At 54.0% G+C, this 115,343-nt stretch carries 104 protein-coding genes, 3 tRNA genes, 2 pseudogenes and 1 riboswitch (2 of these 110 cut by a window edge); of the genes and pseudogenes, 52 read left to right on the forward strand and 57 right to left on the reverse strand.

Annotated features, from left to right (window positions below; genetic code table 11):
- The 7 genes in view from pilM to ACZ52Z_RS14050 are tightly spaced (at most 47 nt apart) and all read left to right on the forward strand, a layout consistent with a single transcriptional unit that may run on beyond the window.
- Positions 1-778: the 3' portion of a type IV pilus biogenesis protein PilM gene (gene pilM / locus ACZ52Z_RS14020; protein ID WP_464267398.1), read on the forward strand. 269 nt of this gene lie to the left of the window's left edge; only the last 778 of its 1,047 coding nucleotides appear in the window; the start codon falls outside the window, past its left edge; it ends in the stop codon at positions 776-778.
- Positions 779-784: 6 nt separating this feature from the next.
- Complete coding sequence (locus tag ACZ52Z_RS14025; RefSeq protein WP_464267399.1) at positions 785-1,357, forward strand: PilN domain-containing protein; 573 nt, start codon at positions 785-787, stop codon at positions 1,355-1,357.
- Between the two features lie 15 nt (positions 1,358-1,372).
- The gene (locus ACZ52Z_RS14030) at positions 1,373-2,014 is read left to right on the forward strand and encodes a type IV pilus inner membrane component PilO (RefSeq protein WP_464267400.1); all 642 of its coding nucleotides are present in this window, start codon (positions 1,373-1,375) and stop codon (positions 2,012-2,014) included.
- Positions 2,015-2,040: 26 nt separating this feature from the next.
- Positions 2,041-2,565, forward strand: a complete 525-nt coding sequence (locus ACZ52Z_RS14035; protein ID WP_464267401.1) for a hypothetical protein — start codon at positions 2,041-2,043, stop codon at positions 2,563-2,565.
- Between the two features lie 2 nt (positions 2,566-2,567).
- Complete coding sequence (locus ACZ52Z_RS14040; RefSeq protein ID WP_464267402.1) at positions 2,568-4,430, forward strand: secretin and TonB N-terminal domain-containing protein; 1,863 nt, start codon at positions 2,568-2,570, stop codon at positions 4,428-4,430.
- Between the two features lie 32 nt (positions 4,431-4,462).
- The gene (gene mshL, locus ACZ52Z_RS14045) at positions 4,463-6,145 is read left to right on the forward strand and encodes a pilus (MSHA type) biogenesis protein MshL (RefSeq protein WP_464267403.1); all 1,683 of its coding nucleotides are present in this window, start codon (positions 4,463-4,465) and stop codon (positions 6,143-6,145) included.
- Positions 6,146-6,192: 47 nt separating this feature from the next.
- Positions 6,193-7,212, forward strand: coding sequence for a hypothetical protein (locus tag ACZ52Z_RS14050; RefSeq protein WP_464267404.1), 1,020 nt, complete (start codon positions 6,193-6,195; stop codon positions 7,210-7,212).
- Positions 7,213-7,312: 100 nt separating this feature from the next.
- On the opposite strand, the gene secB is transcribed toward ACZ52Z_RS14050, so the two are convergent.
- The gene (secB, locus tag ACZ52Z_RS14055; protein ID WP_464267405.1) at positions 7,313-7,777 is read right to left on the reverse strand and encodes a protein-export chaperone SecB; all 465 of its coding nucleotides are present in this window, start codon (positions 7,775-7,777) and stop codon (positions 7,313-7,315) included.
- A gap of 167 nt (positions 7,778-7,944) precedes the next feature.
- Complete coding sequence (gene uvrA, locus ACZ52Z_RS14060) at positions 7,945-10,782, reverse strand: excinuclease ABC subunit UvrA (protein ID WP_464267406.1); 2,838 nt, start codon at positions 10,780-10,782, stop codon at positions 7,945-7,947.
- Positions 10,783-11,088: 306 nt separating this feature from the next.
- On the opposite strand from uvrA, the gene glyQ reads away from it, so the two are divergent.
- Complete coding sequence (glyQ, locus tag ACZ52Z_RS14065) at positions 11,089-11,955, forward strand: glycine--tRNA ligase subunit alpha (RefSeq protein ID WP_464267407.1); 867 nt, start codon at positions 11,089-11,091, stop codon at positions 11,953-11,955.
- Positions 11,956-12,048: 93 nt separating this feature from the next.
- Here glyQ and ACZ52Z_RS14070 read toward each other — a convergent pair whose 3' ends face one another.
- Positions 12,049-12,768 (reverse strand): metal-dependent hydrolase, encoded by a 720-nt coding sequence (locus ACZ52Z_RS14070; RefSeq protein ID WP_464267408.1) that lies wholly within the window; start codon positions 12,766-12,768, stop codon positions 12,049-12,051.
- Positions 12,769-13,022: 254 nt separating this feature from the next.
- Between ACZ52Z_RS14070 and ACZ52Z_RS14075 the strand changes: the two genes are divergently transcribed.
- From ACZ52Z_RS14075 to ACZ52Z_RS14090, 4 genes and pseudogenes are all read left to right on the forward strand, one after another.
- Entirely contained in the window at positions 13,023-13,541 is a 519-nt protein-coding gene (locus ACZ52Z_RS14075) for a MarR family winged helix-turn-helix transcriptional regulator (RefSeq protein ID WP_464267409.1), read from the forward strand.
- A 135-nt stretch (positions 13,542-13,676) separates the two neighbouring features.
- A pseudogene (locus ACZ52Z_RS14080) lies at positions 13,677-13,853 on the forward strand (pirin family protein); the annotation flags it as partial.
- Positions 13,854-13,893: 40 nt separating this feature from the next.
- The gene (locus ACZ52Z_RS14085; RefSeq protein WP_464267410.1) at positions 13,894-14,457 is read left to right on the forward strand and encodes an NAD(P)H-dependent oxidoreductase; all 564 of its coding nucleotides are present in this window, start codon (positions 13,894-13,896) and stop codon (positions 14,455-14,457) included.
- Between the two features lie 190 nt (positions 14,458-14,647).
- Entirely contained in the window at positions 14,648-17,815 is a 3,168-nt protein-coding gene (locus tag ACZ52Z_RS14090) for an NAD-glutamate dehydrogenase domain-containing protein (RefSeq protein WP_464267411.1), read from the forward strand.
- Positions 17,816-18,007: 192 nt separating this feature from the next.
- Here ACZ52Z_RS14090 and ACZ52Z_RS14095 read toward each other — a convergent pair whose 3' ends face one another.
- The 4 genes from ACZ52Z_RS14095 to ACZ52Z_RS14110 form a co-directional block, all read right to left on the reverse strand.
- Positions 18,008-18,904 (reverse strand): hypothetical protein, encoded by an 897-nt coding sequence (locus ACZ52Z_RS14095; protein ID WP_464267412.1) that lies wholly within the window; start codon positions 18,902-18,904, stop codon positions 18,008-18,010.
- A 375-nt stretch (positions 18,905-19,279) separates the two neighbouring features.
- Complete coding sequence (locus ACZ52Z_RS14100) at positions 19,280-19,804, reverse strand: DUF2721 domain-containing protein (protein WP_464267413.1); 525 nt, start codon at positions 19,802-19,804, stop codon at positions 19,280-19,282.
- Between the two features lie 54 nt (positions 19,805-19,858).
- Positions 19,859-20,350, reverse strand: a complete 492-nt coding sequence (locus ACZ52Z_RS14105; RefSeq protein WP_464267414.1) for a rhodanese-like domain-containing protein — start codon at positions 20,348-20,350, stop codon at positions 19,859-19,861.
- A gap of 160 nt (positions 20,351-20,510) precedes the next feature.
- The gene (locus ACZ52Z_RS14110; protein ID WP_464267415.1) at positions 20,511-22,232 is read right to left on the reverse strand and encodes a methyl-accepting chemotaxis protein; all 1,722 of its coding nucleotides are present in this window, start codon (positions 22,230-22,232) and stop codon (positions 20,511-20,513) included.
- A 434-nt stretch (positions 22,233-22,666) separates the two neighbouring features.
- On the opposite strand from ACZ52Z_RS14110, the gene ACZ52Z_RS14115 reads away from it, so the two are divergent.
- The 3 genes from ACZ52Z_RS14115 (at position 22,667) to ACZ52Z_RS14125 (ending at position 26,532) form a co-directional block, all read left to right on the forward strand.
- On the forward strand, positions 22,667-22,912 hold the full coding sequence (locus ACZ52Z_RS14115) for a hypothetical protein (RefSeq protein WP_464267416.1): 246 nt from the start codon (positions 22,667-22,669) through the stop codon (positions 22,910-22,912).
- A gap of 173 nt (positions 22,913-23,085) precedes the next feature.
- A complete protein-coding gene (locus ACZ52Z_RS14120; protein WP_464267417.1) occupies positions 23,086-25,485 on the forward strand; it encodes a hybrid sensor histidine kinase/response regulator in 2,400 nt (799 codons plus the stop codon).
- Between the two features lie 72 nt (positions 25,486-25,557).
- Positions 25,558-26,532 carry a hypothetical protein gene (locus tag ACZ52Z_RS14125; RefSeq protein ID WP_464267418.1) on the forward strand — a complete coding sequence of 325 codons (975 nt, stop codon included), beginning with the start codon at positions 25,558-25,560 and terminating at the stop codon, positions 26,530-26,532.
- 91 nt (positions 26,533-26,623) lie between these two features.
- Here the strand turns inward: ACZ52Z_RS14125 and ACZ52Z_RS14130 are convergent, their stop codons facing one another.
- The 3 genes from ACZ52Z_RS14130 to ACZ52Z_RS14140 form a co-directional block, all read right to left on the reverse strand.
- Complete coding sequence (locus ACZ52Z_RS14130) at positions 26,624-26,917, reverse strand: antibiotic biosynthesis monooxygenase family protein (protein ID WP_464267419.1); 294 nt, start codon at positions 26,915-26,917, stop codon at positions 26,624-26,626.
- A 908-nt stretch (positions 26,918-27,825) separates the two neighbouring features.
- Complete coding sequence (locus ACZ52Z_RS14135) at positions 27,826-28,704, reverse strand: sirohydrochlorin cobaltochelatase (protein WP_464267420.1); 879 nt, start codon at positions 28,702-28,704, stop codon at positions 27,826-27,828.
- A gap of 109 nt (positions 28,705-28,813) precedes the next feature.
- Positions 28,814-29,021, reverse strand: a riboswitch (cobalamin riboswitch).
- 304 nt (positions 29,022-29,325) lie between these two features.
- Positions 29,326-29,423, reverse strand: a tRNA-Sec gene (locus ACZ52Z_RS14140).
- Between the two features lie 131 nt (positions 29,424-29,554).
- Here ACZ52Z_RS14140 and ACZ52Z_RS14145 point away from each other — a divergent pair.
- Positions 29,555-29,908, forward strand: a complete 354-nt coding sequence (locus ACZ52Z_RS14145) for a hypothetical protein (protein WP_464267421.1) — start codon at positions 29,555-29,557, stop codon at positions 29,906-29,908.
- Between the two features lie 118 nt (positions 29,909-30,026).
- Here the strand turns inward: ACZ52Z_RS14145 and ACZ52Z_RS14150 are convergent, their stop codons facing one another.
- From ACZ52Z_RS14150 to hgcA, 7 genes are all read right to left on the reverse strand, one after another.
- Positions 30,027-31,139, reverse strand: coding sequence for an ABC transporter permease (locus tag ACZ52Z_RS14150; protein WP_464267422.1), 1,113 nt, complete (start codon positions 31,137-31,139; stop codon positions 30,027-30,029).
- 1 nt (position 31,140) lies between these two features.
- Positions 31,141-32,067 carry an ABC transporter ATP-binding protein gene (locus tag ACZ52Z_RS14155; RefSeq protein ID WP_464267423.1) on the reverse strand — a complete coding sequence of 309 codons (927 nt, stop codon included), beginning with the start codon at positions 32,065-32,067 and terminating at the stop codon, positions 31,141-31,143.
- Positions 32,064-33,044, reverse strand: a complete 981-nt coding sequence (locus ACZ52Z_RS14160) for an HlyD family secretion protein (protein ID WP_464267424.1) — start codon at positions 33,042-33,044, stop codon at positions 32,064-32,066. Before ACZ52Z_RS14160 ends, ACZ52Z_RS14155 begins: the two co-directional genes overlap by 4 nt.
- A gap of 23 nt (positions 33,045-33,067) precedes the next feature.
- Positions 33,068-33,706, reverse strand: a complete 639-nt coding sequence (gene leuD, locus ACZ52Z_RS14165; RefSeq protein ID WP_464267425.1) for a 3-isopropylmalate dehydratase small subunit — start codon at positions 33,704-33,706, stop codon at positions 33,068-33,070.
- Positions 33,706-35,136, reverse strand: coding sequence for a 3-isopropylmalate dehydratase large subunit (leuC, locus tag ACZ52Z_RS14170; RefSeq protein ID WP_464267426.1), 1,431 nt, complete (start codon positions 35,134-35,136; stop codon positions 33,706-33,708). The genes leuD and leuC overlap by 1 nt, the downstream gene beginning before the upstream one ends.
- Before the next feature lie 69 nt (positions 35,137-35,205).
- Positions 35,206-35,493: a mercury methylation ferredoxin HgcB gene (hgcB, locus tag ACZ52Z_RS14175; protein ID WP_464267427.1), complete on the reverse strand. Its 288-nt coding sequence runs from the start codon at positions 35,491-35,493 to the stop codon at positions 35,206-35,208.
- Between the two features lie 14 nt (positions 35,494-35,507).
- Entirely contained in the window at positions 35,508-36,680 is a 1,173-nt protein-coding gene (hgcA, locus tag ACZ52Z_RS14180; protein WP_464267428.1) for a mercury methylation corrinoid protein HgcA, read from the reverse strand.
- Positions 36,681-36,975: 295 nt separating this feature from the next.
- Here hgcA and ACZ52Z_RS14185 point away from each other — a divergent pair, with 295 nt between their 5' ends.
- The 6 genes from ACZ52Z_RS14185 (at position 36,976) to ACZ52Z_RS14210 (ending at position 43,893) form a co-directional block, all read left to right on the forward strand.
- Complete coding sequence (locus tag ACZ52Z_RS14185) at positions 36,976-37,926, forward strand: radical SAM protein (protein ID WP_464267429.1); 951 nt, start codon at positions 36,976-36,978, stop codon at positions 37,924-37,926.
- Positions 37,927-38,265: 339 nt separating this feature from the next.
- Positions 38,266-39,501, forward strand: a complete 1,236-nt coding sequence (locus tag ACZ52Z_RS14190; protein WP_464267430.1) for an aminotransferase class I/II-fold pyridoxal phosphate-dependent enzyme — start codon at positions 38,266-38,268, stop codon at positions 39,499-39,501.
- A 103-nt stretch (positions 39,502-39,604) separates the two neighbouring features.
- Positions 39,605-41,365, forward strand: coding sequence for a chorismate-binding protein (locus ACZ52Z_RS14195; protein ID WP_464267431.1), 1,761 nt, complete (start codon positions 39,605-39,607; stop codon positions 41,363-41,365).
- Positions 41,366-41,447: 82 nt separating this feature from the next.
- Positions 41,448-42,392, forward strand: a complete 945-nt coding sequence (locus tag ACZ52Z_RS14200) for a 2-hydroxyacid dehydrogenase (RefSeq protein WP_464267432.1) — start codon at positions 41,448-41,450, stop codon at positions 42,390-42,392.
- A 28-nt stretch (positions 42,393-42,420) separates the two neighbouring features.
- Positions 42,421-42,783 carry a nucleotide pyrophosphohydrolase gene (locus ACZ52Z_RS14205; protein ID WP_464267433.1) on the forward strand — a complete coding sequence of 121 codons (363 nt, stop codon included), beginning with the start codon at positions 42,421-42,423 and terminating at the stop codon, positions 42,781-42,783.
- Between the two features lie 15 nt (positions 42,784-42,798).
- Positions 42,799-43,893, forward strand: coding sequence for a phosphotransferase enzyme family protein (locus ACZ52Z_RS14210; protein ID WP_464267434.1), 1,095 nt, complete (start codon positions 42,799-42,801; stop codon positions 43,891-43,893).
- Between the two features lie 81 nt (positions 43,894-43,974).
- Here the strand turns inward: ACZ52Z_RS14210 and ACZ52Z_RS14215 are convergent, their stop codons facing one another.
- Positions 43,975-44,169 carry a hypothetical protein gene (locus ACZ52Z_RS14215; RefSeq protein ID WP_464267435.1) on the reverse strand — a complete coding sequence of 65 codons (195 nt, stop codon included), beginning with the start codon at positions 44,167-44,169 and terminating at the stop codon, positions 43,975-43,977.
- Between the two features lie 420 nt (positions 44,170-44,589).
- Complete coding sequence (locus tag ACZ52Z_RS14220; RefSeq protein ID WP_464267436.1) at positions 44,590-45,522, reverse strand: amidohydrolase family protein; 933 nt, start codon at positions 45,520-45,522, stop codon at positions 44,590-44,592.
- Between the two features lie 471 nt (positions 45,523-45,993).
- On the opposite strand from ACZ52Z_RS14220, the gene ACZ52Z_RS14225 reads away from it, so the two are divergent.
- The 6 genes from ACZ52Z_RS14225 (at position 45,994) to ACZ52Z_RS14250 (ending at position 50,273) form a co-directional block, all read left to right on the forward strand.
- On the forward strand, positions 45,994-46,428 hold the full coding sequence (locus ACZ52Z_RS14225) for an FKBP-type peptidyl-prolyl cis-trans isomerase (protein ID WP_464267437.1): 435 nt from the start codon (positions 45,994-45,996) through the stop codon (positions 46,426-46,428).
- Between the two features lie 230 nt (positions 46,429-46,658).
- The gene (locus ACZ52Z_RS14230; RefSeq protein ID WP_464267438.1) at positions 46,659-46,856 is read left to right on the forward strand and encodes a hypothetical protein; all 198 of its coding nucleotides are present in this window, start codon (positions 46,659-46,661) and stop codon (positions 46,854-46,856) included.
- Positions 46,857-46,889: 33 nt separating this feature from the next.
- Positions 46,890-47,720: an amino acid kinase family protein gene (locus ACZ52Z_RS14235; protein ID WP_464267439.1), complete on the forward strand. Its 831-nt coding sequence runs from the start codon at positions 46,890-46,892 to the stop codon at positions 47,718-47,720.
- A 154-nt stretch (positions 47,721-47,874) separates the two neighbouring features.
- Complete coding sequence (gene tgt, locus ACZ52Z_RS14240) at positions 47,875-48,999, forward strand: tRNA guanosine(34) transglycosylase Tgt (RefSeq protein WP_464267440.1); 1,125 nt, start codon at positions 47,875-47,877, stop codon at positions 48,997-48,999.
- A gap of 30 nt (positions 49,000-49,029) precedes the next feature.
- Entirely contained in the window at positions 49,030-49,374 is a 345-nt protein-coding gene (gene yajC / locus ACZ52Z_RS14245) for a preprotein translocase subunit YajC (protein WP_464267441.1), read from the forward strand.
- Positions 49,375-49,478: 104 nt separating this feature from the next.
- A complete protein-coding gene (locus tag ACZ52Z_RS14250; RefSeq protein ID WP_464267442.1) occupies positions 49,479-50,273 on the forward strand; it encodes a spermine/spermidine synthase domain-containing protein in 795 nt (264 codons plus the stop codon).
- Here ACZ52Z_RS14250 and mnmL read toward each other — a convergent pair.
- The 5 genes from mnmL to ACZ52Z_RS14275 form a co-directional block, all read right to left on the reverse strand.
- Positions 50,256-51,194 (reverse strand): tRNA modification radical SAM protein MnmL/YtqA, encoded by a 939-nt coding sequence (mnmL, locus tag ACZ52Z_RS14255; protein ID WP_464267443.1) that lies wholly within the window; start codon positions 51,192-51,194, stop codon positions 50,256-50,258. The two genes, ACZ52Z_RS14250 and mnmL, sit on opposite strands and share 18 nt — an antisense overlap.
- Positions 51,195-51,210: 16 nt before the next feature.
- Positions 51,211-51,576: a cupin domain-containing protein gene (locus ACZ52Z_RS14260; RefSeq protein ID WP_464267444.1), complete on the reverse strand. Its 366-nt coding sequence runs from the start codon at positions 51,574-51,576 to the stop codon at positions 51,211-51,213.
- Positions 51,566-52,174 carry an FmdE family protein gene (locus ACZ52Z_RS14265; protein ID WP_464267445.1) on the reverse strand — a complete coding sequence of 203 codons (609 nt, stop codon included), beginning with the start codon at positions 52,172-52,174 and terminating at the stop codon, positions 51,566-51,568. Before ACZ52Z_RS14265 ends, ACZ52Z_RS14260 begins: the two co-directional genes overlap by 11 nt.
- Before the next feature lie 89 nt (positions 52,175-52,263).
- Positions 52,264-53,337 (reverse strand): hypothetical protein, encoded by a 1,074-nt coding sequence (locus ACZ52Z_RS14270; protein WP_464267446.1) that lies wholly within the window; start codon positions 53,335-53,337, stop codon positions 52,264-52,266.
- Positions 53,334-54,599: a peptidase U32 family protein gene (locus tag ACZ52Z_RS14275; protein ID WP_464267447.1), complete on the reverse strand. Its 1,266-nt coding sequence runs from the start codon at positions 54,597-54,599 to the stop codon at positions 53,334-53,336. The genes ACZ52Z_RS14270 and ACZ52Z_RS14275 overlap by 4 nt, the downstream gene beginning before the upstream one ends.
- A 294-nt stretch (positions 54,600-54,893) precedes the next feature.
- On the opposite strand from ACZ52Z_RS14275, the gene ACZ52Z_RS14280 reads away from it, so the two are divergent.
- Positions 54,894-55,190: an isoamylase early set domain-containing protein gene (locus ACZ52Z_RS14280; protein ID WP_464267448.1), complete on the forward strand. Its 297-nt coding sequence runs from the start codon at positions 54,894-54,896 to the stop codon at positions 55,188-55,190.
- A 123-nt stretch (positions 55,191-55,313) separates the two neighbouring features.
- Here ACZ52Z_RS14280 and ACZ52Z_RS14285 read toward each other — a convergent pair whose 3' ends face one another.
- From ACZ52Z_RS14285 to ACZ52Z_RS14315, 7 genes are all read right to left on the reverse strand, one after another.
- Entirely contained in the window at positions 55,314-55,868 is a 555-nt protein-coding gene (locus ACZ52Z_RS14285) for a gamma carbonic anhydrase family protein (protein WP_464267449.1), read from the reverse strand.
- A 35-nt stretch (positions 55,869-55,903) separates the two neighbouring features.
- A complete protein-coding gene (locus ACZ52Z_RS14290; protein WP_464267450.1) occupies positions 55,904-57,403 on the reverse strand; it encodes an ABC transporter ATP-binding protein in 1,500 nt (499 codons plus the stop codon).
- A 5-nt stretch (positions 57,404-57,408) separates the two neighbouring features.
- The gene (gene gpt / locus ACZ52Z_RS14295) at positions 57,409-57,897 is read right to left on the reverse strand and encodes a xanthine phosphoribosyltransferase (RefSeq protein WP_464267451.1); all 489 of its coding nucleotides are present in this window, start codon (positions 57,895-57,897) and stop codon (positions 57,409-57,411) included.
- Positions 57,898-57,946: 49 nt separating this feature from the next.
- A complete protein-coding gene (locus tag ACZ52Z_RS14300; RefSeq protein WP_464267452.1) occupies positions 57,947-58,867 on the reverse strand; it encodes an ABC transporter permease in 921 nt (306 codons plus the stop codon).
- Positions 58,864-59,928, reverse strand: coding sequence for an ABC transporter permease (locus ACZ52Z_RS14305; protein WP_464267453.1), 1,065 nt, complete (start codon positions 59,926-59,928; stop codon positions 58,864-58,866). The genes ACZ52Z_RS14300 and ACZ52Z_RS14305 overlap by 4 nt, the downstream gene beginning before the upstream one ends.
- Before the next feature lie 41 nt (positions 59,929-59,969).
- Positions 59,970-61,028, reverse strand: a complete 1,059-nt coding sequence (locus tag ACZ52Z_RS14310) for a BMP family ABC transporter substrate-binding protein (protein WP_464267454.1) — start codon at positions 61,026-61,028, stop codon at positions 59,970-59,972.
- A gap of 199 nt (positions 61,029-61,227) precedes the next feature.
- Positions 61,228-61,941, reverse strand: a complete 714-nt coding sequence (locus ACZ52Z_RS14315) for an SDR family oxidoreductase (protein ID WP_464267455.1) — start codon at positions 61,939-61,941, stop codon at positions 61,228-61,230.
- Between the two features lie 238 nt (positions 61,942-62,179).
- Between ACZ52Z_RS14315 and ACZ52Z_RS14320 the strand changes: the two genes are divergently transcribed.
- The 9 genes from ACZ52Z_RS14320 (at position 62,180) to ACZ52Z_RS14360 (ending at position 77,320) form a co-directional block, all read left to right on the forward strand.
- A complete protein-coding gene (locus ACZ52Z_RS14320; protein WP_464267456.1) occupies positions 62,180-62,902 on the forward strand; it encodes a (Fe-S)-binding protein in 723 nt (240 codons plus the stop codon).
- 38 nt (positions 62,903-62,940) lie between these two features.
- A complete protein-coding gene (locus tag ACZ52Z_RS14325; RefSeq protein ID WP_464267457.1) occupies positions 62,941-64,338 on the forward strand; it encodes a LutB/LldF family L-lactate oxidation iron-sulfur protein in 1,398 nt (465 codons plus the stop codon).
- A 2-nt stretch (positions 64,339-64,340) separates the two neighbouring features.
- Positions 64,341-65,027: a LutC/YkgG family protein gene (locus ACZ52Z_RS14330; RefSeq protein ID WP_464267458.1), complete on the forward strand. Its 687-nt coding sequence runs from the start codon at positions 64,341-64,343 to the stop codon at positions 65,025-65,027.
- Positions 65,028-65,211: 184 nt separating this feature from the next.
- Positions 65,212-66,327 (forward strand): efflux RND transporter periplasmic adaptor subunit, encoded by a 1,116-nt coding sequence (locus ACZ52Z_RS14335; RefSeq protein ID WP_464267459.1) that lies wholly within the window; start codon positions 65,212-65,214, stop codon positions 66,325-66,327.
- Positions 66,328-66,330: 3 nt separating this feature from the next.
- Positions 66,331-69,492, forward strand: coding sequence for an efflux RND transporter permease subunit (locus ACZ52Z_RS14340; RefSeq protein ID WP_464267460.1), 3,162 nt, complete (start codon positions 66,331-66,333; stop codon positions 69,490-69,492).
- Between the two features lie 12 nt (positions 69,493-69,504).
- On the forward strand, positions 69,505-71,901 hold the full coding sequence (locus ACZ52Z_RS14345) for a TolC family protein (protein ID WP_464267461.1): 2,397 nt from the start codon (positions 69,505-69,507) through the stop codon (positions 71,899-71,901).
- A 421-nt stretch (positions 71,902-72,322) separates the two neighbouring features.
- A complete protein-coding gene (locus ACZ52Z_RS14350) occupies positions 72,323-73,852 on the forward strand; it encodes a DEAD/DEAH box helicase (RefSeq protein ID WP_464267462.1) in 1,530 nt (509 codons plus the stop codon).
- Between the two features lie 219 nt (positions 73,853-74,071).
- A complete protein-coding gene (locus ACZ52Z_RS14355; RefSeq protein WP_464267463.1) occupies positions 74,072-74,809 on the forward strand; it encodes a PilZ domain-containing protein in 738 nt (245 codons plus the stop codon).
- Between the two features lie 132 nt (positions 74,810-74,941).
- Entirely contained in the window at positions 74,942-77,320 is a 2,379-nt protein-coding gene (locus ACZ52Z_RS14360; protein WP_464267464.1) for a cytochrome C, read from the forward strand.
- A 118-nt stretch (positions 77,321-77,438) separates the two neighbouring features.
- Here the strand turns inward: ACZ52Z_RS14360 and ACZ52Z_RS14365 are convergent, their stop codons facing one another.
- The 3 genes from ACZ52Z_RS14365 to ACZ52Z_RS14375 form a co-directional block, all read right to left on the reverse strand.
- The gene (locus tag ACZ52Z_RS14365) at positions 77,439-78,056 is read right to left on the reverse strand and encodes a nitrite reductase (protein WP_464267465.1); all 618 of its coding nucleotides are present in this window, start codon (positions 78,054-78,056) and stop codon (positions 77,439-77,441) included.
- A gap of 243 nt (positions 78,057-78,299) precedes the next feature.
- Positions 78,300-78,959: a PAS domain-containing protein gene (locus ACZ52Z_RS14370; protein ID WP_464267466.1), complete on the reverse strand. Its 660-nt coding sequence runs from the start codon at positions 78,957-78,959 to the stop codon at positions 78,300-78,302.
- Between the two features lie 14 nt (positions 78,960-78,973).
- Entirely contained in the window at positions 78,974-79,162 is a 189-nt protein-coding gene (locus tag ACZ52Z_RS14375) for a hypothetical protein (protein WP_464267467.1), read from the reverse strand.
- Positions 79,163-79,315: 153 nt separating this feature from the next.
- Between ACZ52Z_RS14375 and ACZ52Z_RS14380 the strand changes: the two genes are divergently transcribed.
- Both ACZ52Z_RS14380 and ACZ52Z_RS14385 read left to right on the forward strand, forming a co-directional pair.
- Positions 79,316-79,801 carry a YchJ family protein gene (locus ACZ52Z_RS14380; RefSeq protein WP_464267468.1) on the forward strand — a complete coding sequence of 162 codons (486 nt, stop codon included), beginning with the start codon at positions 79,316-79,318 and terminating at the stop codon, positions 79,799-79,801.
- A gap of 6 nt (positions 79,802-79,807) precedes the next feature.
- Positions 79,808-80,710: a DMT family transporter gene (locus tag ACZ52Z_RS14385; RefSeq protein ID WP_464267469.1), complete on the forward strand. Its 903-nt coding sequence runs from the start codon at positions 79,808-79,810 to the stop codon at positions 80,708-80,710.
- Between the two features lie 193 nt (positions 80,711-80,903).
- Here ACZ52Z_RS14385 and ACZ52Z_RS14390 read toward each other — a convergent pair whose 3' ends face one another.
- Positions 80,904-81,923, reverse strand: coding sequence for an alpha-hydroxy-acid oxidizing protein (locus ACZ52Z_RS14390; protein ID WP_464267470.1), 1,020 nt, complete (start codon positions 81,921-81,923; stop codon positions 80,904-80,906).
- Between the two features lie 391 nt (positions 81,924-82,314).
- On the opposite strand from ACZ52Z_RS14390, the gene ACZ52Z_RS14395 reads away from it, so the two are divergent.
- Positions 82,315-84,702 (forward strand): sucrose synthase, encoded by a 2,388-nt coding sequence (locus tag ACZ52Z_RS14395; protein WP_464267471.1) that lies wholly within the window; start codon positions 82,315-82,317, stop codon positions 84,700-84,702.
- Here ACZ52Z_RS14395 and ACZ52Z_RS14400 read toward each other — a convergent pair.
- A complete protein-coding gene (locus ACZ52Z_RS14400) occupies positions 84,699-86,882 on the reverse strand; it encodes an HAD-IIB family hydrolase (protein ID WP_464267472.1) in 2,184 nt (727 codons plus the stop codon). The genes ACZ52Z_RS14395 and ACZ52Z_RS14400 overlap by 4 nt on opposite strands.
- A gap of 340 nt (positions 86,883-87,222) precedes the next feature.
- On the opposite strand from ACZ52Z_RS14400, the gene ACZ52Z_RS14405 reads away from it, so the two are divergent.
- Positions 87,223-88,116 carry a PfkB family carbohydrate kinase gene (locus tag ACZ52Z_RS14405; RefSeq protein ID WP_464267473.1) on the forward strand — a complete coding sequence of 298 codons (894 nt, stop codon included), beginning with the start codon at positions 87,223-87,225 and terminating at the stop codon, positions 88,114-88,116.
- A 23-nt stretch (positions 88,117-88,139) separates the two neighbouring features.
- Here ACZ52Z_RS14405 and ACZ52Z_RS14410 read toward each other — a convergent pair whose 3' ends face one another.
- Positions 88,140-89,537, reverse strand: a complete 1,398-nt coding sequence (locus ACZ52Z_RS14410; RefSeq protein WP_464267474.1) for an ATP-binding cassette domain-containing protein — start codon at positions 89,535-89,537, stop codon at positions 88,140-88,142.
- Between the two features lie 8 nt (positions 89,538-89,545).
- Between ACZ52Z_RS14410 and lepB the strand changes: the two genes are divergently transcribed.
- Together lepB and ACZ52Z_RS14420 are read left to right on the forward strand one after the other, a co-directional pair.
- Positions 89,546-90,127, forward strand: coding sequence for a signal peptidase I (gene lepB, locus ACZ52Z_RS14415; RefSeq protein ID WP_464267475.1), 582 nt, complete (start codon positions 89,546-89,548; stop codon positions 90,125-90,127).
- Positions 90,124-90,615, forward strand: a complete 492-nt coding sequence (locus tag ACZ52Z_RS14420) for a hypothetical protein (RefSeq protein ID WP_464267476.1) — start codon at positions 90,124-90,126, stop codon at positions 90,613-90,615. The genes lepB and ACZ52Z_RS14420 overlap by 4 nt, the downstream gene beginning before the upstream one ends.
- Positions 90,616-90,644: 29 nt before the next feature.
- Here ACZ52Z_RS14420 and ACZ52Z_RS14425 read toward each other — a convergent pair whose 3' ends face one another.
- The 7 genes from ACZ52Z_RS14425 to ACZ52Z_RS14455 all read right to left on the reverse strand — a co-directional run bounded on the left by ACZ52Z_RS14425 (position 90,645) and on the right by ACZ52Z_RS14455 (position 96,391).
- Entirely contained in the window at positions 90,645-91,508 is an 864-nt protein-coding gene (locus tag ACZ52Z_RS14425) for an EFR1 family ferrodoxin (RefSeq protein WP_464267477.1), read from the reverse strand.
- Positions 91,509-91,672: 164 nt separating this feature from the next.
- Positions 91,673-92,404 carry a DUF3047 domain-containing protein gene (locus ACZ52Z_RS14430; protein ID WP_464267478.1) on the reverse strand — a complete coding sequence of 244 codons (732 nt, stop codon included), beginning with the start codon at positions 92,402-92,404 and terminating at the stop codon, positions 91,673-91,675.
- Positions 92,401-93,393 (reverse strand): hypothetical protein, encoded by a 993-nt coding sequence (locus tag ACZ52Z_RS14435; RefSeq protein ID WP_464267479.1) that lies wholly within the window; start codon positions 93,391-93,393, stop codon positions 92,401-92,403. The genes ACZ52Z_RS14430 and ACZ52Z_RS14435 overlap by 4 nt, the downstream gene beginning before the upstream one ends.
- Before the next feature lie 17 nt (positions 93,394-93,410).
- On the reverse strand, positions 93,411-94,205 hold the full coding sequence (locus tag ACZ52Z_RS14440) for an ABC transporter ATP-binding protein (protein WP_464267480.1): 795 nt from the start codon (positions 94,203-94,205) through the stop codon (positions 93,411-93,413).
- Positions 94,202-95,089 carry an ABC transporter permease gene (locus ACZ52Z_RS14445; protein WP_464267481.1) on the reverse strand — a complete coding sequence of 296 codons (888 nt, stop codon included), beginning with the start codon at positions 95,087-95,089 and terminating at the stop codon, positions 94,202-94,204. The genes ACZ52Z_RS14440 and ACZ52Z_RS14445 overlap by 4 nt, the downstream gene beginning before the upstream one ends.
- Before the next feature lie 11 nt (positions 95,090-95,100).
- A complete protein-coding gene (locus ACZ52Z_RS14450; RefSeq protein ID WP_464267482.1) occupies positions 95,101-96,063 on the reverse strand; it encodes an ABC transporter substrate-binding protein in 963 nt (320 codons plus the stop codon).
- Between the two features lie 94 nt (positions 96,064-96,157).
- Positions 96,158-96,391 (reverse strand): hypothetical protein, encoded by a 234-nt coding sequence (locus tag ACZ52Z_RS14455; protein ID WP_464267483.1) that lies wholly within the window; start codon positions 96,389-96,391, stop codon positions 96,158-96,160.
- Here ACZ52Z_RS14455 and ACZ52Z_RS14460 point away from each other — a divergent pair.
- Entirely contained in the window at positions 96,390-97,139 is a 750-nt protein-coding gene (locus tag ACZ52Z_RS14460) for a hypothetical protein (RefSeq protein WP_464267484.1), read from the forward strand. The two genes, ACZ52Z_RS14455 and ACZ52Z_RS14460, sit on opposite strands and share 2 nt — an antisense overlap.
- A gap of 103 nt (positions 97,140-97,242) precedes the next feature.
- Here the strand turns inward: ACZ52Z_RS14460 and ACZ52Z_RS14465 are convergent, their stop codons facing one another.
- On the reverse strand, positions 97,243-97,422 hold the full coding sequence (locus tag ACZ52Z_RS14465; RefSeq protein WP_464267485.1) for a hypothetical protein: 180 nt from the start codon (positions 97,420-97,422) through the stop codon (positions 97,243-97,245).
- A gap of 186 nt (positions 97,423-97,608) precedes the next feature.
- Here ACZ52Z_RS14465 and fumC point away from each other — a divergent pair, with 186 nt between their 5' ends.
- The 4 genes and pseudogenes from fumC (at position 97,609) to ACZ52Z_RS14485 (ending at position 101,326) form a co-directional block, all read left to right on the forward strand.
- Positions 97,609-98,997, forward strand: a complete 1,389-nt coding sequence (gene fumC / locus ACZ52Z_RS14470; RefSeq protein ID WP_464267486.1) for a class II fumarate hydratase — start codon at positions 97,609-97,611, stop codon at positions 98,995-98,997.
- A 189-nt stretch (positions 98,998-99,186) separates the two neighbouring features.
- Positions 99,187-99,474 (forward strand): annotated as a pseudogene (locus tag ACZ52Z_RS14475) (ArsC family (seleno)protein); the annotation flags it as partial.
- A gap of 3 nt (positions 99,475-99,477) precedes the next feature.
- The gene (locus ACZ52Z_RS14480; RefSeq protein WP_464267487.1) at positions 99,478-100,668 is read left to right on the forward strand and encodes an aminotransferase class I/II-fold pyridoxal phosphate-dependent enzyme; all 1,191 of its coding nucleotides are present in this window, start codon (positions 99,478-99,480) and stop codon (positions 100,666-100,668) included.
- Between the two features lies 1 nt (position 100,669).
- Positions 100,670-101,326 carry a pimeloyl-ACP methyl esterase BioG family protein gene (locus tag ACZ52Z_RS14485; protein WP_464267488.1) on the forward strand — a complete coding sequence of 219 codons (657 nt, stop codon included), beginning with the start codon at positions 100,670-100,672 and terminating at the stop codon, positions 101,324-101,326.
- A gap of 181 nt (positions 101,327-101,507) precedes the next feature.
- Here ACZ52Z_RS14485 and ACZ52Z_RS14490 read toward each other — a convergent pair.
- Positions 101,508-101,600: transfer RNA gene (locus ACZ52Z_RS14490), tRNA-Ser, on the reverse strand.
- Between the two features lie 20 nt (positions 101,601-101,620).
- Positions 101,621-101,706 (reverse strand) — tRNA-Ser (locus ACZ52Z_RS14495).
- Between the two features lie 63 nt (positions 101,707-101,769).
- On the opposite strand from ACZ52Z_RS14495, the gene ACZ52Z_RS14500 reads away from it, so the two are divergent.
- The 3 genes from ACZ52Z_RS14500 to ACZ52Z_RS14510 all read left to right on the forward strand — a co-directional run bounded on the left by ACZ52Z_RS14500 (position 101,770) and on the right by ACZ52Z_RS14510 (position 104,669).
- Positions 101,770-103,341: a sigma-54-dependent Fis family transcriptional regulator gene (locus ACZ52Z_RS14500; RefSeq protein ID WP_464267489.1), complete on the forward strand. Its 1,572-nt coding sequence runs from the start codon at positions 101,770-101,772 to the stop codon at positions 103,339-103,341.
- Positions 103,341-103,922, forward strand: a complete 582-nt coding sequence (locus tag ACZ52Z_RS14505; RefSeq protein WP_464267490.1) for an epoxyqueuosine reductase QueH — start codon at positions 103,341-103,343, stop codon at positions 103,920-103,922. The genes ACZ52Z_RS14500 and ACZ52Z_RS14505 overlap by 1 nt, the downstream gene beginning before the upstream one ends.
- A 63-nt stretch (positions 103,923-103,985) precedes the next feature.
- Positions 103,986-104,669 (forward strand): XTP/dITP diphosphatase, encoded by a 684-nt coding sequence (locus ACZ52Z_RS14510; protein ID WP_464267491.1) that lies wholly within the window; start codon positions 103,986-103,988, stop codon positions 104,667-104,669.
- Positions 104,670-104,732: 63 nt separating this feature from the next.
- Here ACZ52Z_RS14510 and glpK read toward each other — a convergent pair whose 3' ends face one another.
- The 10 genes from glpK to ACZ52Z_RS14560 form a co-directional block, all read right to left on the reverse strand.
- Complete coding sequence (glpK, locus tag ACZ52Z_RS14515) at positions 104,733-106,220, reverse strand: glycerol kinase GlpK (RefSeq protein WP_464267492.1); 1,488 nt, start codon at positions 106,218-106,220, stop codon at positions 104,733-104,735.
- 138 nt (positions 106,221-106,358) lie between these two features.
- Positions 106,359-108,041 carry an ABC transporter substrate-binding protein gene (locus ACZ52Z_RS14520; protein WP_464270799.1) on the reverse strand — a complete coding sequence of 561 codons (1,683 nt, stop codon included), beginning with the start codon at positions 108,039-108,041 and terminating at the stop codon, positions 106,359-106,361.
- 113 nt (positions 108,042-108,154) lie between these two features.
- Positions 108,155-108,436, reverse strand: coding sequence for a DUF2160 domain-containing protein (locus ACZ52Z_RS14525; protein ID WP_464267493.1), 282 nt, complete (start codon positions 108,434-108,436; stop codon positions 108,155-108,157).
- A gap of 13 nt (positions 108,437-108,449) precedes the next feature.
- On the reverse strand, positions 108,450-109,247 hold the full coding sequence (locus tag ACZ52Z_RS14530) for a carbohydrate ABC transporter permease (protein ID WP_464267494.1): 798 nt from the start codon (positions 109,245-109,247) through the stop codon (positions 108,450-108,452).
- Positions 109,248-109,249: 2 nt separating this feature from the next.
- The gene (locus ACZ52Z_RS14535) at positions 109,250-110,128 is read right to left on the reverse strand and encodes a carbohydrate ABC transporter permease (protein ID WP_464270800.1); all 879 of its coding nucleotides are present in this window, start codon (positions 110,126-110,128) and stop codon (positions 109,250-109,252) included.
- Complete coding sequence (locus ACZ52Z_RS14540) at positions 110,128-111,216, reverse strand: ABC transporter ATP-binding protein (RefSeq protein WP_464267495.1); 1,089 nt, start codon at positions 111,214-111,216, stop codon at positions 110,128-110,130. Before ACZ52Z_RS14540 ends, ACZ52Z_RS14535 begins: the two co-directional genes overlap by 1 nt.
- A gap of 16 nt (positions 111,217-111,232) precedes the next feature.
- Positions 111,233-112,318, reverse strand: a complete 1,086-nt coding sequence (locus ACZ52Z_RS14545; RefSeq protein ID WP_464267496.1) for an ABC transporter ATP-binding protein — start codon at positions 112,316-112,318, stop codon at positions 111,233-111,235.
- Between the two features lie 56 nt (positions 112,319-112,374).
- Positions 112,375-113,952 (reverse strand): glycerol-3-phosphate dehydrogenase, encoded by a 1,578-nt coding sequence (gene glpD, locus ACZ52Z_RS14550; RefSeq protein ID WP_464267497.1) that lies wholly within the window; start codon positions 113,950-113,952, stop codon positions 112,375-112,377.
- Between the two features lie 123 nt (positions 113,953-114,075).
- Positions 114,076-114,831 carry a DeoR/GlpR family DNA-binding transcription regulator gene (locus tag ACZ52Z_RS14555; RefSeq protein ID WP_464267498.1) on the reverse strand — a complete coding sequence of 252 codons (756 nt, stop codon included), beginning with the start codon at positions 114,829-114,831 and terminating at the stop codon, positions 114,076-114,078.
- Between the two features lie 30 nt (positions 114,832-114,861).
- A protein-coding gene (locus ACZ52Z_RS14560) for an META domain-containing protein (protein WP_464267499.1) crosses the window boundary here: on the reverse strand, positions 114,862-115,343 show its final stretch. Its footprint extends 601 nt past the window's final position; 482 of the gene's 1,083 nt are visible here — the last part of the coding sequence; its start codon lies off the right edge, out of view; its stop codon occupies positions 114,862-114,864.

Below are 115,343 nucleotides of genomic sequence, written 5' to 3' on the forward strand. Positions count from 1 at the left end.
CGAATACATGACCGATGAGGAACTGAGCGAGTATATCACCGCTGAGGCGGAACAGTATATTCCATTTGATATCAGTGACGTATACCTTGACTTCCAAAAACTCAGCACAAGCAGTCAAGAAAATGACAGAAGTGACATCATGCTGGTCGCTGCCAAAAAAGACGTTATCGACGATTACCTGCTCATGCTCAGGGAGCAGAAGCTCAAACCGGTCCTGGTAGATGTTGACGGATTCGCGCTGGAAAACATCTGGGAAAAAATGTCCGGAGACACAAAGAACATCGCCCTGGTCGATATTGGCGCTTCCAAGATGAATATCAACGTTATCGCCGACGGAGTGAGCGTCCTCGCCCGCGATGTGGTGGTGGGCAGTGACCAGCTTACCGATCAATTGGCCAACGCACTGGACATCGAAAGCGAAGAGGCAGAAAAAATAAAACTCGGTATAATTCCTGCAGGAGAGCATCGGGACACTGTAGAAGAGATCTTTACCCAGACCTGTACCCAGTGGATACTGGAAATCAAAAAAGCCATTGACCTCTATATGGCAAATAATCCGGACAATCCGCTGAAACTGCTTGTGCTCAGCGGCGGCGGGGCGAAAGTAAAAGGATTACAGGACTATATTCAACAGGAAACCGGATTGGATGTGATTCTGTTCAACCCGTTTCAGAAAATGATCATTGATGAGAAAAAAATTGATCGTCAATATCTTGACTCAATCGCCCCGGAAATGGCTATTGCCGCAGGCCTGGCTATTCGGGAGGCAGCCTTTTAAGCAGCTATGATCTATATAAATCTCTTACCTGTTCGAGAAATCAGGCGCAGAAACAAGGCGAAAAACCAAATCTTTGCGCTGGTCGGGGCTTTTGCCGTGCTGCTCGCTCTGCTTGGCATATATGCCCTTCTGCAGGCAAATACCATCACCGCGAGAAATGCAACCCTGCAGGACTTGAAGAAAGAAAAACAGCGATATACCAAAATCATCAACCAGATAAAACAGCTGGAAAAAGACAAGCAGGTTCTGGAAAACCGTATTGCTGTTATCAATAAACTCAAGGCCTCCTCGTCACTGACGGTTCATGCCCTTGATGAAGTCGCCAAAATCACTCCGAGCAAACGGATATGGCTGACAACACTGAACCAGAGCGGTGGAACCCTGAAAATCTCCGGCATGGCTCTGGATAATCGAACCATTGCCAAATACATGGATGACTTGAAAACGTCCCAGTATATCAAGGACGTGCGCCTTGCGAGCTCCTCGCTCAAAGGGTATGCGGGAAGGAACCTGAAGGCATTCTCCCTCACCTGTGCTATTGCCGTTCCGGAAGCTGAACAACCACCAAAAAAGAATTGATCACAGGCACTGAATATGGCTGCTGGCGACATTACCAACAAGTTTGATACCTTTGTTGACGACAAGTATATTCCTCTCGACTTCAAGGCAAAAATTGCCATTGCGGTGGTGGTCCTGCTGCTGCCCGCCGCAGCATGTTATTTCTTTCTTTTCCAGCCCAATAGCGAGCAGATTGCAGGGCTTGATAAGCGGATAGTCGCAGCACAGAAAGACCTGAAAAAAGCACGAAAGGCCGCACGCGATCTGCCGAAGTATCAACAAGAGCTTGAGGAAACGCAGAAGCGCTTTGAAGAAACCGCTGTCATTCTCCCGAAAACCCAGGAAATTCCTGACCTGCTCCGCAGCATCTCCGACCGCGGGAAAAATGCAGGGCTTGATTTTCTCTCCTTCAAGCCGGGAGCTGAGACACCGCGGGATTTTTATGCGGAGATTCCCATCAATATCTCGACAAAAGGTCCCTACCACAACATGGGATTTTTTCTTGATCAGGTCAGCAAGCTGGAACGACTGGTTACCGTCAACAATATCAAGATGGGCTCGCCGAAAAAAGAAGGGACGGAAATGCTCTTGAATTCGACCTGCAAACTCATCACCTACCGTTTTACCAACACCAAGCTTCCTTCGCAGGAGAAGGGAAAGAAAAAGAAGAAACGATAACATAAGGCCCTATCAGGACTTATACTATGCCGCATAAAAAACACCCTACCGCAACACTGGCTACGGCTGCTCTCAGCCTTCTTCTCTGTGGTACTCCCTGCGTTGCCGCCACTGACGTGGTCCAGCCCGCAGTACCGCTCGGGATAGAAGAATCAGCGCCCAACACCACCGAGTATGCTTATGAGTTGGAAGGCCGATCGGACCCTTTCATTCCATTTATTACGCCAAGGGCTGCTACGGCTCCGACCACATCCCTTGATCCGGACGAGATCATCGATGAAGACAAGATGCTCTCCGGTATGCAACTGTTTGAACCGGGACAGCTCACCCTGGTAGCAGTTCTCAATGCCGAAAGCGGACCAATGGCCATGGTAGAAGATGTGACCGGAAAAGGTTACATCCTCCGCAAAGGTATACTCATTGGACGTCGCGGCGTGGTCAGCGATATATTGCCTTCAGTGGTTCGAATAACGGAAACCGCCAAAACCAGGGCGGGTAAAGAGATTAAAAGTACGGTTACGATGAAACTAAAAAAAGAGGGAGACAATTAGACATGTTTCACTTTTCTTCCCCACCCAAGTGCCTGATCGCGCGAACACACGCTGGCGCGAAGCTGGCCCTCCTCTGCATTGCTAGTGTTTGTCTGCTTGGCATGGGGGCTGCCTTTGCTGCGGACAACGAAGAAAATGCCAACACCATTGATGCATTGACAGCGGTTGATACTGGTACGGCCATCGAGATCAGGATTAGCAGTTCAGCGTCTCCCACCTATACGGTCTATGAACTCTTCAATCCTGCGAGAATCGTTCTGGACATGGCCGAAGCAAAGCCGAGCGAAGGATTTACCCCACAACTGGCTGCTGCCGCTGGAATAGAGCTTACCACTACCGAGCTCGCTGAAATGACTCCTCAGCTGTATCGCTTTGCCTTCACCCTGCCTCAATCCATGCCGTTTGAAACGGTCCAGGAAGGAAACGACGTGGTCCTGACCATTGTCAAAGGTGAGGCCGGAACGGCGATAACCCAGGGACTTGAGATTACGGACATTAAGGTCAGCACGACCCCGAACCAAACCAAGGTGCAACTCCTGGCCAACGCACAAATCAAAGAATATGCCTACGATGTGCTGGACGGAGAGGGAACCACACCGCCCCGCCTGTACATAGACATCAACAATGTCCAGGGCAGCACACTCCTCCAGGAACAGAATGTCGGTACCACCCTTTCCAGAATCCGGGTCGCCAACCGAGGCTCAGGGCTGCGGTTTGTTTTTGATGCCGCTGAACAGGAGCTTTTCCCCTTTACGGTGCAATCAATAGACAACGGACTGGTTGTAACCATCGATGAACCTCAGGAAGCCGACCAGATCACAGCACTGATCCAGGAAAAAACAACCATAGAAAGCCAGCTCCCTGAGGTTGACCCCCTTGAGGCCAGACTCTCCCCTCAGGCAACGGAAAAGCAGATCCAGGATGCCTTTAATTTCTCCGGCTACAACAAGGAACGTATCACGGTTGACTTTTACAAAATCGACCTGCACAACGTTTTCCGTCTGTTCAGGGAAGTCAGCGGAATCAACATCGTGGTGGACGAGGGTGTTTCCGGTTCACTGACCCTGGCTCTGGACAATGTGCCGTGGGACTTTGCCTTGGATATTATTCTCAACCTCAAAGGACTGACCAAGGAAGAACGGTTCAACACCCTGGTTATTCTGCCCAAAGCTAAGTCCTTTAACTGGGCCAAGCAGGCGGAAAACAACATCTCTTTTGAAGCAGATGTGGAAGTTGCAGAACAGGAAGCACTCATTATCAAGCAGCAGCAAAGCGTGCCCAGGGAAGTTATTGAAGCCAAGCAGCTTATCAGCAAGGCGAGGGAGGCGGAAAAACGAGAAAATCATGAACTGGCCATCAGCCTGTATGAGCAAGCCTTTGTGAAATGGCCAGAAAACGACAAGCTGGCCAACCGTATAGCCTCTGTCTATCTTGTCCATCTGCGCCAGAATGCCAAAACGGTTTTCTACGCGAAGAAGTCATTGGCCGTTAATCCGGAGAATGCATCAGCCGCACTGAATGCCGCCATTGCCCTGGCCAACATGCAGGAACCCGGGCAGGCACTCGAGTTTTTTGACCAGAGCATCAGCGCGGACAAGCCGAGTGCGGAGGCGTTGCTCAGCTACGCGGTGTTTAGCGAAGGACAGGAGGAATATGCCGGAGCACTGAAACTGCTCGACAGACATGATGCGCTCTATGGCCACAACCTCAATTCCATGGTCGCGGTCGCTCGTATTAATGACAAGATGGGCAACCATGCGACAGCAACGGAAAAATATCAGGCCATCCTCTATGCCGGATTTCGCATCCCGCCTGATCTTGCAAAGTATATCAAGGGCCGTGTAGCCCTCAAACAGACAATGTAATTGCGCTCCATACAGAATCTGAGGAAAACCATATGAAGTTAAAACACTGTTCATTGCCACTGGCTCTTTCGCTACTGCTCCTCACCCTGTCAGCCTGTGCCAACAAGGACAACACAGCTCAGGCGCCCGTAGAAGAGGTGCTTCCCACCGCAGTGGAAACGGCCGCTCCTACATCAGCTCCGCCGGAACAACTGCCGGTGAGATTTCAGACTCCAGGGTATGTAACGACCGAGCAACAGGCTGATGACGATCTTGATGATCAGGCTGGTGAATACCAGCTGAAAGTGGGCGCAACCATACGCTCCACCGCCGGCCCGCAACCCCTGTGGGATATTCTTAATCGGCTTGCTGCGCTCAAGGGCATGAGTGTCAGCTGGGCAAGTGATGTCGACCAGGCCGTCAAGGTAGACGTGAACATTGCCGCAGATGACGACTATTTTACCGCAATTGACAACCTGCTTCGTCAGGTTGATTACTTTCAGGAAGTGGAAGGCAATACCATTGTCGTCAAATATCGGGAAACCAAAAAATTCTTTATCGCCATCCCGAGCATGAAAGGTAATTACACCACGACCACCGGCGGGAACTACCTCACCGATCGGGAGGCCGCCACGGGTACGGAAGGAACCATTAAAATCACCAGTGATGAAAACGCCTTTGATGTCTGGTCCAATATTCGATCCAATCTCGACCTGATCATGCAGCAGTGGACCACGGTCACCATGGAAGCAGACGAGCCGGAAACAGAGAATGAGGAAGGCGCTGGTCCTGCCCCAGCCGAAAGCCAGCAGGCCACCCGTCGTATGGCCACCGGCGGCTCCTACTACACCATTGACCAGTCTGTGGGCCTGATTACCGTGACCGCTCCAAGGCCGTTGCTGGACAAGGTTGAGCTCTACCTGACCACCTTGAGGGAAGAGGTGTATCGTCAGGTGGTCATCGAAGCGAAAATTATTGAAGTCTATCTCCAGGACAATTCCAAAATCGGTCTCGACTGGAGCCTGGTGCTAAAGGATTTCGACATCACCGGCACCACCTTCTTCGGTACAGCCGGCACAGGTGGAGACGGGCAGGTGTACCCGTGGATCCCTGCTGAGGGCGATGCGGACTCCATTACCACCTTTGTCAGCAAAATCACCCTCAACCCGGCTAACTTCTCCGTCATGCTCAATGCACTCAATGAGCAGGGCGATGCCAATGTACTTTCCAACCCGAAGCTCACCGTGCTCAACGGTCAACCGGCATTGATCAGTGTCGGGCAGGATATCGCCTATATCAAAACCGTCTCCAGAAACGTAGACTCCGGAAGCGGCAGTACCCTGACGACGGTTACCTACACCGCCGAAGTTGACAACGTTGTCGAAGGTGTGGCGCTCGGCGTTGTAGCCTCCATTGTCAATGACGACAGGGTCGTACTTCATCTTACCCCGGTCACCACCAACCTGGTTGATGATCCCATCGAATACCGGACCTTTGGTGACGGCCTGGAAGTGGGCCTTCCGCGGGTAGGAGTGCGGCAAATGTCAACCATGGTGGAAGTGGATAACGGAGAAATGCTCGTTATTGGAGGACTCATCGACGAAATTGAATCCACTGAGGGCAAATTCGCCCCGGTGGTCGGTGAAATTCCATTGGTAAAGTACCTTTTCGGTGCTGAAGAAAAAATTCGTGAAAAGCGGGAGTTGGTCATTCTGCTGACCCCCAGAATCATATGAACCAGGACGCCATGGATAACCATAGACAGAAAAACAGGAGAAATGGAATGAAGTACAGTCGCTATCTGCTGATTGGTTTACTTGCGCTGCTTCTCGGAGGCTGCGGAACAACCGTCAAAGAATCGTTAAAGGTGCAGCCGGCTGCCAAAAGTGATAAAGGCGCCGATAAAACCGTCGTTATCCTTCCATTTGCGGATTATTCTTACGCCGATAATCTGGACTCCGCATACCAACGCAACCTGTATGTCACCGAAAACCTGACCGACAGGCTGGTGAGCAACAGTTTCCATCTTCCGGTGCAGGAAGACGTCTTTCTTTACCTGGTCGACCACAATATCATCAATGTGGTTGCCTATGAGCAAAAGAAAACCGGCATGCTGGAAGAGGAAATGCAGGATGAATGGTCAGCGGAGATGAAAAACCATCTCCAACGCTACATTGACCTGACCAAAACTCGGAGCAACAATCAGCCTGTTCTAGAGAGCCCTGGCACCCACGGGTTAACCGCTCAGGAAGTGGTCAAGATAGGACGTCATTTCTCCGCAGACTATATCGTTCGCGGCCGGATCATCCAGTACAAGGATCGTCAGGACCCCTCTTGGGCGCCATGGAAAAAAGGCGTGATCGGTTTTGTTACCGGGGTGACCAACAAGATCGCCTTTGGACAGGCAGAGTCGGATAAATATGATAACTGGGGCAATATGGCAGCCGGCGCGAGCTATGGTGCATTGATCGGCGACAAAGTGCATTGGCCGTATACAGGCGATGCTGATCAGACCATTTTCGGCGTATCCGGCAGTCAGATGGGTAACACCATCTTCTGGGGAGCTATCGGTGCAGGGCTGGGCCACATGTCCCATAAGACCGGTAAGATCCCTCAGGCTGTTGTCCAACTCCGTATCTGGGTTCAAGATGCCTATAACGGCGATGTAGTGTGGACCAACAGGGTAGACGTCAAGGTTTCTCCGGAATCTGTCCTGGCCGATTACCAGTACGACGATCTATTTGAAGGGGCGACAGAAAAGGCCGTCACCACCCTTATTGACGATTTTACGGCAACACTCTAGCCAGTCTTCCTGCCACTCTACTTCTTTCCATCAGCAAAAAGGGCTGTCCGTATCAACGGACAGCCCTTTTTCTTTTGCTGTGGTTGTATTGGCTCCCGGATCAGGCATCCTGCTTTTGCTTCTGAGCATTGTCATAGAGAGCCACAAAGTTAATCGGTTCCATTAAAAATGGCATAAAACCGCCATCCACAGAGACCTGGCTGACAATCTGGCGGGTAAAGGGAAACAGCATCAGCGGGCAGTCGACCGCCATAACCCTGGCCAGGTGCTCCTCAGGAATATTCTTCAGCATAAAGACCGCAGCGTGCTCAATTTCCACGATAAACATCACCTTGTCATCGGCCTTTTTATCAAGCACCTTGGCAGTGACATTCAAGGAAATCTCGTAGTGGTCGCCATCAATTTTTTGATTTTTGATCTGCAGATTAAAATCAACCTTAGGTTCCTGGTTTTTTTCCAGGAAGATTTGTGGCGCATTGGGGCTCTCAAAAGAAAGATCCTTGATGTACATCTTCTGCATCCGAAAAATCGGCGCTTCCTGCTGGTTGTTGGTCTCTTCGGTCATAATAGTTCCTTCATGGGTAAGTTTACTGGATAGTGGCTGTCCTCTCCGGTGGGCACACAGCTTCCGGCGCGCTGCTCTGTTTCCCTCTTGAGTAGACAAGCCTTATACACACGTGTCAAAAAAAGTATCGCCACCTTAACAGGGAAAGCGTCTTGGGCAAATTGAAATCAATCCAGGCCGAGGGTTTGGCGAAGAAATTTTCCGGTATAGGAATGTGGCACTCCGGCTACCTCTTCCGGGGTGCCGCTGGCGACAATGGTCCCGCCGCCATCCCCACCTTCCGGGCCGATATCAATGATATAGTCAGCGGTTTTGATCACATCCAGATTGTGCTCTATAACCACCACGCTGTTGCCGCCATCAACCAGCCGTCCGAGAACACGCAACAGATGCTGAATATCGGCAGGATGAAGCCCGGTGGTGGGTTCATCGAGGATGTAGAGGGTGCGGCCTGTGGATCGCCGGCTCAGTTCTTTGGCCAGCTTTACTCGCTGCGCTTCACCACCGGAAAGTGTGACCGATGATTGCCCCAGTTTGATATACCCTAAACCGACATCATAAACGGTCTGCAGTCTTTTCTGGATTGGAGGAATATTCTGAAAAAATTCAAGACTTTCTTCCACCGTCATATCGAGAATATCCGCTATATTCTTTCCCCGGTAGCGAATATCCAGGGTCTCCTGATTGTACCGTTTGCCATGACACCGTTCGCAGGTCACGTAGATATCTGGTAAAAAATGCATTGCAATCCGTATCACCCCGTCGCCTTCACAGGTTTCGCACCGCCCTCCTTTGAGGTTGAAGCTAAAACGCCCCGGCTTGTATCCTCGGGAACGAGATTCGGGCAGTCGAGCCAGTAATTCCCTGATCGGAGTGAAAATCCCGGTATAGGTGGCCGGATTGGAACGGGGGGTCCTGCCGATGGGGCTCTGATCTATATCGATAACCTTGTCAATATTCTCAAGCCCTCCCAGGATGGCGTTCTTGGATGACAGGCCACCCTTATCAAGGATTGCTCCCTGAGCTTCCTTATACAGGGTTTCAATAACCAGGGAACTTTTCCCGGAGCCGGAAACACCGGTCACGCAGGTCATCACACCGAGGGGAATGGCAGTGCTCAGGTTTTGAAGGTTATTGACAGAGGCTCCGTTGATGCGAAGTTGATGTTTTTTGCCGCGACGAAGTTTGCGCCGCTTGGCGGGAACAGGAATTTCCAGCCTGCCTGAAAGGTAGCCGCCGGTTAAGGATTCCTCGCAGCCAAGAAGTCCGGCAACCTTACCGGAGTAAATAATTTCGCCACCATGGACACCGGCTCCCGGGCCTATATCCAGCACAAAATCGGCAGAGGCAATGGTATCGGTATCATGTTCCACCACGATCACGGTATTGCCGAGATTACGCAGGTTCAGCAGCGTCTTGATCAACTTGTTGTTGTCCCGTTGGTGCAGCCCGATACTTGGCTCATCCAGGATGTACAGCACTCCCGCAAGCCCCGATCCGATCTGGGAGGCCAGGCGGATGCGCTGCGCCTCTCCTCCGGAAAGGGTCCCCGCCTTTCTGTCCAGAGAGAGATAGCCGAGCCCGACACCGAGAAGAAAGGAGAGCCGCTCATTGACCTCTTTGAGGACGGGTTTGGCGATCACTGCCTGCCGTTGAGAAAACTCCAAGGTCTCGAGCCTGCGAATCAATTGTTCAATGGAAAAACCGGTCAGGTCCATGATTGACCACCGCCCCACCTTGACCGCCAGTGCCTCGGGTTTTAATCGCAACCCTTTGCAGGCCGGACAGGCCTGTTCATTCATAAATTTACCGATTTCTTCCCGAACCCGGGTAGAGGTCGTGTCCCGAAACAGCCGGTTCAGCCTGGGAATGATCCCTTCAAAGGCAACCTGAGAGACCAGTGCTCGCCGGCCTCGCTGATGATGAAACTCGAGCTTTTCTCGTCCGCTTCCATACAGGATTGCCTTTCTGACCTTTAGCGGCAACTTACCAAATGGGGTGTCCGGATCAAAACCATAGTGGCGGGTAAACGCATCAATCCACTGTACGGCATAGGTGGAAAGTTTTCGCCGCCGCCATGGAGCAATGGCGCCTTCGCTCAAACTGAGTTGCGGATCCGGAATCACCAGTTGCTCATCGATAAACTGGTTGACCCCCAACCCGCTGCACTCGGGACAGGCACCCTGGGGATTGTTGAAGGAAAAGAGCTGGGTGGACAATTCGGGAACGGAAATACCACATCGGTGGCAGGCGGCTGCCTCGCTGAACAAAACCTCCTCGCCGGTGTCAGGAAAAAGAGCGACCATGGTCCCCTCGCCCAACTGCACCGCTGTGCTGACTGATTCATCCACACGCCGACGGATGGTGGGTTTCAGCACCAACCTGTCAATCACCGCCTCGATATAATGATGACGGTTTTTGTCCAGTACAATCTCTTCGCTCAGTGGCCGGATCTCTCCATCCACCCGGACCCTGACATATCCCTCCTTGCGCAGCCGGAGAAAGACCTGTTCATGACGTCCTTTCTTCTGGATGACCATCGGTGCCAGCAGCACCACTTTTTCGCCCTCATCCCTATGCAGAAGATTTTCCACCATATCCTCGATGGACTGGGAACGAATCGGATCCCCGCACTGGGGACAGTGGGCCTGGCCTGCTCGGGCATACAGAAGGCGCAGATGGTCGTAAATTTCGGTGACGGTGCCAACGGTGGAGCGGGGGTTTTTACTGGTGGTCTTCTGCTCAATAGACACTGCCGGTGACAATCCTTCCAACAGGTCCACATCGGGTTTATCCATTTGACCGAGAAACTGCCGGGCATAGGTGGAAAGGGACTCCACATATCGACGCTGCCCTTCGGCATAGAGGGTGTCAAATGCAAGGGTCGACTTTCCCGAACCGGAAAGTCCGGTAAAGACTATCAGCTCATTTCTGGGTAAATCAACGGATATATTTTTCAGGTTGTGCATTCGCGCACCACGAATGCGCAAAAACTGCGGTTCCATATACAACTCTTCAACAGGTTACTCTGCTCGCCAGAGAACAGGCGGCAGCATAAAGAATCAACCCGTGGTAACCAATATACAATTTCATTTGCCACAGGGCGTTACTATGGTAGACTGGTATGCTTGAATATGAACAATTGCGATCAGTTGGTCTCCAATCTACGATCACCTGCCGGTCACTGCCACGCCGGCAGGAAACACAGGTCACCAGCGCGCGGAGGGCTTTCCCCGGCCGTAGCGGTATGAACGGTTACCTAACTGTAGCCATCTTTTTACAACAATCAATACAGGAAAACTCTCTTTGCCATGTATTTTCAAGACATCATCGGGACATTGAACAGTTACTGGGCTTCTGTGGGTTGTGTCGTTCTCCAGCCGTACGACATGGAGGTTGGTGCAGGAACGTTTCACCCGGCTACCCTCCTCCGCGCCCTGGGCCCTGAACCATGGAAAGCGGCCTATGTACAGCCGTCTCGACGCCCGACTGATGGTCGATATGGAGAAAATCCCAACCGACTGCAGCACTACTACCAGTATCAGGTGGTCATCAAACCATCACCCGCCGATTCTCAGGAACTGTACCTGGAAAGTCTGCGCCAGTTCGGTCTGGACCTGCTTGAGCACGATATCCGATTTGTTGAAGACGACTGGGAATCACCTACCCTGGGGGCCTGGGGGCTTGGCTGGGAGGTATGGCTGGACGGTATGGAAATCACCCAGTTCACCTATTTTCAGCAAGCCGGTTCCATCGACCTGAAGCCGATTACAGTGGAAATCACCTATGGTCTGGAACGGATAGCCATGTACCTGCAAAAGGTGGACTCGGTCTACGATATCCAGTGGAATGAGCATGTGACCTACGGACAGATCTTCCATCAGGCGGAAAAGGAGTTTTCAGCCTTCAACTTCGAGGAGGCCAATGTGGGGGATATGATCACCGCGTTTGATAATTACGAACGGGAGGCTCTCAAGCTGGTGGACAAGGACCTGATCCTGCCCGCCTATGACTTCTGCCTCAAATGCTCGCATACCTTCAACCTGCTCGATGCCCGTAAGGCCATCAGTGTTGCTGAGCGGACCCGATATATCGGCAGAATCCGCAACCTGGCCCGTCAAGTCGCGCAAAAGTATGTGCAGCAGCGAGAGGCTATGGGCCACCCTCTGCTCAAGTAATCCGCCTCTGTTCCCTGCCAGATCTTCTACCACAGCCACCGGTTTCAGCCTTTGCTCCCGGTGGCTGCTTCCCTCCCTTTAACTGCAGGGGTCTTACAGCACTATCCCTTTTCCGGGACTCAGCACCGTTGCCTTTGCCTTTGTTGCTGTCTCAACGCGTGCGGCCCATGCGTCGGGATCCTGCCGGATCACGTCAAAGGTGTTATAGTGGATGGGAATCACCTGCTTGGGTTCAATCAATTGAACGGCACGCAGCGCATCATCCGGGCCCATGGTAAAATTGTCGCCAATAGGCAGGATGGCCAGGTCAATACCCGCCTCTCCGATAAGCTTCATGTCATAGAACAGGCCTGTATCGCAGGCATGGTAGATATTCTTGCCTTCAATGGTCAGCAGAAAACCAGCCGGTGCGCCTCCGTACGAACCGTCCGGCAACTGTGATCCATGGTGGGCGATGGTCAATTTCACCCTTCCCCACGGATAATCAAAACCGCCACCGATATGTTGTGGATGCACCTTTTCAAGCCCCTGGCTGCCAAGCCAGTTGCAAATTTCAAAATTTGACACAATCGTCGCACCGGTACGGCGAGCTATTTCCACTGCATCACCAACATGATCTCCATGTCCATGGGAGACAAGGATATAGTCGGCTTGCACCTCCTCTGCCTTGAGCGGACTGAGCGGGTTACCGGTGATAAACGGGTCAATGAGTATTGTGGTTCCATTAGTTTCCAGTTGAAACGCTGAATGGCTCAGCCACGTCACTTCTATTGCCATCTCCTCCTCCTGTACCTGGTTGGATTGTTCCTCCATACGGAGGCATCAGTACTGTTGTTGATCGGCCATCTCCTTTGCAATCCTTCAGAGAAACTCATCAACCGTACGAAGACCAGCCCACTATACCCCCTCTGATCGGCGACTGTCCATGATTCTCTTACCCAACACCGCCACCTGTCCTGTTCTCCGAGCTCGTTTATACAAACGCAGCCGCGATTTTTCCGCCCTCTCTACCTTGACAAGGCCGGCGCAGGATATAGTTTAACATTAAACTAATAAGGACGGATACCATGGATCACTTCACCCCTGCACCGTACGACCAACGAAAGGCCACGCTTAGCACCTTTGTCAAACTCATGCGGGCAGCAGAATCGGTATCAGCCGCTGTTCATCGTCACCTGGCGGCAAAGGATCTTTCCATCAGCCAATTCGGCATCCTCGAAGCCCTGCACCACCTGGGACCGATGTGCCAAAAAGACATCGCCCGAAAAATACTGAAAAGTGCCGGCAACATCACCATGGTGATCGACAACCTGCAGCGCCGGGGCCTGGTCACGCGCGAGCGCGACCGAAAGGATCGACGCTATTCTGTGATCAGCCTGACGGACAAAGGAAAAACGCTGATAGAAAAGATATTTCCCCTGCATGCCGAGCAGGTTCACCAACGGATGTCCTGCCTTAGTGGAGCGGAATTGCAACAACTGAGCGATCTGTTGAAAAAATTGGGCATTGGTCCCCTTCCATCCGACCCTTCCGAGGTAGCAGGCCATGCTGAACAACCTACCCGAACAACAACCACACTTCAGTGATCTGGGCTGGCTCAATACATACTGGCTCTTTTCCTTTAGCGAATACAACGACCCCAACAATATGCAACTTGGCAGCCTCCGGGCGTTCAACGATGACATCGTCAAGCCGCAGACGGAGCTCGGCAGAGCCATCCCCACCGCGAGATGGAAATCATCTCTATCGTCGTCCAGAGTGAAACGATCCACAAGGATTCCATGGGCAACACCAAGGCCGTCAGAGCAAACGATGTTCAGCGCATGACCGCCGGAACCGTGCTCCAGCAGTCGGAATGGAATCACGGAAACACCCCGGTGGCCTATTTCCAGATATGAATACTATCAACCTATTTTCCCTACACAGAGGAGACCATCAATGACACGGATTCTGGTTATTTACGCAAGCGACTTCGGGAGTACGGAAAAAATGGCCAATGCAGCGGCAGAAGGTGTTCAAACTGTTCCTGATGCCGAAGTTGTCCTGAAAAAGGCAGAAGAGGTGACAGCCGACGACTTTACCGCAAGCCATGGAGTACTGGTGGGAACCCCTGTGCACATGGGCAGCGTCGACTGGCGGGTCAAAAAAATGATCGACACTGTCTGTTCAGGCCTCTGGATGCAGAATAAGATGAACGGCAAGGTGGTAGGCCTCTTTGCCTCCGGCGGGGGATTTGGCGGCGCTGGCGGTGGAGTGGAGGTGGCCTTCCTTTCGATGCTCAATAACTTTATTGAGATGGGTATGCTCTTTGTTCCTTTGCCGAAGATGACCGAAAACTATAAAAAAGGCGGACTGCACTGGGGGCCCTACGGTCGTTCGGCTGATGAAGATATGACCCCTAATGGCGTCAGCGAAGAGGTGCTCGGCCTGACCAAACAACATGCCGTTCACCTCACCCGGGCCGCCAAAGCGGTTAGCGACGCAGCAATATTCACCGCATAAAACCAAGGTATGCCGGCGGCTTTTCTGTGCCTCCGGCATACCTTTTCCAGCTACGGGTCGCTCCCTTTCCGTCACCGGGCACAAAAGACTTGCCCTTCTCCTGCAGAACTGCAAAAATCACGGGAACCACCATATTCTCCCTCCGCTCGCAGCGGGGGAGTCACCCCATATCAACACTCGGGTAAACAGCATGCATTTTTCCCAGGAGCATCCCCCCACGTCCTCGGAGCAGGGCAAAGAGATTAAACCCGGCAGCGGTGCAGACATCATCAACCAGGCGGTCTCGGTCGGGCTGGCGCCGCGTATCCTCTACCAGGCGGTGATCGACCTTTCCTCCCAGGGGTTGATTACGGCAAACTGCATCAACATGGCTGCCGGTATCCTGCTCAACGATCTGGGGTTACCGAATTATTTTTTTGAGCATATCAAACCGGCTGCACTGGCTCACTTGCTTCAATCCATTGCCACCAGCGTGAAACGGATCGACGACCGGGTTGTACTGTACGGGCGGGTGGCTCATGTTGATTTTGACGTTGAGCTGGGCAGCGACATTCAACGAGTGCGAATCGCCACCGAGGAGACCCGGGACAGTATGGAATCCATACTCGAGCCCTATATCTCGGGGCATCGTCGCGAATACTATTTCAGTCCGAAAAACAGGTACTACACTTATATCATACGTCCTCAGACCGTAGCGGAGCTGCCGCGCGAGGCGTTTACCGAGTCCCGTTTTCTGTTCAACATCTCCCAGGACTACGCCAGTACCCCTGAACCGACACGCAAGCGCTACGAAAAATTTCTCCTCCAGGCTGAGGCATCGGTGTTTCCCCTGATTGAATTTTTCAATCTGCCCCAGACCGGTGAAACCCGCCTGATGTTCAGAAGCGACTTTGCCCGTCCCCAACTCCCCGTCTTCCGTAAACTGCTTGCAGACCACGGCCTGATTCTGGTTCGCGCCTATTGGGAGCCATACTATTCCGGAGGTACCGGTATTCCCACATCCATCTGTACCCTTTATATCCAGGGAGAGCTCTCCCGTTCCCAGGAACAGACCGTTGCCGCCGACCTGACTTCTTACCTTGCCTGGGCGGTCAATGGTGCCAAAAGGCTTTACCTGGAGGACAAGCTCTCCTTTCAGGCCATGCTTTTTGCCGGGAACGCCATCGACTTTACCCATATGTTCATCTACCAGGAAAGTGAAAACGCCACGGATAGGGAAATCCTTGGCAGCCTGGCCGGCCGCGACCACCAGGACGCCTTTGCGAAAAGAATCCACGGGGCCAATAAGTCAACCTACGGCGATACCCTGATCGAAGAAACCGTCTGCAACCATCCGGATCTGGTGCAGATCCTGTATTCGCTTTTTGAAGAACGTTTTCATCCGCAACGCAAAGAGCATCCAAGTACAGCTGACCTCGAACGTCGATACGAGCAATTCGAGCGCATGCTTGCCTCTCGGTTCATTGATTTTCCCGTGGGATACGAGATCTTTCACTTTATGTATAAACTGATTGCCTGTACCCTGAAGACTAATTTCTACTGTCCGGCCAAGCGATCCTTTGCCTTTCGCTTTGATAATGCCGTGCTTGATCCGCTGGTGTACAGCCAATTTGTTTACGGCGTCTTTTTCATCAACGGTCACTATGCATGCGGCACCCATCTGCGCGCGGCCGACATTGCCCGTGGAGGACTCCGGCTGATCAGGGTCTCCTTGGCCAACTATGCAACTGAACTCGACAACGCGGTCCTGCTCAACTACGCTCTGGGCCCGAAAGCCCAGCGACTCAAGCATAAAGACATCTGCGAAAGCGGTTCCAAGGGAGTGGTGATACCCCGTCCCCTTTATACAGGCTACCCTCTGGAAGCCCTGCAGGATTATACCGAGGGAATTATGGACCTGATGATGCCAGGGAGCGCCATTGTCGACTACTATGACAAAAACGAGATGATCTTTTTCGGTCCCGATGAGGGGACCGCCCTGTTAATGGACAAAGTGGCCAGACGAGGAAAGGAGAGAGGCTACCCCTACTGGAGAACTCTGACCACCGGCAAAAGCTTCGGCATTCCCCACGACACCTACGGTCTTCTGCAGAATGGCGATCTCTTTGCCCTCTACGGCCGCGGAGATGAGGGGGTGGACCTCCATCTCAACGGCACTTCGGTTGTCCTCACCAGGGACATGGACACCGTGTACCAGCATATAGGTGGCAAAATAGCAACCAGCGGCATGACCACCACCAGTGTCATGTCTACCTTCCGTACCCTGATTGCCGCATTCGACACCCGAGAGGAAGAATTGAACCTGATGATGACCGGCGGACCGGACGGCGACCTGGGAGCCAACCAGATCCAATCCTACAGGGGGCGAATATGCCTGATTATCGACGGCGGCTCGGTCCTGTATGACCCTGCAGGACTGGACAAGCAGGAACTGACCAAGATCGCCTTCATGCGCCACACCACACCACGGGCCAATACCCTTGCTTATCCTGTTGAAAAACTGAGCAGCAATGGTTTCATAGTACCGGTTGGCTCTGCCAATATCCGACTGCCGGACGGCACCGTGGTCGAGGATGGCACCTACTTTCATCGTCACTTCCTCTCCACACCGGATAACCGGCGCTTTGTCGCCCAGGCCGATATCCGCGCCTTTATCCCGTGCGGCGGTCTCAAGGACACCATTAACCAGAGCAATGTCAAACTGTTTCATGCCTTGTTTGCCGAGCTCGAATACATTGTCGAGGGTGCCAATGTCTTTTTCGATGATCCTGCCCGACGCTTCATTGCCACCTCAACCTCCATCAAGCACATCAAAGACTCCACCGCCAACAAGGGGGGGGTATACAGCAGCTCCATCGCCGAAATCCTCACCGCCTTTCTCCTTCAGGATGCATACGAAACCCAGCTGCTCGAGAACAATGCTGTCAGAACCGCCTTAATCAAAGATGTGCTGCTGCAGGTTAAAGAATATGCACGGCTCGAGACAGCCATGCTGCTGGACATTCACCGCCGGGACAACAAACAACAGCTGTTTGAACTCTCAGAAAGCACCAGTGAGGCCATTTTTGCCTTCCAAGAAGTGCTGGAGACACACCTGGCGACCATCCTCAGCGACGAGACCCTGGTATGGCAGACCATTGCAGCCTACACTCCGGAAGTCCTGATCACCACGCTGGGCCGGGAGCACATTATCGCAACCCTCTCTTCACCGGATATCCAACCCTACAGAAATGCGATTCTGACCAAAAAGCTGGCTGCAACCGCCTATTACGCCAACTATGCAGAGTGGAACCAGTTTCTGGCGGCAGCAGACAACGACCTGGCCGGAGTGCTTCGCGAGGTGATGGACAGGCCCTGAACCTGTCAGCGTCAGAGCCTTCGCTGCATAGCAGTTAATTCCTGACAGAAATGCCGCACTGCACCTTCAATGCATACGCGGTAACCAGTCAGGATTAAAAGAGAGAAAAAACCGTGCAGCAGACACCGGCCACAAGGCTGGCATGTTGCGTGGCGGGGGGGGGGGGGGGGAAAGATGGTGAAAGGGTATGTATCAGACCTGCTGTGCTGGTGCGGGTACCCCAGAATCTGGGAGAGAAGGGGCTGCTGTCGATTCCTCTTCAGCCGAGGAAAGCTGTTCATCAAAACGCGAAGGAATGGTCAACCCTTGGATGAGTCCGTTTACTTCCTCCAGGATTGCAGCCACCCCATGCAGGACCTCCCGGTTTTCCTCGCTTTCCCCTGCCATGGCGGCGAGATGGTGCTGAAACAGCCTGTTGATCGGTCCCTGGGCCTTTTCCAGCATCCGTTCCTTGTGGGCCTGCAGCTGTTGTTCGATATGCGCAAAAAGCGTATCCAGGTCGATGGAAGGCTCAGCGTCCTGCCTGGAATGGGACATGCCTGACTCGCCAGGGACAAATCCCCCTCCTACCGGTCCTGTTGCCTGGCGGGCAACGGTTGACTCCACCGCATAGGAACGATGATACCGGATATCTGCCGCAAAGGAGGAAAGGGAGTCTAAGCCGCCGAGGTCAAGGGCCCTTTGCACGACGCTATCGACATCGCCTTTGCGCATGGCGCTGATAACCTGGTCAAGACCGCTCAGAAGCGCTTCAATATCCTGGAGCTCTTGTTCACTCAAGTCCCCTTCTACGCTAAAGGCAAAACGTTGCCCCGACGCCAGGGATATCTCCCGCTGGTGGACCTGGGTTATCGACGTCCCATCTTCTGTCCGCACAACCCCTGTCCGGTTGTATGCAAAGGCATCCAGCTCGGAAAAACTGCTGGCATTCAAGGTAACCTGATCCCCCTCGCTGGTCTGGAGAACGATTCCCGTCTGCAACCGTTCCTGGTAGGCGAAGGTTTGCTGTTGTACATTCTGGGCACTCTGCAGGCCGGACATCCGGTGTTGCCGGGAAGCGATCCCTGGAAGGGGAGAGTGGGTATTCATGCTGTTTGCATTCCTTGATTGGAGTGGACGCGGTTGCTGTTCATACCCTTATCTTTTCGGCGTCTTCACATCAAATGTTAATGTTTTATCGTACTTTTTTCATATTATTCGGCATAGTGGTATTATACCGGCAAGTTACGATTGCACGCACCAACTCCGCTGGCTTGCGCTCGGCAGTACGCAGGGTATTTATCTGAATCCGTGAGCGGTGGAAACGCCGTGCAGATTCAGGGCGGCCTGGTGAGCCGGAGTCGTTTTGTTCATTCAACTGCAAATATCTGTCTCTCAACAAACTGATACATAGAGCACGCTCTGCATGGTCACTGATTCCGGCAGTAGAGAAAAGGGGGACCCGTTTTTGTTCCTGCTGCACCACTAGACTATGGTTTCCGCTGTGTGCTGCTTGTCCAGTCGTTGAATACGGTCCTGCAGGATGCCGACAACAATTCTTGTTTCATAAAACAACAGTATGGAGCCGAGCACCAGACCACCCACAGCCATGAACACCGCACTCACGGCAGTGAGGGCAAATATCCCGTTCAACTGCTCTATATGCAGACTGACCAACCCCGCCCCGAGCAAAGATAAGACAGCACCAAAGGCAAAGCCGCCAAGGGAAAAATAAAATGAGCGGGTAGCCTGCAGCAGCAGCACTGCCCGTTTTTCCGTCTTGCGAATCTCTGCGTCGATCCGATCAAGCAATACCAGGTCACTTGCTCGCCGCGCCTCCTCAATCTGCCTCGACAGCTCCCGTGCCCGATCAATGGCCCGGGCAAAACGATTGGAGGTGCTCAATACCATAAGCGCCGAAGCATTGGTTAAAATAGCTGGGGCAACGATGAAGGTCAGGATAATGAACGGATTGGAATGGAGGCTCTGCGAACCAGCGACAATATCCATACAGCTTGCTGTTCCTCAATAACTCGGTAACGGACGAAAACCACTTGATGCCATTTATTCCTCCTCTGCCTGCAGCAGGATAATCTGCTCGTCGGTAATAGAGGTCTGGACCGGATAGCCGGACCGGGCCCATTCGGTCATGCCCGTATCAATAGCCATTGCATTGGCGTAACCGAACTGGTTGAGCTGCCTGGCAGCAAGGGCCGCCCGTGCACCGGACTTGCAGTAGACATAAATTCTCTCGTTCGTATCCGGAATGAGCGACCAGATACTGAACTCAAGCAACCCACGCGGAGCATTGACGGCACCAGGGATGTGCACTGCCTCGTATTCCCTTGGGGTACGAACATCGAGCAGGGTCACGTCCTCATCTGCATCCAATACTTTTTTCAGCTCGGCAATGGAAACCTGTTTGGTTGCCTTGCGCGCTTCCTCAACAAGCTTTCCTGTAGGGGTATCCATCCACGGAGGTTGTCCCGCCTGCGTCTGAAAGGCAAGAATGGCAACCCACAGCAGACTCATTGCCAGCATTTTACCGTTAAACATGGTGTTTCCTCCACAGCATTTGGCATAATGGATAATTCGCCCGTCCTCTATTTCCTACATTGTGTATAGCCCTTGGGGAGATGTCAAGGCAAGGACGGGGCTGGCGGCGCTACCTTTTTCTCCTCACCGAGCAGGTGATAAGAGCTGTCGCATCCATCACCTACACCTTGAAGCTATTGACAATGCCATTGAGCCCAGTTGCACTCTCCAACAGGCTGCGGGCGTTATCCTCAACCTCTTTGCTGCCCGAAGAGATACTGTGCGCAGCTGCGGATACCTCGGCAATATCACGGGTAATTTCAGCCGCAACCGAAGAGCTCTGCGAGACATTTTCATTAACCTCTTGAATCCCCTGACTGGCCTGGGCAATATTTTCCGCAATTTCCCGGGTGGTTGCGGTCTGTTCTTCAACGGCCGTGGCAATGGACCCGACGGTTTCATGCACACCCTCAATCACCTCGGTGATACGATTAATACCGTTGCCTGTTTTGTCACTGGTGGTTTGCACGGCATCAACCAGGGTCTTTATTTCCAAGGTTGCATCGGCGGTCTGCCGTGCGAGCTCCTTGATTTCATTGGCAACTACCGCAAACCCCTTGCCTGCCTCCCCCGCTCTGGCAGCCTCAATGGTGGCATTGAGTGCGAGGAGGTTGGTCTGCTCGGAAATTTCAGTGATGGTTTCGGTCATACGCCCGATCTTACTGGCTGCAGCTCCCAGTTCATCCATTGAGCCGGATGCTGTTTTTGCCTGGTGGACCGCTTCAAGTGAAACGCCCCGCGCCCTTTCGGCATTTTCAGCGATTTCGCTGATGGTCGAACTCATCTCTTCGGCGGCCACTGCGACCATATTGGCATTGGTTGCCGACTCTTCCATGGCTGCAGCCACGCTTCCCAGATTAGCGCTCATCTCCTCGGAAGCGGCGGCGACATTGGTGGCCCGTTGGGAGGTATCGGTTGAATTTTCCAAGAGTTTTCCGGAAATACCCAACAGAAGGTCCGAGCTGGCGGTAACACCGGTGGCGTTGTCTGTCAGCTGGCGGATTATATGCTGGAGCCTTTCGATAAAGAGGTTGAACCAGCTGGCCAGTTCACCGATCTCGTCTCTTGAGTGTATCTGGATGCGTCGGGTCAGGTCACCCTCGCCCTCGGCAATATCCTGAAAATTGGCGACCATCATCTTCAAGCCGCGCACCAGCCCAAAAGCGATAACCATGCTCAGGGTAATAATGCCAGCAAAAATCAATCCGGCAACAACCAGCATGTAGATGATATTCTTTTTGGCCTGATTGGTCATCTCCTCGGCCATGACCGACTGGCTGCGGGTGATATTGTCCAGATAAACCCCTGTCCCCACCCACATGGAGGTGCCGGGAATCATCTCCGCATAACTGAGCTTGGCCACGTCTCCGGCTCCGGGCTTGGGCCAGATGTACTCGACAAAACCACCTCCGGCAGATGCCTTCTTATACATTTCCCGCACAATATACACACCGTTCGGGTCTTTTAATTCCCCCAGGTCCTTGCCCTGCAGTTCTTTTTTCGGTGGCAGAGAAACATTGGTTGTCTGATTATAGACAAAGTAGTAGCCGGACTTGTCCTCCTCAAACCGGATTGTGTCAATTCCCTTGCGAATTATCTCTATCTGTTCTTCAGGGCTGGATACCCCCTCGATGGCGCTGGCCAGGGCCAGGGCTATTGAGTGCCCTGCCACCTGGAGCTTCTGCTGTTGGTCGGCCAGCATAATCTCTCCGGTTTTTTCAACCCCCAACTCTTTGATCCGGTCGGAAAGGTGTAGGGTAAACGCAATCATTACAGCAAAAAGGACCAGTATTGCCCCAATAATGAGCAGCATGCGGCCTTTTACCGAAAATGTATTCAGCATGGTACGCTCCTTTGTATTTTTTGGTTATAATCAGCACCAGTGAGCATTCTCCAGCGGGACACCTTCCAGGTGGCAACGTCCCTGGTAGTAGCGGAGTACATCAATACATTACCAACCGGAGAAGTGCGCCGCGCAGGGAGACTCGATGAGTCTGCGTTTGTCCACTGGCTCTTTTTTCTCCAGAGAACAAACAACAGGTAAAACGCAGACACTTTGCTTTCACTGATTCCGTTAGAAATGACTGCTTCTATTGTAGCAGCACACCACTTTCTGTCCAGCAAGTGGCCTTTTTTTACGATTGTCAATTTTTTTTGTTGAGAGTGCCCAGAAAAGGAGATAATTCATTCAAGGGAAAAAGAGGGATGGAGATAGTTGACATGCATCAGTTTGATATTTGAATAATTTTTTTTACCTTCACCGGTGCATCATGGCCTGTGCGCCGAACCTTTCCCTCCAACAACGTGCTGGCCACCGCCAATGTTGCACGTGAAGCATCCAGACGACAAGGGACGAGCATGAACAATATCCAGGAAAAGGATTGGGCCGATGACAGTTGGTTTCCCCATACCGGTGTCGATACCTTTGAAGAAAACGTTAACCAGCAGCAACAGCGGGACAAAACCGATCAGGACACACCAGCGGTCAGCACTCCCCCTAGTTCTCAGGGAAGTAAGGAGTAAGGACACGTGCCCGCACCTCCTCCGGCCGCTGCCAGGGGGATAAAACCAAAGCAGCAAGCAGGCTGTGTGTTTGACAGTATTGCCCCCAGTACACTCGCCGGCTTTCCCTCATTACCCGTTGCCGGAGCAGGAACGCAAATATCGCAGTGCCACCCGCAGAGAAAGAGCATACAATGGTTGCCACCCCCTCCCCTTCCCCCATGCCCAGAGAGGTCTCTGCCCTCAATACTTACTGGCTTGTGCAATACCTTGAGACCCATCATCCGACACTAAATATTGAGGCACTGCTCGCTCGAATCCATAGCCAATACTCCTGCTATGTGGAGAATCTGCAAACCGGGGCGATTGAGGAGCTGTCGCAGGCGCACCTGAAGAATCCCAGATACTGGTTTTCCAACCAATTTGTTCTCACTCTCCACCAGTTGATCCAGGAGCAGATTCCAGACCCCCGTTTGGGCTTCAAAATTGGCAGCTCCATGTATGCGACCCAACCCATGATTGTCACCGCCCTCGGCATGCCTTTACTGGGAACGCGCAAAGTTGCCCTGAAAGTATCCAAAGAGGCGGCCAAATACAACCGGACCAAACAGTACCTCATCCGGGAGCTCGACAAAGGATTGGTCAAAATCCGTATCCTGCACAACCCAGGGGTGATGACCAATGCATTTACCATGCAATGGAATGCCGGGTGCTTTGCCTCCTATGCCCGGCTGTCAGGGGCAAAAAACGTCTCCGTCGATCTGGAGTGTATCGATCCAGGCCCGACGGCTCCCACGCAAGACAGTCAGGCCATCTGGGATTTTACCATTCGCTACCAAGAGCCTGGTCTTTTCTCCCGCCTTGCCAAAAGCGCTCTACGCAATCTCCCGGGCATCAGGAAACTGGTGGAACGGGCAGAGGCCATCGAAGACGATCACCAGGAACAGATAGTCAACCGGGATCGGATCATTCGTGAACGTACCAGCGAACTCGCCGAGGCCAACAGGGTTATGCGCCAGGAAATAAGTGTTCGCAAGCAAGCGGAAGCAGCTTTGCGGCAGAGCAAGGAGCAGCTGCAACGCTACATCGCTGCCATTGACGATATAGGCATGGGGGTCGGCATAATCGACGCCGATTATCGTCTTCGCGAGATGAATGCTACCCTTACCGCCTGGTATGGCCACCAGCAGGGCGAAAGATGTCACCGGCTCATCATGGGGCAAAGCAGCCCCTGTTCCCATTGCCGTTTACCAGAGGTGATTGAGCAGGGAGAAAAAGTCAAATACCTGGCAACAGTCTCTCAGGGAAGGTTTGTGGAGATTGTCGCCACCCCGATTACCAATCCCGACGGAACCCTGTCGGCCATGGCGATTTTTCGAGATGTAACTCAGCAAAAACACCAGGAGCAGCAACGCCTGAAAACCCTGCAGCAGCAAGAACAATTGAAAAAATTTGCCAGCTTGAAAAACATGGCGGCTTCCATTGCCCACCGTTTCAATAATGCCATGAACGGCGTACAGGGGAATCTGGAACTGCTCACCATGCTCTTGCCGCAAACCACCGATGCCTACAGAATGAGCAAAGACGCCTTCACCTCGGCAAAAGAGGCCTCGCAAGTTGGTTCGATGATGCTCAGCTATGTCGGCCAAAACCCACCGCAACCACATACAACTGCCCTTTACAATCTGGTCCATGAATCTGCTGAGGCAATTCCGGACACGTATCAGCAATCGGGAGTGCTCACCATTGTTCCGCCCACTGCACCAATATACTGTTCCGTTGATCAGGAGCAGATAAAAGAAGTCATTAAAAATATTCTGCTCAACGCCTTTGAGGCCCTTGAGCAGAGTACGGGCTCGATCACAGTTACCTTTGGTATCGATCATGTCACCACCGACGCCCTCCCCCTTCTCTTCCAGGGGAGCAGTATCTGCGATGGCCTATTCTCCTACTGCCAGGTTACGGATACCGGTCATGGCATCAGTCCGGACAACTTAGCCCGAATATTCGAGCCCTTTTACAGCACCCGCTTTGTTGGCCGCGGACTGGGATTGGCACTGGCATCGGGAATCGTACAGGCACATGGCGGAGCCATTACTGTAAAAAGCACCCCTGACAGAGGCACAACGGTACGAATGCTGCTGCCCCTGGCATCCGCAACCGAACAACCTGCCACTGCTCGTGCTGGCAGGGTCGAAGCCGCGCCACGCAAAATGACCGGCAACATCCTGCTGGTGGACGACGACCCCATCGTGCTTGAGGTCGGGAGAAACCTCCTCTCTATTCTCGGCTGCACGGTCCATACGGCCACCAATGGCAGAGAAGCGGTTGACCAGGTGCTCAAGCTGGATGGTCAGTGCACAGCCATCATCATGGACATTTCCATGCCGGTAATGAACGGTATAGAGGCCATGGAAGTCATCCGCAATATTGCGCCTGCGGTCCCTATCCTGCTCTGCAGCGGCTACGCGGAAACAGATTTTTCCTTTACCAACAACAGCGACGCCATCCCGGACGGATTCCTTGCCAAACCCTTTCAGCTCGCTGACGTAAAAAGCAATCTGGAAATCCTGGTGGGCAGCCACAGCCTTTAATCAGTTTTTCTGATCAATAATGGTATCTTACATCATTCAGTCTCTGTTCCTGCGGGCTTGAATTGGAAAAAAATGACGAAAATATTGCACATTACCAATGGTGACAACACCGTACACCTTATGCAGGCGGCAGAACTGCCGGGTACTTTTCTGCCCTGGCGTGATGTCCTCCACGAAGGCCCGGTGCCCTCAGGTCTTGAACTGGAAGCATTGTCAACGCTACGGGCACAGTTTCTCACCGGCAGGGACTGGGGTGATGCACGGCGGCTGGCGAAAGACTTTCAGCGCAGAGATGCACACCTTCAGGGCTGGTATGCACACGACAAAATCATTCTCTGGTTTGAGCACGACCTCTATGATCAGTTGCAGATCCTCCAGATACTTGACTGGTTCCATCGCCATCGGGTCCTGGGTAAGATTGAGCTGACGATCATTTGCACCGATCAGTACCTGGGCATGCTCTCTCCGCAAGCAATCAACGGGCTCATGGTTCATGAAGAAACGGTGACCGAGCAACACCTTGAGCTGGCCACTGCCTACTGGAGCGCATTCCGCTCGCAATCCCCTGATCAGCTGGAAGCGCTCCTGGATGCTGACAGTACCCCCTTGCCATTTGTTGCCGGGGCCGTGGAACGATTGTTGGAGGAATATCCGTCCACGGCCAACGGACTCTCACGCACAGAGCAACAGGCCCTGAGCATCATTCATGGAGGAGAACAGTGCTTCGGTCGAGTGTTTGAAGCAAATCAGCAGATGGAAGAGCGAATGTTTATGGGTGACCTGAGCTTCCAGACAATGCTCCACAACTTTATCCGCTCCAATCCGCCCTTACTGACCCTTTCGACAGGGACGGAGATTACTCTGCCGGTGGATTCTGCACAACGGTTGACCATCACTGCTACCGGGCGCGATGTCCTGGAAAGTAGAACCAATTGGCTGGATACTGTTGCCATCGACCGGTGGCTCGGCGGGGTGCACCTTACCCCGGCTACCACCTGGTGCTGGAATCCCATCTCCCGGTCCCTTGTCAGACGCCATGCGGCATAGCATAGGGACTGATCAATACCCTGGCGCCCTCTGCTGCGCTGTCTAGCACGCCTGAGCAGGAGGCACCCCGCATTGCAACCGGTGGATGCGGTTAAAAGTCCTCCTCTCTATATACGTCAAAAAAGGTTTTCTCACCAATCAGGGAATCAATTTGCCACTGGATGTCCCTTACCTCTTTCCGACCCATCCATTCAGCCCAGTCATCAGCAGTCTCCCACTCACTCATAACAATGAACTCACCAGGATCATTTAACTTTGAAAAGGTCGCCCGGGAAATAAATCCCGGTTGTCTTTCAGCACTCGCTCGCAGACTCTTGAGCAGCGGCACAAGCTTTTCCCTGTGTGAAACGCGAAACACCCGTCTACTGATGACCTTGACATACATGGCTGACGCCCTCCTTTTGCTGAAAAAAAGGTTATTTTGCTCTCTCCCGCCGGTGGGAAACAGCAATGTCAAAACAGATACATGCCTATCCTAAGGCTGGATGGAGGAATACGCAATATTCAATCCGGCGGTTACATTACCGTTGGCTGCAGTGTAACAGAAAAATACCCACCATGAGGGAATATCGCACTGCTTTTCCAAACGCATACCTGCACCGTATACCCGGCTTGAAAGGTTGGCCGCCACCCCTTCCCCTTGCTCCGTGCCGATAGCTCAACGTGCTTTTCGTGCCTGCCAAAAACATTCAACGCTTGACACCTGCACCAAATAAGTAATATTATATTACTAATATATATATCTATCGGCTGTACGGACGGAGGAGAGAATATGCGCAACGCTGATTATGAAAAGATATTAAACACGTGGAAAATTTACGATGAAGCTGAAAGATGGAGCTTGAAAAGTCTGTTTGAGTGCAGCAAACAAACTCAAACCGTTGACAATTTCATCAAATTTCTGGAACAGAAGGTAAAAAAAACCTCACCGGTGTAACCTGGTTTCACTAGAAGAAAAAAGAGGTGGCCATGCCCTTCCTCTGCCGGGCCAAGCACGGTAAAGGGAGAGGTCTGGGCGGTCATCGCTCCTCTTGTCTAATTCCTTTATCAACGAACGGCAAATAAACGCTACCCGTCGACATGACATGCTGATTTCCGGGAGTTGCCCGCTATCGTTCAATCACCATCTGCACTGCCTGGGTCCTGGGAAAATATTCCAAGGGAACGGCAAAGAGGTTTCTCTGTAAATGGACGATGCTGGTGGTGTTTGCTCTGCCACCAGCATACGTAAAAACCCCCTGGAAAAGGATACACTCCAGGGGGTTTTTGCAGTATACGGTGGATTGAGCCCTCTTAGAAGTGGCTGAGCGGGCCGTCAAGATGATCAACCCATATCTGGACAAACTGGTCGAATTCAGCCGTTCCCTTGAGTATCGTTGTTACTTCCATACCTTCCTTGCTCAGGATAGATTTCCATGAATCTGGTTCATCCCCTGCCATATCATTTTTCGCATGATCACCTGCAACGGACATGAACGGCATGAGGTAGACTTTTTTTACCTCAGCTTTCTTCAGTAAGTCGATGATGGTATCAAGTTCAGGGTACCCCTCGACAGTGCCGACAAGAACATTTGGATCTTTCAGCTGCAGTTGAAAATTGAGCGCTGAATAAAAGGCGTTTGACGGGTGATGCGTCCCATGTCCCATAAAGACCACAGCTTCGTCTTTTTTTCGTTCTTTGGGAATGATATCAAACAAGGCGTCAACCGTGCGATCCATGTCTTTCTGGGTTGCCAGCAGGGGGTAGCCAAGAATAATGGCGTCAAAGGCTCCCATGTTCTTGAATGAGCCGACAACCTTACGTAAATCATGGTATTCCGCCCCACCGATGGTGTGCAGCGACTGAAGAGCTACATGGGTGAAATCTTCATCAGCCATTTTGGCAAGCGCAACTTTAGGCGAATCAAGCGTGATCCCCTGTCCGGCAAGCTTTTTCCTGATAATATGGGAAGTATATGCCCATCTGACCGGAATATTGGGATAGGTTGCCTTCACTTTCTTCTCTATGTTTTCAAAAGATACCTGGGCGCTCTGTTCGCTGGACCCAAAGGCGACAAGCAGTATTCCGACTTTTCTTTCTTTCTCTTCTCCATGATGAGCAGCCATGCCAAGACCGGCAAAAAGCAGACACCACACAACACAAACGATGGTACACATCCTCAATTTCAACATTTTTCACTCCTTTTTCTTTCTGTTGAAGCCCCAAAAAAAAACCCCGGATCACAATGATCCGGGGATGCCCTGTTATTCCCTCGCTGCAAGCCCCTTTTTCCACGAGGAGCTATAAATACGTTTTCAGGCAGGTCTTCTGACTTTTCCTTCTCTTTCAACGGCCTTCCCACATGAGCAGCAGTGGCACACAAGGTTGAAAAAGTTCTCTTGAAATCTGCGTATGCTTCAAGAGAGAGGATTACAGCGGCGGGCCCGTTCCGGATTTTCACCGGATTCCCTATTCACCACAAACGTGGCACCTGAATTGTAGCGTCAGCTTTACAGAGTATGGATTGAAATGTCAATATATGTAGTTGGAGATACTATCAAAAATAAATAAAACTCTAGCATATCAAAAAGATCTTTCTTCCTGCAAACCAACTAAAGCCCTTACAGAGAAAATCTCTTTTAACCTGTTGTTTTTGCAATATTTTACAAACTATCTATGTTTCTATAAGTGAGAGAAACATGAACATAGCTCTTCTCGCATCTGGTCGATGGGCAGGAAAAGAATTGGAAATTTCGAGCAGGGATAAAAATAGCCTCTGGAGGACCCAGAGGCTACTATATTACTGATTTCATTGGCGGAAGTGCATGGGAATCGAACCCACCTAGCAGGCCATTAACCCGCTACACCGGATTTGAAGTCCGGGAGGGCCACCAGTGCCCTTTCCACTTCCGTCGTTGCAGGGTAGAGTAATATTTATTGACCTGAAAAACAACTTTTTATTATACTTAGCGCTTACCAATCAGTTATCCCTATTTCAACAATCAGCACCCCGCCCGGGGAGGAATTTTCTCAAAAAACCCTATGGAATGTGAACGACTTATTCGCTTGATCAAAGACTGGTACCTTCGCGTTAAGCAGGAGACCATGGCTCCTGCCCGGATGATGCAGTTCGTCGATCAGCATGTGAAAGAGTGCGAAATCTGCAAAGCCGAACCTGGGCTAGCAGAGGAAATCGAAAAAATCAGGTCCTTTGTGGTCCCTGAATCAAAAATTCCCAAAGCCATCCGCGCCCAGGACGATCGACCCACGCCGGAAATTTCCCCGGACGAGGAGGAGGAAGAAGAAGAGAAGTACATTGATGACGATGAGGACGAGGAGGAAGATGAAGAGTTGGATCACGACCCGACCCCGGATAGCCAGCCGACAGACGAGTAAACCTAACGAAGCAGAGCCGCGTCCAGGGCTTACACGTCCAGGACCCACACTCTACCCTCAATATCGTTCAATAGATAGCTCACCTCCCTTTCCTCCAGACTGTCCCTCTCTTTTTTCTTTAATCAAGCCGCTTTGAAAATCGCACTGCACTGACAAAAAGAAAGAAGGCTGCAAACCCCAGCAGGAAGTAGATATCTGGTGCAACTCCGGCAATGGATTCCCCGCGAAGAATGATCCCTCGAATGATCCGCAGAAAATGGGTCAGCGGCAGAACTTCGGCCAACTGCTGGGCGATACGCGGCATAGCAACAAAGGGAAACATGAACCCGGAGAGCAGCATGGACGGAAGAAAGAGAAAAATAAACATCTGCATGGCTGCCAACTGATTGCGGGCCAGCGTCGAGATAGTCAACCCCAAGGTCAGGTTGGCAAGAATAAAGATCAGGCAGACCGTATAGATGGCCGTCAGCTTGCCCGCCACCGGAATGCGGAACAGGAGTACCCCCAACAACAGGATCACTGATACCTGGATCAGGCCGATACCGATGTAGGGGATGATCTTGCCCACCATCAGCTCCAGGTTGCGCACCGGGGTGGCAATGAGCAACTCCATGTTGCCCCGCTCGCGCTCCCGGACTATGGCAATAGAGGTAAACATTACCATGGTCATGGTCAGGATGACCCCGAGCAGACCGGGGACGGTGAATAGCGCCGCCCTTCTTTCCGGGTTGTAGAGCAGGCGAACCGCGATCTGGCGTTGTTGTTCCTGGTTGGTCACCACCCTGTCCGGAGCAAACGTAAAGTTGCGCAACTGACGGACTGCAGCGGCCAAAGTGGTGTCTGATCCATCCACCAACAGCTGCGCAAGAGGCCGGTCCCCCATGGTGTAGCGTTGCACTGTGTCGCGAGGGATAAACAGCCCTGCGCCGACGGTGCCATCGCGGATGAGTGCTTCCAGCTCCTGGGCAGTTGAGACAGTGGTGCTAAAATCAAGTACCTGGGTCGCTGCCACATCCATGATGAGCTGCCGGGAAAAAGAGCTGTTGAGGTTGTCGGCAACCGCTGCCGGAACGTGGCGGACATCGGTGTTGATCGTATAGCCAAAGAGGACCAACTGGAAGAGTGGGATCATGATCACCATGCCAAAGGTCAGCCGATCATGGACCAGGTGAATCACTTCTTTACGGCAGATGGCGACAATGCGCACCAGCGAAGGGACAGAATCGGACATGTCAGCCTCCTGTTCCATTGCAACGGGTGGCCATAACGAATACATCCTCTATGGTGGGTTGATCCGGATGAATGGTCAGCGCATACCCACTGAGCTGACTGTCCAGCCACTTCCTGCCCTGTTCCGGTCCCTGTCTGAGCAGCACCCTCAGGGCATTGCCGGTACGGGTGGTGGCATACACCCCGGAGCGTGCCTTGAGCGTTGCAACAGCAGGGGTGATGTCCTGTCCTTCCAACCGGAATACTGTCGCGCCAAGCCCTGCCCTGAGCTCTGCCGGGGTTCCGTCGGCCACCTTCCTGCCCTCGTTGAGGATGGCAAGGTGATGGCACCGTTCGGCCTCGTCCATGAGGTGGGTAGTCACCAGGACCGTGGTCCCGGTCTCGCACATGATAAAGAGCTCATCCCAGAAAGCCCGCCGGGTATTGGGATCGACTTCAGAGGTTGGTTCATCAAGCAGGAGGAGCTGCGGCTTGTGGATGATGGCGGCTGCCAGGGCGAGCCGTCGCTTTTGCCCGCCGGAAAGGTCGCCGGCCTGTCGCTGGCGAATATCCATGAGATGAAAACGCTCAAGCAGTTCCATGATCCGGTTCCCGCGTTCACCGCGCCCGACTCCCATGATCCGTCCCATAAACTGCATATTCTGCAGCACACTCAGGTCGCTGTACAGGGAAAACTTCTGGGTCATGTATCCGACCTGCCGCCGTACCTGCCTGGTATGCTCAGGAATTTTCAGACCAAGTACTTCTATCTCCCCGCCGGAGGGGGTGAGCAGGCCGCACATCATGCGTATGGCGGTGGTCTTGCCGCTCCCGTTGGGGCCAAGAAAACCGTAGACCGTCTGGCAGGGGATGGTCATATCGAGCCTGTCTACCGCTACACAGGAGCCAAAGGCCTTGGTCACTCCCTGTACGCGAATGGCGACGTTCACTCCCGCTCCAACACTAGTTGCGCAGGTGTCCCGGCGGTGAGTTGATCTGCCTCCTCTTCGGTCAGCTCAAGCTCTGCAACATAGGACAGACGTGAACGGTCATTTTCCGCCAGGGCAAAGTAGGGAGTGAAGGAGGCCTCCGAGGAGATGGAGCGCAGGCGTGCTGCATAGGGGCGCTGCCGTCCGTCAACCAGGACGGTATATGTCTGCTGTGGCAGCATGCGGGCACGGAAGGGTTCAGGAACATAGACCCTTGCCCACGGACGTTGACCGGCCAGGAGTGTACATACCACTGCCTGGCCGGGCGGAGTGTCTCCCCGCTTGAACGGGAGACTGTCGACCCTTCCCCCGCGAGCAGCCCGAATGGCGTACTCCTCAAGCATCAATTGCATCCGGTCACGCTGTGCGCGCAGGGCCGACAGGGCGAAACGGGCCTGATTGATCTGTTCTCTGCGGGTACCGGCCAGGAGCCTGTCCAGGACAGCGGTCTGTACATTGACCTGTTCCCGGGCGTTCTGGTAGGTATTGCGAGCGTTATCGAGCTGTTGGCGGCTAGTGGCCCGGGTGGTAATCAGGGTCTCCTGCCGCTGGTACTGCTCATGGGCTGTATCCATGGTTACCTGTGCCGCACGCAGCCTGGCCCGGGTTTCGGCTATGATTTCCGGACGCGGTCCGGCTTCCAGCTCCTTGAGTTGCCACTCGGCCCGACTGACCTGAGCGTCGATCTCCCGCCATTGTTCCCTGACCTTGCGGTCATCGATCTGCATCAGGAGGGTACCCGCCGCGACCTGCTGCCCCTCCCGGACCAAAATGTCGATGATTTCTTCGCCAGCAGGCGTACGGTGATGTACCCGATCCCACTCCAGGGTGCCGAGGGCTTGGGGAGGATTTTCTCGGCACCCGGGCAGGCAGCAGATGACGATAGCGGCAGCCAGCAGGAAAAGTGCTCGTCCAAGCGGTCTCCATCTCGTCCTCACCTGTTGTGCCCCCGCACCGGAACTCAGCAAAACAGCCAGGGGGTTACCTTGCGCCGTGCGGCCTCGTAGGCGCGAATGCGTTCACTCTTCTCCAGGGTAAGGTCAATATCATCCAGACCATTGACCAGGCAATGCTTGCGAAAGCCATCCACATCGAACCCGAGCTGGCTGCCATCGGGCTTGCGGATAACCTGTTTGTCAAGGTCTACCTCCAAGGCATATCCAGGAGTGGAATAGGTCTCTGCAAAAAGAGCATCAACGATCTCCTCAGACTGGACGATGGGAAGGATGCCGTTTTTAAAACAGTTGTTGAAGAAGATATCAGCATAGCTGGGGGCAATGAGCACCCGAATCCCGAAATCAAGCAGTGCCCATGGGGCATGCTCCCGACTCGATCCGCAACCGAAATTTTCCCTGGTCAGGAGGATAGAGGCGCCCTGGTACCGCTGCTGATTGAGGACAAACTCCATATTCAGGGGGCGGTTGCTGTTGTCCATCCCCGGCTGCCCTTCATCCAGGTAGCGCAAGGTATCAAACAGGTTGGGACCAAAGCCGGTCCGTTTGATGGATTTGAGAAACTGCTTGGGAATAATCAGGTCAGTATCCACATTGGCCCGATCCATGGGGACAACTATCCCTTGGTGTACATTAAACGGTTCCATTACTCGTTCCCCTTCCATGTTCTGATATCGACAAAGTGACCGGCAATGGATGCGGCGGCTGCCATGATCGGGCTCACCAGATGGGTGCGGCCACCAAACCCTTGCCTTCCCTCAAAATTACGATTGGAGGTCGAGGCGCAGTGCTCGCCCTGCCCCAGTTTGTCCTCATTCATGGCCAGGCACATGGAACACCCCGGTTCACGCCACTCAAAACCTGCGTCGCGGAACAAGCTATCCAACCCTTCCATCTCTGCCTGTTGCTTCACCAGCCCGGAACCCGGCACCACCAGGGCCTGCTTCAGGGTGGAAGCAATCCGGCGCCCCTTGACCACCGCAGCGGCTGCCCGCAGGTCTTCAATCCTGGAGTTGGTGCATGAACCGATGAAAACGCGATCAAGACCGATGGCCGTGATTGGCGTACCGGCGGTAAGGCCCATGTATTTGAGGGCATTGGTTATCCCGGCAGCCTGGGTTTCGGTCTCCGCCTTCCGGGGATCAGGGACCGTGCCGGTGACCGGAATCACCATCTCCGGGGAGGTTCCCCAGGTGACCTGTGGTTCGATAACGGCGGCATCGATGTTGACCACCTTGTCGAACTCAGAGTCTTCATCAGAGACTAAACCCTGCCAATATTCACTGGCCAGCTCCCACATCTCGCCTACAGGGGCAAAGGGCCGATCTTTAACATAGGCAATGGTCTTCTCGTCCACTGCCACCAGTCCGGCCCTGGCTCCGGCCTCAATGGACATGTTACAGATCGTCATCCGTCCCTCAACAGAGAGAGAGCGGATGGTCGGGCCGCCGAACTCGATAGTGTAGCCGGTGCCGCCGGCTGTACCAATACAGCCAATAATGTAGAGAATCAGGTCTTTCGCCGTTACTCCCTCACCAAGCTCGCCCTCGACGAAGATCAACATGTTTTTCATCTTTTTCTGGATAAGGCACTGGGTAGCCAGTACGTGCTCCACTTCCGATGTACCGATCCCCTGGGCTAACGCCCCAAGCGCACCATGGGTGGAGGTGTGGGAATCACCGCAAACGATGGTCATCCCCGGCAGGGTCACGCCCTGTTCCGGCCCCATCACGTGGACAATCCCCTGCCGCTGGTCATCCATACCGAACTCACGAATGCCGAACAGTTGACAATTTTCGTCCAGGGTCCGCACCTGCAATCTGGAAATCGGATCCTGAATGCCACTGACGCCCGCCCCCCGCTCCGTCGGAGCGGTGGGCACATTATGATCCGGGGTGGCCAGGTTGGCTCCTGGGTTCCATGGTTCACGTTTCTGGAGACGAAGCCCCTCAAAGGCCTGAGGCGAGGTAACCTCATGGATCAGGTGGCGATCAATATAGAGCAGGGAGGTCCCATCAGAACGTTCCTCTACCTGGTGGGCTTCCCAGAGCTTATCATACAAGGTTTTTCCGGCCATTGCTTCAGCCTCCGCGAAAACGTATTATCTGTTCAATATATGGTTTATTTTCTTCATCCGGGGACCAGCTCAGCAGCAACCCTGCATCACCTTGCGCCCGCATAGGCGATTGACCCACTGGGCAATGATGTGGGCCGCGCAGCCGACCCCCGGCTCCACACGCACTGCTCCGGTTGGGCAATTGGTCTGGCACGCACCGCATTCCATGCAGCGATCAGCATCTATCACCTGGCCCTTTCCCTGGTCGAGAGCAAGTAGCTGGTGCGGACACACCACCACGCACCGGCCGCAACCAATACATGCCTGCTGATCAAGTTGCAGCGTCGCTGTCCTATCTATATACCTGAAATATTTCATTTGCCCACCTGGTGTTAGGCATGAACAAAGGGGCCGCCGACCCATAGGATGAGCGTAGCCAGCAAGCATAGCCCTTGAACGACCAGCCCTCTTTTCATCTCATATTCCACCCCGCTGGGAGAGGTAAACGGGGTGGAACCGGTAAAGTTCATTGCCAGATATGAGCAGACAGCCACCGACCACAGAACAACGGCTATAGCCTCCGACACGGACATTCCCCCTCCCATCATCCATACGCACCCGCTTCCGCTCATGACTGCCGGCACCAATCCTTTGACCCAGAATTGGCGCCCGGGAAGCCAGGGCAGCAGCAGCGGCACCACCACCGTACCGCTGAGAACAGCCGCCAGGGTGGCAACACTGAGGAGCAGTCCCCGCTCCCGGATCGCTGCCAGAGAAAAAATATCCGGGCCGATACCAGAGAGCACCAACCCGAGCAGGAGGATAAATACGAGCTGTTTGGCCACCAAATAGAGCTCCACCGGCACCAGGACCATTCGTTCCGCCAGGGAAAACGTCACCGTACGCATGGCCTCATCCGCCCGGCAACCGCCATCGAGAAAGGCGGGTAGATCACGTGAGCGTACCGGTCCGAAAACAACCTGAAATCCGCTTCGCTTGTGCACCTCTGCCCCATTGACGGACGGGGCGCCCAACTGCGGAACGATCAGCTGCTTCTCCTCCACCAGCCTCGAAACCTGGAATCGCTCAAGGCAGAAGAGGATCTCGGCGGTGGAAAAAGTTCCCTTACCGGCGGCACACCACACATTGACCCCTCTGGTATCAAGCACCAGAATCCAGGCAGAAACCCCAGCCAACCGGAACCGAAGCGCATCAAACGATAACTTGTAGTTAGCCGACACCAGTACCGGAGAACGGCTGGTTGGCGTTCCCACCGCATACACCCCAGGGGCAACGGTATAGGTATTGCGAATGGAGCCCAACCGTGCCAGGGCGGTCTGCCAGCGATCGCGAATCGAGGGAGTCGTCTCCACCCGGGGAACCGGGCCGGTGGCTGTTTCCAGAAAATCCTCTACAAACGGCTCAACCGTATACCCGGCCTGCTGATGAACCCCTGCCCGAGGTTCTTGCTTGGGGCCTCAGCAGGGAGCCTCTCCCTCCTGCCCTATTGGAAGGTGCTGTAGCTGCACCTGCTGCAATGTTGCTCTTCCTTCGGGCCTCTCCATTGGTTCTTCCTGTGGTTTTCATTGGTTCGTCCGCAGCCGCCTGCTCTTTAGGCACCGCATTTCGCGGACTTTTGAAGATAAACGATATATGGTGAAGACTCAACCCCTCATACAGATGAACAGCAAAGGGACAGGCAGTTAGTCCCCCCCCCAACTGCTGTGGGGAGTAAAGGGCCCCCATGCCGCTGTATGGACATCCATACAGGGGTGCATTACCCTTACCACTATATTCGAAATCATCGTGTACCTGCCTATTCTATCGGAGAAGCCAAAATACCACTGCCAAGGAAGAACTATGACCATCGCCTCGCATGCCCTCTTTCAGTCCGGCGAACTCCAGCAGCGCGCAAGCCAGGCCCACGATCTTTTAGGCCGCTGCAGCCTCTGCCCTAGAGACTGCCGGGTGAATCGACTCGAGGAACACACAGGACGCTGCCGGACCGGCAGCAAAGCCATGGTTGCCAGCTACGGTCCGCACTTCGGGGAGGAGCAGCCCCTGGTAGGCAGCAAGGGCTCGGGAACCATTTTTTTGGCAGGGTGCAGCCTGTTATGCTGTTTCTGTCAGAACTACGACATCAGCCATAGCACCGAAGGCAGCCTGCCGGTGGACGAGCAGGAGCTGGCCGCGATCATGCTTGAACTGCAGCAACAGGGGTGCCACAACATCAATCTGGTGACCCCAAGTCATGTGGTGCCGCAGATCCTGGCAGCAATGGTGCATGCCATAGAAGGGGGACTGCAGGTGCCGCTGGTCTACAATTCCAGCGGCTATGAAACCGTGGACACCCTGAACCTGCTCGACGGTGTGGTTGATATCTACATGCCTGACTTCAAATTCTGGGAACCGGCAACTGCCAGGCGGTGGGCCAAGGCTCCGGATTACCCTAAACGAGCCCGCCAGGCACTGACAACCATGCACCGGCAGGTCGGTGACCTCTGCCTGGACCGCCAGGGCCTAGCCACCAGTGGGTTGCTGGTTCGTCACCTGCTGATGCCGGGCACCGAAGCAGAAACCTCGGCCATTCTCGCCTTTATTGCCGAAAAAATATCGCGGAACACCTACGTCAACATCATGGATCAATACCGTCCCTGTGGCCGGATCGCCGACTTTCCCGAACTCGAAGATACCATTAGCCCGCAGCAGTACCGACAGGCCCTGACCCGTGCCAGGGAGGTGGGACTGCACCGGTTGGATCAGCGGGATCTTGACGGCCTGCTCAGGAATCTGATACTTCAGAAAAAATAGGCAATCACCGGTAAACCATGTGTTGACAGCACCTGTTCCATCTCGTATCATTACGGCTGGTTTACAGTGTAAAGACACCCATATCGTTTTACTGAGTATAGATTCTGAGAATGCATTCACAATACGTTGCAGGAGCGGCGGCGGCCAGGCCTATGGTTCACTGGCACCCGACCGCTTCCTGGTAATACAGTACAGCAGTCAACGCCATCTGGACCAACACTCCGGTCCATGGCGTCTTACCAGCCTGGACCAAAGCGGTTCAGGCTTTTTTTTTGCCTGGGTCGGAGCGGGCCGGACTACACAGGATCTGAACGACAACCGTCTGGAAGGAGTACCATAATGAGTGAAGAACAACCAATCAAGTTTGCCGACCGCATGGATCACCTGCCGCCCTACCTTTTCGGCATGATCAACAAAATTAAAATGGAAAAACGGTGGCGCGGCGAAGACGTCATCGATCTCGGCATGGGCAACCCGGTGGATCCGGCCCCGCAGCAGGTAACCGAAAAGCTCTGTAATGTGGCCATGGACCCCAAGACCCATCGCTACCCGGTAGCAGGGGGGATGAAGAACCTGAAACGGGAAATCGCCCTTTATTACAAGCGGAAATACAGGGTGGAACTCAATGGCGTGGATGATGTGATCTGCACCATCGGCTCTAAAGAAGGCATATCCCACCTCTGTCTCGCCCTGCTCGGCCCGGGAGACACGGTCCTGGTCCCTGCCCCCGCCTTCCCGATCCATGTCTATGCCGCGGTCATTGCCGGCGCCAATGTGCTGCGGATCTCACTCAGCTCCGAGGAAAAGTCGCTGGAGCAAATCAGCACCATGTGCCAGTCCCTCTATCCCGGCCCTAAACTGGTCATGCTCAACTATCCCCACAATCCCACCGGCACCCTTGCCAGCAAGGAGTTTTTTCAGGAAATTGTGGTGCTGGCCAAGAAGTACAAGTTCATGGTCATCAACGACTTTGCCTATGGCCGTATCACGTATGACGGGTATGTTGCGCCGAGTTTTCTTGAGGTCGAGGGTAGCACTGATGTGGGTGTGGAGTTCGGTTCTTTTTCCAAATCCTACAACATGGCCGGCTGGCGCCTGGGCTACTGTGTCGGCAATCGGCAGATGATCGACGGTCTTTCAAAAATCAAAGGCTACTATGACTACGGAATCTTTTCCGCCATTCAGATCGCCGGGATTGTGGCCATGCGGGATTGCGACGATACCATTGACGAACAGGTTGCCCAGTACCAGAATCGCCGGGACGTCATGTGCGAGGGGTTGACGCGTATGGGCTGGGAGGTGGATCCACCCAAGGCCGGTATGTTTCTGTGGGCCAAGATCCCGGAGCCGTATGCGCAGATGGGCTCTATCCGTTTTGCCATTGAGATGATGAACCGGGCCAATGTTGCCATTGCGCCGGGTGCCGGATTCGGGGAAGAGGGAGACGGGTATCTCCGGATGGCCCTGGTGGAAAATGAAAACCGCATCCGGCAGGCATTGAAGCAGATGCGGCGGGCACTCACGGAAATCGACCGGGAGATCGAGGCCGGCACCTTTCAGTGGGAGCAGAAATAATTAACCCATTCTCCACCGGGCAGGAGTCTGGGCTGTAATGGTGTGCTGTGGACAACCCGGTGCACCATAATACACACTGTGGTTCACTGGAGCGTTGAGTCCTGTGATCATCCCCAAACAACGACTGCCGCCGCCACTGGTGGAAAACCAGGTCCGTTTATTCAGTAATAGCGACGGTAAATGGCTGGTGTTCTCCTCACCGGTGGAGATCGTGGTGGCTCGCACCGCCAGCGAAGTGCTGCCGGCGCTGGCCACCATCGAGCACCTGGTTGAGGAACAAGGATACGCGGCAGCAGGCTGGGTCAGCTATGAAGCGGCCCCTGCCTTTGATGGCGCCCTCACCGTCCATCACGACGACTCGGGCTTTCCTCTGCTCTGGTTCGGTATTTACCCCGTCCCCCTTTATGAAGAACCGCCTGCGGTAGAAGAACTCCCGCCGCTGGACTGGCAGCCAACAGTCTCCAGGGAACAGTACATCCAGGCTGTCCGGGAAATCAAACGGTTGATAGCCGCCGGCGAGACCTACCAGGTCAACTATACCTTCCGCCGACGCGCCCGGCTGGCCCATGCGAACGCTGCAGGACTGCTCTCCCTGCTGGCACAGCAGCCGCCCTATTACGGCGGCTGCATCACCACCGACCAATGGATCATTGCCAGCGGTTCACCGGAACTGTTTTTCCGCCTCGATCAGGATCGGATCGTCTCCCGTCCCATGAAGGGGACCGCTCCCCGCGGACGATGGAGTGAGGAGGATGTACACCACCAGCGCCAGCTCCATCGTTCCCGTAAAAACCGGGCAGAAAACATCATGATCGTCGACATGGTCCGCAACGACCTCGGCCGCATGGCAACACGGTCCTCGGTCATTGTCCCCTCGCTCTTTACCGTCGAACAGTATCCGACCCTCCTGCAGATGACCTCTACAGTGGAAGCCAGAACCAGCGCCTCGTTGTCGGCCATTTTTCAGGCCCTATTTCCTCCAGCATCCATTACCGGGGCACCCAAGGCCACAACCATGGAGATCATTGCCCGGTTGGAGCGTCAGCCCAGACGGATTTATACCGGAACCATGGGATACCTTCTTCCCGGTCGTCAGGCACAGTTTGCCGTGGCGATCCGAACCCTGCTCTATGACAGGCAGCAGGAGGAAGTGGAATACGGAGTCGGCAGCGGTATTGTCTGGGACTCCGACCCGGAGGAAGAGTTCCGGGAGTGTCGGACCAAAACCAGAATCTGTGCACCCGGGTACCCGCCATTTGCTCTGCTGGAAACCCTGCTCTGGACCAACGCGGGGGGCTACCACCTCCTGGAAGAACACTGCCTGCGCCTGGAAGCCTCGGCCCGCTACTTTGCCTATCCGTTTGATCGGCCTGCCTTTTTCTGTCAGCTTGCTGATGCGGCAACAGGGTTCAGCGCCGATCGTTGCCGGGTACGAGTCACCCTGCAGGCCGACGGCACCCTTGACCTCATTCATCAACCGTTGGCCACGGTCGCCGCAACGGCCACGGTGGCGCTTGCCGCGGAACCGGTGAACACCGACGATATTTTCCTCTACCATAAAACAACCCACCGGGCGGTCTATGATCAGGCCAGGCACGCACTGCCGCAGGCGGACGACGTCCTCCTCTACAACGAACGGGGTGAGCTGACCGAATCCACCATTGCCAATATGCTCATGGAGATCAACGGCAGCCTCTATACACCACCGGTCCGTTGCGGACTGCTGGCCGGCACCGCCCGTGCCAGGCTCCTGGCCGAGGGAGTAATCCGGGAACGGGTGCTGCCGGTGTCGCTCTTGGAAAAGGGATGGCCCCTCTATTTGATCAATTCTGTTCGTGGCAGATACCGGGCGGTCATGGTATAAGGAGGGGCAACAATTCTTCCGTTCCTTCACCTGGCAGTGAAAAGCGTAAAGCCTCCCTGCCGCCATCCCATGGAGTACGCGCATGCACGGTGTCTTTCTTGACAGCGAAACTCTAGATGACCTTGACCTCTCTGCCTTACGCGGACTTTTTTCTACCTTTGAGGTGTTCCAGCAAACCGATCCCCAAGAGACCGGCAAGCGGATCCGCCAGGCCGATGTGGTGATTGTCAATAAGGTCAAACTTACTGAAGCACTGCTCGATGAAGCCCCCCGCCTCCAGCTGATCTGTCTGGTGGCCACCGGTACGGACAACGTGGCTTGCGAGGCAGCGAGAGCCCGCAATATCATAGTCTGCAACTGCCAGGCATATGGGACCGATTCGGTGGTGCAGCACGTGTTTGCCATGATCCTGGCCCTGCATACCAACCTGATCCCCTACAACGGGGCGGTACGCGCCGGAAAATGGCAGCAGGCCAGCCAATTCTGCCTGCTTGACTATCCCATCATGGAACTCAAGGGCAGGACTATCGGCATCATCGGTTACGGCAACCTGGGTAAAGGGGTTGCCCGCATTGCCGAGGCTTTCGGAATGAAGGTCCTCCTGGGTCAACGCCCGGGCACTAGCCAGCCAGGGCGGATTCCCCTCCGGGAACTCCTGCCCGGGGTTGATGTGCTGACCCTGCACTGCCCGCTCACCGACCAGACCCGCAACCTTATTGATGAAGCAGCACTTGAGTTGATGCAGCCAACCAGTTTTCTCGTCAATGCTGCCCGTGGCGGAATTGTCGAGGAAAACGCCCTTGCCCGGGCCCTGCGTCGCGGAACCATTGCCGGAGCCGCTACCGATGTCCTCACCACGGAGCCACCCGAGGCCACCAATCCTCTCCTGGCACCAGATATCCCCAACCTGATCATCACCCCTCACTGCGCGTGGGGCAGTATGCAGGCTAGGGAGCGCATCGTTTGCCAGACCGTGGAAAACATTGAAGCCTTTAGGAACGGCAGTGCGGTGCGCATTGTCAATTGATCCCCTGCACCTGGACACTGCAACTCCTATGGATAGTACGCACCCCTTGACCGACCTGCAGGAACTTGCCGCCCGTCTTCGCATTTTCGCCCGACAACGTGACTGGGAGCAGTACCACACGCCGAAAAACCTTGCTGCTGCCCTGAGCGTTGAGGCGGCAGAGCTGCTTGAACACTTTCAGTGGAAGACCCCGGAACAGAGTATGGACCTCGGTATGAGCGAGTTGCAGGAGGTTGCCCATGAAATGGCGGACGTGTTCATTTACCTGGTGCGGATGGCCGATTGCCTGGACATTGACCTGATGGCCGCGGCCACTGAAAAAATGGAACTCAACCGGAGCAAATACCCACCGCTGATGCACGCCCAGCCAGAGCACCCCGATGGATCTTGAACCAACCATGCACCGATGACCACACCAGCAGCAGCCCTTGATTTTTTTCTATCCCCGACCCGAGCGGCGACTATTGCCCCATTGGGCGGGGGAAAAATCAATGATACCTGGCTGATAGAGCTTGGTTCCGGAGGACGGCGAGTCCTGCAACGATTGCCGGCGACCGTATTCCCCGATGCAGGAGCAGTCATGCATAATATCCGCCTGGTAACGAAACACCTGCATGCGTGGGCACAGCAAAACTACTGCGACTATCGTTTTCTTGAGCTCTCTCTCACCAAAGACGGGCAGGATCATTTCCTTGATGCCCACCGAAATGGCTGGCGAATGTATCACCATATCGATCATGCGCAAACCCTGGAAGAGCTGCATTCGACGCCACAGGCCAGGGAGCTGGGATACATGCTGGGGTTGTTTCACCGGGTTATGACCGACGTTGACCACCGCCTCCTGCAGGAGGTGCTCCCTGATCTGCATAACTCCCAGAAGTATCTCGAGCAGTATGACAGGATCATTGCAAGGTGGACGCCCTCAGGCCGCCGAGAAACAGCCTGTGTGGAGGCTATCAAACGGTACCGTCAGCTGGCTGCCAACTTTGCCGCCGCCGGGGATGCGTTTACCTGCCAGGTCGTCCACGGCGATCCGAAAGTCTCCAACTTCCTGTTCACACAGCGCCTGGACAGGGTGATTTCGCTGATCGATCTGGATACGGTGCAGGCGGGCTTGCTACTGCACGATCTGGGCGACGGTCTTCGCTCATGCTGCAATCAGGCGGGTGAAGAACAGTGCGACCCGGCTTCCACCCACTTTTCCGTCCCTGCCTTTCGCTGGTTTCTGGAGGGATATGGACAGATCGCTGCACCCTTGCTTGGCGCAGCTGATCGACAGTGGTTGCCCATGGCACCATTGGTCATCAGTTTTGAGCTTGGGGTGCGCTTCTTCATCGACTACCTGAGCGGTAACCGTTATTTCAAAACCACCCGTAAAGGGCACAACCTGGACCGGGCGCTGGTACAATTTTCCCTGACCGACTCTATTGAGGCGCAGCAAGGGCCGTTGCAGGCAGCAGTTTCTGCCCTTTTTCCTATAACAGGAGATGAACGGGACTGACGTGGCGGGCGGGGATAATGCCGAGGGGAGAAGAAAAAAGCCCCCTGCGGCTGGAACTCACATCGCAGGGGGCAATACCGATTACTTGCAGCTGCCATTTTTCTTTGGATGGCAGCACGTTCCCCCCATTCCGCGAATATCGCTCTGGTGCTTGGCAATGGAAATAATTGTTTTTGCTCTTTTTTCCTGTTTTCCAGAGAGGTCTTTTTTCAACATTTTTTCCGCTTCTTCAACGATTGCCTTGAACGCTTTGTCGATTTTATCACTTGGTAGCATAGATTTAATTCCTGGTTGATTGGGTGGAATGGAATGCAGCTGACTGTACAGCCTTACAACGTATACAGGGTAAAAAGTAGGGTCCTCTGTGTAAAAAATCAAGGTGGTTCCTCGCCTGAGGATGATCGGCTGCATCGGCTACATGGCCGCCCAACAGCTGTACCAAGGCATCGCTGTGCCCTGGTCTAGCAAAAAAAAAAGCAACCACCTGAAGACAACAGCGGCTATGTTCTCGGATTGCTGCGAAGATCCAGATCCGCATGGTCGTTCGTCGTCTTTTGCCCCGGTAGTGGTGCCAGAGAGCAGGTGAGCAGGCTACCGGGACGACCTTGGACTCACCAACCGCTCTCTACCTCACGTTCAACGAGGGAAACAATAGCATAGCCTGCTGAACCATGGCCGTCTATTCCGCCAGAGGAGCTATACTTTCCGGTAGTATTGCGCTGGACACGGCTGTCCATACATGTATATGGCTTCAAGGTAGGCCAGTTTACGCGGGAGTTGAGCAGGGGTGCCCCGGGCAACGAGAAAGTGGGCCGGTTTGCCCACCGCAATCGCTCCCAGGGTTTGGTCCATGCCCAATAGCCGAGCATTGTTGGCTGTTGCACAGGCAATGGCCTCGACCAGCGACAGTCCGGCTTTCATAAGCAGCTTCAACTCGCTGACCATCGATTCTCCATGGAGCACACCGCTGGCCCCGGCACCGGTTCCGACAACCAGCTGTATCCCGGCTTCCCTGGCCTGAGAAACCCGTTGTAGCTGCAGCACAGAGGTGCTGCTATGGAGTCCAAGATCGGTGAAAACGGCATCCGATGGGACGCCGGTCTGCTCACTTGCGTTATGCGCCAGCAGCAATGGGGACCAAAACGGATAATCGTGGGCCATTGTCGCCTTGTCCCCTGCGGTTGCCGTCCAAAACTCCTGGGGGAGAGAGCAGACGGTTCCGGTGCGGATCTCCACCGGCGGCCCATTCTGGTGCTCCTGTTGTTCAGTACGAAAACGGTGGATCATCTCCTCCTGCTGACTGCAGTCCCTGACCGCAAAAATGCCATGACTGAAGGCATCATCCAGGTGCCGCTTTATGGCCACCTTCGCATCGCTGTATGTCTGCCGTTCCTGTTTTGCTCGCACCTGCCGGTCAATCGTGCCGGAAAAACAAAGATGGATGCAGCTGTCAATCAAGGGTGGAACCAACGTGCAATGGCTCAGATTGATGGTACGTTCTGGTTGCGCTCTCCCATTCCGCGTCGCCTGGTCCGCCAAGATACCATTCTCGACCGTCAGCAGGACATTTTCCCGAACCGGTCCACCTGATCCGTCAATCAACCAGCCTGCATGTATACCATGTTGCATGTGCATCATCTCCCGGTTGTGAGGGAGATACCCTCATAATGGTTGGTCTGCGGTGGCTCAACGTCGTCACGCATCCATGCTCTCTTGACAACGTAGGCAACATTCCCTCACAGTCAAGCCACACGGCTTGTCCCTCGATCCTTTTCCTGCCTCCGTGTTGCCTCTCCACCTTAAAACCCTGAGCGAAACCGGATCGAATCAGTGAAAGTCGTTGCAATTGCTCTGTCACCCTGTTACACCCTGAGAGCTATCAATGGAATAACGGCTTGTTATTTCACGTTGCACATCCTTTTTGCGGGCTCTACGTTTCACCTACACCTGGAACGAACGGTAAGCCATCAGCCTGATATCCGGTAATCGGTTATCACCCTCTCTGAGGATTCTCTGCGACAGAGACACTATTTCAGGACTCCCCTCCTGCCGGCAGACATCCGGTAAAGGACCCCTTATTTCCATCACGAGGAGAAAAACATGACACAGGCCAAAAGCGGTGATAGCGTAACCATTCATTATACCGGTACCCTTACGGACGGGACCGTCTTTGACTCATCGGAGGGCCGCGAGCCCCTGCCCTTCACTATTGGCAGCGGCCAGGTGATCCCCGGCTTTGAGGAGGCGGTCGTCGGCATGGCCGTTGGCGAATCAAAAACCGTGACCATTCCCTGCGACAAGGCCTATGGCCCCCGTAATGAGCAGATGGTAATTAACGTACCTGTGGCGCAGGTTCCCGAGGATATCACCCCGGAAATAGGCATGCAGCTCCAGCTGATGAATGAACAAAATCAACCGGTGGTTGTCCGGGTGGTGGAAATAACCGATGAGCATATCGCTCTTGACGCCAACCCGCCGCTTGCAGGCAAAGACCTCACCTTCGACATTCAACTGGTTTCCGTTACCGCCGGTTGACGTTAGCCCGTCGATGCTTTGCAGGCAGACGGTTGTGCACCACCCTGACACCGTCTGCCTGCTCTTTTCCTTTACAGCTGCTCCACCATCCCCTCCGTACACTCCCTGTTTGCCGCCACCTTCACCAACAGGGGACAAAACCGGCTTCATGCACCTTGCTATAACAGAGCATAGGACATATTTTATTACAAATTATCCCTCACCCATCCTCTAACTTCATGGAGAACACTATGTCCGGACAGATCTTTTATCGGGAACGCATGAAAGTCAAAGAAGGGAGCAAAACACCGCGTTTTCGTATTATTGCCGTCAGTGGAGTTGATTTGAAGATTTACGGCAACCACCTCCGCAAAAAAGAGTTGCAGCAAATTGCCAAGGCCACTAAATCCGAACTGATTGAACTTGAAAGAGACAAGAACCGTAAATAAACAGCTCAACAGTCAGCAGCAGGAGAGGACACTATGGCATTGGTGCGCGAGAAGGACGGCAAAAGGCTGCATGTAGAAAGTCCCTTGATGGGGGAAAGTCTGGTCAGCAAGGAGTTTATCGACAACCTGGATATCGCCCCCCAGGAAAAACTTTACCCGGATGTGAAGATTGTAAAAATCGGCGGCCAATCCATCTGTGACAGGGGAGCGCATGCGCTTCCCGCCATCTTAAAGGAAATCGTCGCCAACCGCGTCGATCATAAGATGCTGGTCACCACCGGCGGCGGCACCAGGAGTCGACACATCTACACCATCGGGCTGGAGATGGGAATGCCCACCGGTGTTATTGCCAAATTCGGCAGTATGATCTCCGAGCAGAACGCCCTGATGGTGGCAACCCTTCTCTCGCCCTGGGGCGGAGTGAAAATATCCCATTCAGATATCGTCAAACTCCCGGCCTATTTTGCCGAGGGTATTATTCCGGTCATGCATGGGATGCCCCCCTATGATTACTTTGCAATCAAGCCGCAGGTGGGCAGAATACCCATTCATCGCACCGATGTGGGCTTGGTGATTCTCGCCGACTTGATCGGCTCGGAGACCGTGCTCTTTATCAAGGATGAGAATGGCCTCTACACCGATGACCCGAAAAAGCACCCTGATGCCGAGTTTATCCCGGAAATCGGCGCTCAGGACCTCATGGATAGAAACCAGGACGATCTGGTCATCGAGCGACCCTGTCTTGAAGTGATACAGAATTCAGAGGTTATTGAAAAGGTGCAGGTCATCAATGGTATGGTTCCTGGTAACATCACCCGCGCCCTGAACGGAGAACACGTCGGCACCTTTATCTACAAACAATAGGGACTTTTCCCTTTCTGCTGCCACGCTCCACGCCACCGAATCCTGTTTCTTTCGGTGGCGCGGGGGCAAACCGTCCACTGACATGTGACACTCAACAGGCAGTTCGTTCCCGCTTGCCACTCCATTTATATATCAACCCCCTCACCCCGCACGTATGACCCCTTCGCCATATACCCTGATTGCAGAGTCCAACGAGTGCCATGCCCGCGTTGGAGAAGTTGCGACCCTGCACGGAACCATCAAGACACCGGTCTTTATGCCGGTGGGTACCCAGGCCTCGGTCAAAGCCGTTACCCCGGAAAACCTGCAGAAGCTCGGGGCCCAGATTATCCTCGGCAATACCTACCATCTCTTTATCCGCCCCGGTCATGAGCTGATCCGACGGTTTGGCGGCCTGCACCAGTTCATGCACTGGTCCGGCCCCATACTCACCGACTCCGGCGGATTCCAGATCTTCAGTCTGCAGGAGCTGGCAAAGATCACCGAAGAGGGCGCCACTTTCAGGTCCCACCTGGATGGAAAAAAACTCTTTCTCAGCCCTGAGGATGCGGTCCATGTGCAGGAGGCCCTTGGCTCAGACATCATGATGGCCCTGGATACCTGCATTCCCTACCCGGCCACCAGGGAACAGGCCGCCGCCGCTACCGCGCTGACAGCTCGTTGGGCCAGAAGGTGCCGCGACGCGCAATCGGCAACAGGACAACATCTGTTCGGCATCATTCAGGGCGGCATGTACCCTGATATGCGAAGGGAAGCCATTGAACAGCTGGTGGAAATCGGTTTTCCTGGCTACGCCTTGGGCGGATTGTCGGTTGGAGAACCCAAAGAGCTCATGTACGAATTGCTCGAGGCCACGGTCAGCTATATGCCCGCTGCGCATCCCAAATACCTCATGGGAGTCGGTACCCCTGAGGATCTGGTTGAAGGGGTGTACCACGGTGTCGACATGTTTGATTGTGTCATGCCGACCCGTAATGCCCGCAATGGAATGCTCTTTACTTCGCAGGGGAGACTTGTTATAAAAAATGCCTGTTATCGGGATGACCCTAGACCAGTGGATGAAGCCTGCACTTGCTATACCTGCCGGCACTACTCCAGGGCCTATCTGAGGCATCTCTTTCAATGCCGTGAAATACTTGCCTATCAGTTAAACAGTATCCATAATCTATACTACTACTGTTCCCTGATGGCAGAGATGCGAGACGCCATTGCCGACGACGCATTCCTGGCCTTTCGCACCCGATTCTATGAACAGCGGGATATGTCCGCACCCTATTGACCCATTTCTTTTTTTTTGGAGGTTTTTCCCATGACCGGAATTGCATACGCAGAGGGCGCTGCCCCCATGGCCGGAGGTGCCGGCGGTATTGCCTCATTCATACCGCTTATTCTTATTTTTGTTGTCTTCTATTTTCTGCTCATTCGTCCGCAGCAGAAAAAGGCCAAGGAACATCAACAGTACCTGAAGAACCTGAAAAAAGGTGACAAAGTCATCACCGGCGGCGGCATTCACGGCCAGATCACCGGCTTGACCGATACGGTGGTCACCATGGAGATCGCAGAAAACGTGCGGATCAAGGTGAACCGCGCCTCCATCATGGGCAGTGCTGTAGATGCTGAGAAGCAAGCTGCACCGGCCAAAGGCGGTGGTTGAGGCATTGGAGGCAAGTGCTGATTTTCATCGGGTATGAAAATTTCTGATTTCCTCACGCCCTGAACAGGACAAGCGGCTCCAGGAGCTTCTCCTGAGCCGCTTTTTTGCAGTACCATCCCTATTCCGTGGAAAACCTGGTTTATCGAGGAAGCACCGGTTGCCACCCGGTCGAAGTATCAGACGACGGCCCGCTCCGCAACCTGCGGTTCGGGACCGAAGAACGACAAAGCTGTATCCACCTGAAAAACCTCCATGTCCTCCAGCTGGCATATACCAGGTGGATGATGACTGCCCTGCTGCTTCACCCTGAACCAAGCCGCTTCCTCCTCTGTGGCCTCGGCGGAGGAGCCATCGCCCACTTTCTCCACCACCACCACCCCGATGCCCAGCTGGATATCATTGAAAAGGAAGAAAAAATTATTCACGTTGCCAAGACCTTTTTCCTTCTTCCCGTCACCACACGCCTCCACGTATATCCGCTTGATGTGGTCGATTTTCTCTGCCATCCGCCTCACCAGGAACCGTACCAGGTGGTGTTTATCGATATTTTCGGACCGCGCTCCATGGCCGCTCCACTCTTTGCACCGGACTTTTACCGCAGCATGCGCACCCGACTCTCCCAGGACGGCATAATCGCTGTCAACCTGTGGAACGGTGACAGGCAACTCTACTCCCAGGCTACCCAGGCTCTACGTCAAGGCTGCAACAACCAGGTCCTTGAGATGGCTGTTAAAAAAAGAAGCAACGCCATTCTGCTAGCCTTTGCCGGCGAGATCCCCAAAAAGCGGATACGCAAGGCCCGCAAGCAGCTTGCATTGCACCAGCAGCGGTATAACCTGCCCTTTCATCGCTACCTGAAAAGGATGCGCAGGGCCAATAAATTAACGCTCTTTGCTTGAAACCATAGGTGGATAACAGGCGAAACACCCCTGCGACAATCCCTGTTCGGCAAGCCTGTGCTGGAGCATCGCACTTAGCTCGCCGGTCAGCACCTGCCAGCGGGGAGCCACCAGCAGGGACGGATGGGCAGTGGACCACAGCCGGTGCAGGGTGACGTCTGCCGGTATGACAGGAAGGAGCTGAAGCAGCACGTCCATGTACTCTTGCAAAGTAAACACCCGGACCTCTCCTTTCCGGTACATGGTGTGCAAAGGCGTCCCCCTGATTACCTGGAGGTGGTGCAGCTTGAGGGCATCGATCCCCAGCCGGCAGACCAAACGGATGGACTCGATCATGTCACCCGTTGATTCCCCGGGTATGCCCAAGATCAGATGCACACCCACAGAGAGATGGGCATGGCGCCTGATCCGTTCCAGGGCCGTATGAAAGTCTTCCAGCGAATGGTTGCGGTTCAGCAGACCGAGACTGCGTGCATGGATGGACTGCAGCCCCAGCTCCAGCAGGCACTCTTTTTCCCTGCTTTGCACCAGGCGGGCAAGCCGGGTAAGCAAAGGTTCGGACAGGTAATCGGGACGAGTGGAGAGGATCAGGCCGCAGCAGGAAGGATCATCCAAAACGGAACTGAGCAGGGGAAGGAGCTTGTGCGAAGCGAGAGCGGTAACCGTTTCCTGCTGAAAGTAGCCGAAGTATCGTCGAAACCGCCCTTTCAGCAGTTGCTGTTTTCCTTTGGCGATCTGGACGTCAATCGAATCTTCGGCACACAGGTAATGGGGGGTGAAGCTTGCCGGTCGGCAGAAGATACAGCCCCCTTGCCGTCGGTTGGGGCAGGAAAGTCCAACATCCAGAGGCAGCTTTCCGACTGCGGCTCCGTAACGTTGCCGGCAATGATGACTGAATGTGCGTACAAGCGGTTGCCCCATGGGTGGCGGAGGCGAATCAGTCCTTCTCCTGTTCGAGAATATCGATGATATCCTCCTGATTGGGAATCAGACAGAGGAAGGTAAAGGGCTCTGTCCCCTTGTTTCTGTAATAGTGAGGAACCCCGCTGGGTATCAGCACCACATCATCTTTTTCCACTTCAAACAACTCACCACCGAGGCTCACTTCCGCACACCCCTGTAAAACGTACTGCTCATGCTCCACCGAATTGGTGTGCAACGGCATGAATCCACCGGGCTCTATACTGAATATCCGCATGGCAAAATGAGGTCCTTCTGCAGGGCTGATCAGCATCTGCCGGGATACGCCCCGGCCTACTGCCACGGGCTCAACAGCAATATCGCGCAGCTTCTTAACAAACATTTTCCTGGTCTCCCTGTACTACCTTGTAATAGCGATCACCGGCACAGCCTCGACACAGTGTTTTTTCTTCTCGTACCACCTCCCGGCAATCCTGAACCCAGTCGCCGCAAGCGTCGCACTGCACCCGGCGTATCGGTCTTCCTGGGAGGTCGCACTCATCCAGCACAACCTCCACATCCTGAAAGGTGAACAGTTCATGCAGCGGCATGATCCTATAGGCCTCAAGCTGTCGCTGGTATTTATCGGTAAGGTGGGCAACATACTTCTTCGAAAGTTCCCGGGACTCCTCACGGGCAGTAACCCGCACGGCCTGACCGGTCTCGAGATTGACAAAGGTTGCGGCCATCACGCCATGGTCAATCCAACGCATGGATCGTTTTCCCAGGCTGCAGCCGGTGACCGACTGAATGGCATCGGTTGCGCAACGGTCTATTTCCACCAACACATAGGTCTTTTTTCGATCTTTTCCTTTGGGATCATCGATTCCGATCCGCTCGAGTCCGGCAACGGCCATGCGTACCCCGATCACCTGACCGGCGCAGATGTGGCCATGCACCCTGGTCGAGACCTCCAGCAGCTCTTCAAAAGATTCCATCATACCAACCCTTCACCCGCAAACAGGTGCCCTGCAATATTTTCTGTGCGCTGCAACAATGGATGGGATTGTACTCCTGCAGCGGCATGCTGTCAATTCAAGGCTGCTCGATGATCGGGAATGGAAAGCGGCTGCCATTTTGCCACCATGCTGAACAGGTCCTTACAGAATCCGCAGTGCTCGCACCGCCCGTCGCACAGGGAGAGCATATTGGCAAAATCAAAGGAAAGTGCACTGTTATCTATATGGAGCCGATCGGCCAGCCAATTGGTCGTATCAAGCAGGTCGAGCAGATTACCGTCATACCGTCGTTGCAGGTATGCGTTGACTGCACGCTTGAGAAAGACCGGCCCCAGGGTACGGCCACACAATTTGATTGTGTCGATATGGAAGAAATAGAGGTCAGCATCCTCAGGACGGATAAACGGAGAGAGCAGGATACGATGCGGTTCCCGGTCAAAGATATCCATACAGCCGCCCTTCTCCTGAAACCCGAAATTGCATTGACGACCATGGATATTGGCCAGTGCTATGTACGAATCGTGCGCCAGCTTGTAGGGACAGTGGGGAAGACACCCCTCATTGGCAAGGACCGCTATACGCAGCTGTGGAAAATGGGTATGGGTTTTCAGGGCGACATCGGCCAGGCGATCAAGGTCTCTGTTCAAACACCGATCCAGAACGATCTTCTTCGGCTGCTGAAAACCGGTCAAATCGATATAGGCAAGCTGGGCATCGATCTTGGCGAAATCATCCAGCATGAAATTAACACCGGGTACAGCCTCCAGGGAGGCGGCAATATCAGGGGCGTATCGGGCGAGGGCTTCGAGCAGGTAGTGGTCGCAATAAATGACTCCATCCAGCAGATCACGTTCCAGGAGTTCTTCCAGGGCCTCGACTATAGTGCGGAGAGTGTTGTTGCCTGCCAGCAGCGCAGGGGAATAGAAGCGACTGTTCATCAGAGCATACTTTCTCACCCCTGGCAGCCTTTCAAGCTGTGTGACGGCCGCCTCACTGCCTCGCTGCCCATTGAGGAGTATACGGCTGTCCAGATGCATTTCCGGCAGAAGGGTGAAGTGGACACAGTCAAGGTCGTCCACATGGGTTGCCAGCAGATCGACATAGTCTGCGTCCGGAAGAAAAGGAACATCAAATAGCGGGTTCATTGCGGCGATATATATTTTCTGAAAATACTGTTGATTTGCGAATCATTGAGTGCAGGTTCTGTGTGCAGTTGAATACGGTTGCCCGGATTGGCCCGATCAATCTCCTCTCCGTTTCGATCGATCATTTTCCGCACCTGCACTTCAACCGGGGCAATAGTGCCCGGTTGGAGGTATTCCACCCAGTCATCGCGCTGGAGTACATTCCTGGTTTCAATGCACAGGGGATGAGTCGAGCGTACAATGCCCACCGGGGCATATCCCTGCGCTACACGCATTGTATCATAAAGCATATCTGCAGATGAAGGGTGACCGTCAAAAAAGTTTTCCGAATGCCCTCTCGTGCCTATCTTCTTCATTTCCTTAGCAAATACAGCAGGCAACCGAAGTTCTTCCAGCTCTGCGCCCAAAAAAAGTTGTTCCTCGATCCAGTCAAGGGCCGTCCGATAAAGCCGGACAACGCTGCCCACATAGCCCATGGATTTCATGCGCCCTTCAATTTTGAGCGAGTCGGCACCGGTTGCCAAGAGTTGCGGCAGTCGCTGCAGCAGGCAGAGGTCCCGGGCATTAAAAATGTAGGTACCGCGATGATCCTCTTCAACCGGATAATACTCTCCCGGGCGCTTTTCCTCGACTAAGCGGTAACTGTAGCGACACGGATGGGCACAGTCTCCCTGGTTGGCATCCCTGCCGGTCAGATAACTGCTCAGCATGCAGCGGCCGGAATAGGATATGCAAACCGCACCGTGGACAAAGAGTTCGATTTCCGCTGTCGTTTCCTGACGTATCGCCCTGATTTCCCTGTACCCCAACTCCCTGGCGAGATTTATACGCTTCACCCCTTGTCTGCTCCAGAATGCGGCGCTTCTGCCGTTGGTGACGTTGGCCTGGGTGGAAAGGTGCACGGGGAGGGTGGGCGTCAGCTGTAGTGCGAGGTCCAACACCCCGGGATCGGCCACAATAAGGCCGTCTGCTCCAAGATGCTCCAGATTATGCAGGTAGGTGGGTAGATCGGAAAAATCCTTGTTGTGGGCAAAGATATTGACAGTAACATAGACTTTGACCCCATGCCGGTGGGCATATTCTATCCCCTGGGCAAGGGTATCCATGTCAAAGTTAGCGGCACGGGCCCGCAGACTGAACTGTTGACCACCGAGGTATACCGCATCCGCCCCGTAATGGACAGCTGTGACCAACTTTTCAAAACTGCCTGCAGGGGCCAGCAATTCCGGTATTATCTGTTGCTTCTTGCTTCGCATGCTCATTTCCGGCTCATGATGATTAAGCTTTCCGACTGCCGTTCCTTGTGTCAGGAAAAAACCAACAGGCGGAAATAGTGGAAGAAAAACGAACTCCTGCCATTATCAAATTGACCTGAATCGCAACTTACTCTACAGTTTAAAGATCAAAGAGAAGGTGGTGCTGCATCCCCTCATTGCTCACGATGTATCGATATTGAGAATCCGCTCATATTGACGACTCCGTCCTGCCGCTGAGGGGCAGCTCCGCTCCCAGGCTGATGACAGCAATGGTGTATACCCGTTTATCAGGAGGGTGTTATGTTAAAAAAAAGCTACTCAAAAACCGGTAAGGTTTGCCGGGTTACCTTTAAATATGAAAACGAGGAAAAAGCGGAGAGTGCGGTCGTTGCAGGGGAATTCAACGATTGGTCATCGGACGCGACCCCGATGAAAAAACTCAAGAACGGCAGCTTTTCGGTTACCCTTTCTCTCGCTGCTGGGGAGACCTATCTGTTTCGTTATGTTCTTGATGGTAATGTATGGGTCAATGACCATCAGGCAGACGGTTACGCTCCCAATGAATATGGAGAGGAAAACAGCATCGTCCGGGTATAGACAATCGTTGTTTTCCTCCCAGTCCCGCATTGTAACAAACGGTTTCGGCAGCCCGAGCTACCACACCCTTGCTGTACGTTGTTGGCGCTGTAGGTTATCAGGGTGCTGCCGGCCGTTTTCTTTCTAGAACCAGTGGCCTACTCCTGCGGCGATATAATCGTTTTTCAGATCCACATACCGTTTCCATGAGGCGTGGAACTCCTGCACCTGGGCATCGGTTATTTCCCGCACCGCCTTTGCTGGTGATCCCAGGATGAGAGAGCGTGGCGGAAACACCTTGCCGCCAGTAACAACAGCCCCGGCCCCAACGATGGATTCGCGGCCGATCACCGCGCCATCAAGGAGAATGGCTCCCATCCCGATCAGACAGAGATCCTCCACCGTACAGCCATGAAGAATCACATGATGCCCGACCGTGACCTCGCTGCCGATGATAGCCGGATGTCCCTCAGCCAATGCATGCTCCCCGCTTTCTGCGCCGGTGGTGTGGATCATGCAGTTATCCTGAATATTGGTCCTCGCGCCGATCTTGATGCTGTGCACATCCCCGCGGGCAATGGTATTGAACCACAGGGAGGCATCCTCGCCCAACTCAACATCGCCGATAAAGGTGGCATTGGGTGCCACCCAGGCCCCCTTGCCGGTCTTGGGCTCAAATTCCTTATAGGGTAAAATCATTGTTTTCCTCCTGTACAAAGGTGGGCATGTGCAGGTCAGCCTGCGGACAGACCTGCCATCATCTGGGGAATCTGTTCTATTTTGTCTTGATCGTCCGCGCCAAAGGTATCGACGAGTGTACCGCCATACATGACGCCGATTCGATCCGACAAGGTCAGGGCCTCGGAAAGATCTCCGGTAATCAACAGGATCCCTGCCTGCTCCCTGGCCTTCATCAGCAGGTTCCAGACATCTTCGGCCGCTGCAATATCCAGCCCCTGCGTCGGCTGCTCGGCAACGATTAACTTTGGACGGCGATAAAATTCCCTGGCAAGTACCATTTTCTGCAGGTTTCCGCCGGAAAGCTGCCATGCCAGCGCCTGCATATCCGGCGGACGAATGTCAAAATCTGCAATCAGACGTTCAACACTGGCTGCGGCCTGCTGCTTCATCAGCCACGGCCCTCTGACGAACCCACCCCTGGTGGTCAACAGGAAGTTTTCCAGCAAGTTCAGTCCCGGACAGGTGGCCAGCCCCTGCCGATCTTCAGGGATATAGCTGAGGGTCTGCTCCCAGTTTTGCCGGGAAAAAAATTTCTTCCATTCCAGACCAAGAAGACGCACACTCCCACGTTTGGGCCGTGTCAGTCCACAAATGGTCTCCACCAGGGCTTTTTGCCCATTGCCGGCAACCCCGACAATACCAAGGACCTCACCCTGCCGGACCGCAAAGTTCGCATGTTGCAAGCCCTTCCCCTGGAGGTCGGTGACCTTGAGCACGATCTGGCGTGGCTCCATCGGCTCTTTATCCACATCAAGCAGCACCGCGCGGCCAACCATTCGTCTGGCCAGCTCTGCCGTGGAATGCACGGCACTTGAGGGAAGCTGATCAATCACCCTGCCGCGTTTAAGAATGGCAATATCATCCGCAAGGGAAAGGACCTCTTCCAGTTTGTGACTGATAAAGACAATCGCTTTGCCCATTTCCACCATCTGACGCATGGTGGCAAACAGAGCTTCGGATTCCTTGGGAGTCAATACAGCGGTCGGTTCATCAAAGATAAGAATGGAACTTTTGCGGTGCAAGAGCTTGAGGATTTCTACCTGCTGTTTTTCACCCATGGACAGATCGGCGATCAATGCCTCCGGCTCGACCGCCATGCCATAAGTCGTCGCCAACTGCCGCACCTCGGCATTCATATTCCGGTGGCGTAGCCAGGTTCCATCCGTCACCCCGAGAAATACATTTTCGGCAACGGTCATGGCTTCCACCAGCTTAAAATGCTGATACACCATGCCGATACCACTCTGGATGGCTTTTTCGGTGGTGGTGAAGGCCACCGGGTCACCGTTGTGCTGAATCGTACCGCTATCCGGCTGCAATTGACCGGCAAGAATGGACATCAGGGTCGATTTCCCGGCCCCGTTTTCTCCTAACAGCGCAAGAATCCGTCCGGAATGAATATCAAGGGTGATGTCCTGATTGGCCTGTACGATCCCAAAGGACTTGCTTATTCCTTCTAGCCGAATGACCGGCACCTCTGGTGCTGCTCCCACTATCCTTACCTACCGGAGGCGAGTGGTTGGACAAATTGCGACTCGGAGTCCCAGGGAAAGAGAATCCACGTATCCTGGCTGACCTCCGTGATGAAGGTGTCCACCAGTGGTCGACCGGCCGGCTTGGCATAGACGGTTGCAAAGTGCGCCTTGGGTACCATTTTTTTCACCAACTGGGCTGTCCTCCCGGTGTCCACCAAATCGTCTACCAGCAGCCAGCCCGCCCCATCGTCGCTACCGGCAAAATTCTTGAGCACTTCGGCTTCCCCTTTCTTGTCTTTCCAGTCATAGCTGGAAATACAGATGGTATCGACCAGGTGAATATCCAGCTCCCGGGCAATAATAGCTGCCGGGACTAAACCACCGCGGGTGATGGCGATGATGCCTTTAAAAAAATCATCACTCAACAGACGCCAGGCTAGCGCCTTGGAATCGCGGTGGAGTTGCTCCCAGGAAATGGGATAGGTTTTTTTATACGGAGTATTCTGTTCCATGTTCATCTTCCTCAGACAACGCGTGCATCAAAGAGTTGTTCACGACCGTTCAATCACTTGGTTCAACATTAATCCCCAGCGCCGCCGGCTGGTGGTTTTTCCCCTGACGCCATGACGACAGGACCAGCACCAGGACGGTCAGCCCATAGGGAAGCATCAGCAGCAACGACGATGGCAGCTGGGTGCCGGTCGCCTGCATACGCAGCTGCAGCGCCATGATCCCCCCAAAGAGGTAGGCGCCAAACACGGCCCTCCCCGGACGCCAAAAGGCAAAGATGACCAGAGCCACCGCTATCCAGCCGCGACCGGCAGTCAGGTTATTGGTCCAGAGGTGGGTGTAGGCAAGCGACAGATAGGCACCGCCGAGCCCCATAAAAAAGCCGCCGCCAAGGATGCCCAGCCACCGATAACCGACCACATTGAGCCCCGCCGCTGCCGCTGCCGCAGGAAACTCCCCGACTGCCCGCAAGCCGAGCCCGTAGCGGGTGTTGTTAAACAGCACCCAGAGCACGACGGGAATGGCGTAGGATATATATACCAACGGATCGTGCCGGAAGAGAATTGGGCCGATAACCGGCAGTTCAGCGAGGAAAGGGAGAGGAACCTGCCCGAACCCCGGTGCGGAAAGGCCGACAAAGGAGGTGCCGAAATAGTTGGCAAAACCAGTGCCGAGAATAGTCAACGCCAGGCCGGAAACCACCTGGTTGCCCTGGAACAGCAGGCAGACAACGCCATGGAGCGAAGAGGTGAAACTCCCTGCAAAACCGGCCGCGATAAAGGCCAGCCACGGGCTGCCGGTGAAATGAGCAACCAGAAACCCTGTAAGGCTACCGACGATCATGATGCCTTCAACCCCAAGGTTAAGCACACCCGACTTTTCGGTAATCATTTCCCCCAGAGTGGCATACAGAATAGGGGTGCCGGCGACAATGGTGGCGGCCAGCATGGGAATCATCATCTCCAGGGTCATTGCTTTCTCACCGGTACCATCTGGTAATGGATAAAAAAACCGCTGGCCAGCACCGTCATCAGGATCAACCCCTCAATCATGCCGCCGAACGCGGCAGGTACCTGCAGGTCGAGCTGCAGGCTTTCAACCCCGACCCGCAAACCGGCAAGTAAAAATGAGGTAATGGCGATATTCAGGGGGTTGAGGCGGGCGAGCCAGGCGACGACAATGGCGGTGTATCCGTAGCCGACCATTATCGAAGGCTGAAGACGGTTAATAGTGGCAGAGGCTTCCAGAAAACCTGCCCAACCGGCAAGTGCGCCACTGAGCACCATAACCAGCACTACCAATGCATCGTATGGTATACCCGCATAGCGTGCAGCGCGAACGCTGTCTCCGCTGGCTTTTAATTCAAATCCAATACGGGTAAAGGAAAAAAACACCCAGAAGAGCACGCCCAGTATGAGGCAATGAAAGATACCGCCATTCACCCCGCTGCTTCCCAGCTTGCCGACAATGGCCTGTTCGGAAAAAACAGGGGTCATGGGAAAACCAAAGCTGGTCGGATCCTTCCAGGTTCCATAGACCAGGTACTCGAGCAGAAGAATGGCGATATAGTTCATCATCAGGGTGACGATGATCTCATTGGTTCCCAGCCGCTGACGTAGCAGGGCTGGAATCATTGCCCATGCGCCTCCCGCTGCGCAGGACATGGCGATCATCAGGGGCAGGAGAAACGGTTTGGGCAACTCGGGAAAGGTCAAAGCTGCCCAGGTAGCACCGATTGCACCCAGAGCGAACTGTCCCTCAGCACCGATGTTCCAGATCTGCAGACGAAAGGCTATGGCCACCCCGAGAGAACAGAGAAAGATGGGGATGGCCTTGATCAGGCTGTCTTCAAGCGCCCACTGCGAGCCAAAGGCCCCTTTAAACAGCGTCACGATTCCCTCAAGCGGCGGGGTTCCGCGCATAGCCAGCATCAGGGCGCTGAGGAGCAGCGACAGGCAGATGGCGGTAAAAAAAATAAGACAGGAACGCCAGCCAAGGCGTTCCTGTCTTTTGGTTATCCTGAATCGCTGCATGAACGATGGTACGGTTAAGCTGAAGTGCTCAACAGGACAATTTATTCGGTGGTACCGACAACCCCTTCAACAAACCAGGTCATGCCGAGCATTTCTTCGTCGCTGGCAGCATTGCCTGCTGCCACTTTTACCGCTCCCTGCTGGTCCTTGATCGGGCCGGAAAATACCTTGAACGTGCCGCCGGCAATCTCGGCCTTTTTGGCGTTCACCTGCTGCTGCACCTCTTCAGGGACCATCGGTCCAAAGGGTGCCAGGTCCACTATGCCTGCATCCATTCCAGGCCAGGCGGCCTCTGATTTCCAGGTTCCGTCCATGACTTGCTGAACCACCTGGGTGTAGTAGGGACCCCAATTCCACACAGGCGCTGTAAGGTGTGCCTTGGGAGCAAAACCACTCATGTCGGAGTTGTAGCCGATGGAATAGACGCCTTTTTCCTGAGCTGCCTCCTGCGGACCGGGGGAATCCTGGTGCTGGGCTATCACATCGGCTCCAGCATCAAGCAGGGACTTGGCCGCCTCTTTTTCCGTTGCCGGGTCATACCAGGTCTTGGTCCACACCACCCGCACCGAGACATCGGGATTCACCGCCTGGGCACCCAAGGTAAAAGCATTGATGCCACGGATGACCTCGGGAATGGGGAACGCCGCCACATAGCCAAGTATCTTGCTTTTGGACATTGCGCCTGCCACCATGCCGCTCAGATATCGTGCCTGGTACATCCGGCCGAAATAGTTGCTCATGTTTTCCGCCTTTTTAAACCCGGAGCAGTGCATGAACACCGTATCGGGAAACTGTTTGGCAACCTTGAGCATGGGGTCCATGTAACCGAAACTGGTGGCAAAAATGACGTCATAACCTTTACGGGCCATATTCAGAATGACCCTTTCCGAATCAGGCCCTTCCTTGACGGATTCCACATAGGAAGTTTTTACGCCCTCCATCTCCTCAACTGCCAGTCGACCACGATCATGGGCAAAGGAGTAGCCGGCATCACCAATAGGCGAAACGTAAACAAATCCCACCTGCATCTCTTTTGCCGCTGCAGGCAGCGACAGTCCCACGCAACAGAGCATGGCAGACAATATTTTGACAACTCGCATGGTAATCCTCCTGGATGTATGGACGCCTTTTCACGCCGAAGAGTTCCCTTTCTGAGACAAAAGTCATTTCCACTGGCTTCTTATACGTAATACGGAATATGGTGTCAAACGAAAAGCTCAGCCATGGCCAGCTCCGCCAACGCTCGGTTGAGCAATGTGCCGCAGCAAAGCCGTAGCTTCTCCGCCACCTCCATGCCACCTACCGCGGCTGGCGGGAAGGGACGACCAGCAGGCGAGGAACCAGCACTTCCTCCGGCTGCTGGACCATGAAGAGAACACACCGGGCAATATCCTCGGGATCAAGCATCCCTTCGGCCGGGTCAAATTTCCGATCTTCCGGCCAATGGTCAAACAGTCCTGTGGCGGTTCTTCCCGGCTCGATAGCCCCTACTCTCACCCCGGTGCCGGCAAGCTCCATGCGCAGCGCATCGGTCAATGCCTCCACAGCAAACTTGGTCCCGTTATAGGCCCCAATCCCTGCAAACGTCTTGAGTCCGGCCAGGCTGGAGGTATTGATCAGGAAACCGCTTCCCTGTGCCTTCATATGGGGCAGCACTGTGTAGCTCACTCGTACCAGTGCCTCGAAATTGACCCGCACCATGGTGCAGAGCGCCTCCACATCGGCATCGTCTACATTGCCGATATGCATTACTCCGGCATTGTTGAAGACTATATCCAGCCGGTTGAAGACGGTCAGCGCGGTGCGCAGTAATTGCTCCGGGACTTCCGGGTCGCAGATGTCGCCGACGACGACCACGGCATCCTGCAGCTGGGCAGCCAGGGCATCAAGTTTTTCCTTGTTGCGACCGGTCAATATCAACCTGACCCCTTGCTTATCAAACAGTTGTGCGGTTGCAGCACCAATGCCGCTGCTCGCCCCGGTAATGAGCATCACTTTGTCCTTGAGTTCCATTGGCTACCTCACTGGTAAGCGGTTTTCAGTACAATCCGATGAAGCATCCCTGCCTCATCCCTGCGTATATATTGCTCTTGGTACCTGATGGTCTACGATAATCATCACCACTTGCGGCGCAACTCTCTGCGCCTGGATCAGCGGGCGAGGAAAAAAAATGGTTTCCGATCTTTAGAAATCCCCGTATTCATGGTAGGCTGCGCACTACAATTCACTCTGGTTACTGGGAGATCCGAACATGCGTGTATCGTTCTTCTCGACCTGTCTTGTTGACAACCTTTTTCCAGATATCGGCATTGACGCGGTCAAGCTGCTGGAAAAACTCGGTTGCTCTATTGTTTACAATCCTCAACAGACCTGCTGCGGTCAACCTTTGGCCAACAGCGGATATCAGCAGAAAGCCCGAAAAAGTATGCGATTGCTGGTTGACGCCCTGCTCCGGGATGAGACCGAGTATGTGGTCGCCCCCAGCGGTTCCTGTGTGCTTCAGGTTCGCGAATATCCCACCCTGCTGGCGGACGACCAGCAGACGGCAGACAGGGCTCGCACCTTGGCCGAGAAAACCTGGGAATTAACCGATTTCATTGTCAACGTGCTGAACGTGCACCAGGTGGAATCAAGTTTTACTGCCAAAGCAGTCTACCACCCTTCCTGTCACATGTCCCGTTTGCTCGGGGTCAAAGAACCACCGCTGCGCCTCCTCTCCGCTATCCCCGGGCTGGAACTGCTATCCTGTGCCGGCCAGGATAAATGCTGCGGCTTCGGCGGCACGTTCTCCGTAAAAATGGCCGATCTCAGCGGAGCTATGGTGGCCGAAAAGGTGGACAATCTGATTGCCTCCGGTGCTGATTGTGTGATCGGCGCTGATGCCGGATGCCTCATGAATATCAGGACCAGGCTGGAGCATATCGGCCACCCAATGGAGGTGCTGCACATCGCTAATGTATTGGCCTATGGATAAAGAGGCACCATTGACCACCCCAACGTTGTGAGGCCGCTATGAGTATTCAGACAAGCAACCTGGAACTCCAGGAACGAATCCGGGCTGAGCTCGATAAACAGTTCATGCGCCGGGCTATTGCCAATGCCCAAGACCTGTTGAACAACAAACGGGAAGAAGTGTTCAGGGAGTTGGGCAACTACGATCAGTGGAAAGCCCAGGCCTCCGCTATTCGGGATCACGTACTCGACAACCTGGATTACTACCTTGACCAATTTACCCGCAACGCAGAACAAGCGGGGGCAAATGTCTACTGGGCTTCCACCGCCGAGGAAGCCACAGAGCAGGCACTTGCTATCTGTCGCACCAAAGGGGCGAACAAGGTGGTCAAATCCAAATCCATGGTCACCGAGGAAATAGGACTCAACCAGCTCCTCGAAGAACACGGCATGGAGGTGGTTGAAACCGACCTGGGAGAGTACCTGCTCCAGATCGACAACCACGACAAGCCGTCGCATATTGTTGTCCCGGCTCTGCATAAGGACCGCAACCGTATTCAGCAGGTCCTCAAAGAGAAGCAGGGGTATGACGGAGACAATCAGCCGTCCACCATGACCAGGTTTGTCCGCCACCTGATTCGCAAGGATTTTCTCGAAGCCGAGGTCGCGGTCACCGGCTGCAACTTCGGGGTTGCCCGAACCGGCACCTGCACCCTGGTAACCAACGAAGGCAACGGACGTTTTGTAACCACCGTCCCTCCGACCCAGATTGTGGTCATGGGCATGGAACGACTGGTTCCCTCATTCAGGGAACTGGATATCATGCTCAGCCTGCTGGCACGCAGCGCGGTGGGGGCCAAGCTGACCTCCTACATGACCCTCTTCACCGGCCCAGGCGGCAAAGAGGATCGTGACGGTCCTGAAGAGCTGCATATCATCCTGGTGGATAATGGGCGCTCCAAAGTGCTCGGCTCACCGTTTAAAGGCGTGCTCAAATGTATCCGCTGCGGCACCTGCATGCTTGAATGTCCGGCCTATCGACATGTCTGCGGTCATGGGTATGGTGCCCTGTATCCCGGCCCCCTTGGCGCAGCGCTTGTTCCTGTGCTCGCCGGTTACGAGCGCTTCAAGGACCTGACGAAAATCTGCTCCCTCTGCGGCGCCTGTAATGATGTTTGCCCGGTAAAAATCCCCCTGTATGAATATATTTATGCGCATCGCCGGATCATAGCCGAGGAAAAGCAGCTCGAGGGCCAGCTGGAAAACCTTGCCATGGAACTGTATGGCAGCATCATCGGCAGTGCGTCTCTCTATAGTCTCGCCACCCGCTGTGCCCCGGTTGTCAACCACCTGCCGAAAATCGGTCCCCTGAAAAAATGGTGCACCAATCGGGAACGACCGCAGGTGGCCAAACAGCGGTTTCGCGACTGGTTTCGCCAACACAGAAAGGGAGCGTGAACATGAATTCCAGAGCGACTTTCCTCCACACTATATCCATGGCCCTGGGACGGGAAAGGGTCCCTGAACAGCCTACTCCCCTGAAGCTGCCCAATACGATTCAAAAGAGTTACTATCAGAACTCAACTGAAGAGCAACTGCATGCTCTGTTCCTCGCCCAGAGCAAGGCCGCTGGAACCATCGTGCACGGGTGTACCATGCCCACCCTCAACGATACCATCCTCACTGCCGCCTCCGAGCTGGGAGAGGGGCCAATCCTGGTTGCCGAAGCCCCCCTGCTCCAGCAGCAGCGAACGGTTGCCGCACTGGAGCGGGTGTATGCTCAGGTACACCGGTGGAGTGGTGCAACAGGCCGGCAGGAAAACCTGAGTAATGCGGAATCGGCTGGTATCGGTATCGCAGTGGCCCAGCATGCGCTGGCGGAAACCGGAACCGTTATGGTGTACAGTCACCAGGAGTGTGGCCGGGCAGTGACCCTGCTGCCAACCACCACCATCATCATCGTTGAGCGCAGCCGAATAATCCCGCGGCTTACCCAGAGCCTGGAGGTCCTCAACACATTAGAGCCGGGGCAGCTGCCTTCATCGGTCAACTATATCTCCGGCGCCAGCTCAACCGCTGACATTGAACTTGTACGGGTTCAAGGGGTGCATGGGCCGGTAAAAATAGCCTACATTGTTGTAGAGTAAACGCCAGCTCCATTTTCCATATGCCAGTACCAGGGGGAGAAAAACACCTGTTCCCGCACCTGGCGAAGCTTCAGGCATTGCTTGACCTTCTGCACAAAACAGTATAACCATCCAACATCACCGACATTTTGCTGTATTCGCAGCTTACCGTAGCAGATATCTTACTTCTGGAGGCCCCGGCACCATGACCATCCAATGCCCGACGAGCAGTTCCCGTTGCACCACCCTCCTTTTTTCCTGCCTCTTGATGACCCTGCTCCTCTTTACTGCCGGGTGTCGTGAAAAAAAGGAAAAAGCTGTCGTAGGAGTGGAAAAACCCGTCAAAGTGCTCACCGTTGAGCAAAGCCGCGACCAGCTCAGCATGTCTCTTCCCGGGCGCGTTCGTGCGGCACGCCGATCCGAACTCTCGTTCAAGGTCTCCGGTCCTTTGAGCAAGCTGCCCATTGATGAGGGACAGGTGGTGAAGCAAGGCGACCTCGTTGCCCAGATTTTACCGCGGGACTTTCAGACGGCGGTCGATGAAGCCAGGGCCCGGGAGCTGGAAGCCGAACAACAGTATCGTCGATACAAAGAACTCTATGCCAAAAAGCAGGTTTCCAAAGCCGATTTTGATCGGTACCGGGCTGCTCGAGATGTTGCCCGGGCAAGACTCGAGGACGCGCAGAATGCCTTAAACGACACCACCCTGGTAGCTCCCTTTGACGGCGTGATTGCCAAACGGTACGTGGAAAATTTTGAAAAGGTACAGGCCAAGGAACCCATCGCCTTTCTCCACCTCATCGAGCAGCTGGAAATTCTCATTGATGTTCCCGAGCTGATGATGGCCCGTTTGCGGAGCAGTGAGAGCGTTGATGTGAGCGTCACGTTTGAGTCGATTCCCGGGAAAGACTTCCCTCTTGCCGTCAAGGAATACTCCACCGAAGCAGACCCGGCAACGCAGACCTACCAGGTGGTGCTGGTTATGCGGCAGCCAGGGGAGGCCAACATCCTCCCGGGAATGACGGCAAAAGTAACCGCCTCTGCCACTGTGACCGATCAGGCCGACAATGGTGCATCCATTCTCATCCCAGCCATCGCCGTGCTCAACGATGCCGAAGGAAAAAATTACGTGTGGCTTCTTGACCAGGACACCATGACTCCGAAAAAAACCGAGGTCGCTGTCAGTCGCCTGGAAGGCTCAAACAAAATCATGGTTACTGATGGTCTGCAAGGGGGGGAGCAGCTGATTATCGCCGGGGTGACCCAGCTCCGTGAAGGGCTAAAGGTCAGGCCCTGGGAAGGACAGCGGGAAGGGAAATAACCTATGAACATCGCGGAATTCTCCATAAAAAAATCGGTCATTACCTGGACCATGACCGTGGTCCTGCTGGCACTGGGTTACCTTGCCTACATGGACCTTCCCCGCCTGGAGGACCCTGAGTTTGCCATCAAAGATGCCGTCATCGCCACCCCCTACCCTGGCGCTTCTCCGGAAGAAGTGGAGCAGGAGGTTACCGAAAAAATTGAAAAGGCCGTGCAGGAGCTGGGCCAGCTGAAACGGGTAGAATCCTACTCCTCCCGCGGCATGTCGGTGGTGAAAGTAAAAATCAAAGATCAGTTCGATAAGGATGCCCTGCCAGCAGTATGGGATGAAATGCGGCGCAAGGTGCTGGATGTCATGCCTGAACTGCCCCCCGGTTCCGGTCCCCCCATTGTCAATGATGATTTTGGCGATGTGTATGGGGTCTACTTTGCTCTCACCGGTCCCGGCTACACCTATGCTGAGCTCAAGGACGTGGCCGAGCTGCTCAAACGAGAACTGCTGGTTGTTCAGGATGTAAAAAAGGTGACCTTCTTCGGCGAGCAGTCTGAAGCGATATTTGTGGAGATGTCGCGCAACAAAATGGCCGCCCTGGGGATCACCAAGCAGGAGATTTTCCAGGCCCTCCAGGCAAAAAACCTGCCGGTCAGTGCCGGAAAGGTCAAAATCGGTCCGGAGTACATGGCCATCAACCCCACGGGCGATTTCCAATCGGAAAAGGATTTTGAGGACCTCTTTATCGCCTCCAAAGGCGGAAAACTCATCTATCTGCGCGATGTCGCAACAGTCGTCCGTGATTACGTCGATCCCCCGCAAAACCTCCTCAGGGTCAACAGCGCCCCGGCCATCGGCATCGCTATTTCCACCATCAGCGGCGGTAACGCTGTGACCATGGGCGACGGAGTGATCAAACGAATCGACGAGCTGCAGGGGGAAATCCCCCTGGGCATGGAACTCATTGAAATCGCCATGCAGTCCAAGGCGGTGACCAAGGCGGTCAACTCCTTTGTGATCAACCTGATCGAAGCTGTAGCCATTGTCATCGTGGTACTGCTCATTTTCATGGGCCTTCGGTCCGGTCTCATTATCGGTTTTGTCCTGGTCCTCACCATTGCCGCCACGTTCATGGTCATGGGCTATTACCAGATCACGCTGGAACGAATCTCCCTGGGAGCACTTATCATTGCCCTTGGCATGCTCGTGGACAATGCCATTGTAGTTGTTGACGGCATGAAGGTACGGATGGAACAGGGCATGGAAGGCATGAAGGCGGCCAAGGAAGTGGTTGGTCAGAATTCCATCCCGTTGCTGGGGGCGACAGTCGTGGCGGTGCTGGCCTTTGCGTCCATCGGCGGCATGGACAACTCCACGGGTGAATATTGCCGATCCCTTTATTACGTTATTCTCATCTCCCTGATGTTGTCTTGGCTGACCGCTGTGACCGCCACGCCGCTGATCACCAAAACCTTTGTGCTGGGAAAAAAATCAAAGCAGGCCACGGATTCCCCCAAGAAAGATCCGTATGGCGGAAAATTCTACCAGCTATACCGGCGTGTTCTCTCTCTCGCCATCCGGTTGCGCATGCTTACCATCCTCATCGTGTGCGGGCTCTTTGCCATCTCTCTTTACGGATTCGGTTTACTCAGCAACCAGTTTTTTCCCAACTCAACCACCCCCCAGTTCATGGTCGAGGTGCAGTTCCGTCAGGGTACCCACATCCGAGAAACCGAAAAAGGGGTTGCCCTGATGGAAGAGTACCTGCTGCATCAGGAAGGCATCACCCAGGTGGCGTCGGCCATCGGAGCAGGACATCCCCGGTTCCTCCTGGTATACAGCGTTCCGGTTGATGCCTCCGCCCACTACGCCTGCCTGTTGGTATCGGTGGAAGATCACACGATCATCGATCCGCTGCTGCCGCAGATTCAAAATGATTTTGAGGCGATGCTGCCTGATACGGTGATCAATACTAAAAAATTCCTCCTCGGCCCTGGTGAGGGGGGCAAGATACAGCTGCGCATCAATGGTCCAGATCCCGACGAACTGCGTCGACTGGCGCGGGTTGCCATGGAGGTGATCCAGCAGGACCCCAACTCCAAAGCTGTGAGAACTGAGTGGGGGGAGAAGGTCAAAGTGCCGCAGCCCATCATCGCCGAGGACAGAGCCAGAACGCTGGGCATTGATCGTCCTATGATCGCCGCCGCCATCGAGTCTAACTATTCAGGCACCACCACCGGTATCTATCGAGAAGGAATTGACCTTATTCCCATTATTGCCAGGGCACCATACAATGAGCGAAGCAGGATAGATGACCTGGAAGAACTGCAGATCCACAGCCCATCGGCACAGCAAAACGTACCGATCCTGCAGGTGATCAACGGTGTTGCCACCACCTGGGAGAACGCACGGGTCTCCAGATGGCATCGCCGTCCCTTTATCAAGGTACACGCCGATCCCCGCCAGGGGCTGCCGTCGGAACTGCTCGCCCGGGTCAAGCCGCAAATTGAACAGGCGCTGGGGGTGGACTTCCAGCAATACACCGGGGGAAAAGTGATGGAGGGGGCGGAGATAACGGCAACAACCATACCCGTCAAATATGATGACATCATCCCCCTCAAAGGCAAGCCAGGCTACTTTCTTGCCTGGGGTGGAGAGGCAGAGGATTCAGCCGATGCCACCACCCAGCTGGCAGCCAGCATCCCCCTCTACTTTGGGATGATGATTCTGGCGGTTATCTTTCTCTTTAATGCCTTTCGGCAGCCGCTCATTATCTGGCTTACGGTACCCCTTTCCCTGATTGGGGTCACCGCCGGTTTGTTGATCTTCAACCAACCATTCGGTTTTATGGCGCTGCTTGGCTTAATGAGCCTTTCCGGTATGCTCATCAAAAATGCCATTGTCCTCATTGACCAGATCGATCTGAATATTCAATCCGGCATGGACAGGCTGGAAGCGGTTATCGAATCGGGCGTTTCCAGGATGCAGCCGGTAATGATGGCGGCACTCACCACCATGATGGGCATGATTCCCCTTTTTCAGGACGCTTTTTTCGTAGCCATGGCGGTGACCATAGTCTTTGGCCTGGGTTTTGCCACGCTGCTGACCCTGATTTTTGTCCCGGTCCTGTATGCTACCTTTTTCAGGATTCCTTCAACCACAAGTGAGTAGAGGAATACACGAATGCGACTCCGCCTTTTTCTTCTGTGTCTGGCAGCACTCTTTGTTCCCCATTCACCGCTGTGCGGTGAAGAACTGGAAGCCCCCCCATTCCCCCCTCAACCAGGGAAGCTCCCCCATTATACGATCGGTATAGTGACCGATGGACCCCTCACCAGTTTTCCCGGACTGGTCACCACCTATCGTCGTGAAATAGAGCAGATGGCCGGAAATGAATTTACGGTTTCCTTTCCAGCACAAATGCTGATTGAGGCGGACGGCACCGCTGCAGGCGTCAATGGAGCCCTGGAAAGCCTGCTCAACAACCCGGAAACCAGCCTGATCCTCACCCTGGGAACCATCGGCTCCACTGAAGCGCTTAAACAAACTGCTCCTGTCAAACCCATCGTTGCCCCTTATGTGCTGGACCAGGTCGTTCAGGCTGCACCTGAACATGATCGGGGCAGCGGGATACGGAACCTGGCCTATGTGACCATCGGTACTTCGGTCAATAAGCTCCTGACAGCTTTCCGCAAGATTGTTCCCTTCAACCATATGACCATGCTTGTCGACCAACGGGATGAGGAGTCCATAGCGGGACTGCATACCATCGTGCGTGAACTGATCAATGAACATACCATTGCCATTGATCTGGTATCGGTCGGGAGATCGGCCGACGAAGCATTAGCCGCCCTCACCGACGAAACCCAGGCTGTGATGGTCGGCCCGTTATGGCAACTTGATGCCACGGAATTAAAACGGTTGAGCCAAGGGCTGATCCAACGACGCCTGCCGAGTTTTGCCCTATGGGATTACTCGTATGTTGAGCAGGGGTTATTTGCCACCACCATGCCGGAACACCTCCATGAGCAACTGGCTCGCCGGGTTGCAGTGACTGTTCAGGAAATTCTGCTCGGTGAGGATGCCGCCTCCCTGCCGGTGGTTTTTTCCAAAACCCAGAAGCTGGCGATTAACATGGAGACAGCTCGAGCCATCGATATCTATCCCAGCCTGGCACAAATGACCGGGGCTCGGCTGCTCAATGAGCAGCGCCAGGATATTGAGCGCCGCCTTACCTTACCGGAAGCGGTGCAGGAGGCACTGCTTGCCAACCTCGACCTGGCTGTCGCCGAGCGGCAGGTCGCTGCAGGAACCTATGCGGTGAATGAAGCGCGCTCCCCGCTGTTGCCCCAGCTTGGTATCGGGGCATCTGGCAGGGTCATAGACGACGACCGCGCAGCCCTAGCTGGAGGAACGACTCCGGAGCGGGCGTGGATTGGTAGTGCCACGGCGTCCCAGCAGATCTACTCGGAAAAAAGATGGTCAGCCTATACGGTAGAAAAGTACCGCCAGACAGGCAGGGAATATACTCGGGATACGGTCCATCTTGACATTACCTTGGCAGCTGCCAATGCCTACCTCAATGTCCTGCGCCAGAAAACCATAGAACAGCTGCAGAAGAAAAATATGGAACTGACCCAGGCCAACCTGGAACGAGCCCAGATTCGTCTTGACACCGGGGTAGCCGGCCCGGATGAACTCTATCGGTGGCAGACGAAATATGCCAATGATCGCCAGGTCGTACTCCGTGCGGAATCCGCCTCCTTTGATGCAATGCAGGATCTCAACCGCATTCTTCACCGTCCCCTGCAGGAAGAGTTCATCGCTGAGGAGACAGACCTGAGTGACCCCCTGCTGATCGCCGGCGACGCCCTCTTTTATCAACTGATGCACAACCCGAAATATTTGCGCGCTTTCAACTCTTTTGCCATTGAGGAAGGGTTGCGCCTTGCTCCGGAACTCAAATTTCTTGATGCGGAAATCGCGGCCCAGGAACGGATTATCGTTCGGGCAAAACGGGAGTATTGGCTCCCCGACTTTACGGTTGAAGGAAACGTTGACCAGGTCTTCTCTGATTCAGGCGAGGGACAACGCAATCAGGATGCTACCGGTCTTGACGACACAGATTGGTCTGTCGGGGTTTTTGCCCGTCTGCCGCTTTTTGAAGGGGGCAGAAAAACAGCTACCCTCCGTAAAAGCAGAGAGCTGCTGCTGCAGCTGAAGACCGAGCGAATGGCGACGGCAGAACGAATCGGTCAACGAATTCTTGCGGCCTCCAATAACACCCGGGCCTCCTATCCGTCCATCAACCTGTCGAGGGAGGCCGCAGAGGCCGCACGCCGAAACCTGCAGCTCGTCACCGAGTCGTATGTTCAGGGTATCAAGTCCATTATCGATCTGTTGGACGCACAAAACCAGGCACTTATTTCAGATCTTGACGCCGCCAATGCCGTCTACAATTTCCTGATTGACCTTATGGGTGTCCAGCGCTCCATAGGAGAGTTTGTCATCTTCAAGCCCAAAGCAGAGCAGCAGGCCTGGATGGATCGGGCAAGAGGCTTTCTCAACAGTGATGGATAAGAAAATTCGGAAGGTCTTTCTTTCACCCACAAAAACTGGCACTATTATGACAGCATTTTGATCGACTCCACTGCTTCGTTGACTTCCTCGCTCAAAACGATTCGCGGTTGCGACCAAAAACATATGGACGAAATCAATAAACTGGATGATAAGGGAGATACTTGAGTATCCTTCCTCTGGCCACTGGTAATAGCGAGTTGCACGCGCTGCCTGCTGATTCACCTCCAGCGGCAACAAAAGGGGAGCAGCTGATTAAGCGCCCCCTTCAACTGAGGGTTATTTCTGCTCTCCCTCGGCAAAGACGCCAGCCGGATCATTCACCCTTGCAGCGAGAGGGGACAAAATTTCCGACGCTTATCTCCGCACGCTGCGCAACATTTTCACCAGCGCGGTGTATTTTTCACCAGCAAACATACGGACTATGATAAAAAGAATATTTTCCCTTGCCAACAAAGGCATGAAAAAACTGGCACGATCGACCACCGGCAAAACAAAAAAAGCACCTCCTCAGCCGAAATCACAAGAAGTCGACAAATCCTCCGCCCCGCAGCCTATGACACGCCAGCGAGCACAGAAAAGTACGGAGCACGCTTCTTCTCAAGCTTCCAATAGGCCATCCAAAAAAGGAAAAAACCCGCCCCCTTGGACCCTGGACAAATTTCAGGTGGTTCCGCTTCCGGAAAAGTCCAGGTTTCATGATTTTCCCCTCCCCTTGGAACTCATGCATGCAATCGCCGACCTGAACTTCGAGTACTGCACGCCTGTCCAGGAGCAGGCATTACCGGCAGTACTGAGTGGAGCTGACCTGGTGGGCAAGGCGAGTACCGGCACCGGCAAAAGCGCCGTGTTCCTGATCACCATCGTGAGTCGCCTCCTTAACGGGGAGCGTACCCTTTCCCCATCCGGAACCTTTGCCCCGCGGGCTTTGGTCATTGCACCGACCAGGGAACTGGTTGTGCAGTTGGCCAAGGACGGCAAAAACCTGGCGAAATACACTTCGCTGCATATTACCGCCGTCTATGGCGGGGTTGACTATCAGCAGCAGATCAACGAAGTCAGTGCGGGCAAAAGCGACATCATTGTCGCCACTCCCGGCCGGCTACTCGATTTTGCCGGGAAAAAACTGCTCAAGCTCAGCCAGTGCACGGTGCTGGTGATTGATGAGGCGGATCGCATGCTGGACATGGGGTTTATTCCCGATGTTCGTCGGATAGTGGGCATGGTCCAGCCAAAAGATAAGCGCCAGACCATGCTCTTTTCTGCAACCATCACCGAAGATGTAAAGCGGCTGGCTTATCAGTGGTGCCGTAAACCGGAAGTGGTGGATGCCGAACCGGAACAGGTCTCGGGAAAAGACGTGGAACAGATAGTGTATCTTGTTACCACCGAGGAAAAGTATACCGTCCTCTACAACCTGCTGCGCCGGCAGCGGCAGCAACGCATCATGATCTTCACCAACCAGAAGCATGAAGCCAAAACGCTGAGCAACAAATTGCGTGCCGATGGCATTCATTGCACCCTGCTGACAGGAGATGTTCCCCAGCAAAAACGGACCCAGCGGCTGGAAAGCTTTCGTGCCGGCAAAGTGAAGGTCCTGATCGCCACCGATGTAGCTGGCAGAGGCATCCACATTGATGGGATCAGCCACGTGGTCAACTTCACCCTCCCCTATGAACCGGAAAATTATGTTCACCGGATCGGCAGAACCGGCAGGGCGGGAGCCCTGGGAACCTCCATCAGCTTTGCCTGCGAGGAAGGCTCTTTTTACCTGCCGGAAATTGAAGAATTCATAGGTGAAAATCTGGAGTGCGTCGTTCCCGAGGAATCACTCTTGGTTCCGGTACCGCCGCAAAAAAAACGGCCGCAGAAAAGACGGCGGAGAAGGTCGTCAAAACCACGCCCTTCCCGTAGCGAATCTCCTTCGACAAAAACCACTGCACCGGACAGGTAGACGTTACTGCCATGAGCGGGTGACTGAAGCTCACCCTATGTCCAGACGATATTTTCTTGACAAACAAAAAAACAAACGCCGATAATAGCTCATATACCTTCTTTGCCCGTAAACGACTACACCCGCATCTTTCCCTGGATGGCTTTTTCCCGGCACACAAGCACCACCGGGTCAAAAAAACGGTCCCAGCTGCCACCAGGAACTCCCGACGAACGGTAGATGACCCAAAAAGCTTCAAAGGCGAGTGCCGATATAGCGAAAAACAGGCTCCTGCTAACCATTACCGGTCGGCTGTCAAAAAAGAACCTCGACCGGCTCTACACCGACATTCGCTTTTGCGTGGCAGACCTGCAGCCGGGCTTTGATGTGATCACTGATCTCAGCGGCTGCACCCTTGCTTCGCTTACCGGGGTATCCACCTTCAGAAAAATAACCCAGTTTCTCATTACCAACCGGGTGGGCAGGGTGGTTCGAGTAATCGATGACCGTAAACTGGTATTCAGACAGCTCTTTAATGTCGCCGCTACGATGCAGGGGTACAGGGCACGGTATGTCACCAGCACCCAGGAGGCTGAAAAGTGGCTGGACACCTCGGAAAAACGTCTGAGTCCGCGCTTTACTCTGCACCTGCAGCCTGTCCATTTCGTCTTCAACAACCAAGAGGCCCACGCTACGCTCTCCGATATCTCCACGGGCGGGTGCTGCCTGCACTCCTCGACCCTGCCGCCCGCAATCGATGATACGCTTGAGCTTACCTTTACTTTTCCCCCGCACGAACAACTGCGCACGACCTTCCGCCTGGCCGGACGCGTCATATGGGTAAAGGACGATAAATTTTCCGTACAGTTCACCTCCCAGGATTCCCCCTTTGAGGACGAACTCTGGGAGCGGCTAGTACATGAATCCGGACGCCCTCTTGAACCTTCGCCACAACCGGCTGCAGGTCACTCTCGGTGAGCCTTTGCAAGCATATTTCCCCGCCTCCTTCAAGACTATCGAAAAAACCGCTTAACCTCGATACAATACCTATAACCAATTCGGGTGAGTTGAGGCAGGTGAAGCAAGGCAAAGGATAGAGGAGGAAGGTGCATGCAGAATAAACGGCTCGGAATCACATTGCTCATTATCATTCCCGGCCTCCTCCTGGTCGGCTCGATATCTCCAACCAGTGGTGCAGGGTGCAAAACCCAACAATGCCACCAGGGAATCGCCGACATCAGGTCAACGGACCATCAAATGATGCAGGCTATCCGCCGCGTCAGCTCCCTGCATGGCGACCCGAACGGTTGCGTGATCTGTCATGGCGGTGACCCCAAAGCTGCAACCGGCAAAGACGCCCACCGTGGCGTTCCCCCAACCCTCCGCGTTGCTCCCGGCCCCAAACAATTCTACCCGGCTCCCGGCTCCATCTGGATCGCCGAATATACCTGCGGTACCTGTCATCCCGGATATGTGTATAGCTCTCAGTTGGGACTGATGAATACGGAAGCCGGCAAAATCCAAGGCAACCTGGCCACCTGGGGTTTTACCGAGATACAGCAGCAGAACGTGCCCTGGGGCAATTACGCGGTACAGGATATAGATTCCCGGCAACCACTCTCAGGCACACCGGCATACAAGGAGTACATGCGCCAACAGATCGCCCTTTATCCCAAACAGTACCCGCTGAAGCTGGACAGTATGCCTGATGCGACCATGGAAGAGATCAATGCCGATCCCAAAAAAGCAGCGCTCACCTATCAGCGCCATACCTGTCAGCGGTGCCATATAGGGGTCAGAGGCAGAGAAAAACGCGGTGACTTCAGGGGAATGGGCTGTGCGGCCTGTCATATTCTTTTCGGCAACGAAGGACTCTACCAGGGAAACGATACCACCATTCCCAAAGATCAGCCCGGGCACCTGCTCACCCATGAGATCGTGGCAACACGGAAGACGGGCGGCATACCGGTGGAAGCATGCTGTTCCTGCCACAATCGCGGAAAACGGATCGGTGTATCCTTTAAGGGGCTGATGGAATTTCCCTATGGTTCACCGTTTGATGCCCAGGGAAGGAGGCAACCCGAACTGCACACCAAAAGTTACCTCTTTCTCTCCGATGATCTCCACCACCAACAGGCCAGTCGCCCAGGTAATCCCAGCGGCGGCATGCTGTGCCAGGATTGTCATACTTCCATCGATGTGCATGGAGACGGCAACATTCACGCTACCACCCTGGCCCACGTGGAAATTGAGTGCTCCGACTGCCACGGTCTGCCGGAACGGTACCCCTGGGAGCTGCCGTTGGGGTATGGCGACGAATTCGAAAGGGAGCTGGAGCAGCGGGGACGCGGGACAGCCCAGACGCGACTGCTGCCAGGAAAAAAATTTGGCTTTCCCTACAAACCGGAAGACGGATTTATCCTGACAGCTCGCGGAAACCCCTTTGGCAATGTTGTGCGCCGGGGCAACAAGGTTATTGTGCATTCCGCCAGCGGCAATGACTTTGAAGTACCGGTCCTGAAGACCCTGGGCACTCAAAAAGGCTGGAAAGCCCCTTCAGCGGAAGTGGCTATGTCCGCTGTGGCCAAGCACATGAGTGCTATGGAGTGTTATACCTGCCACGCCAGCTGGGCGCCACAGTGTTATGGGTGCCACGTCCAGGTCAACTACCAGGCCCAATCAGACACGCCTCCCATGGAGATTGACTGGGTCGCATCCGGCAACGCCCGCAAGCAAAACGGCCAGACCGCCGAATCCGTTCTCGGCTCAGGCGGTATCAAATCACCGGGCGAAGTTTCGGAAACCAGCTCTTACCTCCGCTGGGAGGATCCTGTACTGGGAATCAATGGAGAAGGGCGGATAACGCCGCTCATGCCGGGCTGCCAGGTTACCTACACCATCATTAACGATAAGGGAACCGCCCTGCTCAACAATCAAATCGCCTTCAATGCAACGGAGGCCCAGCAGCTCGGGCAGGGACATGTCCCCCTGGCTATCGATATGGCCCCGGTGCAACCGCATACCGCCCAGCGTAAGGCACGCAGCTGCGAGTCCTGCCATGCCAACCCAAAGGCTGCCGGTTTGGGACTGGGGAACGGCACCTACGGCCTCCGTCAGGGTGAAGATATGGTGATAGACCTTGCGGATGCGACGACCGGAGCAATACTTCCTGTCCAGTACCGCGTCCAGATCCCGGCCATACCTCGCCTGCACGTTGACTGGTCGCAGATTGTTAAGCTGGACGGTACCCAGCTGGCAACAGTAGGTACCCACTGGCCCATGTCCAGAGCCTTCAACCGGCAGGAACTGGATACTGTTCTCCGCGCCGGGACCTGCATGGGGTGTCACCGAAATATGAGCGATACCGAACTATGGCGGAGGGTAGCCACCGACGGCACCATCGACGTCAACGAACACCTGGAAGCCATGAACAAGATGCTACGGTTCATGGCAGAGAAAAACGTAAAACCTGCGGAAATCAAAAACTAAGAGGCATCCTGCCGCCCGGTTTGATCGCCTGCAGGTCAACGCTCCACACTGCGCACGCTCTCCACATGCTATGTGACCAATGCATGACTCTCTTGATCAATGCCCATGCACGGGGTCACTAGACCTCAGCAAAAGGAAACGCGGGGTCATCCAGTAACTTATGCATCCGTTGTTTCTTCTGGGTTTTCTGGCCATGAAACGCCACCAGTTCACCGATGATATCCAACACCCGCTCCTCCTCAACACCAGCGGCGATTCGGCGACCTATTTTGGGGAAGGGGCCTCCCTTTCCGCCGGCAAACACTTCATACCCGTTTCTGGTAGCCATAATTCCAATATCGTTCAGCTTGGCATTGGAACAGCACATGGTGCAGCCTGAAACCGCAAGCTTCACCTTACCTTTGACCTTTTCCAGCTTACCGAAGCGATCCAGTATTTTCTGATTCAATGCCACGGTATCGATGAGGGCCAGGTTGCACTGGTCTTTACCGACACAAACTTTGGGCAGTAGAAATTGTCCTGGACCTTTAAACGCAGCTCCCAACTCGGCAAGTTCCCGCTTCACCTCCGGCGCCAGACTTTCCGGCACATCAGTCAAGCGGAGGTTCTGTGCCGGGGTCAGGTAGACGCCAAGCCCGTGCCGTTCAGCCAGCTGCTGGGCAGCGTGCATTATATCCAGGGGCAGACGGCCTGCCGGTACAAGTACGATTATACCAACTTTTTTTTCTTCACTCATTGCGATTCACGGTATTGTTGTTCTCCGGTCTCCCAGATCAGCACCTCGGGCAGACCACCTGTTTTCCACTATAAAGACATGGCCCGATCCAGTCTACCGGAATGTTTATATCCACCGAAAATCGCACATGGAAAACGCTCACAACACTGCTAGTTGCCAAAGTGTACAGGTGGCCGGGCACCTCCCCCAGACGGAGACTCGCCGATCAGGACGTCGGGGTACCATATGCCCAACGTATTTCTTTTATTTCTTTTTTTTGGGAGAAACATCCTGTTTGTCGGCAAAGTCCGGATAATGTTCGACAAAACAATCCGGACAAATTCCATGGGAAAACCGGACATTTCTGTATTTCTCGAAATATTCCTCTACTCCCTGCCAGTAATGGCGATCGTCCCGCAGCTTTCCGCAATGGGAGCAGATTGGGATGATCTGCCGCAATTGTGCCAGTTCGGTGATGTCTTCCAGGGTCAGGATAATCAGCTCTTTGCTGTTGTAGGAAAATAATGAGCCACTGATCAAAAAGGTATATGCGGTTGGTTTTCCCTCGGTAAGGAGGGTCATATTGGTCATGACGCGAAACTGCTGTTTTTCCGCTGCCACGGTGGAGGCGACATGTCGCAGGAGGCAATCTGCACAGCGCTCGGTTTCACCACAGACATGTTCCGGATGCAGGGAGTTGACGCATTGAATAAACTCGCCGCAGAGAAACTGGCTGAACCCATCATCCTGTCGAGCAAAGAGGTTCCTGGCAGCAGGATTAGCATCAACGATGGTCAGGCTGCGATCGGCAATCAGTACTGGTGCCGGAAAGGCGTCGAGAATAGCGGTAAGATACCCTTCCCCTGCGAACTCGCCACGTTCCTCGCCTGCCCTGGTTCGGCGGGTATGGTTCTTTGCTGACATAGATTTTTCACTGCTCACATAGTTGTATCAAAGGCGGTGTCGGCCAGGCCTTCGGTTGAGATCGCTTCCCAATAGCGATAAAATCCTTCTCTACCAGAGACTTTCAAGTGCTGTCCACTCTTTTCCACATCGGCACCCCCCCTTTGTTCCCTCAGGAGACTCGTGGGACTGTACGCCGGAAGCAGGGTGGTTCTTTTTTCCATCAAAGAGACAACCGACCCGGCGCCCCCAACCTAGCCTGCCGGCTCCCTGTGTCCTGAAAAAGGAAATGACCAATCAATGGAAAAAAAGCAGACGCACGGCCAATTATAGGGTAAGGGGAAGCAATCGTTTCCCACTGTCCAAGGATACCCCCTATGCTACACCTGTGCCCCTGTACCTCCGGCCGGTTGTACTCTGCCTGCTGCCAGCCGTTCCTCGCCGGAACGGCAAAACCTTCCACTGCGCTGGAACTGATGCGCTCACGCTACTGTGCCTATGTCCTTCGCAACACGGAATACATCCTGCAAACCTGGCACCCTGCAACCCGACCGCACACCATTACTCCGGATACTCTTCCGGAATGGACCGCCTTAACCATCCACCATACAGAAAAAGGCGAGCCAGGAGACGTCGAGGGCACCGTTACGTTCACCGCAACCGCACTTATCAATGGCACTACGCACCGCCTGCACGAATCCAGTCGTTTTGTTCAACAGGAGCAGCAGTGGCTCTATGTTGAAGGCGTGGACAACAGTGGTGATCGGTCTCTGCCGGAAGCAGTCCCCCGAAAAAAGACAGGCAGAAACGCACCCTGCCCCTGCGGCAGCGGGAAAAAATTTAAACAATGCTGTGGTCGGTGAAGGAATATGCTCAGTCCAGGAAAGCGCGCCCTCACCGGTTACCTGTTTGCCCTTGGCGCAACCGCTCTGTGGTCGGGCAACTTTATCGTCGCCAGAGGCCTGAGCACTGATGTACCTCCCGTGAGTCTGGCTTTCTGGAGATGGACGGTAGCTGTACTGGTCTTCCTGCCCTTTGCCTACCGGGCGGTGCTCACGGAAAGAATGCTCCTCCTGCAGCATATACGCTACCTTTCTTTGACCGCTTTTTTAGGGGTCACCGTTTTCAACACCCTCATTTACCTTGCCGGACACACCACCAGCGCCCTCAACCTGTCCCTGATCGCCATAACCTTTCCGGTGTTTATCATTGTTTTCTCTCGGTGGCTGTATGGAGAACCGATAACCGGTGCCAAGGTCGCGGGAATCGTCCTGGTTGCCTTGGGCGTGTTGCTGCTGGTTACTCGAGGAGAACTGCAGGTCTTGACCGGGATATCTTTTGCCGTAGGTGACCTGTGGATGCTGGGTGCATCAATAATTTTTGCCGTCTACAGCCTGCTCGTCAGACGGCAGCCGGAGCATATGAGTATCTGGGCTTTTCAACTCAGTACCTTCACTCTCGGCCTGCTTTTTCTTCTACCATTTTTTCTCTGGGAAAGAATGACAGGCCCCGCACCTGCCTGTTCCGCTTCCACCTTCTTCTCCATCCTCTATATAGGAATATTTGCCTCCCTCTGTGCGTTTGTCATGTGGAATAAGGCCATTATCATCATCGGTCCGGCTAAAGCAGGGTTCATATACTATACGATTCCGCTGTTCAGCGGCGTGCTGGCATTTCTTTTTTTGGGCGAAGAAATCGGGATGCTGCATCTAGGCAGTGCGGTGTTGATTGTCTCCGGCATTCTGATCGCCAATCGTCGGCAAACCACCTGATTCAGCAGTGGCTGATCATCCTTCCAGGTGTAACAGGGCTGCCTTCTTTCTGAAATACCCATGACCACCTGGATGCAGGCCAAACCACAGCTCTCTGGTGCACCGCCTTGGAAGGAGGGAACCCGGCGTGCAAGCAAGGCTCCCTCCTGATCCGTGCAGCGAGCCCTCCCTGGAAGAGCTCCCGCCGCCGCGTCTACCCTTGAGGCCGAAAGATGATGCCTTTGTCAACCGCCGCTGCCGTAGCCGTTCCGGTAAGTACCATTGCCTGCTTCAGTTCGGTAAGCAGGGTATCCAGATAGGTTTCCACCCCTGACTGTAACCCTCCCACAGCGGCCACAGAAAACGGACGACCGATCATCACCGCATCCGCTCCCAGGGCAAGCAGTTTCAGCACATCGGCTCCTGAACGTACGCCGCCGTCGGCAAAAACCGTGAGTCGGTCGCCAACCTTGTCCGCAATGACCTCAAGAACATCAGCCGACCCCGGCGCATAGTCGAGGACCCTACCGCCATGATTGGATACCACAATGGCATCTGCACCGGCTTCTGCTGCCAACTCTGCTTCATCGGGCGTCATTACTCCCTTGAGAATAAAGCGCATGCCCACTTCCTGTATCATTTGCGCTAACTTCTCCACCGGCTTGGGGGATACGGGGCGGCCCATCTGCCGCAGTGTAATCAACCCTGCAGCATCAATATCCATACCGATTATCTCGGTCCCGGTGGCCTTGGCCAGTTCCAGTTTTTCGTAAAATTCTTCATCCTCCCACGGCTTGATAAAAGGTATTCCATGACCCTCGGCAGCACTGATAGCTGCATATCCGGCCTGGTAGATAAACTCGGGAACCCCATCCCCTACGCACCCGATGGTACCCTTCGCCCGGCAACCATGGATAATCGCCTGGGCGTACTCCTCTTCACTGATCCCGCCACCCATGTTGAAGGAGACCCCGCCAATGGGCGCGGCAACCACAGGCAGAGCCAACTCTTTGCCAAGCACCGTGACCCGTGTATCCGGCTCGATCACATCATGGATCAGGCGCATGTGAAAGCAGATGCGTTCCAACGCCTTTACATTATTGGCAAACGAACTTCCACTGCCCAGGCCCCCCATGCCGGGGACTTGGCCCGAGCATGCTTTGCCGTTGCAGGTGGGGCACACCTTGCAGTAAGGATCCATCAGTTTTCTTGCATTGTCGCGAATATCCTTCATGTTCCTTTGTCCTCTTCCTTGATCATCGGTGCCCCTGTAGATGCGCGCTCCACGCGGAACGCGCTGTCCTTTGGGCGCCATTCTGGTTTTTTCGGGTATCCATATCTAGAGCAGCCAGCAGAGTGCTTGCTCCCTGATCGCTCAAACGTATGCTCCGGCAACATAGAGATTTCCAGCCGCAGTTGTCAACGCCTTTCCACCGGGGAAGCACTGCGGCCATATCGGCCTCCTTGGGCGCAATCTGCCAGCTCGGAGAGCAGCCGGTTGAAAAATATTGCTTTCCTGAATTATTTTATTGTACAATAATGTTTTATTAAAAACTATTTAGGGTGAACCCGGTACCTGCTCCAAAAGAATAACCAGTCGTCTGCACTTCAGCCACGAGGGGTCTATGCACCAAGCGCTCAACACCTTTGCCAACACCAACCGCGACAGCTTTTACAGCCTCTTTCGTCGATACCAGACCAGCAAAAAACAGCTTTTTCTCGGCAGTGAACTCTGGGATGAGTTTGTCGGCTACTGCAGGGAGACTCAACAGGACACTTTCCTCCAGTCGCCGCTGGCCGAAGCATTGAAAAAAACACAGGAAGCGGCGCTGAACGATACCTGGCTCTATCTGGATATCAGACCGCGGGTAGCGCACTGGACTTACCTCAGATACCACTTTGAATCCATGCGCTTTGAGGAGGTGACCGTCTCGGAATTTCTCGCCTTCAAAGAGCATCTTGTCAACGCCCATTACGACGGGCCAATACTGGAAATAGACTTTGCCCCTTTTGAGCGTGATTTTCCCAAAATGAGTCAGACCCGTTCCATAGGCCATGGGGTGGAGTTTCTTAACCGCAAATTTTCCAGTCGACTGGGGAACAAGCTCAGTAAAGGCGACGACCTGATCTTTTCCTATCTCACTGTCCACGGCTACGGCGGCACCCCCTTCATGATCAACGACAGCATTTCGTCGGTCACTGTCCTGCGCAAGGCGCTGCAGAGGGCTCACGATTACCTGGAGCAGCACCCGGAACATGTCCAATGGCAGGACATGCAGCATGACCTCAGGGCACTTGGTTTTGAACCGGGATGGGGCAGGACACTCCCGCAGGTGAAAACCAGTATGCGCCTGCTGGCCGACTTACTCGAGGCGCCTGATCACCAGAACCTGGAGGCGTTCCTGAGCCGGATCCCCATGATCTTCAATGTGGTCATCCTGTCACCCCACGGCTACTTCGGGCAGAGTAATGTTCTCGGTCTGCCCGATACGGGCGGTCAGGTGGTATACATTCTTGACCAGGTGCGCGCCCTGGAAAAAGAGATGAAAAAACGGATCTACAATCAAGGGCTGGACATCACTCCGCAGATCCTGATCCTCACCCGACTCATCCCTGACGCAGGGAAGACGACCTGCAACATGCCCGAAGAACCAGTCCAGGGAACGGACAACGCCTATATTCTGCGGATCCCTTTTCGCCAGGAGGATGGCACCGTCATACCGCAGTGGATCTCACGTTTTGATATATGGCCCCACCTGGAATCCTTTACCCGGGAGGCGGAAACCGAGGTCCTGGCCAGGCTCGACCGCAGTCCGGACCTGATCATCGGCAACTATTCCGACGGCAACCTTGCCGCCTACCTGATGGCCCGCAGCTTGGGGGTCACCCATTGCACCATCGCCCACGCCCTGGAAAAAACCAAGTATCTCTACTCCGCGCTTTACTGGCAGGATATGGAAAGCCAGTACCATTTTTCCTGCCAGTTTACCGCCGACCTGATCGCTATGAATTCGGCTGATTTCATCATCACTTCCACCTATCAGGAAATTGCCGGTTCCAGTGACATTGTGGGCCAGTACGAAAGCTACACCTCGTTCTCCATGCCAGGACTACAGCGCATTATTCAAGGGATAGATGTCTATGACCCCAAATTCAACATCGTCAGTCCAGGCGCGGAAGAAACGATTTTTTTCCCCTACACGGCAAAGAAAAAGCGGTTATTTGGTCTGCACGAAGAAATAGAACAGTTGGTCTACGGCCAAGATTTCGAGGGCACCAGGGGGCAGCTGGAAAGGCGTGACAGGCCGCTTCTGTTTACCATGGCCCGACTTGATCATATCAAGAACCTCACCGGCTTTGTGGAATGGTATGGCCAGCACCAGGAACTGCAGGAGCTTGCAGATGTCCTGCTTATCGGAGGAACAGTTGACCCCGCCGCCTCCAGCGACAGCGAGGAACAGGAACAGATCGCCCGGATGCACCGCCTCTTTGATCAGTACGCACTTGATGGGTGTGTGCGTTGGGTCGGCCACCGGCTGGATAAAAACCTGACCGGCGAACTCTATCGCTACGTCGCTGACCGACGCGGCGCCTTTGTCCAGCCGGCATTTTTTGAGGCGTTTGGTCTTACGGTCATTGAGGCCATGTCCTCAGGCCTGCCCACCTTTGCCACCTGTTATGGCGGTCCCCTGGAGATCATCGAAAATACGATTTCCGGATACCATATCGATCCCAACAACGGGCTGCAGGCCGCTGACATAATGGCTGGTTTCTTTAAGCAGTGTCAGGCGGATGACCACCATTGGCTGGAGGTCTCAGAAGCTGCCGTGAAAAGGGTAGAGCAACGCTACACCTGGAGGCGCTATGCCAAGCGACTGCTTAGCCTGACCTGCATTTACGGTTTCTGGAAATACGCGACCAACCTCGAAAGGGAAGAGACCCAGCGATACCTGGATATGTTCTATCACCTCCAGTTTCGCCCGCGTGCTGCAGCGGTCAGAAGCCTCCGCTAAAGAAATCCATAGTAGTGCAAGCCATCAATGATACCGGCAGCATAGCTTTCGTCACTGAAATAGATGTTGCGGTTGCCGCGCAGTCTGTCCAGGTCGCTGCTATGATTGCCCACGACCAGCCCTCGTGCATGGCCGGAGAGCATATCCTCATCGTTACCTGAGTCTCCTGCGACCATGACATTACGGACCGGGAAGTCAAACTTGTAGCGAACATAATCAATGGCCTTTCCCTTGGAAGCACGCACCGGCAGGATATCAAGAAACTGACCGTGAGAGTAAATGGCTTTGTTTTTCAGCTTTTCCTCTTTGAGCCGACCGACGATGGCAGCAAGTCGCCCTTCCTTCTCCTCCAGGTAGTAGCTGATTTTATGGCTCCGCTGTCCCTCGGCCTCCTGAAACACCAGATAGTCCAATGCACCCAGGACCTCCTTGATTCGTTCTGGTTTCCACTGCCAGGATATATGCTGTTGCCACCCTTTATCATAGCGTAAATCGGGGCCGTAATAGATCTCCGTTCCGACCGAGCATATAAGGATATCGGGCATGGGGAAGTTATATTCGGTCATGGCCTCAAGGGTCAGTTCAAGACTTCTTCCTGTGGCCACTCCCCACGCAAGATGCTCACTCCGCTCGCTGAGTACCCTGAAGAGTTCCTGCATACTCTGATCATCACCGATAAGGGTATTGTCGATATCAGTTATCAACAGGTGTTTAACGGCCGTAAGCCGCTTACCGTAAGAAGCCCTGCTCGACTCCGCATGCGGTTGCTCCAGTTGCTGGGAAGGATACTTGAGCTGGGGCAGCAGCTCCTGAATCAGCTCCACTGTCCGCTGTGAATGAGCCTGCCAGGAATAATGGGTTCGTACCCCGTTTATCCCATTGTTGGAATACAGCGTCCATTGCTGTTCATCCACCAGGACGTTCAGCAACCCTTCGGCAATTTTCTCCGGATCCGCCGCGTCCACCAGGTATCCGTTTTCGCAGTTGCTGAGGATATCTCTCGGTCCACCGTCATCGGTAGCCACCACTGGCAATCCGCATGCGGAAGCCTCTATGAGTGTCAGACCGAAAGGTTCGGTCAGCGCGGGGTTAACAAAAACCCCCTTACTCTCGGCGCATATCCGGTACAACTCCGGTACTTCCGTAGAAAAATCGTGTTTCTTGGGAATCGCCAGCTTGCCGTAAAGATCATAACGATCCATCTGCAGCAGCATATCAGTGAGTACGTTTTGCTCATTTTCCTCCATAGTGCTGATGTTGCTGCGAATGCCGGCAAAAATGGCAAGGTTGGCTATGGTTCTGAGTTCTTTACTGGTACCGTATGCCTGCAGAAGACCGGAAATATTTTTTCGGTGGTCAGGCCGGCAGAGCGCAAGGATGAACGGCTTGTCGGGTACTGTCCAGAAGCGATGAAGTTCATTGGTCAGCGTAACCCTGGTCTGCTTGATCTCTTCATCCACCAGGTCCCCATCAAACTGAAAGTCGTAGAAGGGATAAAAGGTCTCCAGATCTATACCTGGAGGAATCACCGTCACTCCCTCCCGCCTTGGGGTGGTGTACATCCCATACTGGAGGTCTATCTCCTGCTGGGTGGAGGTGATAATGTGGTCGGCACGACCGATGATCTCCTCTTCCACCTCAATACGCGTCTTGATTTTATACTGCCGGTTGATGCGGTTTTCATTGAGACCATCGCGCAGCAGTTTTTCTCTCTTTGACCGCCCCAGTGAATGGCCGGTAAAGAGGAAGGGGGTATCAAAGGCTGCGGCGAGTTCCATTGCAGCGTAACCGGCATCAGCATAATGCCCATGGAAAATATCGGGAACACGCTGCTGGGAAGTGAGAAAACGAATCGATTTATCGACAAATTTTTCCAGGTGCGGCCACAGCAGTTCCTTGCGGATATATTTTTTCCCTCCAAAAGGTATGCGTACAATGCGGACATTCTCCGTCAACTCCTCGATGGGTTGACTGTACACATCATCCACACTCCGGTCGTCGATGAGCCGGGTGACCAGGTCAACCTGGGCAACATCATCATGCGCCCCCAGAGCCTTGGCGAGTTCCAGCACATATTTCACCTGTCCGCCGGTATCGGCGTCTCGGCCGAGTTCAGGAGCATCGCCCCGAATAAGACCATGAAGACTGATGAGCTGAATGTATAAACCGTGCTGAGTCATGATAAGCTCCCTCCTGCTGTTGGCTGATTGCAGGCAAAAGCGCCGCACCGTATTCCCGGTTTCGAGCACCGTATGCCTTTTTTCTCTTGTCGGCTCAGGAGAATCTTCTCCTGGGGCAACCATGCAGATAGACAAGAAACTTGCCCCGAGGCCGTTCCCCAGAGAGCCAGACTGGAAAAGGTACCTGCATCAGTCAATCAGCGTGTTGAGATAAAGAGTAGTGGAGACACTTGTTTTAGTATTTGACAATATTATATTTTATAATATTGTTTTTATCAATACCTACTACCGCCGGGCACCTACCTCCCGATTTGATGCTACCAACCACCAGGTACACCCTATGTCTTCTCCACAACCGGTTATCTTTGGCGAAACCTTGTTTGACTGCTTCCCGGACGGGGCTGAAGTCCTTGGAGGCGCTCCATTTAATGTTGCCTGGCACCTCCAGGCATTTGGCCTCAAACCGCAACTCATCACCCGGGTCGGTGCTGATGAGAGAGGTCAGCGTATCATTGGTACCCTCACCGAATGGGGAATGGCCACCGACGCCATCCAGATAGATCCGGACCGTTCCACCGGCACAGTATCCGTGACCATGGTCGATGGCGAACCGCATTTCCACATCTCGCCCGACCAGGCATACGGCGCTATTGAGGCAACGCCATTACACTTGTCAGGACCGAACGCTTTACTCTACCACGGCAGCCTGGCCCTGTGGCATAAATCAGCACAGGATGCCCTGAAAAAGGTAAAACACCACTGCTCCTGCCCGCTCTTTATGGATGTCAACCTCAGGAGTCCGTGGTGGCAGCGCAACACGGTCTTGGCTCTTTTGGAAGCAGCCAGGTGGGTAAAAATGAACCTGGATGAGCTCCAGTTACTCTACCCTCATCATCACCATGCGGAAGAACGCATCAAAGAGCTTTTTTCCACCTGTGACCTTGAACTCCTCATCCTGACCAAGGGTGCCCAAGGAGCATCGTGCCACCACCGGAACGGAGAAACCTACCAGGTACGTCCGTCCAACAAGGTGCCTGTTGTTGATACGGTCGGCGCCGGAGATGCCTTGAGCTCGGTCTGTATCCTTGGCCTGATGCAAGGGTGGCCTCTGGAGACCATGCTGGCGCGCGGTCAGCAGTTTGCCTCGCTCATCGTCGGCCGCCAAGGGGCTACCATCAATCACCGCCAACCATATACGGACCTGCTTCACCACTGGTCCAGGGACGACGGATGACAACTTCTCTGGGTGGTCTGGACCTAGCTGTCCCTTCCCATGACCAGATGTTGTTGAAAAAAACTTCGATATTCATCCTCTCGGTGACTCACGTAGAGCAGGGTGCATAACCGATCCGCGGCCACCTGCTCCAACAGGTCAAGCAGACCGTTTCGATTGGCCTGGTCCAGGCCCTGGGTGGGTTCATCAAGAATCAGCAGCCGAGGCACCTTTATAAGTGCGCGGGCAATGAGCAGGAGCCGTTGCTGGGCATAGGTTAGCTGACGAAACGGCTTTTTGGCCATGTCGGTCATCCCCACTCGCCTAAGCCATCTGTGCGCCAACTGCTGCTGCGCCCTGGTCGGCTTTCGGTAGAGGCCGATGGAATCAAAGAGGCCGGAAAGCACCACCTGCAGGCTTGATCCTGGAATATGGTGATTACGGTGAAGATCGGGGCTCACCAGTCCCAGGTGCCGTTTAATATCCCATACCGACTCCCCGCTTCCACGCTGCATTCCAAAGAGGGTCAGCTGGTTGCGGTAACAGAGCGGGTGATCACCGGTAATGAGCTGCACCAGGGTTGACTTCCCGCTCCCGTTGGCACCAGTAATCAAGGTGTGTTCACCATCGTGAACGGTAAGGTTGATACCGCTGAAAACAGGCTGTCCGTCATAGGAGGCAAACCCGTCAACCAGCTGAATCAGCGCCGAATCGGGAGTATCGTCCCTGCTAAGCAGACGCTCCCTCTCCATTTCGGCAACCGAGACCTCCAACTCAGGGCAGGTCTCCTCAAACACCCGGGGAAGCAGCGTCACCACCTCTTCCCTTTTCCCCTGCATGATAATTGACTCACTGGAGAAACCGCCCAGATGGGTGCACCAGCTCGGCAGGTCGATGCTGTTGTTCATGGTGACGATGACCAGCATACCCTGGTCCAACAGCGAAGCAAACAGTCGATCCAAGTCCCTGCAGCTCTCGGGATCAATGCCATCATAGGGGTTCTGCACGACCAGGCACCGAACACCGCGACTGATCTCACTGAGCAGGCAAAGTTTTCTCGATTGGCCGGAACTGAGTTGGCGGTACCCTTTATGTAGCGACCCGGTCATGTTGCAGACAGCAATAAGATCGCAGTATCGGTCAATGTCAGTGATAAAAGCTGCCGCAGGGGTACCTGGATCGATGCGTTGAAGAAAATCTGTGTCATCCCTGCGCAATTCTTCCTCAAACAGTGCCTGCTGCCGCCTGAAGGTAAGCACCCCGATCGACTGCGGAACCGTCCACTCGACGGCGGCCGCACCGGCGGCCGGCTCGGCAATGGTATCTGCAAAGTAATCAACACCCGAAGTATTGGCTCCGAGCAGACACCACCCCTCCCCACCCGAGGCGTGAAAATGGGGAATATGCATTCCCTGTCCCTTGAATTTCTGTATACTGATCATGATTTTTCGTGCACAGGTCAACCTTTTCTTTTGTTCCTGCGGCCGCAGAAGCTATAGTGGTAAGGTACACTTTTTCCACATCGGCATGCACCATGTTTCGTTCCCGTATACGTTCCTTTTTCTTTCCACCGCTCACCAGGGCTGTCGGCCTGCGGATACTCATTGTCGCCCTGGTGAGCCTGGTCGTCTTTCGCTACCTCCTCATCCCTGTACGGGTGGAGGGAAGCAGTATGGAGCCGACCATACGTGACGGCAGTTTTCATTTTTGCTGGCGGCTCAGTTACCTGTACAGTCCGCCCAAGCGGTTTGATATTGTCGCTTTCCGCTTTGCCGGCAGCAGAGTCATGCTCCTGAAGCGAGTTATCGGATTCCCCGGGGAAAGCATAGCCTTTGAGGATGGAAGGCTGCTAATCAACGGACAACCGGTCGAGGAACCTCAACAAATGTATCCTTCGGATTGGACGCTTGCTCCACGGACCGTCAACAAGCATTCACTGTATGTGGTGGGCGATAACCGCGGGGTAGATATGGCGCAGCACCGTTTTGGACAAATTACGAAAAACCGCATCGTCGGAAAGGTGATCTGGTGAAAAAAAACTATGTTCTGGCCGCAGGGGGAGTAGTATGTGTGGCTGTCGTGGTGTGGCTCTTCCTGACCAGTGACGCCAGGCAGGTTCAGCGTCGACTTGACGCACTTTCACAGCTGATAGCCAAACAGGGACAGGAGCAGGGGCTTGAAGCGCTCAGCCGAGCGGCCGAGATCGGCAGCCTCTTTGCCGAACAGTGCTCGCTCAGCCTGGAGGAGTACGGGCAACAGGGAACCTATACCCGCAAGGACATCATCGACAGCGTGTTTATGGCGCGCAATCGCTACCAGGAAATTACCCTTACCTTCTACGACACGCTGATCACCCTCGGTGATAACCGTCAGGCAGAGATACTGGCAACGCTGCACCTCACCACAACAAGCGGTCGCGACACCATGACCGATGTTGGCGAAATAGCCCTACACCTGACCAACATTGATGGTGAATGGCTGATAGACGCTGTAACCCTGGTACAGGTCCTGGAACGCTAGCCCGCCAGGATCACTCCACGTCGTTTTTCCTACCAGAATCCCTGACTCTGCTTGTCCTCATCACTTGCCGCGGCCATATCGCCGATCAATCGTGCGGTCGCAGCATGGTCAAACGGAAAGGCCTGTTCCGGACAGTTCCGGACACACTGCATGCACAGCACACACTTGTCATTGATCAGTGGTACCCCCTCCATGGAAATGGCCTGCACCGGGCAGCACTCCAGACAAACACCGCAACCGGTACAGAGCACATTGTCCGCCTCAAGGGGAGGGCGCGCCGCTTTAGCTCCAGCCAGACTTTTACCGGCGGCATCTGCCCGCAGCCACGGGGAGAGATAGTCCAGTACATCCAGTGCAAGTTCGACTGTTTCGCCCCGCTCCACCTTCTCTACCACGCGGCGTGCCACTGTTCGCACAATGTCCAGGTCTGTCTCGTTGGGATGTCCCTGTACCAGTGGCTGCGGCGCACCCCACATGGAAGAATGGACGGCCAGCACTTTTGCCGCTCCTAGCAGGAGATAGCCCTGCTGGTGAAGCAGCTCGCCCATCTCCACCAGGGCCAGACCGCTGGTCACCCCTCCCCAGGTGACAAAGGGCACCCCGTAGCGAGCCTCTTCCCTGGGCAGACGCCTGATGCACGCCTCCACCAGCGGAACCGCATGATCACAATAGACAGGTGAGCCAATCCAAAGGCAGCATGGCTCCGGTCGGCGGCAATACTCAACCAACCGGTCCACCACCTCCTCTTGTCCCCGGGACAGGTCAAAGAGCACTGCCTCCTGTTGCAGGTCGAGTAACTGGTCTCGGAGAGTACGCGCTACCCGCTCTGTTGAGCCGGCCGGAGAAAAATAGGCGATAGCGTGGGCACAGGGTATACGTTTTCCAACCTTCATACTAGATCTCCTTCAAAATGGCGGACCTGCCGCCGTCTACTAATAATGTGTTTGCGTCCATGCAATGCACGCCGTATTCTTGACGGGCCGAAATAATCTCTACAAACCCAAATGGTCTACTGGGGCATGCTTTTCCCTGTGATGTACACGAACCAGTCGGTGAATCAACGAAAAATCCGCAGGAAACCAATGCATGCCGTGGCGGATTCACCGGTATTATCGGCATCAATCATCACCGCCAGGCTCGCTTCCGCAGGTGGCATGCGCTGGAAAGCCCTGAAGTAGTCATCCACCATGTTCACCGTGAACTCCTGCCAGGCACCAAGACCCTGTTCACCGCGATTGACCGGTATCATCTTTGCTTGTTCGGTAAAAACGTTGGTGATCACCGGTGGCGCATCCTCGCGATTGGCCCAGATATAATTAATGGAGCTGTCTGGAGGGTAAGCGCCGAAGAATAAACGTGCCGCCTCATACTGCAACTTTTTTCCCAACGACGCCTGTTCTGGATCATAGCTGAACAGCACATAAATCCGGGCCGGATAATCATCACCATCCCGTGAACCGCTGTCCCCTTTGCGGTAAATATTACTGACCTTCCACCGCCAGGAGAGATTGGGATAGGCATACACATTGAAGCGGTCCTGAAGGATCAGTGCTGAGGCCCCGGCCCGGGTTTCCATCAGCAGACAGGAATCCTTACCGTGCTGATCCAGGGAATAGCTTGAATGGGTGGCAATCCCGGGAAAGGTATACGGCTTCCACCGCGAAAGCGAGTCAAACTGCTCGTCAAGAAAAACCCCCTCCCCTGCCCATGCGCTCGCCATTGCACCCGGCAACAGATAAAGCAGGGTCATCAGCCCGTGGAGGAGAAAACCCCAGACCGCGCCCCTCACAATTTCCACCCTTGAAAACGTAAAAAACCGGAGAAATTATTCAGATCGGACTGATGACGATACCACGGCTGGAGGCTGGTATAAAAGGGGTTGCCTGTAAGTTCAGTATCCCCAAAATCCTTGTCCATTCCAACCAGCAGGTCAAGACTGGGCAAGCTGAGGAGCAGCATCTCCCACCACTTGACCGCTCCTTTGACATGACCACGCAGCGGCCAGTTGCGATAATACCAGCTGGTCTCCCCTCCATGCGGCAAAGGGAGGTGACGGAGGGAGTGAAGAGAACCTTCCCGAGCATACACCACGGGACGCTGGTCCAGGGACGCCCTGTCCACCACCCGAACATCCATTACCCGGTGCACCTCGGGGCGAACAACGACCTCCACCTGCTCTTGGCGAGTTATCATACCAAGACGAGCTGGCAGCTTTTCCCCATAAACGGACTGATGGTCTGCCGGCCAGTCCTCCGGGTAGAGTGCAGGGTCGAGCCAACCAGTGGGGATAACCGCCACGTAGCAGCCGCAGGTATGCACAGTGGTGATCAGCAGTGGATGATGGTACCCGTCAACGGTTATGATGACCAGCAGTCCCGGATGTTTGCCGGCTGTAAGATGAAAGGGAAAGAGGCTGTGAGGTGTCCGTTCGAAGTGGACCCGATAGATATGGTTGATATAGCTGCCGCGCTCGGTGGTGAATGCTTTGGTTGCCGTGTAAAAGGTCGGAAACGCGCTGTTGATGCCCACCGCTGACTGACCGCCTGCAATGGCGGCCTCTACGGTACCGATCCGGTTAGCGCCATATTGCGTATCATGCAGGGTGAATACTGGTATGGGTCTGTCACCGGCGTTCTCGCCAGCTTGCACGGTTACCGTCTGCTGCTCACTGCCGGGAGCAAGCCGCTGTCCAGCACACCCAGCAAGGATCGAGAGCGCCAAAAAAAGTAGCGTAATGAAGAGATCGGAAAATAGCCGCCGCGATCTTTGCTCAACCATTCAACACCTCACCAGGTTCAGGCAAGGAGCATGGAGTCGAGCGCCAACTCCTCTCCCTGGACTGTGTAAAAACGCTGGAGGAGGTCTTCAACCCCCAGCCTGCTTTTTTCCGAACCCTCCACATCCAGAATAATCTGCCCCTGATGCAGCATAAGCAGTCGGTTTCCGTAGGCGAGTGCATGCTGCATGTTGTGGGTGATCATCATGGTTGTCAGATGCTGCTCACCAACAATAGTATTGGTGAGAGAAAGGATCTGGGCAGCTGTTTTCGGGTCAAGTGCTGCAATATGCTCATCCAGCAGTAATACCTCAGGCTTGATCATGGTCGCCATGAGCATGGTCAGTGCCTGTCGTTGTCCACCGGAAAGCAGGCCAACCGAGTCAAGCAGGCGATCCTCCAGTCCCAGTTTCAGGTGAGCAAGCCCCTGACGAAAGGTTTTCCGGTCCCTTTTTCTCACGCCCTTTCCCAATCCCCTTGATCGCCCGCGCTTCATGGCCAGAGCGAGATTCTGCTCAATGGTTGCGGACGGACAGGTTCCAAGCATCGGGTCCTGAAAAACCCGGCCGATAAATCGCGCCCGCTTATACTCTGGCCAGCGGGTGACATCGCACCCATTGATGGTGATAGTTCCCTGGTCGGGAAAAAAAGAACCGGCAATACAGTTGAGCAGGGTTGACTTGCCGGCACCGTTGGAACCGATCACGGTGATGAAATCACCCTCCCTGATTTCCAGAGAGATGTCTTGCAGCGCATAGACTTCGTTGACACTGCCCTGGTGAAAAAATTTATGACAATGGTTAAGGGAAATCATCGCTGAATCAGCCTTTTTTTAATGTTGGGCGTGATCAGGGCAACAACTACGAGCAGAGCCGTTATCAAGTTTAAATCACTGGGGTTAAAGGAAAATCCACCCAACTCAACTCCCAGGGCCAGGGCAATGGCCAACCGATAGAGGATGGAGCCGAGCAGCGCTGCGATAAAGGCCCTGGCAATGCTGTTTGCCCCGAAAACAGTCTCTCCGATAATCACTGACGCCAAACCGGCAATGATAGTCCCGATGCCCATGCCAACGTCCGCTGCGCCTTGATTTTGCGCCACCAGAGCCCCGCTGAAGGCTACGAGAGCGTTGGACAGCCCGACTCCGAGAATAATGATCAGGTGGGTATTCACCCCAAGGCTGGTGATCATCTGCGGGTTGTCTCCGGTGGCCAGCATGGCTTGCCCAAGCTCTGTACCGAGAAACCAGATCATTGCGCCGGCAACCATAGCCGCGAACCCACCAAAAACCACCAGGCCACCCAGGTGAGGAGGAATGCCAACATTCGTCACCGCATCGAAAACGGTTGCCCTGCCGAGCAGAGCAATATTGGGTCCCCCCATAATCCGAATATTGATCGAATAGAGGGCTATCATGGTCAGAATGGAGGCCAGGAGATGAAGTATCCTGAACTTGGTGTTGAGCACGGCTGTGGCGAGTCCGGCACAGAATCCGGCGCCAAGAGCCAGCAGCAGGGAAAGGTAGGGGTTGAGGCCATGGGATATGGCAACGGCGGAAACAGCGGCTCCCAGCGGAAGGCTGCCGTCAACCGTCAGGTCAGGAAAATCAAGGATGCGGAAGGTGAGGTAGACCCCCATAACCATAATCCCGAACACCAGCCCCTGTTCCACCGCCCCCAACGCAGCATAAAAGGTCATGACCGCACCTGTCAGTTGTAAACCTTCTCTGCCTGTTCGAGTAATGCGGGGGGTGGGACGGCACCCATCTTTTCGGCAAAAACAGCATTGATATGCAACTGGAGGTCCTGCTGAAACTCGACCGGGATACCTGCCGGATCAGCCCCCTGGAGAATGCGCAGGGCCATGGCCCCGGTCTGATAGCCGTGCTTGTAATAATCAAACCCCATGGCTGCAACCGCACCCCTGGCAACAGAGTCAACATCGGCGGCAAAGACCGGAACCTGTTGCTCAATACCTATTTTCAGTACCGATTCCAGGGCGGAGATAATGGTATTATCTGTGGGGATAAACACGGCATCCACCCTTCCCATAAGGCTTTTTGCCGCCTGGTACACATCTGCTGTTTTCGATGCCGTAGCCTCGACCAGGGTAAAGCCCATGGAGTCGCTCAGGCGCCTGATAGCGTCCACCGTAGACGTGGAGTTGGTCTCACCGGCATTATAGAGCACCCCCAGGCGCTTAATGGACGGTTTATAGTCAAAGACCATCTGGATATGTTCTTTTATCGGTAACTGGTCGGATACGCCGGTAATATTTGATCCAGGTTGCTGTAAATTCTTGACAAGACCGGCAGCGATCGGATCGGTGACCGCGGTAAACAGAAAAGGCCGCTGCAATTGCTGAGGAGCTTTGCTCAGCGCCTGGGCGCAGGCCTGTGCCGATGGAGTTGCGATTGCCACGAGAAGGTCTGCCTGCTCCCCCAGCATCTGCTTGGCGATCTGGGTAGCAGTTGCCATGTTGGCCTGGGCATTGTGGACTTTGAAGTCCACTGCAATCTGCTGCTCGGTGAAATAATCCCGCACCCCCTGAGCAACCGCATCCAGGGCCGGATGTTCAACAAACTGGTTCACCGATATGGTGTAGGTTTGGGCCTGCACTGCGTTGACACTGGCTATAAGCAGCAGAAAGATGAGTGTGATACGTTTAATCATGACGTCTCCTTCAAGACAATGGATAATCAGCGGAGTTTGACGCAGGTCAGCTCACTCCCGATTCACGGCAGTTCTTCCCTGCATTGGCTTTATCCTATAATATATTTTCCGCAATGGTAATGGCTTTTTTCACCAGGGTTCCAGCCAACATTCCATACAGCTCCCCTCCTTCCCCAGCGCCTGTGGATCGGCCACCAGGTGTCATCGAGAGTAACTCCTGGTTATTTATTTTTCTTCTGAGCGTTTCTTCTTCTCTGGTGGTAGGTTGACCCGCAATGCCAGCCGTGGGCAGCGGACTGCACCCTCCCCAACTGTTAAGGAGTACCATGAATTTTTATGTTTGCATCGATGACACCGATATGCCGGGAACCAGAGGCACCGGTTGGCTCGTCCAGGAGCTGTGCGAGCACATCGAAGATAATCACCTGGGCACCTGCCTGCCCATCAGCCGTCATCAGCTTTTTGTCCATGAGGATGTTCCCTTTACCTCCCATAATTCTGCCATGTGCTTTGAACTCCACCTTGAGGGGAAGGATATTACACAGGTCATCGATTTTGCGGGCGATTTTTTGGAACACCGAGCGGAACAGGGGGCCGATCCCGGCCTCTGTGTAGCGGCACATGATGCGTGCCTTGACAAGAGTGCGCTAATTGCCTTCGGCCGCAGTGCCAAGGGACAGATAATGCATAAGGAGCAGGCCTATAACCTGGCCCATGCATCCGGAGTCCACCTTTCAGAGCATGGAGGAACCGGCGACGGGATAATCGGCGCCCTGGCCGGCGTAGGGTTACGGATGGCCGGCGACGACGGTCGATACAGAGGCTGGTATCACCTCGGCCTGCCCGGTGAAAGCCTGACCGTTGGCGAACTGTGCAGCTACCCCTTTGTTGACGTCGTCACCACCACTGACGGTGCCTGTTTGCATGAACAAGCCGTCATTACGATCGGATCGGAAAAAATTAAAACCATCCGTTCCAACAACAGCCAGGTGATTATGGTCACCCCTCTGGAAAACGACGACCAAGGAACCGCCCGCTACCGCACTATCACTCACCGGGAAGCCAAACAGTATTAAGCCGGCCAACCCAGTTTGCAACCGCCGGAAAGGATCTCCGGGTTCTTTCCGGTACGCCAGCTCCATGCCGCGTCCACCACGGTTGCCGTCGAGGTGACTGCAATCACTGTTGCGACGGCTGTACTCCGTTTACCCGCACCTTGCGATTCACACCCCGACATTGTTGTAGCCACTGGTACCTGAATTCCCTATCGTTTGAAAGCATCTGCGTCTGATCATTGCAGTCAATGGTCGGTGCACAGCCGGCAAGCAAGACCATACATATTGCCAACAGATAACGCATACATCCTCCTTTTCTGGTTCACTTGGTCACAGCATTCGCCGATACCCCACCACCACTCCCTTGGTTCAGTCCCTACTGCATGGGGAAGCAAACACTCTCAGCAGCCTTGCTCGCTCCAGGGTTCATACTTACTCCTTTTCTACACAGACCAACGAGCGAGTGAATCACCGAACAGGAGGAGAAGAAATGGGTTTTCGAATAGAGCATGACACCATGGGAGAAATTGCGGTCCCTGCCGATAAATTATGGGGCGCCCAAACCCAACGAAGCCTCGAAAACTTTCATATTGGCAATGAAAAGATACCGTTGGAGCTGATTTACGGTTACGCCAGGTTAAAAAAAGCGTGCGCTGTTGTCAACCGTCGCCATGGACTGTTGGATACCCCCATTGCCCGACTCATCGAACAAGCCTGTGACGAAATTCTCACCGGTTCCCTTGACCACCACTTCCCTCTCTCTGTATGGCAGACAGGAAGCGGTACCCAGACCAACATGAACCTTAATGAAGTTATTGCCAATCGTGCCATTCAGCTGGCCCGACAAGAATCCACCCCTGTTCTTGATATTCACCCTAACGATCACGTGAATCGCTCGCAGAGTTCCAACGACACCTTCCCCACAGCAATGCACATTGCTGCCGTGTATGCTTTGGAAGAGGAGCTGCTGCCGGTGCTGCGAAAATTTCTCCACACCCTGGGAGAAAAAAGTGAAAAATTTGCCGCAGTCATCAAAATAGGTAGAACTCACCTGCAGGACGCCACCCCCCTCACCCTGGGACAGGAAATTAGCGGCTGGCAGGCGATGATCGCCTCAAACATGCACCAGATCGATCAGGGACTGGTCAGACTTCATTCCCTGGCCATCGGCGGAACAGCCGTGGGCACAGGGCTCAACGCACCGGCTGGATTCGGAAAAGAGGTCGCAGCAGAACTCGCCCGCCAAACCGATAAGCCTTTCACGGTCACCGCCAACACCTTTCACGGGCTTACTTCCCATGACCAGCTCGTCTTTGCCAGCGGCGCCGTCAAAGCGCTGGCCGCTAACATGATGAAAATCGCCAATGATGTCCGTTGGCTCGCCAGTGGTCCGCGGTGCGGTATCGGAGAAATTCGCATTCCGGCAAACGAACCCGGCAGCTCCATTATGCCCGGCAAAGTCAATCCCACCCAAGCTGAAGCGGTTACCATGGCCGCCTGTCAGGTATTCGGAAATGATGCCACCATAGGGTTTGCCGCCAGCCAGGGCAATTTTGAGCTCAATGTCTTTAAACCGGTCATTATCTACAACTTCCTCCAGTCCGTGCAGCTCATGGCTGATGCCATTGGCTCGTTTAACAGCCATTGCGTTGCCGGTATCGAGGCCCAGGAAGAGCCCATTCGCCATTACCTGCACAACTCGCTGATGCTGGTAACGGCACTCAACCCGCATATAGGGTACGAAAAGGCGGCGCTGATCGCCAAAAAAGCCCACCAGGAAAATCTCTCTCTCAAGGAAGCCGCCGTTTCCTTGGGACTGTTAACCGCAGAACAGTTTGATCTTTACGTTGACCCGGCAAAAATGGTCAGCATATCTTAAGCTTGCCGATGCAACAGAGTGCATCGCCCCCGGCCTGTTGTCTGCAGGTGGCAGACACTGGAATTCTTGCCTGCATTCTGCTATGGTGACTGGTATGGCATTCTCTACTCCCCACCAACTTTAACCAAGGTGCCGATAATGACTATCGACTGGGCTTACCTGCGGAAGGGCTGAGCATCGTGCAATAAAGCACAGGCTGTGTTTACCGCAAAAAAAATCTCACCAACGGATATAACCGATGCACGAAAGGAAAAAATAGAAGGGGAAGACGCCTGGAGCCTGCTCCAGAGTGCGGACGAGATTGTTGTCGGTCGCGGAAAAAAGTTTTCAGTGTTTGCACCGGCAACTGATGATCGCGAGACCATTCTTCAACAGTGCCTCGGCCGGACCGGAAACCTTCGTGCACCAGCCCTGAAAATCGGCAACCGCTTGATCATCGGCTACAACGACGAAATGTACAACCAATTTGTAGGATAGACCATGGAATCCCCCCTGGAACAGCAACTGCAGCAGCGGCTGCAGGCCATCAACCAACAGGGCCAGTTGCGCAAGGTTATCCCCCTTCGCCATCGCGACCGAGGATGCGTTGAAATTGAGCAAACAAACTATCTCAACCTGGCCGGTAATGACTACCTGGGTCTGGCGACCAACCGTGAGTTGCACCGGCGGTTTTTCGCCGGAATGACGCCGGATAACATGCTTGAATCCTATGGCATGGGCAGCACCGCTTCCCGGCTCATGACCGGCAATACCCTGCCCTACAAACGTCTTGAACAGGGGCTGAAGGATCTGTACGGAACCGAGGCCGCCCTTGTTTTCAACTCGGGGTACCACCTCAACATCGGCATTCTGCCGGCCCTGGCAGAAAAACAGGATTTGATCCTGGCTGACAAGCTCTGCCATGCCAGCCTCATTGACGGAATGCGTCTTTCCCGAGCCAAGGTTACCCGCTATCCGCATCTGGACTACGACGCTATCGAACGTATTCTTACTAAAGAACGAGCATCGTATCGTCAGGTCTACATCGTCACGGAATCCATTTTCAGCATGGACGGTGATGAGGCAGACCTTGCCCGCCTGGTGGAGATCAAAAATCGATGGCAGGCGGTGCTCTACGTGGACGACGCACACGGGGCAGGTATTCGCGGTCAAACAGGTTGCGGACTGGCAGAGGAATACGGCGTGCAGAAAGAGGTTGAGTTGTTGACCGGAACCTTCGGCAAGGCCTACGGTGCCCAGGGGGCCTTTATCGTCTGTACCAGGCAGATGGCTGACTACCTGCTCAATACTGCCCGATCACAGATTTTTACCACCGGCTTACCACCAATCAATGCCCATTGGCTCTGTTGTATTCTGGAACAGATCCCAACCTTGACAGCTGAACGGTCACAGGTTGCAGTTCTGGCCGACCGGTTGCGTGAAGAGCTGACCCAGGCCGGATTAACCACTTTTGGTTCAAGCAATATCGTGCCGGTGATGATTGGCGATGCCGCGCTTGCCGTGGCCACGGCCGAAAAGGTCTGCACTGAAGGGTTTTGGGTCAAAGCCGTACGGCCGCCGACAGTACCTGCCAACACCTCCCGTCTGCGTCTCAGCCTCAATGCGGCCATGGAATGGAGCCAGCTGGCACCGCTGCCAGGCATTATTGCCAGGGCCCTGGCAACGGCTTAATATGCACTCCAGCTGGCTGCACAGAAGCGGCGCACCTGCCTGCATCCTTTTCTTTGCCGGATGGGGAATGGACAGGACACCTTTTGTCTCTATCCCCAACGACGGCTATGACATTCTGATGGTGTATGATTACAACCAGTTGAGCACCTCTTTTCTCAAGCAGGTCGAGGAGTACAGAGCGTGTCACCTGGTTGCCTGGTCAATGGGTGTTTGGGTGGCCGGTCACCTTGTCGGCGAGCAGCAGGAACGCTTCCTCACCCGTACAGCCATCGGTGGCACCCTGGATCCCATTGACGAAATCAAAGGCATTCCTCCAGAGAGTTACAATGCTATTCTTCGCGCTTTTTCCCGGAAAAGGCTCGATGACTTTCTCTGCTCCATGTTCACTGACAGGGAGCAGGAACAACGTTTTTTTACCCATCGCCCCTTGCGCGATGCGGGTAACCTTGCAGCGGAACTGGCGGCCTTCAAGTACCATTACCAGACCCATGGTACGGCTGCCGATATCTATACTGCAAAAATCGTTACCAGCCGGGACCGGGTTTTTCCCCTGAAAAATCAGCTCCGTGCCTGGGGAAAAAAGAAGAGCACAGTGCGCAAATTCCCTCATTTTCCATTTTTCGACCTTTCCGGATGGTCTGCACTCCTCCCCAACTGATTGCACCGTTTCTTACCAAAGTGCAATACCACCTGCAAAATATTACAAAATAGTTATATTTATAATTGTCGAGTTCACGCATATGTGCTAGGAGTAAGGACCGTTTGACCAGGGAACCCGGCGTGCAGGAAAATGGGCAAAAAAAAGGCCGACTGGCGGGTAACCAGTCGGCATGCAATGTTGGCGGAGAGAGAGGGATTCGAACCCTCGGTGGAGTATAACCCCCACACTCGCTTAGCAGGCGAGCACCATCGGCCAGCTCGGTCATCTCTCCTGAACATGTTGTATGTATACTGGCGGAGGGAGTAGGATTCGAACCCACGGTACTTTCGTACAACGGTTTTCAAGACCGCCGCCTTAAACCACTCGGCCATCCCTCCGAACGATGGAGTAAATACCATTTCAAAGAGACACTGTCAACACTCTCATACTTGTTGCATACGATGAATCAGGAAAATAATCAATATTCTTTTCAGCACGATCACGAAATCCAAAACCTGACCTGTCTGTACCAAATAACCCGCCACCTTGCATCAGCCTCAAACCTTCAGGATTGTCTGGAAAACGTGATGCGGACCCTGGCAGAGGTCAAGGGGATGGATAACGGTACGGTTTCCATCGTCAACCCCTCTACCGGTGAACTGGAGATAGAGGTTGCCCACGGGATTACCGCTGAAGCGAGGAAACGGGGCCGCTACAAACTGGGAGAGGGTATCACCGGCAAGGTGGTTGCCACCGGTGAGCCCATCATCGTTCCGCAGATAGGTGACGAGCCTGATTTTCTCAACCGCACCCGCAGCCGCGGAGATGAGACAAAAAAGAAAAGTTCTTTTCTCTGTGTTCCCATCCTGACCGGCAACCAGTCCATCGGTGCCCTCTCCATCGACCGGGTCTATGAGGAGGAATTTGGCACGCGTTCCGAACAGGATATCCGTTTTCTGATCATCACCAGTGGCCTGATCGCGCAAACGGTGGAACGCATCCAGCGAGTCAATGAGGAACAAGAAGCCCTGCGCCAGGAAAACACCCGTCTCAAACGGGAATTGTCGGCCAAAAACAAGGTGGAAGAGATCGTCGGCAACTCCTCGCGGATGCAGGAAGTCTACGATATGGTGCAACGAGTCGCTGATTCCAATGCCACGGTACTGCTCCGTGGAGAATCAGGCACCGGAAAAACCCTGGTGGCCAAGGCGCTGCACCATAACTCCAGCCGGACCAACGGTCCTTTTATCGTCGTGAACTGCTCGGCACTTCCCGAAACCCTGCTCGAAAGCGAGCTTTTTGGTCATGAAAAGGGGGCATTCACCGGGGCCACAGAGACCAAGAAAGGCCGGTTCGAATTAGCCAGGGGGGGAACACTTTTCCTGGACGAAATAGGAGAGATCAGCCTCAATGTCCAGGTCAAGCTGCTGAACGTCATCCAGGAACGGACTTTCCAGCGATTGGGGTCCACCAAAGTACTCAAAACCGATATCCGGCTGGTGGCAGCCACCAACAGGGACCTGGAAAAGGCGGTCCAGGAGGGCGACTTCCGAGAAGACCTCTACTATCGCCTCAATGTCTTTCCCATCTATCTTCCGCCGCTGCGCAAACGACGCACCGACGTTCTGTTGCTGGCCGAGTATTTTCTTGAAAAATATGCACGGGAAAACAGTAAACAGATTCAACGTATATCCACTGCTGCCATTGACCTGCTGATGCAGTACCACTGGCCGGGTAACGTCCGTGAACTGCAGAACTGCATTGAACGGGCGGTCCTCATCTGTGACGGGTCAACGGTTCAATCGATTCACCTCCCTCCCACCCTGCAGTCATCGGAATCGGTCCACTCGGACACCCCTCTTTCTCTGGCTACAGCCGTTGAAAATTTTGAAAGAGAACTTATCGTTGATGCGCTGAAGAAACATAACGGCAACCAGACACGGGCTGCAAAAAGCTTGGATACCAGCCTGCGAATCATCAACTACAAGATTCACAATTACGGAATTGATCCCAAGCAGTTCAAGGTTAAGTAATGGACATTCTCCTGCATATCTGCTGCGGCCCTTGCGCAATCTATCCGGTGGAACAGTTACGGCGAGAAGGCCATAATGTCCTGGGGTACTTTCATAATCCCAATATTCATCCCTACCGGGAATTCAAGCGACGAACGGCTGCTCTGCGCGCTTATGCTGCATCAGCCGGGCTTGAGGTGGATATCGATACCAGCTATGGCCTGACCGAGTTCCTTCGCAAGGTCGTCTTTCATGAGACTGATCGATGCGGTCTATGCTATGCCATGCGGCTCGAGCAGGCAGCCCTGCAGGCTGCCCAAGTTGGCGCAAAAGCCTACACCACCACCCTGCTCTATTCGCGTTACCAGAACCATCAGCTCCTGATCGCTCAAGGCGAACAGTTCGGGCAGGCGTACGGTGTTGATTTTTTGTACCGGGATTTTCGCAGCGGCTGGCAGGAGGGCATTGACAAGTCCATAGCCCTGGACCTCTATCGACAACCTTATTGCGGCTGTATTTACAGTGAGCAGGAAAGGTATGATAAAAAACTCCGGAAAAAGCAGCGGGCAGCAGCCTTGCAGAAAAACTCGTCCGGTTCCTGAACCGACGCTTTCCAGAAATTCCAACCACAGACATAGACCAGGCCATATACGGCGGAGCACATCATGGACAACATCATTGTATTGGCAACCGGAAATAAAAATAAAGCCAAAGAAATAGAGGCACTACTCAACGATACACCGATTACGGTGAAAACCATCAAAGATTTCGGCCCTATGCCTGAGCCGGTCGAGGATGGGGCAACCTTTGATGACAATGCTTATAAAAAAGCACTGCACTATGCAAAAATGCTTGGTCTACCCTGCCTGGCCGATGATTCCGGCCTGGTCGTCAGCGCCCTGGATGGGCGGCCCGGAGTTTATTCGGCCAGGTATGCCGGTGAGCATGCCACTGACCGCGATAACTGTAATAAACTTCTGCAGGAGATGGAGGGTAAGGAGGATCGAACGGCGTACTTCCTCTGTGTCCTTTCCTTGGCAACCCCCAAAGGGCCAGCTCTCACTTGGGAAGGCCGGTGTGATGGGGAAATCCTCACTGAGCGTCGGGGTGAATCCGGGTTCGGGTACGATCCCGTCTTCTTTTACCCTCCATTCAGGAAGACCTTTGCTGAGGTCTCCATGGAAGAAAAAAGCAAGGTGAGTCACAGAGGCAAGGCATTAGCTGAGTTCGCCACTGAAATCGACAAGGTTCAGGTATGGCTTCGACAACGGATGGAGGAAATCAAACCACCCAAACCCGATCACTCGGAGTTTGAGCACAACGACTGGTCAGAAGATCGAATGTGCTGATCTGATCAACAGGCTTGCTTCAGCTCTGCCCCCCCTTCCCCTTTCATGGGGGAGGGGCAGAATTTATCGGGTAAGCGTCCTCCGGACCGCATCTTTCCAGCCAGCGTATTTTCTCTCCCGAACTGCCTCATCCATTTGGGGGGTAAAGCGGCGGTCAAGTCTCCAGGTGGTGGAAAACTGTTCCGGCGAGGGATAGACCTCTTTGTAGAGACCGGCCAGGTAGGCTGCACCAAGGGCGGTCGTCTCCAGCACAACGGGACGATCCACCGGCGCATTGAGAATATCCGCCAATGCCTGCATGGTAAAATTAGAGGCGACCATTCCGCCATCCACCCGCAGGATCGGTTGTTGTTCCTGCTCCCAGTCCCGCTGCATGGCGTCCAGCAGATCCCTGGTCTGGTAGCAGACGGATTCCAGCGCAGCCCTTGAAAGCTCGGCCGGTCCCGTTCCCCGGGTAATGCCGAATATTGCTCCCCTTGCCTCTGCATCCCAATGCGGGGCTCCCAACCCGGTAAAAGCAGGCACCAGATAGATATCCTGATTTTGGTCTGCTGCGCGTGCTAAGGCGCCGCTGGCCGAGGCCTCTTCGATCAGGCCCATGGCATCACGCATCCACTGGACTGCAGCACCGGCTACAAAGATTGAGCCTTCAAGGGCGTACGTTGTTACGCCCCCCAACCGGTAGCCTATAGTGGTCAATAGCTTATTAGCGGAACGGACAGCTTTGGTCCCGGTGTTGAGCACGGCAAAGCAGCCAGTGCCATAGGTTGATTTCAACATCCCCGGCGTAAAACACGCCTGCCCGACCAGAGCCGCCTGCTGGTCACCGGCAATACCGCATACCGGTATCGAAGCCCCCAAGAGTTCCGGCACGGTTGAACCGAAATCAGCAGAACAGTCCTGCACCGAAGGCAACAGGGAAGCCGGTATCTGCAGCAGCTCAAGCAGATCGTCGTCCCAGTGGTTCTCGTGAATATTATAGAGCATGGTTCGTGCGGCATTGGTGGCATCCGTGGCGTGGACGCGGCCTCCGGTCAAGCGCCATAATAAGAAGCTGTCAACCGTTCCAAACGCCAACTCGCCGGCATCAGCCTTCTCCCTTGCTCCTTCAACGTTGTCAAGAATCCAACGAACCTTTGTCCCGGAAAAATAGGGATCGATAAGCAGCCCGGTCTTGTCGGTAACCATGTCATCATATCCATCCGCCACCAGCGACGCGCAAAAATCGGCTGTTCGCCGATCCTGCCAGACTATGGCTCGATGGACCGGCGTCCCGGTCTTTCGGTCCCAGAGAATAGTCGTCTCCCGTTGGTTGGTAATACCCACGGCAGCCACTTGCGCGGCGGAGATACCGGCCTGTTGTATGGCTTGCCGACTGGTGCTCAGCGAAGTTTCCCAGATTTCTTCTGGATCATGCTCCACCCAACCTGAGTGGGGAAAAAACTGGGTAAATTCTTGCTGGGCAACAGCCACTATCTCAAAAGCCTGATTGAATACTATGGCCCGACTCGAGGTTGTTCCCTGGTCAATGGCCAGCACATAAGCGGACATATTCCCCTCAACAGGTGAAAGAATAATAGGAGTAACCTGCGCAAAGGTCCTTTAACAGCGGACGGACAGACCGCTTAGGCAGCCCGTCCGTCCGCACCCGGTGACATGTCGCCCGGTGAAAGCAACGGCAGTCAGCAGCTAGTTTTTCGCTGCAGCAGCCCAGCTTTTCACCAGTTCGTCATAGTCAATGGTCATCCCTTGAGGTTTCTCGTTATCGAGCTTGGCCTTAGGCGAACCAGGCTGGCTCAACCAGTGCTGCGGATCCTTCTTCTCATTGAGCTTGGGTCCGCACTCTCCCTGTACCCCGGCCCTTTGCAAACGAGCAAGGACCTTATCCTGCTGCTCGGCAAGGGAGTCCATGGCTGCCTGCGGGGTCTTGGCGCCGGTTACAGCGTCGGCTACGTTCTGCCACCACAACTGAGCAAGCTTGGGATAGTCAGGGACATTGGTTCCTGTAGGCGTCCATTGGACCCGAGCCGGGCTGCGGTAGAATTCAACCAGCCCGCCCAGTTTTGGCGCACGATCGGTAAAGGACTGATGCCAGATATCGCTCTCTCGAATCGGTGTGAGACCGACGTGGGTCTTCTTCAGGCTCACGGTCTTGGAGATAACGAACTGGGCATACAGCCAGGCTGCCTTCCGGCGTTCCACCGGGGTGGACTTGAGCATAGTCCAGGATCCGGCATCCTGGTATCCGAGCTTCATTCCCTCTTCCCAGTATGGACCATGGGGAGAAGGCGCCATACGCCATTTGGGATTATCATTCTCGTCTACCACTGGAGTTCCAGGTTTTGCCATATCAGCGGTAAAGGCCGTATACCAGAAAATCTGCTGGGCCACCGCCCCTTGGGAAGGCACAGGACCTGCTTCGGAGAAGGTCATTCCAGCCGCTTCAGGCGGAGCATACTTCTTCAGCCAGTCAATATACTTGGTGAGGGCATAGACCGCTGCCGGGCCGTTCGTCGCTCCACCACGTTCAACAGAGGAACCGGCCGGGTTACAGCCTTCCACCCGGATACCCCATTCGTCGACCGGCAACCCGTTGGGGATACCCTTATCGCCAGCTCCGGCCATGGACAGCCAAGCATCGGTGAAACGCCAGCCAAGGGACGGGTCTTTTTTGCCGTAATCCATATGGCCGTATACGCGTTTACCGTCTATCTCTTTGACCTTGAAGGTAAAAAATTCAGCAATATCCTCATATGCCGACCAGTTAACCGGTACCCCCAGGTCATAGCCGTACTCGGCCTTGAATTTGGCTTTCAGCTCAGGATCGGTGAACCAATCGTAGCGAAACCAATACAGGTTGGCGAACTGCTGATCCGGAATCTGGTACAATTTACCGTCAGGACCGGTGGTAAAGCTCTTCCCGATAAAATCATCGATATCAAGCATAGGATTGGTCACATCCTTGCCTTCGCCCTGCATCCAGTCGGTGAGGGGCACCGCCTGCTGGTAACGGAAATGGGTCCCGATCAGGTCGGAATCGTTAATGTAGGCATCATAAATGTTTTTTCCCGACTGCATCTGGGTCTGCAATTTTTCAATCACATCCCCCTCTCCGATGAGATCATGGGTAACCTTGATGCCGGTTATCTCGGTAAAGGCCTTGGCCAGTACCTTGGCCTCGTATTCGTGGGTCGTAATGGTTTCCGAGACAACGTTGATTTCCATTCCCTGAAAAGGTTCGGCCGCTTTGATAAACCACTCCATTTCACTCATCTGATCCTGTTGCGACAGGGTCGATGGTTGAAATTCTTCGGCCACCCATTTCTTTGCCTCGTCAACTCCTGCACCAGCAAGCGCTGGAAAGCTCAACATGGTTGCGAGGGCTGCGGTTGTTGCCAGTCTCTTGATCATCGAATACCTCCTCCGGTTAACAACGGTACGCTTCAACGTTCTCCCCCTGTTGAAGCAAAAAAGGTGTAAAGGAGTTACACCCACCTAAATACGCACAGTGCGTATATGCAAGATATTCCCAGGGCCCACCAGAGCGGCAGCCCGGTAAAGAGAATCCAGAAGATATGAATATAGGCTGATCCAAGCAGCGAGATGAACAGGCGATCTCCGCGGGTGGTTTCAAAGCGCAGTATCCCAACCCGCGGACTACCGCCAGGCTGAAGGATTTCCCAGATTGTCATCCCGATCAGCAGACAGAGGATAATGAGAAAAAACGCCGCCGTTTGCGGTGTCCATGCCATCCAGCTCAAATCCATGATATATGCCTCCTTATACCCGGCCAAGGGCAAAACCCTTTGCGATATGATTTCTGACAAACCAGATAACCAGCGCCCCGGGAATAATGGTCAGCACACCGGCAGCTGCGAGCACACCCCAATCTAGCCCCGATGCCGAGACCGTCCGTGTCATGGTGGCAGAGATAGGTTTGGCATTGACCGATGTCAGTGTCCGGGCGAGGAGGAGTTCCACCCAGGAAAACATGAAACAAAAGAAAGCCGTTACTCCAATCCCCGAAGCGATGTTGGGTATGAAAATGCGCAGAAAAAACCTGGGCCAGGAGTAGCCATCGATAAAAGCGGTTTCATCGATTTCCTTGGGCACACCAGACATAAAGCCCTCTAAAATCCACACTGCCAGCGGCAGGTTGAAGAGACAGTGGGCCAGGGCCACGGCAATATGGGTGTCGAACAGCCCGATGGAGCTGTAGAGTTGAAAAAAAGGCAGCGCAAACACGGCGGGCGGTGCCATTCTATTGGTCAGCAGCCAGAAAAACAGGTGCTTGTCGCCGACAAAGGAGTAGCGGGAAAAGGCATACGCGGCAGGCAGAGCAAAGGTAACAGAGATAAGCACATTGATGGTCACATAGATCATGGAATTGATGTAACCAGAGTACCATGAAGCATCGGTAAAGATAACTTTGTAGTTATCAAAAGTGAGGTCCTGTGGCCACAGGCTGAAAACCGAAAGAATCTCCTCGTTGGTCTTGAGGCTCATGTTAACCAGCCAGTAAATCGGCAGAAGAAGAAAAATAATGTAGAGAACAGGAACAAGCCATTTTGCGCGCATGCCTACTTTTCCTCCTTGGATTGCTGGCCGACATTACTCATCACTGTGTAAAACACCCAGGATAAGAGCAGGATGACAAGAAAGTATACAAGCGACATAGCCGCCGCTGGTCCCAAATCAAATTGACCTATAGCCAATTTTACCAGATCGATGGAAAGAAAAGTTGTTGAGTTCCCTGGCCCCCCGCCGGTAACCACAAATGGTTCGGTATAGATCATAAAACTGTCCATAAAACGCAGCAGGATCGCGATGAGCAGCACCCGGTGCATCTTGGGCAGTTGGATGTAGCGGAAAACTGCCCAGCGACTGGCTCCGTCGATCTTGGCAGCCTGGTAATAGGCCTCGGGTATGGAGCATAATCCAGCATAGCAGAGTAACACCACCAGGCTGGTCCAGTGCCAGATATCCATAACAATGACCGTTATCCAGGCAGCAATGGGATTAAGCACATAGTTGTAATTTACGCCCATGGACGCCAGGGTGTGGCCGAGCAGTCCTATATCGACCCGGCCAAAAATTTGCCAGATTGTTCCTACCACATTCCAGGGAATAAGCAGCGGCAGCGCCATCGTAACCAGACAGACCGGAACACCCCACCCTTTTCGCGGCATTGCCAGGGCAATGATTATTCCCAATGGAATCTCTATAGCGAGAATGATTCCGGAAAACAGCAGCTGACGAAGGAAAGAGTCACGAAAACGCTCGGAGGACAGCAATTCCCGGAACCATTCCATGCCTGCCCAGAAAAATGCATTATTGCCAAAGGTGTCCTGTACCGAATAATTGACAACCGTCATCAAAGGAATAACGGCACTGAAGGCGACGATCAAAAATACCGGCAGAACCATGAACCATGCCTTCTGATTCTTCTGTTTTTCAATCATGCTGTTGCTCCTGGAACCAACTGTTCGTTGTGATAAATGTTTATCCGCTCAGGATCAAAAATCAGGCTTCCCTTGTCTCCAGTGAAACCGCTCTGTTCGGCAACAATCACATTCAGGAGGGTTTCTCCCAACATAACCCTGGCCACCTTGTGACGCCCCACGTCGTCAATGCGGCGAATGGTTACCGGCAAACCTCCCTCCTCTTCGGGAGCAAGCCTTACATGTTCGGGTCGCAGCCCCAGGTCTATTTTTGCTCCTGAATCAAACGCTCCGTAATCATGGGCAAGGGGAATCTCGTTTTTTCCCACAGAGGCAACCCGCCCCTGCACCTGGCAAGGAATGATATTCATCCCAGGAGAACCGATGAAATACCCGACAAAAGTATGTTCCGGGCGCTCGAACAGGGCCTCCGGTGTTCCGACCTGGACTACGTTTCCTTCGTAGATCACCACTACTTCATCGGCAAAAGTCAGCGCCTCGGTTTGATCATGGGTGACATAGATCATGGTAAAATTGAACTGCTTATGCAGATGCTTGAGTTGAGAACGCAACTGCCATTTCAGCAACGGGTCGATAACCGTCAACGGTTCATCGAACAAAATCGCATTGACACTTTGCCGTATAAGGCCTCTGCCGAGGGATATTTTCTGCTTGGCGTCGGCTGTCAGATTGCTGGCCTTGCTGTAGAGGTCTTTTTCCAGCCCGAGCATAGCAGCCAACTCTTTGACTCGAGGTTCTATTTCCTTTTTTGTTCTTCCTCGATTCTTCAACGGAAAGGCCAGGTTTTCAAAAACGGTCATTGTATCGTAAATAACCGGAAACTGGAAAATCTGAGCAATATTTCGCTGTTCTGTCCGCAGACGGGTAACATCTTGATCCCCGAATATCACTCGTCCCCGTGTTGGGACCAACAGACCAGAAATAATGTTCAATAAGGTGGTTTTGCCACATCCTGAAGGACCGAGCAGGGCATAGGCGCCGCCATTTTTCCACGTCAGGTTAAGCCTTTTTAAGGCGAAATCTTCCGGATTTTCCGATTCACCGGTATACGAGTGGGCAATATTTTCGAGGGTTATGGTGGCCATAAAGACTCCAGAGCGCCTAAGTGTATATTTTGGGCTTAACGGCTAAGGTATGATCCTCACGAAACACATACAGGTTGTCAGGATGAAGGTAGATCTGTATTTTTTCATCCATAGCAAACGCATGAATACCATGGGTCAAGACAACCCATCTTTCCCTCTCGATATCGACATGAATGTAGCTCTCTGATCCGGTGATCTCGGTAATGGCCACCATGGCTTCTATCGGCACGGCATCTTCATCTTGCCCCTCAAGGGTAAGGTGGTGGGGTCGGATGGCAATGGTATAGGCCCCGTCAGGAAGATCGACCAGTTGTTGGTCGGCAAAGGGGATGGTAAACTGATCGTTACACCGGAACTCCGTGCCTCGCTTTTCCACAGAGAGGACGTTGAGTGGAGGATCGGAAAAGGTCTGGGCGGTGAGGAGGGTATTGGGACGACGGTACACATCGACCGTGGTATCGAATTGGGTGATCGTCCCCTGGTGCAGGGTAGCTGTTTTTCCACCCAGCAGCAGGGCTTCGGATGGTTCCGTGGTTGCATACACAAAGATCGAACCGGTTTCAGCAAAAATTTTCGGCAACTCTTCCCGAAGTTCTTCTCTTAGCTTGTAATCCAGGTTTGCCAGCGGTTCATCAAGAAGAACCAGATCCGCTCCTTTTGCCAGCGCACGAGCCAGCGCTGTTCGCTGCTGCTGTCCTCCGGAGAGTTCGTGGGGGGAGCGATCAAGCATGTCGGAAAGCTTCAGCAATGCCGCGACCTGGTCAACCTTTTGCTCACGTTCCGCTTTGGGTATACCGGCTATGCGTAACGGTGAGGCTATATTTTCATACACCGAGAGGTTGGGATAGTTGATGAATTGCTGATATACCATGGCCACGTTGCGCTGCTGGACAGGCACGGCGATGACATCTTTTCCATCCTGCAGAATTTCCCCGGAGGTCGGCTTATCCAGGCCGGCCATCAGCCGCATAAGACTTGTCTTCCCGGAAAGGGTGGGACCAAGGAGAATATTGAGGGTCCCGGCGTCAAGGCAGAGAGAAATATCGCTCAGATGCATTTCCCGTCCGACCTTTTTTGAAACGTTCTTTAGCTCAAGCTGCATCAACCTCTCCTTCAACTGTGGCCATCACACCTATTGGCGCGGTAGAATCATAAGAGTTATTTCACCCGCAGGTCCTCTTGTTCCTGCATCCATTGATCAAGGAAGGCAGCTTCCTTTTCGCTAAGAAACAGGCCCATGTTGGTACGACGCCAAAGAACATCTGCCGCTGTTTGCGCCCACTCATAATCCATCAGGTAGCGTACTTCCTTTTCAAAGAGGTTCGCTCCAAAACATCTACCAAGATTCTCTATTTCTTTCGAGTCTTTAAGGAGTTTTTCAGCATTTTTCCCATAGGTGCGCATAAGCCGATAGGCAAGTGGCTGCTCAAGAAAGGGAAATGTTGTGCGTAATGTTTCCACTTCCCGGTCAAAATTTTGCGGGGCAAACTCGCCTCCAGGGAGCGAGGCCTTTTCGGTCCACGGGTGGAGAGCGGTTTGGGGTAGATAGGGTTTCAGCTTTTCGATCACCGATTCTGCAAGTTTTCTATAGGTTGTTATTTTACCACCATATATAGAGAGCAGAGGAGCCCTGGTACCGGCGGCGTCATCGAGCTTGAGAATATAATCCCTGGTTGCCGCCTTGGCGTCTGAAGCTCCATCGTCAAACAGGGGGCGAATTCCGGAATAAGTATGGACAACATCATCCGGGGTAATGGCGTGGCTGAAATATTCGCTCGCCGCATTGCACAGGTAGACTATTTCCTCCTCGGTGATGGCGACTTTTCCGGGGTCACCTGTATAGTCGACGTCTGTAGTCCCGATAAGAGTAAAATCCCGTTCATAGGGTATGGCAAAAATTATTCGGCCATCGGCATTTTGAAAAATATAGGATCGATCATGGGCAAAGAGTTTCCGGATGATTAAATGGCTACCCTTCACCATACGGATGCTTTCTTTGGTCGCTTCATGATCCACGTGGTCAAGGAAGGTATTCAGCCAGGGCCCGGTAGCGTTCACCACAACCCGTGCTTTGACAACGCTCTCCTTGCCGGTTCCACTATTTTTGAGCCGCAGATTCCAGTGTTGTCCGTCACGCGTTGCTCCCTCACACCTGGTCCGCACCCGAATTTCCGCACCATGCGCTTTGGCGTCCATGGCATTGAGCACCACCAGCCTACTGTCCATCACCCAGCAGTCGGAATACTCGAACCCCTTGGTGAATTTATCTTTGAGCGGCTTTCCTGCTTCATCGGTTCGCAGGTTGACACTGGTTGTGCCTGGCAGCATTTCCCTGCCACCGAGATTGTCATAGAGAAACAGGCCGAGTCTGATCAACCAGGCTGAACGCAGCCCCTGATGATGCGGCAGAATAAACCGGAGTGGCCAGATGATGTGCGGAGCAGCCCGGAGAAGCACTTCCCTTTCCTTCAAAGCCTCCCGTACAAGCCGAAATTCGTAGTACTCCAGGTAACGAAGGCCGCCATGAATCAGTTTCGTACTTGCAGAAGAGGTCCCACTGGCCAGGTCATCCTGCTCACAAACGAGCACGGAAAGTCCCCTTCCCGCGGCATCGCGGGCGATACCGCATCCATTGATGCCTCCACCGATTATCGCCAGATCATAGATAGCTTCAGCCACAACCACTCCCCCTTCTTCCGGGATTGCATGTTCGCAATAGATGTTCGTATGTTTCATTTTTATCGATAAAGGCACCGTAAACGAAAACACAAACACCTTCAAGTGAAATAGCCAGCCGAACAAAATGAACAGTTGTGTGGCAGCAATGGTGTGGCCGGGGTGCGGAAAAGATGCTGAGGCTCAGGTCAGTTCAACAGCTACCTGATGAGCCTTGCACATGGCTGCCAATCGTTCAGGCAGGGGTATATCGGTGACCAGAGTATTGATATGGGAAATGTGGCCCAGACGGACCGAAGCGGTTCGGGAAAATTTCAGATGGTCTGCGACCAGAATCACATGCCTGGCATTGTGTATGATGGCTTTGGCCACCCGAACTTCGCGGTAATCATAGTCAAGCAGAGAACCGTCCTCATCGATAGCAGAGACACCGATAACGGCATAGTCGGCTTTAAACTGGTTGATAAAATCAACGGCTGCCTCGCCTACCAGACCGCCGTCAGACAACCTGACCAAACCTCCGGATATGATCAGCTCAATCCCTTTGGCATGCTTGAGTATTTCATAGGCATTGATGTTGTTGGAAATAACCATCAGGCCATGATGGTCAGTCAGAGCATGAGCCACCTGCTCGGTGGTTGTACCGATATTGATGAGGAGAGAACAATTATTGGGAATAAGCTGGGCCGCTCTTTTTCCTATGGCCAGTTTGGCAGCAGGAGCAAGAAGCCGGCGTGCCTCATAACTGACATTCTCCACTCCCGAACCAATGATAGCCCCGCCATGAACCCGCTGAAGAAGTTGCCTGCTGCACAGTTCGTTAATGTTTTTCCGTATGGTCTGTGGAGAAACCTCAAATTCCAGGGCCAACTCATCGACACTTACTCGACCGAGGTCCCTGGCTTTGGCAAGAATGGCTTTTTGACGGGAAGTCAACATGGAGAGGAGGAGAGACTACCGTAGCATTGTTTATTCAACGGCACGCAGCTGCATGGTCACATCATCGTTTTTATCCAGCAGAATCAGCCTGCCATTTTCCAGACGATAGGACTCTGTCCTGTCCAAAGCGGTAAAAAAGGCATTTTCCACTGACACATTTTGACGACAGGCCATGCGCGTGGCAGCAAGCTTATTGAAAATGAACACCTGCCCCTTGAAAAGAAATGTGCCGAAAAAACGATTACACCCTGCAAAACCCTTTACCCTGCTGCCCTTGGCCTCCAACAGGAAAAAAGGCGCTTTATGCTGTTGATCAACCGTCACCGGTTTACCTGCAATCTCCGCTGCTGTCCAATGGATGCCGAAAATATTATTCCGGACACGCTTTCCAGCACAGTCTTGATCAGGGTAGAGACGATTAAAGCTGGTTACCACTACAATATCCTTGTCCCTTTGCTGTCTCCCTGTCCTGGTGGGAAGCAGCTTTCCCTGGAAGGAAACCAGCAGTGGCT

The sequence above is a fragment of the Desulfogranum aggregans genome (assembly GCF_055398265.1).

What these genes read in the sequence shown, in the direction of transcription:
- ACZ52Z_RS14025 (WP_464267399.1), top strand. Translation starts at nt 785, where the DNA reads ATGATCTATATAAATCTCTTACCTGTTCGAGAAATCAGGCGCAGAAAC.
- ACZ52Z_RS14030 (WP_464267400.1), top strand. Translation starts at nt 1,373, where the DNA reads ATGGCTGCTGGCGACATTACCAACAAGTTTGATACCTTTGTTGACGAC.
- ACZ52Z_RS14035 (WP_464267401.1), top strand. Translation starts at nt 2,041, where the DNA reads ATGCCGCATAAAAAACACCCTACCGCAACACTGGCTACGGCTGCTCTC.
- ACZ52Z_RS14040 (WP_464267402.1), top strand. Translation starts at nt 2,568, where the DNA reads ATGTTTCACTTTTCTTCCCCACCCAAGTGCCTGATCGCGCGAACACAC.
- mshL (WP_464267403.1), top strand. Translation starts at nt 4,463, where the DNA reads ATGAAGTTAAAACACTGTTCATTGCCACTGGCTCTTTCGCTACTGCTC.
- ACZ52Z_RS14050 (WP_464267404.1), top strand. Translation starts at nt 6,193, where the DNA reads ATGAAGTACAGTCGCTATCTGCTGATTGGTTTACTTGCGCTGCTTCTC.
- secB (WP_464267405.1), bottom strand. Translation starts at nt 7,777, where the DNA reads ATGACCGAAGAGACCAACAACCAGCAGGAAGCGCCGATTTTTCGGATG.
- uvrA (WP_464267406.1), bottom strand. Translation starts at nt 10,782, where the DNA reads ATGGAACCGCAGTTTTTGCGCATTCGTGGTGCGCGAATGCACAACCTG.
- glyQ (WP_464267407.1), top strand. Translation starts at nt 11,089, where the DNA reads ATGTATTTTCAAGACATCATCGGGACATTGAACAGTTACTGGGCTTCT.
- ACZ52Z_RS14070 (WP_464267408.1), bottom strand. Translation starts at nt 12,768, where the DNA reads ATGGAGGAACAATCCAACCAGGTACAGGAGGAGGAGATGGCAATAGAA.
- ACZ52Z_RS14075 (WP_464267409.1), top strand. Translation starts at nt 13,023, where the DNA reads ATGGATCACTTCACCCCTGCACCGTACGACCAACGAAAGGCCACGCTT.
- ACZ52Z_RS14085 (WP_464267410.1), top strand. Translation starts at nt 13,894, where the DNA reads ATGACACGGATTCTGGTTATTTACGCAAGCGACTTCGGGAGTACGGAA.
- ACZ52Z_RS14090 (WP_464267411.1), top strand. Translation starts at nt 14,648, where the DNA reads ATGCATTTTTCCCAGGAGCATCCCCCCACGTCCTCGGAGCAGGGCAAA.
- ACZ52Z_RS14095 (WP_464267412.1), bottom strand. Translation starts at nt 18,904, where the DNA reads ATGAATACCCACTCTCCCCTTCCAGGGATCGCTTCCCGGCAACACCGG.
- ACZ52Z_RS14100 (WP_464267413.1), bottom strand. Translation starts at nt 19,804, where the DNA reads ATGGATATTGTCGCTGGTTCGCAGAGCCTCCATTCCAATCCGTTCATT.
- ACZ52Z_RS14105 (WP_464267414.1), bottom strand. Translation starts at nt 20,350, where the DNA reads ATGTTTAACGGTAAAATGCTGGCAATGAGTCTGCTGTGGGTTGCCATT.
- ACZ52Z_RS14110 (WP_464267415.1), bottom strand. Translation starts at nt 22,232, where the DNA reads ATGCTGAATACATTTTCGGTAAAAGGCCGCATGCTGCTCATTATTGGG.
- ACZ52Z_RS14120 (WP_464267417.1), top strand. Translation starts at nt 23,086, where the DNA reads ATGGTTGCCACCCCCTCCCCTTCCCCCATGCCCAGAGAGGTCTCTGCC.
- ACZ52Z_RS14125 (WP_464267418.1), top strand. Translation starts at nt 25,558, where the DNA reads ATGACGAAAATATTGCACATTACCAATGGTGACAACACCGTACACCTT.
- ACZ52Z_RS14130 (WP_464267419.1), bottom strand. Translation starts at nt 26,917, where the DNA reads ATGTATGTCAAGGTCATCAGTAGACGGGTGTTTCGCGTTTCACACAGG.
- ACZ52Z_RS14135 (WP_464267420.1), bottom strand. Translation starts at nt 28,704, where the DNA reads ATGTTGAAATTGAGGATGTGTACCATCGTTTGTGTTGTGTGGTGTCTG.
- ACZ52Z_RS14145 (WP_464267421.1), top strand. Translation starts at nt 29,555, where the DNA reads ATGGAATGTGAACGACTTATTCGCTTGATCAAAGACTGGTACCTTCGC.
- ACZ52Z_RS14150 (WP_464267422.1), bottom strand. Translation starts at nt 31,139, where the DNA reads ATGTCCGATTCTGTCCCTTCGCTGGTGCGCATTGTCGCCATCTGCCGT.
- leuD (WP_464267425.1), bottom strand. Translation starts at nt 33,706, where the DNA reads ATGGAACCGTTTAATGTACACCAAGGGATAGTTGTCCCCATGGATCGG.
- leuC (WP_464267426.1), bottom strand. Translation starts at nt 35,136, where the DNA reads ATGGCCGGAAAAACCTTGTATGATAAGCTCTGGGAAGCCCACCAGGTA.
- hgcB (WP_464267427.1), bottom strand. Translation starts at nt 35,493, where the DNA reads ATGAAATATTTCAGGTATATAGATAGGACAGCGACGCTGCAACTTGAT.
- ACZ52Z_RS14185 (WP_464267429.1), top strand. Translation starts at nt 36,976, where the DNA reads ATGACCATCGCCTCGCATGCCCTCTTTCAGTCCGGCGAACTCCAGCAG.
- ACZ52Z_RS14190 (WP_464267430.1), top strand. Translation starts at nt 38,266, where the DNA reads ATGAGTGAAGAACAACCAATCAAGTTTGCCGACCGCATGGATCACCTG.
- ACZ52Z_RS14200 (WP_464267432.1), top strand. Translation starts at nt 41,448, where the DNA reads ATGCACGGTGTCTTTCTTGACAGCGAAACTCTAGATGACCTTGACCTC.
- ACZ52Z_RS14205 (WP_464267433.1), top strand. Translation starts at nt 42,421, where the DNA reads ATGGATAGTACGCACCCCTTGACCGACCTGCAGGAACTTGCCGCCCGT.
- ACZ52Z_RS14210 (WP_464267434.1), top strand. Translation starts at nt 42,799, where the DNA reads ATGACCACACCAGCAGCAGCCCTTGATTTTTTTCTATCCCCGACCCGA.
- ACZ52Z_RS14215 (WP_464267435.1), bottom strand. Translation starts at nt 44,169, where the DNA reads ATGCTACCAAGTGATAAAATCGACAAAGCGTTCAAGGCAATCGTTGAA.
- ACZ52Z_RS14220 (WP_464267436.1), bottom strand. Translation starts at nt 45,522, where the DNA reads ATGCAACATGGTATACATGCAGGCTGGTTGATTGACGGATCAGGTGGA.
- ACZ52Z_RS14225 (WP_464267437.1), top strand. Translation starts at nt 45,994, where the DNA reads ATGACACAGGCCAAAAGCGGTGATAGCGTAACCATTCATTATACCGGT.
- ACZ52Z_RS14230 (WP_464267438.1), top strand. Translation starts at nt 46,659, where the DNA reads ATGTCCGGACAGATCTTTTATCGGGAACGCATGAAAGTCAAAGAAGGG.
- ACZ52Z_RS14235 (WP_464267439.1), top strand. Translation starts at nt 46,890, where the DNA reads ATGGCATTGGTGCGCGAGAAGGACGGCAAAAGGCTGCATGTAGAAAGT.
- tgt (WP_464267440.1), top strand. Translation starts at nt 47,875, where the DNA reads ATGACCCCTTCGCCATATACCCTGATTGCAGAGTCCAACGAGTGCCAT.
- yajC (WP_464267441.1), top strand. Translation starts at nt 49,030, where the DNA reads ATGACCGGAATTGCATACGCAGAGGGCGCTGCCCCCATGGCCGGAGGT.
- mnmL (WP_464267443.1), bottom strand. Translation starts at nt 51,194, where the DNA reads ATGGGGCAACCGCTTGTACGCACATTCAGTCATCATTGCCGGCAACGT.
- ACZ52Z_RS14260 (WP_464267444.1), bottom strand. Translation starts at nt 51,576, where the DNA reads ATGTTTGTTAAGAAGCTGCGCGATATTGCTGTTGAGCCCGTGGCAGTA.
- ACZ52Z_RS14265 (WP_464267445.1), bottom strand. Translation starts at nt 52,174, where the DNA reads ATGATGGAATCTTTTGAAGAGCTGCTGGAGGTCTCGACCAGGGTGCAT.
- ACZ52Z_RS14270 (WP_464267446.1), bottom strand. Translation starts at nt 53,337, where the DNA reads ATGAACCCGCTATTTGATGTTCCTTTTCTTCCGGACGCAGACTATGTC.
- ACZ52Z_RS14275 (WP_464267447.1), bottom strand. Translation starts at nt 54,599, where the DNA reads ATGAGCATGCGAAGCAAGAAGCAACAGATAATACCGGAATTGCTGGCC.
- ACZ52Z_RS14280 (WP_464267448.1), top strand. Translation starts at nt 54,894, where the DNA reads ATGTTAAAAAAAAGCTACTCAAAAACCGGTAAGGTTTGCCGGGTTACC.
- ACZ52Z_RS14285 (WP_464267449.1), bottom strand. Translation starts at nt 55,868, where the DNA reads ATGATTTTACCCTATAAGGAATTTGAGCCCAAGACCGGCAAGGGGGCC.
- gpt (WP_464267451.1), bottom strand. Translation starts at nt 57,897, where the DNA reads ATGGAACAGAATACTCCGTATAAAAAAACCTATCCCATTTCCTGGGAG.
- ACZ52Z_RS14300 (WP_464267452.1), bottom strand. Translation starts at nt 58,867, where the DNA reads ATGACCCTGGAGATGATGATTCCCATGCTGGCCGCCACCATTGTCGCC.
- ACZ52Z_RS14305 (WP_464267453.1), bottom strand. Translation starts at nt 59,928, where the DNA reads ATGCAGCGATTCAGGATAACCAAAAGACAGGAACGCCTTGGCTGGCGT.
- ACZ52Z_RS14310 (WP_464267454.1), bottom strand. Translation starts at nt 61,028, where the DNA reads ATGCGAGTTGTCAAAATATTGTCTGCCATGCTCTGTTGCGTGGGACTG.
- ACZ52Z_RS14315 (WP_464267455.1), bottom strand. Translation starts at nt 61,941, where the DNA reads ATGGAACTCAAGGACAAAGTGATGCTCATTACCGGGGCGAGCAGCGGC.
- ACZ52Z_RS14320 (WP_464267456.1), top strand. Translation starts at nt 62,180, where the DNA reads ATGCGTGTATCGTTCTTCTCGACCTGTCTTGTTGACAACCTTTTTCCA.
- ACZ52Z_RS14325 (WP_464267457.1), top strand. Translation starts at nt 62,941, where the DNA reads ATGAGTATTCAGACAAGCAACCTGGAACTCCAGGAACGAATCCGGGCT.
- ACZ52Z_RS14330 (WP_464267458.1), top strand. Translation starts at nt 64,341, where the DNA reads ATGAATTCCAGAGCGACTTTCCTCCACACTATATCCATGGCCCTGGGA.
- ACZ52Z_RS14335 (WP_464267459.1), top strand. Translation starts at nt 65,212, where the DNA reads ATGACCATCCAATGCCCGACGAGCAGTTCCCGTTGCACCACCCTCCTT.
- ACZ52Z_RS14340 (WP_464267460.1), top strand. Translation starts at nt 66,331, where the DNA reads ATGAACATCGCGGAATTCTCCATAAAAAAATCGGTCATTACCTGGACC.
- ACZ52Z_RS14345 (WP_464267461.1), top strand. Translation starts at nt 69,505, where the DNA reads ATGCGACTCCGCCTTTTTCTTCTGTGTCTGGCAGCACTCTTTGTTCCC.
- ACZ52Z_RS14350 (WP_464267462.1), top strand. Translation starts at nt 72,323, where the DNA reads ATGATAAAAAGAATATTTTCCCTTGCCAACAAAGGCATGAAAAAACTG.
- ACZ52Z_RS14355 (WP_464267463.1), top strand. Translation starts at nt 74,072, where the DNA reads ATGACCCAAAAAGCTTCAAAGGCGAGTGCCGATATAGCGAAAAACAGG.
- ACZ52Z_RS14360 (WP_464267464.1), top strand. Translation starts at nt 74,942, where the DNA reads ATGCAGAATAAACGGCTCGGAATCACATTGCTCATTATCATTCCCGGC.
- ACZ52Z_RS14365 (WP_464267465.1), bottom strand. Translation starts at nt 78,056, where the DNA reads ATGAGTGAAGAAAAAAAAGTTGGTATAATCGTACTTGTACCGGCAGGC.
- ACZ52Z_RS14370 (WP_464267466.1), bottom strand. Translation starts at nt 78,959, where the DNA reads ATGTCAGCAAAGAACCATACCCGCCGAACCAGGGCAGGCGAGGAACGT.
- ACZ52Z_RS14375 (WP_464267467.1), bottom strand. Translation starts at nt 79,162, where the DNA reads ATGGAAAAAAGAACCACCCTGCTTCCGGCGTACAGTCCCACGAGTCTC.
- ACZ52Z_RS14380 (WP_464267468.1), top strand. Translation starts at nt 79,316, where the DNA reads ATGCTACACCTGTGCCCCTGTACCTCCGGCCGGTTGTACTCTGCCTGC.
- ACZ52Z_RS14385 (WP_464267469.1), top strand. Translation starts at nt 79,808, where the DNA reads ATGCTCAGTCCAGGAAAGCGCGCCCTCACCGGTTACCTGTTTGCCCTT.
- ACZ52Z_RS14390 (WP_464267470.1), bottom strand. Translation starts at nt 81,923, where the DNA reads ATGAAGGATATTCGCGACAATGCAAGAAAACTGATGGATCCTTACTGC.
- ACZ52Z_RS14395 (WP_464267471.1), top strand. Translation starts at nt 82,315, where the DNA reads ATGCACCAAGCGCTCAACACCTTTGCCAACACCAACCGCGACAGCTTT.
- ACZ52Z_RS14400 (WP_464267472.1), bottom strand. Translation starts at nt 86,882, where the DNA reads ATGACTCAGCACGGTTTATACATTCAGCTCATCAGTCTTCATGGTCTT.
- ACZ52Z_RS14405 (WP_464267473.1), top strand. Translation starts at nt 87,223, where the DNA reads ATGTCTTCTCCACAACCGGTTATCTTTGGCGAAACCTTGTTTGACTGC.
- ACZ52Z_RS14410 (WP_464267474.1), bottom strand. Translation starts at nt 89,537, where the DNA reads ATGATCAGTATACAGAAATTCAAGGGACAGGGAATGCATATTCCCCAT.
- ACZ52Z_RS14425 (WP_464267477.1), bottom strand. Translation starts at nt 91,508, where the DNA reads ATGAAGGTTGGAAAACGTATACCCTGTGCCCACGCTATCGCCTATTTT.
- ACZ52Z_RS14435 (WP_464267479.1), bottom strand. Translation starts at nt 93,393, where the DNA reads ATGGTTGAGCAAAGATCGCGGCGGCTATTTTCCGATCTCTTCATTACG.
- ACZ52Z_RS14440 (WP_464267480.1), bottom strand. Translation starts at nt 94,205, where the DNA reads ATGATTTCCCTTAACCATTGTCATAAATTTTTTCACCAGGGCAGTGTC.
- ACZ52Z_RS14445 (WP_464267481.1), bottom strand. Translation starts at nt 95,089, where the DNA reads ATGACCTTTTATGCTGCGTTGGGGGCGGTGGAACAGGGGCTGGTGTTC.
- ACZ52Z_RS14450 (WP_464267482.1), bottom strand. Translation starts at nt 96,063, where the DNA reads ATGATTAAACGTATCACACTCATCTTTCTGCTGCTTATAGCCAGTGTC.
- ACZ52Z_RS14460 (WP_464267484.1), top strand. Translation starts at nt 96,390, where the DNA reads ATGAATTTTTATGTTTGCATCGATGACACCGATATGCCGGGAACCAGA.
- ACZ52Z_RS14455 (WP_464267483.1), bottom strand. Translation starts at nt 96,391, where the DNA reads ATGGTACTCCTTAACAGTTGGGGAGGGTGCAGTCCGCTGCCCACGGCT.
- ACZ52Z_RS14465 (WP_464267485.1), bottom strand. Translation starts at nt 97,422, where the DNA reads ATGCGTTATCTGTTGGCAATATGTATGGTCTTGCTTGCCGGCTGTGCA.
- fumC (WP_464267486.1), top strand. Translation starts at nt 97,609, where the DNA reads ATGGGTTTTCGAATAGAGCATGACACCATGGGAGAAATTGCGGTCCCT.
- ACZ52Z_RS14480 (WP_464267487.1), top strand. Translation starts at nt 99,478, where the DNA reads ATGGAATCCCCCCTGGAACAGCAACTGCAGCAGCGGCTGCAGGCCATC.
- ACZ52Z_RS14485 (WP_464267488.1), top strand. Translation starts at nt 100,670, where the DNA reads ATGCACTCCAGCTGGCTGCACAGAAGCGGCGCACCTGCCTGCATCCTT.
- ACZ52Z_RS14500 (WP_464267489.1), top strand. Translation starts at nt 101,770, where the DNA reads ATGAATCAGGAAAATAATCAATATTCTTTTCAGCACGATCACGAAATC.
- ACZ52Z_RS14505 (WP_464267490.1), top strand. Translation starts at nt 103,341, where the DNA reads ATGGACATTCTCCTGCATATCTGCTGCGGCCCTTGCGCAATCTATCCG.
- ACZ52Z_RS14510 (WP_464267491.1), top strand. Translation starts at nt 103,986, where the DNA reads ATGGACAACATCATTGTATTGGCAACCGGAAATAAAAATAAAGCCAAA.
- glpK (WP_464267492.1), bottom strand. Translation starts at nt 106,220, where the DNA reads ATGTCCGCTTATGTGCTGGCCATTGACCAGGGAACAACCTCGAGTCGG.
- ACZ52Z_RS14520 (WP_464270799.1), bottom strand. Translation starts at nt 108,041, where the DNA reads ATGTTGAGCTTTCCAGCGCTTGCTGGTGCAGGAGTTGACGAGGCAAAG.
- ACZ52Z_RS14525 (WP_464267493.1), bottom strand. Translation starts at nt 108,436, where the DNA reads ATGGATTTGAGCTGGATGGCATGGACACCGCAAACGGCGGCGTTTTTT.
- ACZ52Z_RS14530 (WP_464267494.1), bottom strand. Translation starts at nt 109,247, where the DNA reads ATGCGCGCAAAATGGCTTGTTCCTGTTCTCTACATTATTTTTCTTCTT.
- ACZ52Z_RS14540 (WP_464267495.1), bottom strand. Translation starts at nt 111,216, where the DNA reads ATGGCCACCATAACCCTCGAAAATATTGCCCACTCGTATACCGGTGAA.
- ACZ52Z_RS14545 (WP_464267496.1), bottom strand. Translation starts at nt 112,318, where the DNA reads ATGCAGCTTGAGCTAAAGAACGTTTCAAAAAAGGTCGGACGGGAAATG.
- glpD (WP_464267497.1), bottom strand. Translation starts at nt 113,952, where the DNA reads ATGAAACATACGAACATCTATTGCGAACATGCAATCCCGGAAGAAGGG.
- ACZ52Z_RS14555 (WP_464267498.1), bottom strand. Translation starts at nt 114,831, where the DNA reads ATGTTGACTTCCCGTCAAAAAGCCATTCTTGCCAAAGCCAGGGACCTC.